Origin of the sequence: Saccharothrix luteola (genome assembly GCF_020859565.1) — a bacterium.
Taxonomy (GTDB): Bacteria; Actinomycetota; Actinomycetes; order Mycobacteriales; family Pseudonocardiaceae; genus Actinosynnema; species Actinosynnema luteola.
Genome location: NZ_JAJHUO010000004.1, coordinates 87,075 through 202,417 on the forward strand (window position 1 = coordinate 87,075; position 115,343 = coordinate 202,417).

A 115,343-nucleotide genomic window follows, 5' to 3' on the forward strand; every position below is an offset into this window, starting at 1 on the left:
TCTGGTGCACAACACCTTGTCCGGCCCGCAACAGCTGGTCAATCCCCTTTTCGAGCGAGAGACTTGACCAGTGGTCCCGCTTTAGGATGCATTTCCATGAACCGCAACACCTCGAAATCCATCGCTTTGGGCGCGCGTTTGCGCAACGTTCGCGTGGCCAACAAGCTCAGCCAACGCGCACTCGCGAAGAAGATTGGTGTCGTACATTCGTTGCTTTCGCGCAACGAAAGCGGCCAGCGCGTCCCGACACGAGCGGAGGTCATCCGCATCCTCGAACCGCTCGACATCACCGAACGGGATCGCGAAGAAATCCTGGCGATGACCGAAGATCCCGCCGGATCACCCCTCGCCGTGATCGACCTGCCCGAACGACGAGCGCAGCTCGCCGCCCTGGTGGAGGTCGAGCAGATGGCCCACGAGGTGGTGAGCTGGTCGCCGCTGCTCATCCCCGGGCTGCTCCAGGTCAGCTCCTACACCCGCTCGATCATGGAGTCGGCCGGAATCCCCGAGGGTGAGGTCGCCACCCGCGTCGCGGTGCGGATGGGGCGGCGTGACGTCCTCACCCGCCGCAACCCGGTCCGCTTCACGGCTCTGATCGGCGAGGCGGTGCTGAAGCAGACGATCGGTGGCCGCGAGGTCATGGCCGAGCAGTTCGACCACCTGCTGATGATGAGCGCACACGAGAACGTCGACCTCAGGGTCGTGCCCTCCACCACTGGTTGGCACCCCGGTCTGAACGGCGCTTTCCACCTGCTCAAGTGCAACGGGACCTCGTTCGTGCACCTGGAGAACTCGATCAGCTCGGTGTTCGTGCAGGAGTCGGAGGCGGTAGCCGGCTTCGAGGCGTCCGTGCCAAGGTTGCTGGACGTCGCGATGAGCCCGGAACGGTCCTTCGAGCTGATCGCGAAGGAGGTCCGGACGACGGGAGTCTCATGACCCTGCGGTGGAGGAAGTCCAGCAAGAGCGTCGAGAGCGGCTCCTGCGTCGAGGTGGCGAACCACCTGGGCGCGGTGCGGGACAGCAAGAACCCCTCGGCCGTGCTGGGTGTCAGCCCGGCACGGCTGAGGGCGTTCGTGGACGCGCTCAAGTCCCGGTGAACGCGAAGGCCCCGGCGGAGTCCGCCGGGGCCTTCGCTTCGTCGTGCGGGTCGTCAGACGTGCTTGGGAGCCGGCCCCGCCTGGTCGGTCAGCATCCGCAGGCCGCTCACCAGGCCGCCGGACAGGTCGCCCTCCTTGAAGGACGCGACCATGCTCATCACCGCGAGCTTCGCGCCGCGGTCGGCGATGCGGCGGTGGGACTCCTCGCCCGTCACCACCTCCACCCGGCGCTCACCGGGCGACACGGCGACCAGCACGGCGTGCGTGGGTCGCGTGGTGGCGGCGTGCAGCTCCTCGGCCTTCGCCCGCGCGTCCGCGCCCAGCTCGCCGAGGTAGACGCTGAAGTCCAACCCGGTGGTGCGGCTGGCCAGCGTCAGCGCCTCGTCCAGGCTCGACAGCTGCACCGGCGTGAACGGCAGGCTCGGCGCGTGCGGCTCGTACATCTTCGCGGCGGACACCCGGCCGCTGTTGGTCACGACCGCGCCGACCCCCAGCGTCGACGGGTCGACGTCCACCCTCGTCAGCTCACCAGTTGCCACGGGCACCTCCCTTGGCGGTGCGGCCCTCGGCCGGCGCCGGGACGGCCTGGTGCGCGCCGCCGGGCAAGCCCGCGGGGTTCGCCGTCCACCAGACGGGGGCGTAGTTCCACTCCTGGCCCGGGCGGTACCGCTGAATGCGGGTGGCCTTCGGCCTCAGCGTCAGTAGCGTGATCACGCCGTAGATGGCCAGCGGGATCAGCGCGAAGACGAGCACGGTCTCCACGATGGTCACGCCGGTTACGGTAACCGATCGTCCAGGTCAGGTCGGGGTGAGGGCACCCGTTTCCGCACTGGTGTGGGTCCGGCGGTGTGCGCGGGGCGTCCGGCGGCCCCGTCCAACTGTGAACGCGGCACCGCGGGCGCGGTCGGCGATCACGCGTACGGCGGTGACCACGCCGTGGGACGCCGACCGGGGCCGCGACCACGTGGCGGTCGCGGGGACGGGCCCTGGCACGTGGCATAGCGGCCTGTGAGCTACCTGACGTCCTACCTGCGACGACGTCACCCTCGGTATGCATCGGTGCCGGATGCACTAGCTCTCGTGCTCGATCGTCGCAGTGCGTACACCCGGATGGCCTTCCCCCGGACGGAGGCGAATGGCGGCCGGTTTGGCGTCTTGTCCTGGGCCCACTCGGCTTCTAGCTTTTCACCTGTACGGGTCTTGCGCATCCGATACCGGAGTCCAATACCCGCCCGATGAGTCTCGGAGGACACGACATGTACACCATGAACCTTGTTCTGGTCGCCGCCCTCACTCTTTCGTCGTACACCCAATCGGAGCAGAGCGTTACCACTGTTCAGCCCCGGGACACGCTCGCCGAGTCGGTGCGCATCACCTCCGACGACTCCGTTCGGATTACTTCCCAAGGCTCCGTCCGCATCACGTCGGTCACGGACGACTCCGTGCGCATCACGGCGTCGGAGTCCGATTCAGTCCGGATCACGGGGTCGGACACCGACTCCGTGCGCATCACGATGGCGGGCTCGGTCCGGATCACCTCGGACTCGGTCCGGATCACGTCGGACTCGGTCCGGATCACGGACGGCTCCGTGCGCATCACCGACGACCCCCGGGACTACGTCCTGGCGGCGTGAGGAGGAGCGGGCGCTACGCCGCGGGCTCGCCCAGGTAGGGCAGCCACAGCGGGTCGGCCTCGGTGACGCCGGCCAGCAGCCGCCAGTGCGGCCCGCGGGGCGCGTTGGGCACCACGCGCAGGCGCCAGCCGAGCTCCGAGAGGAGCTTGTCGGCCTTGCGGTGGTTGCACTTCGCGCAGCAGGCGACGCAGTTGGTCCACGAGTGGGGGCCGCCGCGGCTGCGCGGCACCACGTGGTCGATCGTCTCGGCGCGTCCGCCGCAGTACGCGCAGCGGTACCGGTCCCGGTGCATCAGCCCGGCCCGCGTGAGCGGCACCCGGCCGCGGTAGGGCACCCGCACGTAGTTCGCCAGCCGGATCACCGACGGGACGACCACCTCGGACGTCGAGGAGTGGACGACGGCCCCGGCGGGGTCACCGTGCACGACCTCGGCCTTCCCGCACACGACGAGGACCACCGCGCGCCGCAGGGGCAGCGCGGTGAGCGGTTCGAACGTGGCGTTGAGCAGCAGGACCTTGCGTCTTCCCCAGGGCAACACCACGGGCGCCGGACCGGCCCCCTGGCCGTCGGCCACAGTGTGCACGGTGTTCAGCGCCAGCTGTTTTTGGCCGGACGGCACCGACGACGCGATCCCGGCGTTCACCAGGGCGCCGATCGGGGTGGGTTGTCGGTCTGGCACGCGACCACCTCCACCGGTTCAGACCTAGCAGACCACAGATCGACCCCAAAAATCACCTGTGATATGTGACGTGTCACGAAGCCGAGTCCGAAACTTGGGTGAACAGACCCCTATCGGACATGGTTTTCATCAAGCGCGCTACGCTCGGCGAGGTGACCGAAGCCTCCCGCGCAGCGCTGCCTGCGACGATCACCTACCCCACCGCGCCGCGGCTCGACCTCGTCGACGACCTGCACGGACACGCGGTCCACGATCCGTACCGCTGGCTCGAAGACCCTGCGGACCACCGAACGGCCGCGTGGTCCGACGAGCAGGACGTGGTGGCGCGGTCGTGGCTGGACGCGATGCCCGGCCGGGACGCGCTCGCCGCCCGACTGGGTGAGCTGATGCGGACCGGTTCCGTCGGCACGCCGGCGTGGCGGGCCGGGCGGGCGTTCTACACCCGCCGCGGGCCCGACGAGGACCACCCGGTGCTGTACGTGCGGGTGGACGGCGTGGAGCGGGTGCTGCTGGACGTGTCGCGGCTCGACCCGTCCGGGCGGACCACGCTCGACCGGTGGTCGCCGTCCCGCGAGGGCACGCGGCTGGCGTACCAGGTGTCCGTGGGCGGTGACGAGCACTCGTTGCTGCACGTCGTGGACGTCGACACGGGCGAACTGCTGGACGGTCCGATCGACCGGTGCCGGTACTCGCCGGTCGGCTGGCTGCCCGGTGGCGAGGAGTTCTTCTACGTGCGGCGGGTCGACCCCGCACTGGTGCCCGAGGACGAGCGGCAGTTCCACCGGCGGGTGTGGCGGCACCGGGTGGGCACGCCGGCGTCGGACGACGTGAACGTGCACGGCGACGGGCTCGACCACACCTACTACTACGGGCTGTCGCTGTCGGAGGACGGCCGGTGGCTGGTGGTGAACGGCGCGCCCGGCACCGTGCGGCGCGACTCGGTGTGGATCGCCGACCTGCACGGCTCCGGCGAGCTGACGCCGGTCGTGCGCGACTCCGACGACGTGCAGTGCTCGGCGTGGGTCGCCCCGGACGGGCGGCTCTACCTGCGGACCAGCCGGGACGCGCCCCGGTTCCGGGTGTGCGTGGCCGACCCGGCGACCCCGACCGAGTGGACCGAGCTGGTCGGCGAGCAGCCGGACTCGGTGCTGGACGCGGTGACGTGGCTGGACGGGTCGCTGGTGCTGCTGCGGACCCGGCACGCGGTGTCGGAACTGCACCTGCACTCCCCCGCGACCGGCGAGCACCTGCGGGAGGTCCCGCTGCCCGGCACCGGGTCGCTGCACGGGTTGTCCACAGTCGACGAGCTGACCGTCGCGGACCGGGACGTGCTGTGGTTCGGGTGGTCCGACTTCATCACGCCCTTGTCGGTGTACCGGTACTCGCTCTCGACCGGCCGGACCGAGCTGGAGGCGGCGGCGCCCGGAACGGTGCCCCTGCCGGAGTTGTCCACACAACAGGTCTCGTACACGTCGGCCGACGGCACGGTCGTGCGAATGTTCGTGGTGTCCGGTCAGCAGCACCCGGACCTGCCCCGGCCGACGTTGCTCACCGGGTACGGCGGGTTCGCGGTGGGTCGCGGGCCGGGGTACAGCGCGACCACGTTGGCGTGGGTCGAGGCGGGCGGCGTGTGGGCGCACGCGTCGTTGCGCGGCGGCGACGAGGAGGGGGAGGAATGGCACCGGGCGGGGATGCGGGAGCGGAAGCAGAACGTGTTCGACGACTTCCACGCGGCGGCCGAGCGGTTGATCGGCGACGGGTGGACCACGCCGCAGCAGTTGTCGATCATGGGCGGGTCGAACGGCGGGCTGCTCGTCGGGGCGGCGTTGACGCAGCGGCCGGAGCTCTACGCGGCGGTGGTGTGCTCAGCGCCACTGCTGGACATGGTGCGGTACGAGAACTTCCTGCTGGGACGGCTCTGGGCGGAGGAGTACGGCTCGGCGGCCGTGCCCGAAGAGCTGGAGTGGCTGCTGGCCTACTCCCCGTACCACCGGGTGCGGCCGGGAGTTGAGTACCCTTCGGTGCTGTTCACGGTCTTCGAGTCGGACAGCCGCGTGGACCCGAACCACGCCCGGAAGATGTGCGCGGCACTGCAGCACGCGACGTCGAGTGATCCGACCAAGCACCCGGTGCTGCTCCGCCGCGAGACCGAGGTGGGGCACGCGGGCCGATCGGTGAGCCGATCGGTGGGCCTGGCCGTGGACCAGTTGACCTTCTTGGCCTGGGCGACCGGCCTGGAGTTGTGAGAGTGGAGGACTGAGCAGGTGCTGGACGTGGAGCCGACGCCGTCACCGGTGTTCAACGTGGAGTCGACCCTCGCCGTCGAGTGGTGGGTGACCAACGGGCCCAAGATCGCCGAGGGCGCGTTGCGGATCGCGTTGACGCTGATCATCGCGGTCGTGGTCCGGTTCGTGCTCCGCCGGCTCATCGACCGGATGACCCGGGGCAACGGCGGCCGCAAGCCCAAGTTGCTCAAGCCGCTGCGGGAACGCGCTCCCCAGGCGCTGGGCGCGCTGGTCTCCGAACGGCGCGAGCAGCGGGCCAAGACCATCGGCTCGGTGCTCAAGTCGTTCGTCACGATCATCGTGTTCGGGGTGGCGTTCATCCAGGTCCTCACCGAGCTGGGCATGAACCCCGCGCCCATCCTCACCTCGGCGGGCATCCTCGGCGTCGCCATCGGTTTCGGCGCGCAGAACCTGGTCAAGGACTTCCTGTCCGGCATGTTCATGATGTTGGAGGACCAGTACGGCGTCGGCGACGTGGTCGACCTCGGTCCCGCGACCGGCACGGTCGAGTCGGTGGCGCTGCGGATCACCACGATCCGGGACACCAACGGCACCGTCTGGTACGTCCGCAACGGCGAGATCCTGCGGGTCGGCAACTCGTCGCAGGGCTTCGCGGTGGCGGTCGTCGACCTGCCGCTCGGGTACGGCGCGAACCTGGCGTCGGCCAGCGAGGTGCTGACCAAGGCCGTGGAGGAGGCCACGGGCGAGGAGCTCCTGGCCAAGGACGTCATCGACAAGCCGCAGGTGCTCGGCGTCGAGAAGGTCACGCCCGAGGGCATCACCATGCGGGTGACGGTGAAGGTCCGGCCTGGCCGCCAGTGGGCCGTCCAGCGCGCCCTGAGAGCCAAGCTGATGCCCGCGCTGGACGAGGCGGGCATCTCGCTGAAGTCCACCTGACGGCGATCGGGCAGGAGCCGCCGTGCTCCTGCCCGACCACCCGGCAGCCGCTCAGGCCGCGATCACCGCGGCGAGCGTGTCGGCCAGCGACCGCGCGTCCTTCGAGCGGGCGGAGTCGGCCACGGCCCGGTCGCGGACGACCTCGATGCGGTCGAACGTCCTGGTCGAGCTGATGCGCCCGGCCGGGCTCAGCAGGTCGGCCGCCAGGCGGTTCGCCTCCGCGTGCTCACCTTGCAGCACGCGGACGCCCACCAGGGAGATCACGTCGAACAGGTTCGACCGCTGGTAGGAGTCGCGGCGCAGGCGCAGCGCCTCGGCGAGGTGCGGTTCGGCCCTCTTCTCGACGCCCGGCCGGTGTTCGGCCACCGTCCGGTACGACAGCGCCGCCATGCCCTCCAGCCCGGCCCGGTCGAAGTAGGACAGCCACGCGGGCGCCTCGGCGGGGTCGGCTCGCGCGAAGTCCGCCTCCGCGGCGCCGACCGCCCGGTCCACCGCCCGGATGTCGCCCAGGGTCGCGTGCGCCCAGGACTCGCAGGTCGCGAGCATGGCCGCGGGCATCGGTCCCAGCCTGCTGCCCGAGCCGCGCCTGGCCAGCGCGACCAGGGACAGCGCCTCGCGGGGCTTGCCCACGTGCACCATCTGGCGCGCCATCCGGGACAGCACCTCGACGCCGAGCCCGGTGTCGCGCGCCCGTTTCGCGCAGTGCAGGGCGAGCGTGAAGTACTGCTGCGCGGTCGCCTGGAGGCCGACGTCGTGCGACATCCAGCCGGCCAGCCTGGCGAGGTCCGCGGTCGACCGGAACAGTCGGCGGGAGATCGCGTCGGGGTAGGTGTGGTCGAGCAGGTCGGTCATCGCCTTGAGCTGCCCGACCACGGCCTCGCGGTACAGGCCGCCGCCGCGCTTGGCGTCCCAGGCCCAGAACGTCCTGGTCGCGGCCTCGATCTCGGCGATCTCCGCCGTGCCGATGCGGCCCGGGCCCAGTGCCGGGGTCGGCGCCGTGTCGTCCGCGTCCAGCCACCCGGTCAAGCGCCCTTCCAGGACCGCGCCCGTGGCCAGGGCGGCGGTCGCGCCGAGCACGTCCCTGCGTTTGATCATCAGATCGCTCCTGGTGAAGTCCTGCAACGTGGCGACCAGCGCCCGGTGGTCCCACGAGACCTGGTCGCGGGTCGGCGACGGCGTGGCCAGGCCGAGGTCGGCCGGCGTGCACGGCCGGCCCGTCCGGTCGGCGAACAGCGCGGCCAGCAGCTCCGGGACCGGGTGCCGCGGCCGTTCGCCCTCCAGCCACCGCCGCACCCGCGAGCTGTCCGGCGCGACGTTGTAGCCCCGGGCCCGGCCGAGCCGCCCGACGGCGCGCGCGAGTTCGAGCTGCGTCCACCCTCCTTGGCGGAACCAGCGCAGGAGCGCCTCGTTGGCGTCGCCCATGTCGTGTTCTCCCTCGTGGCAGGAGATGTCGCGCCCAGGATGCGGCGCGCCGTGGCGGTCCACCACGGATCGGCGCGGTCCGCCACGCGTTCGCCAAGCGGGCGCTCGGGGGCGTTGGGAGTCGAGCAGGGCGACCGCACAGGCCACCTCGGCCGACGCGCGCGAGTGCTCCTGGGCGGAGATCACGCGTTCCGCCTCGGCGATCAGCTCCCGGGCCCCACCGGGCGCCACGACCGCCGCCACCCGCCCCAGCGGGCGGACCCGTTGTTCCACCATCAGCAGGGGCGCCACGGCCCGCACCCGAGACAGGCGCCAGTCGATCTCGTGCTCGCGCACCACCAGGTCCAGCGCGAGCACCTGCGGTCGCGCCGCCGACACCGCGACCGGTGAGCGCGGCGGGTCGCGGTCGAAGTCCACGGCGGACCGGGCGGGCTCCACGGCTCCCGCGACCACCGCCCGAAGCCCCCTTCAGCACGACCGCCCGCGCGCCCCGCGCCTCGAGGACCACGCCGACCCGGCGACTCCAGGCGTGGAGCAGACCCGGCTCGTCGGCGAACTCCACCAACTCCTATCGCCGACCGGTCCACCGTCACCACGAGGGACCCGGCGCCCTGGTCGCCGCCCACGTGCACCGTGACGTCGCCACCGGCCTGCACGACCGTGCCCGACACCTCGGACACCTCGTTGCGCACCTCGTCCACCACGCCGGGCGTAGGTCCGCGGCGGGGGTCGGCGTGGGCTGCCGGATGGGGCCTGAGGCAGGATGGAGGCGTGACCACTCCGCCGGAGAACTTCTACGAAGCAGTGGGCGGGTACGAGACGTTCCACAAGATCGTCGCGGTCTTCTACGAGGAAGTGGCCGCCGATCCCGTCCTGCGCCCGCTGTACCCCGAAGAGGACCTCGGTCCCGCCGAGGAGCGGTTCCGGCTGTTCCTGATGCAGTACTGGGGCGGTCCGCACACGTACTCGGACAACCGCGGTCATCCTCGGTTGCGGATGCGTCACGCTCCGTTCGTGATCGGTCCCGTGGAGCGGGACGCCTGGTTGCGCTGCATCAAGGTCGGCGTGGACTCGGTCGACCTCTCCCCCGAACACCGCAAGCAGCTCTGGGCGTACCTGGAGATGGCCGCCAACAGCATGATGAACGCCTGGGTGTGATTCTTGATCACTCGAACGGGGTCGTGGTGTCGGTCGCGAATGGCAGGATGACTCCTCGTGCGACGATCCTCCGATCTACAACCAGAGATCGCCGACGAGTCCGCCTGGTGGCGTGACGCCGTCTTCTACCAGGTCTACGTCCGATCCTTCGCCGACGCGAACGGTGACGGCGTGGGCGACCTCGACGGTATCCGCTCCCGGCTCGGCTACCTCGAACTGCTCGGCGTGGACGCCCTCTGGCTCACGCCGTTCTTCACCTCGCCCATGGCCGACCACGGCTACGACGTGGCCGACCCGCGTGACGTCGACCCGCTGTTCGGCGACCTGGCCGCGTTCGACCGGCTGGTCACCGAGGCGCGCGCGCACAACCTGAAGGTCACGATCGACCTGGTGCCCAACCACACCAGCGACCGGCACGCGTGGTTCCAGGCCGCGCTGCGGGCCGGGCCGGGCTCGGTCGAGCGGGACCGGTTCATCTTCCGCGACGGCGGCGGGTTCGACGGGTCCGTGCCGCCGAACAACTGGTCGAGCCAGTTCGGCGGGCCCGCGTGGACGCGCGTGCCCGACGGGCAGTGGTACCTGCACCTGTTCGCGCCCGAGCAGCCCGACCTGAACTGGGACAACCCCGAGGTCGCCGCCGACCTGGCGCGCACGCTGCGGTTCTGGCTGGACCGCGGGGTGGACGGGTTCCGCATCGACGTGGCGCACGGCATGGCCAAGCCCTACGGGTTGCCGAACATCGATCCGCGGGTCGAGCTGGGCGCGGGCGTCATGCACGACAACGCGCTGGACCCCCGGTTCGACAACGACGGGGTGCACGAGATCCACCGGATGATCCGCAAGGTCATCGACGAGTACCCGGGCCGCATGGCCGTCGGCGAGGTCTGGGTCGCCGACGACGAGCGGTACGCCCGGTACCTGCGGCCCGACGAGCTGCACCTCGGGTTCAACTTCCGGCTGCTGGAGGCGCCGTTCGACGCCGACGCCGTCCGCTCGGCCGTCGAGCACGGGTTGGGCGCGGTCCGGTCGGTGGGCGCGCCCGCGACCTGGACGTTGTCCAACCACGACGTGCCGCGGCACGTGACCCGGTACGGCGGTGGCGACCTCGGGGCGCGGCGGGCGCGGGCGATGGCGCTGGTCGAGCTGGCGCTGCCCGGCGTGGTCTACCTCTACAACGGCGAAGAGCTCGGACTGCCGGACGTGGAGCTGCCGGAGTGGGCGTTGCAGGACCCGATCTGGCTGCGGTCCGGGCGCACCCTGCGCGGTCGCGACGGGTGCCGCGTGCCGTTGCCGTGGGAGGGCGACACCCCGCCGTTCGGCTTCTCGGAGGCGGTGACCACGTGGCTGCCGCAGCCGAACGAGTGGGCGGGCCTGACCGCCGAGTCGCAGCTGGAAGACCCCGAGTCGATGCTGTCGTTCTACCGGCACGCGCTGGAGCTGCGGAAGTCGCAGCCGGCGTTCGAGGGCGACGAGCTGGAGTGGTACGGCGCGCCGCCCGGGTGCTTCGCGTTCCGGCGCAAGGGCGGGGGGCTGATCTGCGCGCTGAACACGTCCGGCGGCCCGGTGCCGCTGCCGCCCGGTGAGATCCTGCTGGCCAGCGGTCCGATGGACGGCAACCAGCTGCCGCCCGACACGGCCGTCTGGCTCGTCTGACGACGCGCCGCGGAGCAGCTAGGGGCGCTGGTCGACGACGTGGTCCAGCCGGTAGGGCCGGTAGCCGCGCGGCCCGCCCTCGTAGGGGTAGACGAGCGTGCGGCGGACCGTGCCCAGACCGCCGCACTGCTCGCGACCCAGGTAGTGGGTCCGCCACGGGTTCGCCCACGCCTCGAACAGCACCACGTGCCGGGTCGTCCGGTCCCCGACCGGGTCGATGAGCACGTCGGCGGGCAGCAGCTCGTCCTTGGTGATCGGCGTGCTCACCGCGACCAGCTCCACCGTGTTGAGCCCGCCGTGCGGCAGGTCGGGCAGCCCGAACGCCATCGACGCGAAGCCCGAGCAGTCGGTGCGGTAGGTGCCGTAGCGGTTGGTGTGGAACGCGGTCTGGCTGTACGGCACGCGCACCCAGCTGTCGGCGCGCCGCAAGACCTCGGCCCTGGTGATCGGCACGGCCCGGCTCCCGTCTGACGACCGCCGAGCCCCCGACCGGTGTGGTCGGGGGCTCGACGGGGGTGGGGTCAGTAGCTGGTCACGTCGAACGTGGTCACGCCGTTGGCCACCTCGTGCCACGTGGTGCCGTACAGGCCGCCGTCCTTGGCCGCGAGGGTGCCGTCGGTCCGCAGGAAGCCGAGCCGGCCCGCGGCGGCGTCGAGCTCGACGTCCTTGACGCCCGACAGCTGGTTGGTCCAGCCGGCCTGCAGGCCGCCCGCCTTGACCGACGCGAGGCCGTTGGCGAACACCACGCCGATCCAGTCGCCCGACAGCTCGAAGTCGGTCACGCCGCTGGTCTGCTCGACCCAGTTCGTGCCGTACAGGCCGCCGTCCTTGACCACGACCGAGCCGTCGTTGCGCAGCACGCCGATCCGACCGGCCGCGGCGTCCAGCTCGAGGTGCTTGGCGTTGCCGACCTGGGTGGTCCACCCGGCGTACAGGTTGCCCTGCTTGACCGAGACCGTGCCGTTGGTCGACACGACGCCGATCCAGTCACCCGACAGCGCCAGCTCCGCGACGCCGTTGTACTGCTCGACCCAGCCGCCCTGGAGGCCGCCCTCCTTCACGGTGACCGTGCCGTCGTTGCGCAGCACGCCGATGCGGCCGGTCGCGGACTCCAGCGCGAAGTCCTTCACGTTGCCGATCTGGGGGAACCATCCCTGGTACATGTCGCCCTGCTTGACGTGCAGGGTGCCTCCGGCGTCGACGACGCCGACCATGTCGCCGTCGAACTTCGCCTTGACGATGCCGCCGCCGTGCACCGGGGTCCACCCGGCGTCCAGCTCGCCCTGCTTGCCGATGACGGCGCCGCCGCCACCGAGGACGCCCAGGCGCTTGGCCAGGGCCGGGGTCGTGCCGATGCCCGCCGGGCTGACGAACGCGGAGATCCGCTGGCCGCCGATGTACTGGCCGACCCGGTGGCCGCCGGTGGCGTACTGCACCGACGAGGTGGTGGGCCCGCTGCCGCCGGAGTTGCCGTTGATCGTGGTCATCGAGGTCGCGGTGACCGCGTCGACGATGGAGACGTGGTCGGCGTAGCCGTTGCCCTGGTAGTTCAGCACCACCGCGTCGCCGATCTGCGGCACGTAGCCCGAGTCGGTGTGCAGCGTGCCGTTGTTGACGCCGTAGAGGTAGAAGCTGCCCGCGGCGGGGGTCAGGCGGTCGGTGTGGAGGCCCGCCTTGTTCCACACCCAGCGGGCGAAGTCGGCGCACCAGGCGTGGGCCATGCGGCAGGAGTCCATGTAGCCGACGCCGCCGAGGCTGTTGGTACTGCACGTCTGCTTGCCCAGGTTGGCTCTGGCCAGGTCGCGGATGTCCGTGCGGGCGTCGGCGACGGCGGAGCCCGCGGCGAGCAGGGTCAGGACGGGGGCGAGGACGGCGGCGGCGAGGGCGGTGGTGACGGTGCGGCGCACGGTCGTCTTGATCGACATGGTGGTGTTCCTCTCGGTGTGCTCGGGGTTGGGGCGAGGGTCAGCGGTTGCAGTTGATGGCGGACTCGGGGACCGGCAGGCTGCCGCCGTTGAAGTGGGCGAGCGCCCGCTTGTAGGAGGCGCAGCGGTTGTTCGACTCGGTGGGGTCGAGCGCGTACGAGTAGCCGATCGCGCGGCCGACCGCGCCCATGTCGTAGGCGTCGGCGGCGGCGTTGATGTTGCGGGCGACCGTCCAGTACCAGCCGGCGATCCTGGCGCTCCACTGGAGCGAGGCGGCGTCGGACGGGTTGTTCAGGAAGTCGTGGCCGAGGCTCGCGCCGGCGGACTGGTAGTTGTACTGCCCGGTCAGCTGGATGAAGCCGCGACCGCGGTAGGGCGCGGTGCTGCCCGCCTCGCCGGCGTTGTAGCGGAAGCCGCTCTCGTGCTTGAGGGTCGCCAGGAACGCGGCCTTGCGGGTCGGGGTGGTGATGCCCTTCTGGGCCATGACTTCGTTGAGGCCGGGCAGACCGGCGGCGACGGTGTCGGTGGCGTACGCGGAGCCGTAGACGGCGGTGATGTCGTTGATCGTCACGTGGCCGGCGGCGGAAGCGGGCGCTGCCGTGGCCAGGCGGAGCTGCTCGACCCCGTTGGTCTGCTCGACCCACGGGCCGTAGACGCCGCCGTCCTTCACGACCGCGGTGCCGTTGGTCCGCAGCACGCCGATGCGGTCGCCCGAGATCTCGATGTCCTTCGCGTCACCGAGCTGGTTCACCCACGCCGAGTAGAGGTTGCCCTCCTTCACCGTGGCCAGCCCGTTGGCCAGCACGACGCCGATGTGGCTGCCGGACAGCTCCAGGTCGGTGACGCCGTTGGTCTGCTCGACCCAGTCGGACCAGAGGTTGGACTCCTTCACCGCGACCGTGCCGTCGGTGCGCAGCACGCCGACCCGGTCGCCCGACAGCTCCAGGTCGGCGACCCCGCCGATCTGCGGGACCCACCCGGCGTCGAGGCCACCCTCCTTGACGTTGACCGAGCCGTCGTGGCCGACGATGCCGATGCGGTCGGGGGTGATCTCCACTTCCCGCACCCCGTTGGCCTGTTCGGACCAGCCGGCCTGGAGACCGCCCTCCTTCACCGCGGCCGTGCCGTCGGTGCGGACGATGCCGATGCGGTGGCCGGCGAGGCGGAAGTCCTCGACCCCGTCGGCCTGGTGCGCCCAGCCGGCCCAGAGGTTCCCCTCCTTCACCCACAGCCTGCCGCCGGTATCCAGCACGCCGACGCGGTCGCCCGCCACCTCGAACTTCTCGATCCCGGTCGACACGTTCTCGAGCCAGGAGGCGTGCAGCGTGCCTTCCTTGATGTGCACGTCACCGGAGGTGGACAGCACGCCGACGCGGCTGGACCCGACCGGCAGCTCGGCGGCCTGGGCGGCGGTGGCGAGCCCGGTCGCGGAGAGGCCCGCGGTCAGCAGGCCGACCACGACCGCAGCGGCGGCGACGCGGGTGGCGTTGGTGCTGGTGAGGACCTTCATCTCGGCTCCTTCTCGGTTGGTGCCCCGGTGTTGGCACAACCTTGTCGCCGAGTCCTGCGAGAAAGCTCAAAGCGCGTTTTGAGGTTGTTTTGAGATCGGTCCGGACAAGCGGAAGGGCTGGGAGCACGTGGCTCCCAGCCCTTCGTCGTCGCTGGTCAGGACGCCCGCGCGAGCTCCTCCGAGACCGTTCAGGACGCCCGCACGGGCTCCTCCCAGAGCGCTCGACGCGGCACGGCGGGGGTCGACGGGCGCGGTTCGCGCGCCTCGCGGCTGCCGTGCGCGGTGAAGATCGCCAACGCCTCGGTCCAAGCTCCCTCGGCGGCGGCCGGCTCGCCGAGGGCGGTGTACGCGGTGGAGAGGTCCCGCAGCGTCCTGGCCCGCCACACCGGCAGGGCCAGTGCCCCCCACCGGTGCAGCGCCTGGTCCAGGTAGCGGCGGGCCATGTCCGGCCGGCCGGCGGCCAGCTCCAGCTCGCCGAGGGTGCGCAGCACGAGCGCCTGGCCGAAGCCGTCCTGCATCTCGCCGCACGTGCTCAGGCACTCGAGCAGGTCGCTGCGGACGGCGTCGGCGCGCCCCCGTCGGATGCGGACCTTGGCCAGCGCCTGCACGGCGTACGCGGACATCAGCCGGTCGCCCAGGGCGCGCAGCACGCCCACCGCCTCGGCGCAGTGCTCGTCGGCCTCGTCCCAGCGGCCGGCGGCCCGGTGCACGATGCCCACCGAGCGCAGCGCGATGGCCTCGCTGTGCCGGTCGCCCAGCTCTCGGTAGAGCTCGAGCGTCCGCACGCAGTTCTCCAGCGCCCCGTCCAGCTCGCCCCGCTCGGTCAGCACGCGCCCCAGGCCGTGCAGGGCCTGCGCGACCAGGCGCCGTTCGCCGTGGGACCGCAGCACGGGCAGCGCCAGGTCCAGCAGCTCGGCGGCGCGGTCGAGCTCGCCGTGCTCGCGCATCACGGTGCTCAGCGACAGCCGGGCCGTCGCCTCGCCCAGGGCGTCGTCGGCCTCGCGGAAGGCGTCGAGCGCTTGCTCGTAGTACCGCGCGGCGTCGTCGAAGCGGTCCTGCTCGTAGCACAGCCAGCCCAGGCCGGACAGCAGCCGCGCCTCGCCCGCCCGGTCGCCCGTGCGCCGGGCCGCCTCCAGCGCCGAGGAGTGCGTCCGCCACCACTGGCCGAACAGGTTGCGCACGGCGAACCGGGACGAGCACAGCGTCGCCGCCAGGCGGGTGGCCACGTCGGTGAGGTCCAGCTCGGCCACCCGCTCCACGACGCCGACCAGGCCCGCCTGCTCGGCGTCGAACCACCCCTCGGGGTCGGCGACCACGTCGTCGGCCGCGTCACGGTCGAAGTAGCGGGGGTCGAGCGCGACCGGCGTGCCGCCGAAGTGCGCGTGCGGCATCCGGCTGCCCGCCAGCTCCACCAGCGACAGCCACGCCTCGGCGGCACGCGCGCAGGCCGACTTCGCCTCCGCCGGCGGTTCTTCGGCCTCGCCGCGTTCGCGGACGAACGCCCGGGTCAGGTCGTGCAGGCGGTAGCGCAGGGCGGAACCGTCGTCGGTGGCGGCGATGTCGAGCAGTTGCGAGTCGACGAGCCGTTCCGCGACCTCCTCGGCCTCGTCCGGGCCGCAGTCGAGCAGCGGCGCGAGCAGCCAGCCGCCGAACGTGGACACGTCCAGCAGCCCGAGCCGGCGCAACGCCGTGCGCTCCCGCTCGCCCAGGCCGTCGTAGCTCAGCGCGAGGCTGCCCCGCACCTCCAGGTCGCCCAGGGTCAGCTCCTGCAGCACGCGCCGCTGCACGCCCAGCCGTTCGGCCAGCCGGGACAGCTTCCACTGCGGCCGGGCGGCGAGCCGGGCCCCCGCGATGCGCAGCGCCAGCGGCAGGTTGCCGCACAGCCGGATGATCTCGCCGGCGGCGTCGGGCTCGGCGGTCACCCGGTCGTCGCCGACCACGCGGTCGAGCAGCTCCACGGCTTCCTCGTCGCGCAGCACGCGCAGGTGCAGCTGGGCCGCGCCGCTGAGCGCGCTCATCCGCTCGCGGCTGCTCACCAGCAGGGCGCACGTCGCGCCGCCGGGCAGCAGCGCGCGGATCTGGCGCTCGTCGCGGGCGTCGTCCAGCACGATCAGCACCCGCCGGTCGGCGACCAGGGTGCGGTAGAGCTGGGCGCGTTCCTCCAGGTCCGCGGGGATGGCGGGATCGGCGACGCCGAGGGCGCGCAGGAAACCCGCCAGCACCTCGGCCGGGTCGGCGGGCACGGCCTGCACCCCGCGCAGGTTCGCGTAGAGCTGGCCGTCGGTGAAGTGGTCGCGCACGACGTGGGCGACGTGCGCGGCCAACGTGGACTTGCCCGCGCCGGGCTGGCCGGAGATCGCGCACACCCGCACCGAGCCGGTGTCCGCGGTCAGCCGCGCCACCAGGCGTTCCTGCTCGGCGACCCGGCCGGTGAAGTCGCCGATGTCGAACGGCAGCTGGCTGGGCGTCGGCGCGGCGCGGGGCGCGGGCTCCGCCGTGCGCGCGTCCGCGTCGCCGCGCAGGATGCGCTCGTGGGTCGCCCGCAGCGCCGGTCCCGGTTCCAGGCCCAGCTCGTCGAGCAGGACCCGCCTGCCGTCCTGGTAGCACGCGAGGGCGTCCGCCTGCCGTCCCGCGTGGTGCAGGGCCAGCATGAGCTGGCTGCGCAACCGCTCCCGCAGCGGGTTCTCGGCCACGGCCGCGCTCAGCTCGGCGACCAGCGACTCGCCGCGCCCGATCGCGAGGTCGGCGTCGAACCGGTCCTCCAGCGCGGCGAGGCGCATCTCTTCCAGGCGCGAGCGCTCGCCCTCGGCCCAGGCGCCCTGCGCGCCGCCCAGCGGGGTGCCGCGCCACGCGGCGAGGGCGGTCGCGAACCGGAACGCCGCGCGTTCGAGGTCGCCCTCGGCCAGCGCCTTGCGGCCCTCGGTGACCTCGGCGGTGAACACGTGCAGGTCCACCTCGTCGAGGTCGGCGGCCAGCAGGTACCCGCCGCCGGAGCGCGACAGCACGTCACCCAGGCTGCGGCGCAGCGACGAGACGTAGGTGTAGATCGCCGATCGCGACTGGTCCGGCGGCTGCTCGCCCCACATCGCGTCGACCAGCTGGTCGAGCGACACGACGCGGCCCGCGTGGATCGCCAGCAACGCCAGCAGGGTCTTGGGCTTGGGTCCCCCGACCGCCACCGACCTGCCTTCCACCCACGCCTCGACCGGCCCCAGAACCTTGAACTCCACCCATGCCCCCCGTGACGCCGCCAACCGGCCCACAGTAGCCGGCGGAGGCGACGAAGAGCACCCGGAGGAGTGACAGGTCAGGCGAGCGGCGTGAGCCTCAGACCAGCAGCGGCAGCATGGAGTGGCGGCGGCGGACCACCGCGCCGAACCGGGCGTCGATGCGCAGCCACGAGTCCGTGGCCGTGATGCGCACGTCGTCACCGCCCAGGAAGCCCATGCCCGACAACGCGAACAGGCACCGCATCGGCACCTTCACGTCCAACCCGGAACCGCTCACCGTGATCACGGTCTGGTCCAGCAGCGAGGCGGGCGGCGTGCCGCGCGGGCCCGCGTTCTCCCGCGCCACCTCGACGCCCTTCTCCGCCAGCTCCGACACGACGCTGCCGGGCAGCCGGTCGACCGGGAGCCAGCCCGCCACCGGCGGCAGCGCCGAGCGCCACATCATGTCGCGCGCCGGACCGGGGTCGACGGTCTCGCTGCGCACCACGGCCAGGCCGGTGAGCAGGTCGGTGCCGGACACCGTGACGTCGTTCGGCGTGATCCGGCCGGCGACGGTCCGGGTGGCCAGGGTGTCGAACGGGGTCGCCACCCACGCGTCGACCAGGTCGGCGGACGGGCGGTTGCGCAGCCGCACCACGGCTTGGCCGTCCAACCGGACGGCACGGGCGACGAACGCGCCGAGGTCGTCCCGCTCGGCGGGATCGGCGAGGACCAGCTCAGGCACCATTACCTCCGGCACGCCAGCCCGCGAGGAAGTCGCGCTCGGCTTCGAGTAGACGGCGCGGGCGTCCGGCCGTCAGGTTGTACGGGACCATCAGGGTCTCGGCCGTCGTGACGACGGCGCTGCCCTCCTGGCGGCCGCCGCGGACCGTGTAGTCCAACGTGAAGGACGCGGACTTCAATTCCCGCACGGACATCTCCACCACGACCTCGCCGCCGGTGAACACGACCGGCGCGAGGTAGTCCACCACGAGCCGGGCGACGACCATGCCGTGCGACATCTCCGGCACGCCGTGCCTGGCGGCCTCGGTGAACAGCAGGTCGATGCGCGCCTCTTCCAGCAGGGTCACCGTGTTGGCGTGGTTGACGTGGCCGAAGGCGTCCATGTCCGACCAGCGCGGGCGCACACCCGTGACGAACACACCCAAGTTGAACGCGCCTCCCGCTCGTCGATGCGTGGCAGTGACCTTATCCACGTGCTACGCCCAGGTTAAGCGCGCGTCCAGGTCGAGGAATCGGCCCAGGTCGGCGACCTCGTCCGTGACGTCCGGGCGGTCGGGGTGCCCGCTGAACGGCCGCACGGTGAAGACCGCGCCGTCCCGCCGCCAGACAGCGACGACGCGGCCGTCCACGACGACGTGCGGGGTGAGGAAACCGCCGCCGGTCTGCACGAGCGGCGCGTGCTCGGGGTCGAGCGCGAGGGAGCGGTCGCGGTAGCCGAGCAGGTAGGGGTCGAAGTGGCCGAGCATGCGGACCGTGCCGGTCGGGTGCGCGGGGTCGGTCGGGTCGGCTGGGTCGGCTGCCGCCTCGAGCTCTTTGAGCATCCGCTTCGGCAGGCCGCTCCACGCGGCGAAGTCGTCGGGCGTGGCCGGGCCGTAGGCACGTCGGTAGCGCCGCCACAGCTCGTCCACGCCGCGGGGTTCGCACTCGATGCGCAGGAGGCGGTAGGTATCGTCCAGGCCCCGGCACAGCGCGCCGGAGTTCGCGGCGAACGCCAGCAGGTGCGCGGGTGCCTGGGACTTCGGGTCGAGGGCGATGCCGACGTCGGCGAGGCGGCGCACGAGTTCGGCGCGTGCCAGCGGCTCGGTCAGGACTTCGCGGAGCGCGGGTAGCGCGCGCTCGCACAGCTCATCGGTGAGGCCGAGTTGCTCGCGGCGACGTCGTCCGGCGGCGATGGAGATCGGGCCGAGGAGGTTCACGACCCACAGGTCGTCCTCGTGGAGCAGGTGGAGGGTGCCGCGCATGGCCCACGTGCGCACCAGAGGGCCGTCGAGGGACCTCACGCCCCGAGCGCGCGCTGCGAGCCGTGCGGCCGGGACGTCCTGCGCTTGGAGGGCGAAGATCGAGGTGAGCAGGTCCGTGGCATCGGAGGCGGGGTGCGAGAGGCGTTGGGCCCGCATCCGTTGCGCGAGGGTCTGCTGGGGAGAGTTCATCTCGGGCGCGCGCCGGTCGAGCCGCGCACCACCAGTTCCGGCTGGAACACGAACTCCGCGTGCGGTGCGGGCGTGCCGCCGATCTCCTCCAGCAACGCGTGCACGGCGGCCTGCCCCATCGCCTCGACCGGCTGGCGGATCGTGGTCAGCGGCGGGTCGGCGAACACGATCAGCGGCGAGTCGTCGAAGCCGACGACGGACACGTCGCGCGGCACGTTCAGGCCCCGGTCGCGGGCCGCGCGGATCGCGCCGAACGCCATCAGGTCGCTGCCGCACACGATCGCCGTGCAGCCGCGGTCCAGCAGGGCGTTGGCCGCGGCCTGGCCGCCCTCGACCGTGAACAGGGAGTGCTCCACGAGGTCGGAGGCCTGCGGGCGGACGAGCGTGAAGCCCTCCACCATGCGCAGCGGGGGCACGAACCGCGGCGGCCCGACGGCCAGCCCGATCATCTCGTGCCCGAGTTCGACCAGGTGGGTGACCGCCAACCGGACCGCGGCGCGGTTGTCCACCGAGACGAACGGCGCGGACACCTGGTCGGTGTAACCGTTGATCATCACGAACGGCACGCCGCGGCCGGCCAGCTTGACGTACCGGTCCTTGTCGGCGGTCGTGTCGGCGTGCAGGCCGGACACGAAGACGATCCCGGTCACGCCCCGGTCGACCAGCATCTCGGTCAGCTGGTCCTCGGTCGAGCCGCCGGGCGTCTGCGTGCACAGCACCGGCGTGTAGCCGTCACGGGTCAGCACCTGCTCTATGACCTGCGCGAGCGCCGGGAAGATCGGGTTGTTCAACTCGGGGGTGATCAACCCGATCAACCCGGCGCTGCGCTGGCGGAGCCTGGGCGGGCGCTCGTAGCCGAGCACGTCCATCGCGGCGACCACGGCCTGGCGGGTGGTGGCCGAGACGCCTGGCTTGCCGTTGACCACTCGGCTGACCGTCGCCTCGCTCACGCCTGCCTGGGTCGCGATGTCACTGAGCCGCGCTGTCACACCGGGTGACTCTACGGGCGCGAGAGCCACACGGTCGTGTCCGGCGGCACGAGGACGTCCGCGTCTTCGGTCGCGTGACCACCCGAGGCGAGCAGCACCTCGCCGTCGGCGGGCAGACGTGCCACGTCAGGACCGAAGTTCACCACGCACGTGAAGGCGCCGCGGCGGAACGACAGCACGCCTTCGGGCACGTCCAGCCACTCCACCTCGGAGCCCGCACCGAGGTCCGGGTGCTCCCGCCGCACGCGCAGCGCGCTGCGGTAGAGCTCCAGCACGGAGTTCGGGTCGCCGAGCTGGCTCGCCACGCTGAGGTCGGCCCAGGTGGAGGGCTGCGGCAGCCACGAGCCGCCGTCGCCGAAGCCGAACGACGGGCCGTCCGCCGTCCACGGGATCGGCACGCGGCAACCGTCACGGCCCCGGTCGGTGTGGCCGGACCGCTCCCACACCGGGTCCTGGAGGACGTCCTCGGGCAGGTCGAGCACCTCGGGCAGGCCCAGTTCCTCGCCCTGGTAGACGTACGCGCTGCCGGGCAGGGCGAGCATGAGCATCGCGGCGGCACGGGCGCGCGCCACGCTGCCGTACCGCGTCACGTGCCGCTGCACGTCGTGGTTGGACAGCACCCACGTGGTCGGCGCGGCGACCGGCCTCATCGCGGCCAGCGAGTCGTCGATGACCTGCTTGAGGTCGGCGGCGGCCCACTCGGCGGTCAGGTAGTGGAAGTTGAACGCCTGGTGCAGCTCGTCGGAGCGCAGGTAGCGGGCGGTGCGCTCGGGGCTCGGCGTCCACGCCTCGGCCACGCCGACCCGGTTGCCCGGGTAGGAGTCGAGCACCTTGCGCCAGTCGCGGTAGATCTCGTGCACGCCGTCCTGGTCGAAGAACGGCAGCGCCTCCGTGCCCAGCAGCTTGAGGTGGCCGGGCGTGCCGACGTCGGGCAGGCCGTCGGCCTTGACCATGCCGTGCGCGACGTCGATGCGGAAGCCGTCCACGCCGAGGTCGAGCCAGAAGCGCAGCACGTCGAGGAACTCGTCGCGCACCTCCGGCTGGTCCCAGTTCAGGTCCGGCTGCTCGGGCGCGAAGAGGTGGAGGTACCACTGGCCGTCCGGGACCTGCGTCCAGGCGGGGCCGCCGAAGACGGACTCCCAGTCGTTCGGCGGCTGCTCGCCGCGGCCGTCGCGGAAGTGGTAGCGGGCACGTTCCGGGGAGCCCGGCGCGGCGTCGAGGGCCTGTCGGAACCACGCGTGCCGGTCGCTGGTGTGGTTGGGGACCAGGTCGACGATCACGCGGATGCCGAGGGCGTGCGCGTCCTCGACGAGGGCCTTGGCGTCGTCGTTCGAGCCGAACAGCGGGTCGACGGTCCGGTAGTCGGCGACGTCGTAGCCGCCGTCGGCCATCGGGGAGGAGTAGAACGGCGTGATCCAGACGGCGTCCACGCCGAGGTCGGCCAGGTAGGGCAGCCGGGAGCGGATGCCGGGCAGGTCACCGACACCGTCGCCGTCCGAGTCGGCGAAGCTGCGCACGTAGACCTGGTAGATGACGGCATCGCGCCACCAGTCCTGCGTCATGGGGTGTCCTTCCGGATCGGTTCCGCCGGAGGGCAATGAAATACTTTGCAAGTGTTTTCAGCAAGTCTGGCAGCTGGTATGACCTAGAGCACATCCCTGCCAGCTAGGAGACATCGTGGTTTCCTCAAGTCGACGCGCCTTGGGCGCGATAGCCGTACTCCTGTTCAGCCTTTTGGCGGTTCCGCAAAGTTTTGCAACGCCGCCGTCCGCGAAGGACGTGACCGCGACCCTGTTCCAGTGGCCGTTCGCGCGGGTGGCCAGTGAGTGCACGAACGTGCTCGGCCCTCGCGGCTACGGGTTCGTGGAGGTCTCGCCGGCCACCGAGCACATCCAGGGGCCCCAGTGGTGGACCTCGTACCAGCCGGTCAGCTACCGCATCGCGGGGCGCTTGGGTGACGAGGCCGCGTTCCGGAACATGGTGAACACCTGCCACGCGGCGGGCGTGAAGGTCATCGCGGACGCGGTGATCAACCACATGAGCGCCGGGTCGGGCACGGGGACCGGCGGCTCGTCGTACGCGAAGTACAACTACCCCGGCATCTACAGCGACTGGGACTTCCACTCGTGCCGGTCGCACATCAGCGACTACCGCAACCGGGACAACGTGCAGAACTGCGAGTTGGTCGGGTTGTCGGACCTGAACACCGGCAGCGACTACGTGCGGGGCAAGATCGCGTCGTACCTGAACTCGCTGATCGCGATGGGTGTCGACGGGTTCCGGATCGACGCGGCCAAGCACATGCCGGCGGCGGACCTGGCCGCGATCAAGTCGCGGCTGAGCAACCCGGGTGTCTTCTGGGTGCACGAGGTGATCTACGGGGCCGGTGAGGCCGTGCAGCCCGGCGAGTACACCGGATCGGGTGACGTGGACGAGTTCCGGTACGCCTACGACATCAAGCGGATCTTCAACAACGAGAACCTGGCGTACCTGAGCACGTTCGGGCAGGCGTGGGGCTACCTGGCGAGCGGTCAGGCGCGGTCGTTCGTGGACAACTGGGACACGGAGCGCAATGGGTCGACGTTGACGTACAAGGATGGGTCGACTTACACGTTGGCGAACGTGTTCATGCTGGCGTGGCCCTACGGGTCGCCGAACGTGTACTCGGGCTACGAGTTCTCGTCGCACGACGCCGGGCCGCCGTCCGGGTCGGAGTGCTACACGTCCGGGTGGAAGTGCCAGCACCGGTGGACGCAGATCGCGTCGATGGTCCAGTTCCGCAACACGGTGGCCGGGACGGCGGTCGTGAACTGGTGGGACAACGGCGGCGACGCCATCGCGTTCGGGCGGGGCAACAAGGGCTTCGTCGCGATCAACCGCGAGTCGGCGGCGATGACGCGGACGTTCCAGACGTCGCTGCCGGCCGGGTCGTACTGCAACGTGCAGCAGGACGGGTGCGCGGCGGTTTCGGTCGGGTCGAACGGGCAGTTCACCGCGACTTTGGGCGCGGGTGAGGCGTTGGCGCTGCACGTCGGGGCGACCGGGGTGGGCAACCCGCCGGCGGGGACGACGTCGTTCGCGGTGAGCGCCACGACGTCGTTGGGGCAGAACATCTTCGTGGTCGGCGACCACCCGGCGTTGGGTGCGTGGAACACCGGCGCGGCGGTGGCGTTGTCGGCGGCGACCTATCCGACGTGGCGGGGGTCGGTGTCGCTGCCGGCGGGGACGTCGTTCCAGTACAAGTACATCCGGAAGGACGGTGGTGGTGCGGTGACGTGGGAGAGCGGGACGAATCGGTCTGCGACGTCGCCGGTGACGTTGTCGGATACGTGGCGCAGTTAGGCGTAGTCAGGTCGGGATAGGTGACGTAGTCAGAGGGTTGGTTGAGTCGGGTTGGGCCGGGCGGGGTGTGTTTTCCCGCCTGGCTCAGCGCAGGGTTTCGACGGTCGGTCCGGTGCGGCCCAATTCGGCTCGGTTCTGCCGGGGCGTTTGGTCGGCAAGTCCGCGGAGGCTGGAAGTGCCGGTTTTCCCGCGTCGTCGGATGCCGGGTCCGGGTGGTACACGACGGGCATCAGGCCCTTGGTTCCGCTGATGGCCAGGCGTTCCCGGTCGAGGGTCAGTTCCCCGACCTGCGGGTGGTTGATCCGGAGTGGTGCTCCGTGTCGTTGCCCACGGCTTGTCGCAGGTTCGCGACGAAGCATTCCGTGACGTCTCCCAGTCCGGGTGCGGGGCCTGCCCGGCCCGGTCCAGGAACATGTCCCGGAGTTGATTGCCCCCGGCGGCGAGGCCTGGAGAGCGCTCGGGCAAGGCTGTTCGACGCCAGGATCAAGAGAAGAAGAGCAAAAGAGAAAAGCGTCCTCGCCGGACGGGCAGATCAGCAGGATGACGGCGGGGTGGGTGGTTCGGCGCCGGGTCCGTTGTTGGTCGGGTTTCGTGTCATCCCACCGACCTCCACAAGGGCTGCCACACGTATCAAGGGGGGCGGCATCAGTGAACGCCGACAGGTAGAGGTGGGACAGCGCCCCCCTTGACACGCGCGGTAGGGCTGCGCCAGGTCGGCGGGACGACACGAAGCCCTTCCGTTTGGGGGAAGGACTTCGTGTCAGTGGACGGGGTGGGCCGCCAGGGCACGGCGGGTGCGGTGCCCTGGCGGGGGTCAGCGGATCATGCTGCGGACTTGGCGGGCGGCGACGGAGAGGGTGGCCAGGTCGGGTTTGCTGACCCGGTTGATCTCGGCGAGGGCGGCGCGGGCGCGGCTCAGGCGCGGGGAGTTGGCCTGTTCCCAGGTCGCGATCTTCTCCTCCGGGGTGTCGCCCGGATCGGCGGAGCGCAGGACGTCGATCGTGATCGAGCGCAGCGAGGAGTAGAAGTCGTCGCGCAGTGCCAGGCGTGCCAGCGAGTGCCAGCGGTTGAGGCGTTCCAGGTTCGAGACCGAGCTGAGCATCCGGTCGACGTCCAGGTGGTCCGACAGCGCGAAGTAGACCTCGGCCGTCTCCTGGTGCGTGCGCTCCTGGCCGGTTGCGCCCTCGCCTTCCTCGCGCTCGGCGAGTTCGGCGACCTCCGTGACGTCGAGCAGCCCGTAGGTGAAGAGCAGTCCGGCGACGCGGCGGGCCAGTTCGACGGGCACGCCCTGGCCGACCAGGCGCTCGACGTGCTCGATCACGGATTCCTTCTCGTGACCTTGGAGCAGGTCGATGGCGCGCGGGGCCAGGGAGCTGACCACGGGGGCGAAGCGGCTGATCGTGGAGCCGACCGCCAGTGGCTGGGGGCGGTTGGTGAGCAGCCAGCGCGACGCGCGGTCCAGCAGGCGGCGCGTTTCCAGCACCATGTCGTCCTGGACGTCGGTCGGCACGACGTTGTCCAGGGCGCGGATCTGCTGCCAGATCGACGGCAGGTCGTAGATCGCGGTCACGACGGTGTAGGCGCGCACCGCGTCGGTGGCGGAGGCGCTGATCTCCTCGGCCAGGCGGAACGCGTACGACACGCCGCCGCCGTCGACGACCTCGTTGACCAGGACGGTCGTGATGATCTCGCGGGACAGCGGGTGGTTGCCGATGGCGTCGGCGAACCGCTCCCGCAGCTCGCTCGGGAAGTAGTCGGGCAGGCGGCGGGCGAGGACGTCGATCGTCGGCAGGTCGCTGGCCAGCACCTCCTCCTTCAGCGCGAGCTTCACGTGTGCCAGGAGCGTGGCCAGTTCGGGCGAGGTGAGGCCGTCGCCCGCCTTCTCCAGCGCCTTGAACTCCGCGGTGCTCGGCAGCGCTTCGAGCGTGCGGTCGAGGACGCCGCGTTGTTCGAGGTCCGCGACCAGGCGCGCGTGCACCGAGAGCATCGGCGCGGCGTGGGCGCGGGAGACGCCGAGCACGGAGTTCTGCGAGTAGTTGTCGGCGAGGACCAGCTCGCCGACCTCGTCGGTCATCTGGCCCAGCAGCTCGTTGCGCTGGTCCTGGTCGAGCTTGCCGTCGCGGACCAGCTCGTCGAGCAGGATCTTGATGTTGACCTCGTGGTCGGAGCAGTCGACACCGGCGGAGTTGTCGAGCGCGTCGGTGTTGACCTTGCCGCCGTTGCGGGCGAACTCGATGCGACCGCGCTGGGTCAGGCCGAGGTTGCCGCCCTCGCCGATGACCTTGACGCGCAGGTCGGCGCCGTTGACGCGGATCGCGTCGTTGGCCTTGTCCCCGACCTCGGCGTGCGACTCGGCGCCCGCCTTGACGTAGGTGCCGATGCCGCCGTTCCAGAGCAGGTCGACGGGCGCGAGCAGGATCGCCTTCATCAGCTCCTGCGGCGACAGCTTGGCCACGCCCTCGGGCAGGCCCAGGGCTTCGCGGGCCTGCTCGGAGACCGGGATCGACTTGGCCGTGCGCGGCCACACGCCGCCGCCGGCGCTGATCAGGGAGCGGTCGTAGTCGTCCCAGGAGGAGCGGGGCAGCTCGAACAGGCGCTTGCGCTCGGTGAAGCTCGTGGCGGCGGTCGGGTTCGGGTCGATGAAGATGTGGCGGTGGTCGAACGCGGCCACCAGGCGGATGTGCTCGGACAGCAGCATGCCGTTGCCGAACACGTCACCGGACATGTCGCCGACGCCGACGACGCTGAACTCCTCGGACTGCGTGTCCGTGCCCAGTTCGCGGAAGTGGCGCTTCACGCTCTCCCACGCGCCCTTGGCGGTGATGCCCATGGCCTTGTGGTCGTAGCCGACGGAACCGCCGGACGCGAACGCGTCGCCCAGCCAGAAGCCGTAGGACTTGGAGACCTCGTTGGCGATGTCGGAGAACGACGCCGTGCCCTTGTCCGCCGCGACCACCAGGTACGAGTCGTCGCCGTCGTGCCGGACGACCTGCGGCGCGGGCAGGACCGTGCCGGAGTTGAGGTTGTCGGTCAGGTCGAGCAGGCCGGAGATGAACTGGCGGTAGCAGGCGATGCCCTCGGCCAGCAGCTGCTCGCGGTCCTGGCCCGGGTCGCCGGTGGGCGCCGGCGGCTTCTTCAGCACGAAGCCGCCCTTCGCGCCGACCGGCACGATCACGGCGTTCTTCACGGCTTGCGCCTTCACCAGGCCCAGGATCTCGGTGCGGAAGTCCTCACGCCGGTCGGACCAGCGCAGACCGCCGCGCGCCACTGGGCCGAAGCGCAGGTGCACGCCTTCCAAGCGGGGCGAGTACACGAAGATCTCGAACCTGGGCCTCGGCTGGGGCAGGTCCGGGATCGCGCGCGGGTCCAGCTTGACCGCCAGGTAGGGGCGGGGGTTGCCGTCGACGTCGCGGACGAAGTAGTTCGTGCGCAGCGTGGCCTGCACCAGCGTGAGCAGGCTGCGCAGGATGCGGTCCGCGTCCAGGCTGGTCACGTCGTCGATCATCTCGGTGATCTCGTCGACCAGGTGCTCGGTGCGGCCGGAGCGCTGTTCGTCGGACAGGGCGGGGTCGAACCGGGCCTCGAACAGCCGCACCAGGGCCGTGGCGACCTCGGTGTGCCCCAGGACGGCGTCCTCGATGTAGTCCTGGCTGTACGGGGTGCCGGCCTGGCGCAGGTACTTGGCGTAGGCGCGCAGCATCGCGGCCTGCTGCCACGTGACGCCGGCCTTGAGCACGAGCGTGTTGAAGCCGTCCACCTCGGCCTCGCCGCGCCACGCGGCGGCGAACGCGTCCTGGAAGCGGGTGCGGATCGACTCGAAGTCCTCGCTGGACAGCTTGTCCAGCGTGGCCTGGTCGATGCGCAGGCCGAAGTCGTAGATCCAGCACTCGGCGCCGTCGTCGCGGACCAGTTCGTACGGGCGCTCGTCCACCACGACCACGCCCATGCGCTGCAACATCGGCAGCACGTCGGACAGCGTCAACCGGGCGCCGACGAGGAACAGCTTGAACCGCCGTTCACCCGGCTCGGCGTCGCGCGGCGTGTAGAACACCAGGTCCAGGTCGCCGCCCTTGAGGGCCTCGATGCGCCGGAAGTCCGCCAGGCCCTCGGCCGCGGTGAAGTCCTCCTTGTAGGCCTCGGGGAACGCCGCGGCGATCCGCTGGCCCGCTTCGGGGGACGATTCCGCGCCCTGAGCCGCGCCGTGGTCCTCCATGACCGCCTCGACCATGCGGTCGTCCCACAGCCGCACGGCCTCGGCCAGCAGCTGCTGGATGTGGGCGGCGTCCGGCTCGGCCTGGCGGCTCGGGTCGGTGTGCACGGTGAAGTGCACGCGGGCCAGCGCCGACTCGCCGACGCGTGCGCTGTACTCCAGGTTCACGCCGCCGAGCTGGTCGATCAGCACTTCCTGCATGGCCAGCCGCGACGTCGTGGTGTAGCGGTCGCGCGGCAGGTAGACCAGGCACGAGTAGAAGCGGCCGTACGGGTCGCGGCGCAGGAACAGGCGCAGCCGGCGGCGTTCGGCGAGCGCGATCACGCCCGTGACGGTCTGGTAGAGCGTGTCCGTGTCGACCGAGAACAGCTCGGTGCGCGGGTAGTTCTGGATCACCTCGAGCATCCGCTGGCCCGAGTACGAGTGCAGCGGGAAGCCGGCGCGGTGGATGACGTCGCGGACCCGGCGTTCGACGGCCGGGATGTCCAGCACGTCCTCGTGCAGGGCCGTGGTGGAGAAGACGCCGAGGAACCGGTGCTCGCCGGAGACGTTGCCGTCGGCGTCGAAGGTCTTCACGCCGACGTAGTAGGGGTACACCGACCGGTGCACGCTCGACTGCGCGCTGGCCTGCGTCAGGACCAGCAGTTCCGGTGACAGTGCCTGGGCGCCCGCGTCGGGGCCCGCCGTCAGGCTGCGCGCCGCGAGGCTGTCCTGTCTGAGCACCCCGAGACCACTCGCCAGGACCGCCCTGAGCGCGGGTTCGCCGTCCGTGGCCGGGTCGTCGCGGACCAGCTCGTACTGGCGGTAGCCGAGGAACGTGAAGTGGTCGTCGGCCAGCCAGCGCAGCAGGTTCGCGCCGTCCTGCACCTCGTGGCTGGGCAGCGGTGGCGGTTCGGACTCCAGCTGTTCGGCCAGGTGCCCCGCCATGCCGGCCATCTTGTCGGTGTCCTCGACGACCTCGCGGACGTCGTTGAGCACGGTGTGCAGCCTGGTTTCCAGCTCACGCGCCCGGTCCGGGTCGGTGAGCAGGTCGACCTCGACGTACATCCACGACTCGGCCAGCGCGTCGCCCGGCGGGTCGGCCGGGTCCGCGGTCGGCAGGACCTCCTGGAGCGCCCCCGTGACCAGGTCACGGCGCACCACGACGATCGGGTGCACCACCCGTTGCACCTGCACGCCACCGCGGGTCAGCTCGGAGGCCACCGAGTCGACCAGGTAGGGCATGTCGTCGGTGACCACCTGCACCACCGTGGCCGGACACGTCCAGCCGTCGTGCGCGCGGGTCGGGTTGAGGATCCGCACGACCGGACGGCCCGGCACCCGGGTCTCGGCGAGCTGGTAGTTCGAGCGCACCGCGCCCACCAGGTCGACCGGGTCGTCGTCGTTGACTTCCTCGGCCGGGACGTGGCGGTAGTACAGGCGGATCAGGTCGGCGAGCTCGGGGGCGTTGGCGGCGGCACGTTCGATCAATTCGTCACGGGCCTGTTCGGGACTGGCCGAGCTCGCCGCGCCGACGTCGCGGGCGGTGGGCTCGGATCGGGATGGGGCTCCAGTCGAGGTCATGTTCAGGCGACTCCACGCTATGCGGTACGTCTGTGTACCGGGTGTGCGCACCACTTAACCAGACGAGCGCGAACCCGTTCGCCGCAACCCTCGCACTGAATCGAACAACTTGCCGGAAAGCTGGGAATTCACTTGTGACATGGCCTATTTCCCGCTTTGTTACCGGCGGGAAACCTTATTAGAAGCTCAACTTATTTCACGATTCGGGAAGAGTCCACGTGTCGAACCGGCGCGGTGGGTCGACGCGCTGGATCGGGGCGGTGGTCTCGTTCTCGGATTCGGGCGGCGGTGTCCCGACAGGTGAGATCGGCACGGTGTCCTCGTCGACCTCGACGCGACCGGCGGCTTCGTCCTCGCGCCGGGCGTCCTCATAGGCGACGAGGGCCTCGGCGAGGAGTTCGGCCAGGCTCAGGTCGCTCTTGTGGCGGCGTGAGGCGCGGGTGGCGCTGGGTGAGCCGGGGGTGGGCGGTGTCGGTTCGACGACGATGGCCGGCAGGTCGATCGTCTTGCCGCCGACCACGACGGCGGTGACGAAGGGGTCTTTCGGCGTTTCGCCGCCGGCCGCGCCGGCTGCCTTGTCGGTCGCTTCGTCGGTTACCTCGTCGGTCGCTCCGCTGGGTGCGGGTGCGGGTGGAGGTGCGTGGGTGGGTGCGTCGTCGTGCTCGATGTCGGCGGCGCCGAGGAACCCGGTCGGGCTGAACTCCGCCGACGGCGGTGTGGTCGTCGTTGTGCTCGTCGGCGTGTCCGGGGACGGGTCGTACGGCACCGGGTCGGGCACCGGGACCGGCGGCACCTGGTCGGGCTCGGGGACTCCGGGCACCTGGTCGGGCTCTGGCAGGGGCACCGGCTGCGGCTCAGGTCGCGGCTCTCGTTGTGGCTCAGGTCGCGGTTCGGGTCGCGGCGCGGGCTGTGGTGTGCGCTGTGGCTCGGGTTGCGGTGCCGGCACCGACAGGTCTTCGGCGGGCGAATCCACGTCCGTCGAGGGGAAGACCGGCTGGGCCTCCTCCGCCTGCACGGCCTGCTCCGGCACCGACGACGACATGGCGAAGTCGGGCACGGGCGGCAACGGGTAGTCGGGTGGGTCGGGCACCCGGGCGGTGGGGATGAGCGGCCCCTTCACGAAGGCCGCGCCAAGCCCGACCGGCGGCACGTCGTCGCGCACGGCGGGCTGGACCATCGTCGGTGAGTCGAACATGTCGACGGGCGGCGGCGCCTCACCACGCAGCCGCGGCGGCGGTTCCACCCGCCACTGCACCTGCTCGGGTTCGGGCTGTCGCGCGGGCTCGGGCTCGGAAACGACGGCCTCCTCGTCAGCGTCGGGAGCACGCCGCCGTCCACCGGCGCGCTGCGGGTCGAGCAGCCCGGCGGCCTTCAGCGTGTCCAACACGCTGAGGTCGGCGTCACCGGACGACCGCTCCCCTTCGTCCTCGGCAGCCTCACGAGCAGCCCGTCGACGCCCACTGCGCACAGCGCCCGCAGCAGCGATCAACCCAGCCGCCGGCACACTCCGCTCGCCACCCTCGTGCCCGGCCGCAGGAGCAACGCCACCACCACTCTCGCCGGCACCACTCTCGCCGGCACCACTCTCGCCGGCACCACTCTCGCCGGCACCACTCTCGCCGGCACCACTCTCGCCGGCACCACTCTCGCCGGCACCACTCTCGCCGGCACCGCTCTCACGAGCATCAGGCTCCACGCCGACCTCGGGCTGCACGATGCCGAACCCACCCCCGCCAAGCCCCGCACCACCGACCGGCCGCCGAACAGCGGGCTCACCGGCACCCTGACGCCCATCGGCCGCGGCACTCCCCGCCGAGGAGCCGGCGCCACCCGACGTACCAGGAAAACCTCCAACACCCGCGCCGCCGACGCCGGCCCCCGGAACCACGTTCGGCACAGCACCAGCTCCCACACCGTGTGCCGAAGTCGCAGCCTGATCAGCCGACTCCGCCACAGCACCACCCGTCACACCGCCCAGCAGACCGGCAGCGCCGGCCGCCGGCTCACCGGTCTCCTCGCCGTGCGCCTGAATGCCGGCCGACGCACCACCAAGTCCCGCACCGCCGGCCACCTGCTCGCCAACTCCTGCGCCGCGCCCGTAAACGCCGGCCGAGGTGGTGTCGAACTCGGTTGGGCCTGCGGTCGGATCGCCGGTTCCCGCGGTGTGCGTGTGGGTGCCGGCGGGTGCGGCACTGGCGGAGGTGGCCGCGCCCGTGCCGAAGCTGCTCGCGTGGATGCCGTCTGGTGCGCCGCCGGCGTGGATGCCAGAGGGTGGGCTGTCGATCCCGCCGGTGGGCGCAGGCGTGCTCGGTCCCGTGGTGCCCGAGTCGGCGGCGGCCGGGGCCTTGTCCGAGGTGACGGGGTGGCCAGGGCTGTTGGGCGCGGCGCCGGCGGTTCCCGGGTTGCCTGGGTCGCCCGGGTGGGTGCTGGTCGGCTTGCTGATGAAGGCGTTGCCGATGCCCGGACTTGGCATCGCTGCTGCGGCGGCTGCGTGGGCGCCGGGGTTCGGGATGCCGGAGGGCGGTGTGTTGGTGGGCTTGGCCTGGCCGCTTCTGGCGTGTTCCGGGCGGCCGTGGGTGGGTGGTGGTGGGGTTTCCGGTTCCGGGGCTCGGCGGCGGCCTCCCGGTTGGGAGGTGTCGTCTTCCGCCTCGCCGAACGGTTGGACCAGGCGCCAGCGGTCGGCGGCGTGGGCCCTCGCGGCGGAGAGGCCTTCCACCGTCATGTCCTCGGCCGCACGGCGGGAGCGCTTCACCCGGATGCCCTCGTTGCGGTGCATCTGGACCGGACGCCACTGGCGGAGCTGTTGCTTGGCCTCGGGGGCGAGGTCGGGGTCGGTGGTGGGTGGCGTCACGGCCGGGGTGCCGGTGCGGAGCAGGGCGGCCAGTTCGTCGTGCAGGCCGCCCGCCGGCCGGCGGTGGACGCCGGAGAACTCGGCGGCCAGTCTGGCGCGCACGGCGTAGACCGCTCTGGCCCGCCTGCGTTCGGCGGCGTGGGCGGAGCGGAGGTTGGCCAGTGCCTCGGTCAGGTCGCCGGCCACCTCGTGGACGTGCGCCAGCGCCAGGAGGCTTTCCGCCAGGAGGGTGTCCAACTGGTGGCGCTCGGCGCTGTCGGCGGCGTCGCGGAGCAGGTCGCGGGCCTGGTCGACGCGACCGGCGGGCAGGTGGACCCTGGTGGCCAGGGCCAGTCGCAGCCAGCCGGTGGTGGAGGCGGACGGAGCCCGCACCGGGCGTTCCAGCAACGGGGTGCCGACCTCCGACGCCTCGCCCGGCTTGTTCAAGTCCATCAGGGCGCAGACGAGTTCGACCGTCAGCCTGCCCCGGACCTGGCCGTTGTCGGACTCCGGTTCCTTGAGCCGGTCCAGCACGGCCAGGCCGTCACGGGCCGACGCGACCGCCGCCTGCAGGTCGCCCCAACGGCGGTGCTGGCCCGCGGCGGACGCGCGCAGCAAGCCGCGGTGCAACAGGGTCGTGTCGTGGTCCAGCAGCGGATCCGCCTGGTAGAGGCGGTCCGCTTCGTCCAGCGCCTGGGTCAGCGCCGCGCCGCGGCCGACCGAGACCAGGCACTCGCCGGCCTGCACGAGGGCCGTGGCCCGCAGGCCCGGCGGGACGTCGTCGGCTTCCAGCACCGGCCGGACGGCGGCGAAGCCCGTGAGGGGCGCGCCGACCGACCTGGCGCTGTCGGCCAACTCGACCCGCAGGCGCCAGGCCGTTTCCCGCTCGGACGCGGCCTCGGCCGCCTTGAGGGCGTCCAACGCCCGGTCCGCGATGCGGACGCCCCGGCCCATGCGGTTGCTCGCGAAGACCACCAGGGCCTCCGCGCGCAACCGGTCGACCTCGTCACGGCGGGTGGAGGCGAGCGCGACGGCGCGTTCGCCCAGCACCAGAGCAAGCTCCGGTGCCCGCCAACGCAACCGCCAGGCGGGCACGACCAGCGTGCTCACCTCGACGTCCGCCTGCGCCTCGCCCCTGGCCGCCACGATGTAGGTACCCGGCTCTCAGTCCCGTGTGAGCTTGCGGTAGGTGACGCGGTGCGGCCTGGCCGCCTCCGCGCCGAGGCGCTCGACCTTGTTCTTCTCGTAGCCCTCGAAGTTGCCCTCGAACCAGTACCACTTGGACGGGTTCTCGGCCGTGCCCTCCCACGCCAGGATGTGCGTGGCGACGCGGTCCAGGAACCACCGGTCGTGCGAGATGACCACGGCGCAGCCGGGGAACTGCTCCAGGGCGTTCTCCAGCGAGCCCAGTGTCTCGACGTCCAGGTCGTTCGTCGGCTCGTCCAGCAGGATCAGGTTGCCGCCCTCCTTGAGGGTCAGCGCCAGGTTGAGCCGGTTGCGCTCGCCGCCGGAGAGCACGCCCGCCGGCTTCTGCTGGTCCGGACCCTTGAAGCCGAACGCGCTGACGTACGCCCGCGACGGCATCTCGACGTTGCCGACGTGGATGTAGTCCAGGCCGTCGGAGACGACCTCCCACACGTTCTTCTTCGGGTCGATGCCGCCGCGGTTCTGGTCGACGTAGGACAGCTTGACCGTCTCGCCGATCCGGACGTCGCCCGAGTCGGGCTCCTCCAGCCCCACGATGGTCTTGAACAACGTCGTCTTGCCGACGCCGTTCGGACCGATGACGCCGACGATGCCGTTGCGCGGCAGGCTGAACGACAGGCCGTCGATCAGCACCCGGTCGCCGAAGCCCTTCTTCAGCTTGTCCACCTCGACCACGACGTTGCCCAGACGCGGGCCCGGCGGGATCTGGATCTCCTCGAAGTCGAGCTTGCGGGTCTTCTCCGCCTCCGCGGCCATCTCCTCGTAGCGGCCGAGGCGGGCCTTGGACTTGGCCTGCCGGGCCTTGGCGCCCGACCGGACCCACTCCAGCTCGTCCTTCAGCCGCTTCTGCAGCTTCTGGTCCTTCTTGCCGGTGACCGCCAGCCGCTCGGCCTTCTTCTCCAGGTAGGTGGAGTAGTTGCCCTCGTACGGGTGGGCCCGGCCGCGGTCGAGCTCCAGGATCCACTCGGCGAGGTTGTCGAGGAAGTACCGGTCGTGGGTGACGGCCAGGACCGCGCCCGCGTACTGCGCCAGGTGCTGCTCCAGCCACAGCACGCTCTCCGCGTCCAGGTGGTTGGTGGGCTCGTCGAGCAGCAGCAGGTCCGGCTTGCTCAGCAGCAGCTTGCACAGGGCGACCCGGCGGCGCTCGCCACCGGAGAGGGTCTTGACGTCGGCGTCGGGCGGCGGGCACCGGAGGGCGTCCATCGCCTGCTCCAGCTGGGAGTCGAGGTCCCACGCGTTCGCGTGGTCCAGGTCTTCCTGGAGTTGACCCATCTCCTCCATCAGCTCGTCGGAGTAGTCGACGGCCATCTTCTCGGCGATCTCGTTGTAGCGGTCGAGCTTCACCTTGATCTCGCCGAGGCCCTCCTGGACGTTGCCCAGGACGGTCTTCTCCTCGTTGAGAGGCGGCTCCTGCTGGAGGATGCCGACCGTGTAGCCCGGCGCGAGGAAGGCCTCGCCGTTGCCCGGTGTGTCCAGGCCGGCCATGATCTTCAGCACGCTCGACTTACCGGCGCCGTTGGGACCGACAACGCCGATCTTCGCACCGGGGAGGAACATGATGGTGACGTCATCCAGGATGACTTTGTCCCCGTGCGCCTTGCGCACCTTCTTCATGGTGTAGACGTACTCGGCCATGCCCGCGATCGTAGAGCGGTGCCGATCGGGCCCGAACCTCGGACGCCGGCAACGGACGTGGGCACAACGCAGAGTTAACGCGAACGTGGGTCACCCACAGTCGTTACACGACCGCCGGGCCCGGCCGGTGCGACCCTGCGACCAGCGACTCCGACCTGATGCGCGAACTCGGTGCGCTGTCAACCCCCGGTGCCTGCGTGCGGATCCGGCCCTGGCGCCGGCCCGACGACCTCCCTCCTCCACGCTCGCAACGGCGACGACTGCCCGCGCATTCTCCGCCCCGATCGGCCCGACGGAAGCCCTTGTAGCTCGTTTGGCTCAGAACGGCACTTCGGCCACCTCCTTCGGGCGCTCCGCCTCGCCCGTGAGGACCAGCGGCAACTCCGCCGGTTTGCGGGGCGCGGCGATCTCGGGCGCCGCGCGGGCCTCCACGGCGTCCGCCGCGAGCCGGGTGCGCGTCGGCGTGGCCGTGCACATCGCCAGGTTGGGCCCGATCGCGGTGGCCTCGATCTCCACCAGCGGCCTGGCCTTGCCCTCGAACTCCACCTCCCTGATCGTCAACCGGCCGGTGACCACCACCGGGTCGCCCTTGTTCAACGACGCCTGCGCGTTGTCGGCGAGCATCCGCAAGCACGACACCGTCAGGAACATCCGCGCGCCGTCCTCCCAGGCGCGTTGTTCCTGGTCCCAGACGCGCTCCGCGGTGAACAGCCGGAACTTCGCGCGGCTGAAGCCGGTGCCGACCTTGGTGTGGCTGATCGGGCTGGCGACGTTGCCGCAGATGGTGACCCGGGTCTCGTTGTAAGCCATGGCGCGCTCCTCCTGGTTGATCGCCTGGGACCAGGTTGCCGGTGGTCGGGACGGGTGGCGAGCGGCGGTTTCGGAACTGTGGACAACTGACTGGAGCATGCATAACTGAAATGAGTGAGCACTCACTCGTTGACATGAGTGAGGACTCACTCATAAGCTGGCCACATGCCCGAGGAGACCACCCAACGCCGTCGGCGCGCGCCCGCGATGAGCACCGAGGACCGTCGAGAGGCGATCGTCGCCGCCACCGTCCCGCTGCTGTTCGCGCACGGCGCCAACGTCACGACCAGCCAGGTCGCCAAGGCCGCCGGCATCGCGGAGGGCACCGTCTTCCGGGCGTTCAAGGACAAGCAGGAGCTCATCCGCACGTGCGTGCAGAGCGTGCTGGCGGCCGACTCCGAGCTGGAGCTGATCGAGCAGGCGAGGCAGGCGAACACCCTCGCCGAACGCCTCTCCTGGGCCATCAGCGCGGTCTCCGGCTACCTGGACCGGATGTGGAAGCTGATGAGCGTGCTGCGCGACTCGGGCTACGACCCGCACGACGGGCACGACAAGCAGCGCGAGCACAAGGGCCCACCGGTCGAGATGCAGCGCATCACCGAGCACGTCGCATCGCTGTTCGACCCGGACGACGACCTGCGCGTCGACCCGTCCCTGGCCGCACGGCTGCTGCTCGGGCTCGTGTTCACCAACCGCATGCACGGCGAGGGCTTCGGCGACTCCACCGCCGACGCCGACCAGCTCGTGGAGCTGTTCCTGCACGGCGTACTGAGGGGGAAGCAGTGACGGACCTGATGATCGAGGCGGTCGACGTCGGCAAGGCGTTCGGCGCGCAGAAGGCCCTGGACGGGGTGAGCGTCGCCGTGCCCAAGGGCACCGTGCTCGGACTGCTCGGCCACAACGGCGCCGGCAAGACGACGCTGGTCAACGTGCTCACCACGATGCTGCCGCCGGACTCCGGACACGCCACCGTTGCCGGGTTCGACGTGGTCGCGCAAGCCCACCACGTGCGCAGCCGGATCGGGCTCACCGGCCAGTTCGCCGCCGTGGACGAGCAGCTCTCCGGCCTGGACAACCTGGTCCTGATCGCCCGCCTGCTCGGCGCGACCACGCGTGAGGCCAGGGCCAGGGGCAACGAGCTGCTGGAGCTGTTCGGGCTGGCCGACGCGGCGAGGCGGCCGTCCCGCACCTACTCGGGCGGCATGCGGCGGCGCCTCGACCTGGCCGCGAGCCTCGTCGGCCACCCCGAAGTGATCTTCCTCGACGAGCCGACCACCGGTCTGGACCCGGCCAGCAGGCTCGGCCTGTGGGAGATCGTGGAGGGCCTGGTCACCGACGGCACCACGGTCCTGCTCACCACCCAGTACCTGGACGAGGCCGACCGCCTGGCCGACTCGATCACGGTGCTCTCGAAGGGCAAGGTCGTCGCCGCGGGCACCAGCGCCGAGCTGAAGGCCCAAGTCGGCCAGCGCACGGTCACCGTGACCCTGGCGGACGCCTCGGACGTCCCCAAGGCCACCGGAGCCCTGGAACGGGCCGGCATGCAGCCCGTGGCGGCGGGGAACACGCTGACCGCGCCCGTCACGTCGTCCCGCGAGATCGCCAAGGTGGTCCGCGCGCTGGACGAGGTCGGCCTGGAGGCCGCCGAACTGGCCCTCGGCGAGCCGACCCTCGACGACGTCTACCTCACCCTCGCGCAGCACGCGGCCTGAACAGGAGCCACCGGATGACCACCCTCACCGCCGCGCCGCGTTGGCGTGGCACGGACTTCGGCACCCAAGTGCTGGTGCTGACCCAGCGGTCCCTGCGCACGCTCGTCAGCGACCCGCGCATGATCGTGTTCAGCGTCCTCCAGCCGCTGATCATGCTCACGTTGTTCAGCCAGATCTTCGCGAGCATCGCGAACACACCGGGCTTCCCCCGGGGCGTGGCCTACATCGACTTCCTGATGCCCGCGATCCTGGTCAACACCGCCATGCAGTCCGCGTTGCAGGCGGGCGTGGGCCTGGTCACGGACATGAAGAACGGCGTCCTGGCCCGGTTCCGCTCGCTGCCCATCCGGTCGGGTTCGGTGCTCGTCGCACGCAGCCTGTCCGACCTCGTCCGCACGGCCGCGCAGCTACTGTTGATGCTGGTGTTCGCGGTTGCCGTGTTCGGCTACTCCCCCGCGGGCGGTGTGGCCGGCACCGCCGCGGCGCTCGCGTTGGCCCTCGCGGTCGGGTGGGGTCTGGGCTGGATCTTCCTGGCCATCGCGGCGTGGCTGCGCAACGCCGAGCTGATGCAGACCGTCGGCTTCCTGGCGATGTTCCCGCTGATGTTCGCCTCCAGCGCCTACGTGCCGATCAGCGGCCTGCCTGGCTGGCTCCAGGCGGTCGCCAACGTCAACCCGCTGACGTTCGCGGTGGACGCGGCGCGGTCGCTGGCGCTGGCCCAGCCCGTGACCGGGGTGGTCGGGGCGCTGGTGACGAGTGCCGTGCTCGCCGCGGCGGGTTGGGGCGCGGCGGTCAAGGGCTTCGAGCGCCCGCTCTAATCCTTGCCCGACATCTTGCGCAGCATCGCGTTGTACGCGGCCAGGTCCGCGTCACCGTCCGCGTCCGCCCGCCGGTCCGCCCGGCGGGCGTCGCGGCTGTCCGACCTGGCCCACTGCACCAGCAACGCCACCATCACCACGATCAGCGGCAGCTCGCCCGCCGCCCACGCGATGCCGCCGCCGAGCCGCTGGTCCTCCAGCTGCGACGTCACCCAGGGCAGGCCCAACGAGCGGTAGAAGTTGTCGCCGATCACGGTCTGCGAGCTCATCAGCACGATGCCGAAGAACGCGTGGAACGGGATCGAGGCGAACAGCAGGCCCAGCCGCCCCAGCGGGGGCAGCCGGTTCGGCGCCGGGTCGATGCCGATCACCGGCCAGTAGAAGACGTAGCCGACCAGGATGAAGTGGGCGTTCATCGCCAGGTGCGCCCAGTGGTAGTCCAGCGCGGCGTCGAACAGCCCGGAGAAGTACAGGCCGTAGAACGAGCCGACGAACAGCGCCAACGCGACGAACGGGTTGGTCAGCACCTTCGCCACCGGCGAGTGCACGAACGCCAGCAGCCACTCCCGCGGCCCCGGCGGGTTGCCCTTGCCCGCGGTCGGCAGCGCACGCATCGCCAACGTCACCGGACCGCCGAGCACCAGCAGGATCGGCGCCAGCATGGACAGCAGCATGTGCGCTTCCATGTGGATGCTGAACATCGCGGGCGCGTACCGGCCCACGCCGGACGACGTGGCGAACACCACGGTCAGGCAGCCCGCGACCCACGCGATCGTGCGGCCGACGGGCCACGCGTCACCGCGCTTGCGCAGCCGCCGCACGCCCAGCAGGTAGAGCACGCCGAGGGCGATGAAGATCGCGCCGAAGACCAGGTCGAACCGCCAGTCGAACAGCAGCCGCGACCACGTCGGCGCGCCGGCCAGGTCGTAGCCGATGCGCAGCTCCACCGTGCTGGGCAGCGCGCGGCCCTCCATCGGTGGAGGCGTCCGGCTCAACGCCGCGGCCAGGCCGAGCGTGAGGAACATCAAGAGCACTTCGATGCCCGCCAGCTTCACCAGCGAACGCCCGGAGCCCGTGGCCACGACTTCCTTCACGCTCTTCTCGCGCTGGAAGTACCCCACGACACCGAGGACGACCAGCGCGAGCGTCTTGCCGAGCACCAGCAGGCCGTACTCACTGCCGAACAGCTGGCTCAACGGGAGCCGCACCCACGCGTTGACCACGCCGGACACCGCCATCACGAGCCAGCAGACCAGCGCCAGCCTGGAGAACCGCGCCGTCGCCAGGCCCAGGTGGTCACCGCCCCGTCGACCGTGGGCCAGCAGCGCGATCAGGCCGCCGACCCACAACGCCGCCCCGATCAGGTGGTACAGCAGGCTGTTCGTGGCCACGTCGTGCGAACCGCCGCCGGACGAGTGCCCCGTCACGGCCACCGGGATCAGGGCGAACACCGACAGGAAGAACAGCGGCACGGTCCAGCCCCACGACAGCACCAGCCGGCAGCCCAACGCCAGCAGCGCCACGATCACCGCCGTGATCATCCAGGCCTTGGACTGCTCCACGAGCCCGGCCACCTGGAACAGCACCGACGGCTCCAGCAGCGCCGTCACCGGCTGCCCCAGCGCGTCGGCCACCGTGAACGGCACCGACAGCACCGCGCCCAACGTCCACACCAACGCCGCCCAGCCCGCCGTGCGCACGGCCGCGTAACCGTCCGCGGCCAGCGTGCCGCTCCCCTGCGGCGGCACCAGGAACGCCGCCAACAGCAGCGACCCGACGGTCACCACCGCCGCCGACTCGGTCAGCACGCGCACCACGATCAGCCCGGACGCGTCACCCCCGGTGAGGACGAGCAGTGCCGCCGCGACCACCGCGGCTATCGTCGTGCCGACGATCAACAACGGGATGAGACCGGTCCGCCGGGTGCGGGAGGGCGCGTCAGTGGGCACGTGACGAGCGTAGGCGGCACGACCGCACCACCACCAACCGCCGGACGTGCGCAGATCACACCCACTACCGTTGCCGGACGTGACCAGTTCTCGCACGGCGCTCGTGACGGCCCTCGCGTTGCTCCTGTCGGCGGGGTGCAGCTACTCCATCAACGGGGACGCGCTGCCCCAGGCCGGGGTCACGCCCACGACGTCGGCCGAGCCCTCGGACGGCCCCAAGATCGCCAAGCCGCGCACGGTCGTCGGCGTCGAGCCGTGCTCCCTGCTCACCGCGGCCGACCTCAAGGCCATCGGGCCGTACAAGAAGGAGCCCGCGCGCAAGGACGACGTGATCCAGGAGTCGTGCCAGTACGTGCTGGACGACGGCTCGCAGGCCGGTCGGACCGTGGTCGCCGCGCTCTACCAGAAGTACGAGCAGGTGCGGACGCGGCAGTCCAAGGGCCGTGAGGTGGTCGTGGAGGGGCACTCCACGTGGACGCTGTGCGAGCTGAGCGGCGGCGAGATGGCGTGCACCGCGACCCTGGCGGTGAACGCCAACCGCAGCGTCCTGGTGGCGATGGCCCAGGCGGGCGGCGAGCCCGAGCAGATGCTGGCCGGGATGCAGCCGCTGCTCAAGGCCGCGTTGAACCGGCTCCCGATCGCGTGAGCTCACGGGCGCGCGACCGGCGTGCCAGTGCGACGGCGGGCACCATCAGCGCGATCACGAACGCCACGAAACCCAGCGAGATCGACAGGTTGCTCGCGTGCGCGATACCGCCCACAACGGGCGGTCCGAGCAGGAAACCGGTGTAGGCGACCGTCGTGACCAGGCCGATCTCGCGCTCACCGCCCGTGCCGTCGGCGCGCTTGCCCGCGTCACCGGCCAGGTCCATGATCACCGGGAACGCGAACGCGAGGCCCAGTCCCACGAGGGCGAACCCGACGTAACCGACCGCGGGCGACACCACCAGCACGGCCAGCGCCAACCCCGCCGCGGCCACCACCGCGCCCGCCGCGAGCAGCCGGTACGGGCCGACCCGGCGTTGCGCGGGCTCGCCGAACAGGCGGGCGGTGGCCATCGCGATGGAGAACCCCGCGTACGCGGCAGCGGCGGCGGCCTCGCTCACACCCCGTTCGTTGACGAAGAACAGCGCCGACCAGTCCGACGCGGCGCCCTCGGCGATGGCGGAGAACAGCGTGATCGTCGCGAGCAACCACAGCAACGGCCGCTTGAGGACCGGGCGATCGCCCTCGGCCGCCCCGGCGGTCTCGCCGGAGGGGTCCGCGGTCGTGTCCGGCACTGACCTGATCACCCACGCCATCGCGACCGCGCCGATCACCGCCACGACGATCAGGTGACGGGTCAGGCCCCAACCGACGGCCGCCGCGGCTGCCGCGCCCAGCGAGCCCACCAGGCCGCCGACGCTGAAGCCGGCGTGGAACTGCGGCATCAGCGGCCGGTCCAGGCTCCGGGTGACGGCCACGGCGGCGACGTTCATGCCGACGTCCAGCGACGCGCCGCAGGAGCCGAGCACGAACAGGACCAGGCCCAACTGGAAGGGCGTCTCGGCGAGCGTGAGGGCGGGCACGCCCACGACGGTGACCGCTGCGCCGGCGAGGATCAGCTTCCGCGCGCCCACCCGTGCGCAGATCCTGGCCGCGAACGGCGCCGTCGTCGCCAGGCCGACGCTCGCGCCGAACAGGGCGAGGCCGAGCGTGGCCTCGGTCGCGCCCACCTGCGCCGCCAACGCGGGCATGCGCGCCGCCCAGGACAGGAACAGCGCCCCGTTGAACAGGAACACCGCGAAGACGGCGAGGCGTGGTGTGGGCATGCGTTCGAGTGTGAACTAGAGCGCTTCAGAACGTCCAACCGATTACCTGGTTACGCTCATCACGTGGACCGCCCTCGGAAGCCGACGCTCGACACGGTGGCCGGCGTGGTCGGCGTGTCGCGCGCCACGGTGTCGAACGCCTACAACCGGCCGGACCAGCTGTCCGCCGCGTTGCGCGAGCGGATCCTGGAGACGGCCGCCTCCATCGGGTACGCGGGGCCCGACCCGGTGGCGCGCAGCCTCGCGACCCGGCACAGCGCGGCCGTCGGGTTCATGCTGGGGCAGGGACTGTCGGCGTCGTTCGCCGACGCGGCGCTGTCGATCGTGCTGGACGGACTGGCTTCGACCGTGGACGGACACGACCACTGCCTGGTGTTGATGCCCGGCCGGGACAAGGGCGGGCCGCGACCGGAGACCGTGACGCGGGCTCAGGCGGACGTCGTGGTGGCTTATTCGCTGCCCGATGACGCTCCCGCGTTGGCGGCGGTGCGCGCGCGCGGGCTACCGCTCGTGGTGATCGACCAGCCCGTGCTGCCGGACACCGCGCGGGTCGAGGTGGACGACTTCGGCGGGGCGCGGCTGGCGGCGTCGTCGCTGTGGGGCGCGGGGCACCGGCGGTTCGGCGTGGTGACGTTCGCGCTGCACCCGGACGGGCACAGCGGCCCGGTGACGCCCGCGCGGCTGGCTTCGACGTCGTTCCGGGTGACGCGGGACCGGTTGCACGGGTACCTCGACGTGACGGGTGCGGACACCCCGGTGTGGGAGTGCACCCGGAGCAACCGCGAACTGGGCCGTGCGGGGGCCCGCGCCCTGCTCTCGGCCTCACCGCGGCCGACGGCGCTGCTGTGCGCGTCGGACGAACTGGCGTTCGGCGCGCTCCAGGCGGTGCGCGACCTGGGCCTGCGCGTGCCGGCCGACGTGTCGGTCGTGGGCTTCGACGACGTGCCCGCCGCCGAACACGCAGACCCACCGTTGACTACGGTGCGTCAGCCCCTCGCCGATAAGGGTAGGCACGCGGGTGAACTGGCCCTGCGACTGCTCGACGGCGGCAGACCAGGCGAGCCGACAAGACTGCCGGTTTCCCTCGTCGCGCGCGACTCGACGGCCCCGCCAAAGTGATCCACATCACTTTTTGGCCATCTTAACCACCTTCCCACGCCTGGAAGGAAACGCGACGAGTCTTCCGGACGATGTGTCCGGTGGGGCGGCTACGCTGCTACAGCGCGTGGTCAACAGCCCCTCCAGCCTCCGTAGCTCAGTGGAGAGAGCGAGGGACTTCTAATCCCGAGGTCGCAGGTTCGAATCCTGCCGGGGGCGCTGGATATACAAGCCCCTGACCTGCATGGACAGGTCAGGGGTCACAGGATGTGACGATCGTTCACCCGCCCGTGGAGCCACATGTGGAGCCCAGACGGTCCTAGACTGGCTCTATGAGCCCTCGGAAGACCCCGACGAAGGCCGCCCAGCGGGGCGAGATCCTGACCCTGCCCAGCGGCTCGCTCAAGGTCCGTGTCTACGCGGGCAAGGACCCGCTGACGGGCAAGAAGCACTTCTTGACGGAGACGATCTCCCACAAGGTCCCCGACCACCACAAGGTCGCAGAGCGGACACGCACGAAGCTGCTCAACCAGGTGGACGAGCGCCGGGCCCCACGCACGACCGCCACCGTCAACATGTTGATGGACAGGTACGAGGAGCACCTGAACGTCGACCGCAGCACCGAGATCGGCTACCGCCGCAACATCCGGTTGCACATCCGGCCACTCCTCGGTGAACGGCAACTCGGCAAGGACCTGCACGGTGAGACGTGGGACTCCTTCAACGCCACCCTCAAGCAGTGTTCGCAGCACTGCGGAGGCAAAGGGAAGTTCATCGAGCACCGCAAGGCCGGCGAGCACGAGTGCACCGACAAGTGCAAGGTGCACACCTGCAAAGGACTGTCCGACTCCACGATCCGCAAGATTTACTCGTGCTTGAGCGGTGCTATGAAACTGGCGCTCCGGTGGGGTTGGATCACGGTCAACCCGCTCGATGTGGCGACGCAGCCCAAAGCGCCGAAGTCGAAGCCCCATCCTCCGTCAGCCGACGAGGCAGCGCTCATCGTCAACGAAGCGTTCCGGGACTTCGATTGGGGCATGCTCGTCTGGTTGACGATGGTGACGGGGTTCCGCCGTGGCGAGCTGTGCGGAGTCCGGATTGCCGATGTCGATTTCGCCCAGCGCGTTCTGACGGTCGAAGTCGCCGTAGGGCAGGAGGGCGGCCAGACTTGGGAGACCGACCCGAAGGATCACCAAAAGCGGCGGATTGCGCTGGACGAAGCGACTTGGAACCTGCTCCTGGTCTACTTCGAGCAGATCAAGAGCGCCGCTGCTGAAGCCGGTATAGCGCTCGCGCCAAAGGGCAAGTTGTTCTCGCGGTCTATCGACCACAGCACACCGCTCAAGCCGGACACCGTCTCCCAGCGTTACTCGCGGATGTGCCAGCGCCTCGGAGTCAAGACGAACCTCCACGCGCTGCGCCATTACAGCGCGACCGAGCTGATCGCGGCAGGCGTAGACCCCCGGACCGTCGCAGGCCGTCTGGGGCACGGTGGAGGCGGCTCAACGACCCTCAAGGTGTACTCGGCGTGGCGCTCGGAAGCCGACCAGCGCGCGGCGTCCACCCTCACCGGTCGTATGCCAGCGCCTCCGATCGCGTTGGATCAAACCGGCAAGGTCGTCTCGACGCTCGAACCGAAGGTCACCGGGCCGTACCGGAAGATCGCTGCCGACCTTCGGGGCGCTATTGCATGTGGAGCGCTGCGGCCAGGTGACGCACTTCCTACAGTGCAGGAGTTGACTACCCGATACGGCGTGTCAGCGGGTACCGCGAATCGAGCAGTCGCTGAACTCAAGGCAGCCGGTTTGGTGCAGGCAAGTCGCGGCAAGCGAGCGATTGTTCTCGATCCTTCGGACGCCAGCACGCAATCGGCCGAAGTTGTCGAACTGCGGCCAAAGCACACTGTCCAGTAGCGGTCAACCGGTTAGGGCTTCCAACCGCTGCCGCTGGCGGACCGAACCGACTTGCGCGGCGAGAAGACGTGCTCGCTCGGCATGCGCGGAAGCCGCGCGCCTTTCGCCATGAACTGACAGCACCTGCACGAGGTCGACCCGCAGAGCCGATTCCGCTCGTGCGAAATCCGGGCTCATCCGGTCGAGAACACCAGACAGCACGTCAATGGCTTCAGGGTCGCCGAGTCGTGCCAGTGCACTCCCCCGCCACCGGGCGAGGTGCGTTCGGTCGAAAACAAGATAGGTCGCGTCGGAGTCACGAGAATGGGTCGGCATAGTCCATTCAGCGTGGTCGAAAGCGCGAAGGCTGCCGCCACGGTCGCCGTTAGCCGCCAACGCCTCGCCATGGCCGGCCAGCAGCCACGAGGTGAGCAGTCCCGGTGCGCGTTGTTCCGCAACACCGCACGCGTACCGCGTCAGCTCGACCGCTGTCTCGTGCTCCCCGATGTCGAGCAGCACGACCGCTTGGCCGGCGCACGCGTATGCCTCCAGTGCACTCGACTCAGCGACACAGGCCGCGCTTCGGGCTTTGTCGTAGTGCTCCCAGGATTCGCGGAGCAAGCCTTGGTCGAGCGCCTGCCATCCGGCGAGGGTCGACGCGTCCACCAGCACCCGCGCGAGCGCCACCCTCGAACGGTGGTCGAGGACGTCACCCAGAAGGCTCCACATCTGCCCGATTTGAGCCCGCAGCTCCCCAAGCAAAGCCGACGCGCCCAGCCGTCGATCGATCACGCGGGTCAGGTCGAGCTTCTGCTGGAACAGGGCGATGGTCTGCTGATCGACCGCCCGACCGGACGTGATCCGAGCCCTAAGCTCCAACGCCTCGCTTGACCACGTCTGCGCTTCGGATGGTGTGCGCGTTGTCGGCTTCAACAGCCGATCGATCGGCACCCCGAGCATTTCCTCAAGCAGTCGCTTGGTCCCTGCCCTCACCGGTCCCAGCGGTCGGCCGTCGGTGCGTCGGCCCGTGGCTAGGCGGTGGACGTGGCGGGCGCTAAGCGTCGCGTCGATGCCGTGTTCGTACGCGAACAGGTTGGCCTGTTCGCTGAACTGCTCGGGCGTCAGCCCGCGCTCGTATAGCAGCTCGCTCAACAGCGTGCCCCGGTGCCCTGACTCCATCGGATGATCTCCATGCCACCAATGTCAGCGCTGACGACTATACGACCCCATAGGTCAACGTAGGTCACTGGCAGGTTATTTACCTTCACTGGCCGTCTGGAGAAGCTGAAGTCAGCGAATCGTCCAAGGTGGTGATGATCGTGATGTGGAGTGAGCTAGCGAGCGATCTCGGCGGGATCGTGCTGTTCCTGGTGTGGCTCGTGATCCCTCTGCTCTACCTCGTCACCATCGGTCGGCGGTACGTCCGGCAATGCCAGGAGAGCGCTCAAGCGGCGGTGTGGGCGCGCGACGAGGTGCGCCAGATCCGCGAGGAGGAGAGGGAAGGTGGCCATGAGCCTGACGCTGGTGGATGACGAGAACGGCAAGGAGGCCGTCTCGCTGTTCGATGATCCGGAGATCGTCTCCGGGGTGCAGGAGCTGGTGGACGATCAGGCCCCGCGCGTGTTCGCGGTGGTGCAGGAGACGTTCGGGCCTCCGGAGGACTTGCAGATCGTGGCGTGGGGGATGACCACCAAGACGGGGGTGGAGGTGATCAGCGTGCATGGCGGGACGCGCATGGGTCTCCAGTCTGCGGAGAGCGCGCTGATGTTCTACCGGTCCGGTGGTCGTGCGATTCCCCGGATCTTCTGGGTCGGGGGCAAGGGTGGGGAGTAACGGGCTGGAGACCGCGCTGGAGTGCGTCGAGCGTGGGTGGCCGGTGGTTCCGGGTGCGTTGTGGGTCGGTGATACCTATGTCGATCCGGTGACGGACTCCGAGTGTGACGCGCTGGCGCTGTCGTCTTCGGCCATGGCGACACTGGACCCTGACGAGGTTCGGCGGTTGTGGCCGGTGACGGTCGGCAACGTCACGCGGTCGACGTTGGCCGTTCTCGGGACGCTGATGACTGCGGTGGTCGTCGAGCCTGAACAGGCGCGGCGGGTGGTCGAGTCGGAGGTGTTCCGCGCGTCGCCAACCCCGGTGGTCCTGCTTCCGGTTCCGACGCTCGGCTTGATGATCGAGTCCGCTGTGTTCGTGGTGTCCTCGGCGGACGGGTTGGACGAGAAGCTGGTCTTCCCTCCGGGCGGGGTGCTCCCGCTGCCGCCGGCCGTGGTCGAGGGTGAGTCGACGCGGTGGCTCGTGCCGCTTACCGACTGCGAGGGGCTGATGACCGGGCCCGTGTTGGCTCGCCTGTTGACGCTGGAGACCTCCAACCGTCGTTGACCGCGCCCTGACGGTTGGGCATGGGGTGTCGGACGCCTCCCCCGACACCCCTGGGACGGGACGGGCGGGGGGGGGCCCCACCCCGGGGGGGGCCCCCCCCCCCCGGGGGCCCGGGGGGGGGGGGGGGGCCGCCCCCCCCCCCCCCCCCCCCCCCGGGCCGGGGACGGCCGTGTGCGCACCATCCTCGGATGGGCCGCACACGGCCGTTTCGCGCGTGTGGGACGGGTTGCCCGTCACCCGTCCCACACGTCACACGAGCACGTTTTCGCTCTTCAGAGCCCCTCTGGAACGTGCCCCGGCGGGTGTGACGGGATGGCCGGCTTGGGACGGGTTGTGGGACGGGTCAGTCGTCATCCTCGACCACCTCGGCATCCACGATGGCACCTTCTCGAAGGGCGGTCAGGGCCGCGCGGATGTCCGCGACGGGGTAGCCGCGCACCTGTCGCACGCCGTCGTCGGTGGTGATCCGGTCACGGGTCGGTCGGCAACCGAACTCGGCCATCTGCCGACCGAACGCCGTGGGCTCGACGTCGAGAGCCTCCACGAGTTCCGCCGTGGGAACGAAGTCGCGACCGCCCGGCTGGAGGTCGTCTCCGAGGTAGTCCGCGACGGACGCCAGAGGCTCCGGCACCTCGGACGGTTCAGTGCGTTCGGCCGCCGTCCCGACTGCCTTCGCCACGGCGGCGTGGTCGAGCATCGGCCGGTTGTCCTGTCCGGCCGCGTGGCCGCTCAACGTGCCCTCCGCCTCCCGGAGCGCGCGTCCTCGGGCGCAGATGGTTCGCCAGTCTTCGTTGGGCATGTAGTAGGTGCGGACCGTGGTGGCGAGTACGTCGGCTCCTGCGGCGGTCTCTCCGTCCGGTCGGAGGATGCCGACGCCCTTATGCGTGGCCAGTAGTCGACTGCTGTCGTAGCCGCGTGTGTTCATTTGCTCGCCCAACACGATGTTGCTGTCACGCCAGTCCATGACCCGCAGCGCGAACCGCGACCCGAGGACGGCACGCAGGTTGCTCGGGATGGTCTTGCTGTCGGGCCGTTGAGTGGCCAGCACGAGCACGATCCCCGCCGCCGGTCCCTTGCGCGCGAGCCACGTCAGCAGCTCGCCGACGTACTCGCCTGCGGTCAGCTTCTTCTCCTGCACCTCCAACGGCGTCCGATCCTCCAACGGGATCTGCACTTCGTCGATGAAGATCGCGGTCACCGGCATCCCGAGGCTCGGGTCACGGGACATGGCAGGGGTGATCTTCGATTCCGGGCACACCTCGTCGTCGAGCTCCTGCATCCTGCGGTAGCGGCCCTGAACCTCGGCGACGAGTTCCACGAGCCAGTCCACGAGCGCCAGGACGTGCGCCGGCTCGTCGCCGGCCATGAACCGGTGCGCGACCTGTGCCGCCGCGTACCAGTCCTTCCCGGCTTTGAAGTCCGCCACGTAGAGCCGTGTGTGCGGGTCCAGGATCAAGCCCGCGGCTGCCAACCGTGCCGCGAAAGTCTTGCCCTGCCTAGGAATCGCACCCACGAGCAACGACGTCCACACCAACGGCAAGTCCACCCGTCGCTGCCGCGCGTCACGGCCGAACGGCACCGGCCGCCACGCATCCCACTGCTCCACGTTGAGCAACGGCGTCCGCAGTGGAGGAGATCCGTACGGGTCCTCATCGGCCACCCACAGCGCAACCCTGCCCGCGTGACCGCCGTTGCCTCGTACGCGCTCCACGATGAGCTGTACCTCGTCCACCGCGAGTGCCGACGCCAGCGCCTCCCGGTTCTTGACAACGTCGGCCGCCTTGCGCGTCGCGGGTAGGTCGACCGTGACCGCCCACCCGTCACCCTGCCGCGTGGCGCGCTCAACCAGCCGCAGGCTCTCGTCCTTGCCGATGAGCTTCGCGTCGCGGAACGCGTCGACGAGTACCTGAGGGTCCATCGTCCACGTCAGCGTGCGTGGTCCGGCCAGCACCGGTTTGCGGCCCGGTGAGCCTTCCTTGCGGCGACCGAGCACCGCCAGCGCGACCGCGACCACCCCGACGCCGGTCCACAGCACCCGGTGCCCGTAGACGAGATCGAGCACCGCGACCGCCACACCGGTGGCCCCGAGGGTGGCGCCGGTGACCTTCCACCGGAACAACGCCAAGGCCCGGATGTCGGTGAACTTGTCCGCCAACTTGTCCGACTGCTCCGCAGCGGCCCGGTAGTCGGCTACCCGGACCCACGACCGCCACCACCGCAGTGCGACCACCAGCCCGCGTACCACCGCAGCGACGATCCGGAACGGCGACCGCAGCACCGCCACCACGAGATCCTTGACGGCCTGCACCACGAGCCGACGTGACTTCAGGACGGCTGGCACGTGCGGTGAACGCTGCCACCACTCCGCCGCCCGCTGCGCCCACGGCTTCCCGGTCGGTCGATCGTTCACGAACTCGCCCTCAAGAACAGCGCTCACGACCTCCCGACCGTTCATGACCCGCTCCCGCCCACTTCACGGGCGAGCACGGCAGCGAGTCGTGAGGACAGCCCACGCGAGCACCCGGTGACCTCACGCACCCATGCCGGCGTCACTGTGGTCTCTGGTGTCCACGCTGCCCGTGCTGTCGACAGGTAGTCACCGAACGACGTCCGACCGCCCGCACGCCTGCTTCTGGTGCTCGTGCGCGGCCGAGGTTCATGAACGCTCGCCGGCGCGCGCTGGTCAGCCTCGGTGAACGCTGCCGACACCGCTTCGGTCAGCTTGTCCCGTAGGTCGGTGACCGCCTCCGCCGCGACGAACACCACCAGCGGCGGGACCGAGTGCAGCACGATCCCCGACAACGAACCGGCCGCGTAGGACGCCCACGTGTTCATGACGTAGGTGGCAGCGAGCGTGAACCACTTCGCCCGCCGCACCCACGGCCCCGTGCGCACGCGGTACCGCGCGGTCACCTGCTCCGCCCGCAGGATCGCCAACAGCACGAGCGACACCGTGGGATCGAGCAGCCACGCGGCCAACCACGGCAGCGACCACACCGCCGCGTCACCGGCCGCGAAGTGCTGGACGTTGGTCATGGTGAACCCGAGACCGAGCACGATCCCGGCCCAGCACAACCGGTCGACCTGCGCCCGCACCCGCTCGACCCGCAACGCGACCACATCCGGCCGCGCCTGGTGCGCCCGCAGCTCCGCCGCTTCGGCAGCCTCCCTGGCGAGCTTTGCCGCCGTGTTCTCGTCCGGCGCGGCGGGTGGCCGCCCGAAGGCGACCACCCTTCCCACACCCTTCGGTGTGCTCACCGTCGATCACTCCTACGACGCGGCCCATCCACCGCAGTCACCGTCAGTGCCCTGGTGAGCGTGTACGCCGAAAACAGCGCCGGCAGACCGAGCACCACCCACAGCAACGTGGAGTCCTGTCCGTGCGTGATCACCAACCACTGCACACCCACGATGACGCCGGCCGTCACGAGCACCCGACCCGTAAGCGACAGCAACCGGGCACCGGCCCGTGCAGTGTCGGCCGCAGCCTTCGCCTTGCGCGAGCCGGCCCGCCACACCATCACCAGCGCCAGCAGCACACCGACACCGGCGAGCACCTGCGTAACCGTCAGGTTGATCGTCATGACGACGGCCCACCCAACCGGCCACGCCGCGCCAGCCACACCGGATATAGGGCACGCCGCTCCTCCTCGGACAGGCCACCCCACACACCAACCGTGTCGGCACCGGCCGTACGCAACTCCAACTCCAAGCACGCACGCCGCACCGGGCACTCAGCGCACAACCGGGCCGCAAGCTCGCGGTCGCGCAGCTCCTCCCCTTCCCACTCGGGCAACTCGTCGGTCGGCACCAGCCACAGGCACCGCCCGTCCAACGTGACGATCTCCCACAACACCTCGTCCGGCACCGCCGCGAACCGGTCGAGATCCGCCGCGATCACCTCGAAGTACTCCTCCGGGTTCACCACGAGGCACCCCCGGTCAGCCGAGCAGCCTCACGGGCCGTCCGGCGCTCAGCAGCCATGCCGACCACGTCGACTACGCCGCCGGAGTCCACAGCCCGCCGCGCCATCTCCTCGACCGCCCGCGCCGGCACCACGTACCGGGTGCGAACACGGATCGCGGGGAAGGCGTCTTCGCGGATCGCCCGGTACAACGTTGCCGGCGCGATGCGCATGATCCGCGCGGCCTCGCGCACTGTGTAGAAGGTGGGCGAGTCAGCGCCCTGGTCACCTGTCGTAGTCATTAGTCACGCCTCCGAAAGACTGATTTCACCGCTCGGAGCGCTGACATAAGCGTTGATTATCGATCAATCACCGCTGATCTCAGCCACAGCTCCGAAATCCGTCTGAACCGCGCGCTAACGTCGGCGCTGAGGGCGGAGCACGGAGGCGTACGTGAAAGAGGATTGGTCGGCAGTCGCGGAGGCAGTCAACGCCCGCGCGACCGAGCTGGCGTTGAAGCAGCGGGAACTTGCCGAGAAGTCGGGGGTCTCGCTCGCGATCGTTCGAGAGATCCAGCAAGGCCGAATCCAACGCCGACGCAACCCGCGCACCCTCGAAGCGCTGTCGATCGCGCTCGACTGGCACCCACAGCACCTGACAGCGGTTCTCAACGGCCAGAACCCACCGGAAGCAGACGCGACCGCGGCACCGGTCGACAACCCGGTGATCCCGCTGCTGAACACCATCATCCGCGAGATTCGCGGACTGCGCGCCCAACTCGGGACGCTCACCAACCGGCTTGACGACGAGTCGCGAAGAAAGGACTGATTCGCGGTAGTCGTTCGGCGGTTCCTGCGTCGCTGTCATGGCAACAGCAGACCGCCGAACAGGGGGTAGAGATAATTGTCAGCGGCTAACGCCCCACCTGTTAGGTGGAGTTAAATCCGCAGGTCACGGCCTCAGGGGACGGGGGAGAACGTGGCAGGACAGGGACGTGGTCACCCGCCGCTCACGCGGCTACAGGGCATCCGCAGGGAGTCCGGACGCACCCAAGCACAGGTCGTACGCTACTTCCTCACCAGAGGACAGGCCCTAGGGATCTCCGTAGCCAGTGAGTCGGCATTGTCAGTCATGCTGTCTCGCTGGGAAAACGGCCGTGTAGAAGTCACCGATCCTGGCTATCAACGCCTCTTCCGCGAGTTCTATGGCCGAAGCAACGAAGAATTAGGCTTCCCGCCAGAGCACGTCAACGAACCGGCTGAAGAACTCCGCGACCGGTTGTTCATCGCACGCAACATCGACCGCGAAACCGTGGACCTGTTCCAACGCCAAGTCAACGACCTGCGCACCTCGGATGCACGCTTCGGTGCCGTCGTCGTCCTCGACCAGTTGAACAACCTCGTCCGCCAAATGGAAAACGTCAAGACGTTCAGCGTGAGCACCCAACTCCGCGAACGTCTGGCAGCCATCCTCACCGACGCCCGCACCCTCGCCGGTTGGACCGCCCTCGACCGAGGTTCCCAACTCCAGGCGTGGCAGTACCACGAAGACGCCAAGGTCTCCGCCCGCGAAGCCGACTCGCCGCTCCTCCTGGCGCATGCCACAGCACAGCAAGCCGTGATCCTCCTGGACATCGGCGAACCGGCCGCCGCAGTCGAACTGCTGGAGTACGCGCGCCACGTAGCCGACAACCGTGCCCCGTCCCTCCTCCGAAGCTGGCTCGCCGCAGCACATGGAGAAGGACTCGCAGCGGCCGGACGCCACGACGAGTCCCTACGCGCCTTCGATGAGGCACAAGCACTTCTGCCCACGAACCCGATCGACCCCGAGCTGCCACACCTCATGCTCAACGACGGACACCTAGCCAGATGGCGCGGCAGCGCACTCGTGCGACTCGCCGACCACAACGCCGTCACTAACCTTGAAGCGGCAGTGCGGGAACTGGAGACGTCCCCACACTCCGCCATCCGCGCCCAACTCCACATGTACGCCGACCTAGCCTTCGCCTACGCCACCGCAGGCGACAGCAAGGGAGCACTGAACTACGCGGCCAAAGCTCGCCAACTAGCCTCCCGCATTGGCTCCGACCGCCAACGCCAGCGCCTAGCCAAGCTGCAACTACCCGAGATCGGCGGACCCGGCGTTGCGTGAAGCCAAGTAGAACAACAGCGGCACAATCGCCCCCGACCCAAGCACCTCACCGCGCTTGATCAGCTCCAACATCCGATCAATCGGAATCCACTCGATCCGCGCCGCTTCCTCGCCATCAGTCGGCTCGCCCACCTTCTCGGACTTCCGCCAGATGTACGCGTTCACCGGAGCATCGACCATGCCAGGCAAGGGCTGAAACGTAGCGATGTGCTCCGGCTCACCAATCGGCCGCCAACCAGTCTCCTCCACAGCTTCTCGGGCAGCTGTGACTACTGGATCTTCACCTTTTTCTACCAGGCCACCGATGAGTTCGTATCCCCATTGATCTACAGCGAATCGGTAGCGCCACAACGTGAGCACCTCGTCACGCTCGTTCAACAGTAGCGCCACAGCCACATGATGCAACCTTACAACATGGTGCTCGAATCGACTGCCATCCGGCGGCTCGACATCTACGAGGTTGAGCCGTATCCAGTGGTTGTCGTACACGGTTCGTTCACCATGAGTTTTCCATCGAAGGCCGTCCGAAGGCTCAGTCATCAGACGATCGTATCCCAAGCAGCAACTCGACAAAAGATCACGTCAGAGCTCGGCATCACTCGCCCGCTGGCTCCTTAGGTAGCTGGTCCATCAAGAATGTCAAAATCCCAACGTAGAGGCTGCCACCCATCTGCGCGACGCGCACGAAAGCCTCATCTAGCGTGACTTCATAATCACGCGACATACGTTGCTCAAGCGACTTAGTCGCGTCGTTTATGTCATTTGCCATGGACTGGAAGTCCAATTCCTGCTTGGTAAGTTTGTGATTCAACACTACATACGCCACCAGCGTTGCAAGGATCGTTGGACCAAGAAGACCGAGAGCGATTTTAACGATCAGAGCAAGATCCGAGACGGGCTTCAAGCCATCCACACTATTGATTGCGAGCGCATTCATAGTATAGTGCAATACTTCAACAATGGAAGGGAACTGGTCGAATTGGAATGATCCATCGAATGCCCGCACAATTCCATAATTCACGAAGGTTGCACCGAACAACACCTGGAACAGAAGTCCAACGTACGAAAGAATAGCGAAGAAGTTGGGTAGCCCCGTCTTCCGATACGTACTGAGCTGGTGAACCCAGAAGCTTGTGGCTTTCGTCACCAAGAGTCCGATTGACAAGCGGTCTCGGATTAGTTCGAGTTGGGCCTTGTTGAATTTTTGGATCGAAGGGTCCCGAAGTTCCGGCTGAAGCCCAACAAATGAGTGCAAACCCCGGACGCCTTTCACCACCTCCGACCGATGCATTTCGACGAACCTGTTCTTTTGGAACGAAGACCGCACGATTCGATAGATCAAGACGACCGTGACGAATGCGACCGCAGCAGTTGCAGCGATAGTGACAGAGCGAATTCCGGACACGACCACTAGCGTCACCGAGATCAGTCCGATGGTGTACAGAGTGAAATAAAATTTGAACGAATGCACCGTTGCAACAGCAGCATTCAAGGCCGCAACTGTAACTATCCAGCTCTTGCGCTTGTAGATTGCTTTAGGAATCTTCCATACAAGTACTACCGCAGGAAAGCCAATGACATAGAGCGCCCATAGGTAAGCCGACCGTCTACGCAAGGAAAACAGAACCAGAGAAGCCACGACCAGATAAAATAGGATCTGGTAGTCAAGCAAGCCGAGTAGGTCTGGATCGATAGCCTCAATCACCAGCCTGTTTACGTCAACAACGAATAGCCGGACCAAGACATAGGACCAGAAGAGGATCGCGGCAATATCTGCCAGAATAAACCATCGACGAACTCGCCGCTTCTCCGCCTCGGCCCTTTCTTTTCTCTGCCTTTTCGTCTCATGCTTGACGTTATTTTCGTCAACGAGCACACGAAGGTCGACCTTATCCCAGATCGTCGGCTTCCGGGGCGGTCTGCGCCTACGGCGAGAGTTGGGCATCGTTACCTCGCTCAGGTCCTGTTGGTCGAGCAGCCTAACTCGCCCTACCGACAGTTCTCCGCCACATGTAAGCCAGACACGTAGGGTTACCAACTCGCCACAGATTGGATAGAAGACGCCGGGTGCCGATCGACAGCACTAACCAACTCCTCGAGACAAGCAGACGAAGATCCACGAGCTACAACTGTGAGTCAATCTATGAGAGTCCCTCGGTAATCCTTAGGCTCGTGAATCACTCACGGCTACGACTGGCAGACCTCGTACCGGACACTGCTCAGCCCTGATGCCGACGCGCTTCGGGCCACGACTCCATAGCTGTGTGCGCCCAGCAATCCGATCTTCAACCTTGGTCTCGGGCGAGCCAGGGTCATGGAGCCTGACGTGGAGCCAATCACAGGGCACCCAAGCTAACTCGGGCACCAGGGAGACACCACTCCACATAGAAAGTGCTGGTAGACATACTTGAGATTGACATCACAGGCACTTCTAATCCCGAGGTCGCAGGTTCGAATCCTGCCGGGGGCGCAGCAGTGCAGGTGAGGACGTTGGGGCCGGTCTCCGGTCAAGATCGGCCCACGTCAAATCCACGTGATCAACTTCTCCGGCCGGAGGCCTTCCAGGGCGTCGGCCGCCGCTCGGCACACGAGTCGGCCCGAACGACGTCGAACGGGTCCGCGTGGTGGCGGTGGCCAGCGTTCTCGACGCGAGGCATACCGCGCGGTCGGTCTGATCACGACCGGTGGACGCCGTGAAGGGCCGAGGGGCGTGCCCTCGGACCCTTTGTCGTCGGCTCGTCCGGTTAGGACAGTCGGGCCACCCCGCCGTACATCCGGCGGACGGATTCGCCCTGCTCGACGCCGGGCTGCCAGCGGCCGACGGGGACCAGGCCCGGTGCGGTGAGCGTGAAGCCGTCGAACAGCTTCTCGATCTCGGGGAGGTCGCGGAACACCATCGGGGCCGTGGCGTTCTTGTAGCTGTCCTCCATCTTGGCCCGCTCCTCGGCGGGCGAGTCGTGAGTGCTCAGGTGCGACAGCGCGAGGTAGGAGCCCGGGGCCATCCGGTCGCGGAAGGCCGCCACCAGCTCACCCGGCCGCTCGCTGTCCTTCACGAAGTGGAAGACGGCGATCAGCAGGACCGCGACCGGCTTCGAGAAGTCGATGACCTCGGCGGTCTCCGGGTGGTCCAGGATCGCCTGCGGGTCGCGCAGGTCCGCGGTGATGATCCTGGTGAGCTCGCGGTCCTCCGCGGAGAGCAGGGTCTGCCCGTGGGCGGCGACGATCGGGTCGTTGTCCACGTAGACCACCCGCGCGTCGGGCACCGCGCGGCGGGCGACCTGGTGGGTGTTCTCCTGGCTCGGCAGGCCCGCGCCGACGTCGATGAACTGGGTGATGCCGCAGTCCTCGGCGAGGTGGCGCACCACGCGGCCGAGGAAGTTGCGGTTCTCCCACACCACGTCGCGGGTGAGGCGCTCCCCCACCTTGGCGATCACCTGCTCCGCGGCGGCACGGTCGATCTCGAAGTTGTTGTCGCCGTGCAGGAAGTAGTCGTACATGCGCGCCGGTGACGGCCGGTCGAGGGAGAGGTGGTCGTCGGTGGGCATCGGAACTCCTCGCAGCTAGCGTTCGTCAGCCCTTGACCGGGCTGCTCTGGTGTGAGACGAGCCGCAACCTGCCCGGCGCCTCCCGGAGGATCACCCAGGTGGACCGGAGTTCGTGCTCCGGCGCGATGTCGGTGGCGCCCGCGAGCACCACCCCGCCGCCGGTGGTCAGCAGGGCGACGTCGTCGGCGATGAACTGCAGCGACAGCGCCCAGCCGCGCACGCGAGAACCCTTGAACACGCCGGCGAAGGCGGCCGTCAGGTACTCGCGGATCGCCTCACGGCCGTTGAGCTGGTCGTCGCCGATCAGCTCGCTGCCGTTCTCGGTGAAGATGTCGGCGAACGCGTCGGCGTCGTTGGCGGCCCACGCCGCCTGGATCCGCAGCGGCACGGTCAGGACGGCCTTCTCCGCCGGGCTGGTGAAGGCGCCGTAGTAGTCGGGGTCGTCGGCCACGCCCGCTTCGGCGAGGATCTCGGCCGCGTCACCCCAGGAAGCCGCACTCGTGGTCATCCGGTCACCGCCGCGTGGTCGTGCCCGCGCCACGCGGGCTGTTCCGTTAGCCGGCCCCATCGTGATGCGCGTGGCCACCCGACCGCATCTCCGGACTTGCGACGATTTCGGACGTTCTGCCCGAAAGTCGGCAAGCGGGGAGACGTCACGTTCCACCCCCCGCTCCATCCTGAAAGCTCACCCAAGGAGGAGCGGATGTACGACTACGTGATCGTCGGCGCCGGGTCGGCGGGATGCGTCCTCGCCGCGCGGCTCAGCGAGGATCCCAGTGTCTCCGTGTGCCTGGTTGAGGCCGGCCCGGCGGACAAGTCCCCCAACATCCAAGTACCTGCCGCGTTCGGCAAGCTGCTCCGCACGAACCTCGACTGGGACTACAGCACCCACGAGGAACCACAGCTGAACCGCCGCCGGATCTACCTGCCCCGGGGAAGGGTGCTCGGCGGGACCAGCTCCATCAACACGATGATCTACGTCCGGGGCAACCCGCAGGACTTCGACGGGTGGGGGCAGCCCGGCTGGAGCTACGCCGACCTGCTGCCCTACTTCATCAAGTCCGAGGACAACGAGCGCGGCGCGTCCGCCCACCACGGCGTCGGCGGCCCGCTCGCGGTCTCGGACAACCGGGCCCGCAACGCGATGTCGACCGCGTTCATCGACGCCGCCGTCGAGGCGGGCCACCCGGCGAACGACGACTTCAACGGTGACTCCCAGGACGGCTTCGGCTACTTCCAGCTGACCCAGCGCGATGGCAGCCGGGCGAGCACGGCCACCGCGTACCTGCACCCGGCCCTGTCGCGGCCGAACCTCACGGTGGAGACCAACCTGCACGTCCACCGGGTCCTCGTGGAGAACGGCCGGGCGACCGGCGTGGTCGGCGAGCGGCTCGACGAGCAGGTGACCATCCGCGCCGAGCGCGAGGTGATCCTCTCGGGCGGCGCGTACAACTCGCCGCAACTGCTGATGCTCTCCGGCATCGGGCCCGCGCCGCTGCTCAGCGCGCTGGGAGTGCCCGTGGTGGTCGACTCGCCGCAGGTCGGCCAGAACCTCCAGGACCACGCGCTCATCCCGCTGATCTACGCCCACGAGCACCCGATCAGCATGCTCGCCGCGGCCACGCCGGAGAACTTCGAGCTCTACGCGAACGAGCGCACCGGGCCCCTGACCTCGAACGGGCCGGAGGCGGGCGGGTTCGTGCGCACAAGGGCAGACCTCGCCGCACCGGACGTGGAGTTCCTGTGCGCGCCGGTCATGTTCGCCGACAGCGGCCTCGGCACGCCGACGCACCACGCGCTGTCCTACGGCCCGTCGATGCTCAGCCCGATCAGCCGGGGCAGCGTCTCCCTGGCCTCGGACGCCCCGACGGCCAAGCCCAAGATCGTGCACAACTACTTCGCCGAGGAACCCGACCTCGACAACGCGGTCGCGGCGCTGCGGATCGCCCTCGACATCGCCCGCCAGGACGCGCTGGCGCCCTACACCGCCACGCCGTTCCTGGTGCCCGACTCGGACTCGGACGCGGACCTGCGCGACTTCGCCCGCCTGTACACCCACTCGATCTTCCACCCGTCCTCGACGTGCGCCATGGGCGAGGTCGTCGACGCGGAGCTGCGGGTGATGGGCGTGGACGGGCTGCGCGTGGTGGACGCCTCGGTGATGCCGAAGGTCGTCCGGGGCAACCCGAACGCGGCGGTCATCGCGGTGGCCGAGAAGGCCGCCGACCTGATCGCCGACGCGCTGCCGCAGCGCGTCGAGACGGCCGCCTGACCGGCGCGGACCGGTCGATCCAGCGTCCTGTGCCCGGCAGTCGACGCGAAAAGGGTGGTGCCGGGGCCGATCCCGCCCCAACACCACCCTTTCCGCCTTCGCGGACCCGCCCGCCCTCAGAAGCGGAGGACGGCGCGGAAGCGCACGTCCCCCGCGGCCACCCGGCTGACCGCCTTCGCGGCCTCCGACGGCTCGTGGACCTCGACCTTCGGCGTCACCGCGCCGCCCGCCACCAGGTCCAAAGCCTCACGCAGGTACGGCAGGCCGTTGTGGGTGGAGCCGATGATGCGGTGGCGCTGGGTGAAGAACGGCTGCATCGGGTTCGGCGCCAGGTCGAAGCCCTGCGAGTTGTCGAAACCGGTGAGCACCAGGCGGCCGTCCGGGCGCAGGCCGAGCAGGCTGTCCGACGCGGCCCGGTAGGAGCTGCCCACCGCCAGCACGACGTCCGCGCCACCCGCCTCGGCCAGCTCGGCGCCGGTGCCGACCACCTCGTCCGCTCCCAGCTCACGTGCCAACGCGTGCTTGTCGGGCGAGTGCGTGACGGCGACCGTGTCGTGACCGCACGCCTTGGCGAACTGCAGGGCGAGGTGCCCGACCGCGCCGATCCCGAGCACCGCGACCCGCTCGCCCGGCTGCGGATCCGCCTGCCGCAACGCGCTCCACGCGGTGTACCCGGCGCACATCACGGGTGCGGCGTGCTCGTAGGCGAGACCGTCGGGCAGCAGCACGGTCGCGGCGGCGGCGGCGACCACGTACTCGGCGTGCCCGCCCGGCACGGTGAACCCGGTGACCACGGGCGCGGTGCAGTTCAACGCGGTCTGCCCGGTCACCGGCAGGTCGAGCTTGCAGTACGCGCAGCGGCCACAACCGGCCTGCACCCAGGTCGTGCCGACCCGGTCGCCGACCTCCCGGGAGGTCACCCCGGCCCCGACCGCGACGACCTCGCCGACCGGTTCGTGCCCGGTGATCGCCGGGGACACCGCAGGGAACGGGAGGACGCCCTGGGTGGCGAGCACGTCGTTGAAGCAGATGCCCGACGCGTGCACCTTGATCAGCACCTGGCCGGGACCAGGGGTGGGGGTGGGAACCTCACGCAGTTCCCACTCCAGTCCCGGTCCGGGGATGACCGCTGCCTTCATGTGTCCCTCACCTCTGCCTGTTGGTGACGGCGACGTGGCGCCGCCGGTTCGCCGTCCGCTCCAACCACCACTGCGCGAGTGGAGGTCACGCTGCTTCCTTCCCGGTTGGCACACGACACCCCCAGCCTGGCCCAGTCGCGCAGCCCGAACTTCTTCAGGAGTGCGCACCACCCCGCGGGCCAAGAGGGCAACGACGGAGATGCAGGGCGTTGCCGCGGCGGCACAGGATGGTTCGCGGTGCCACCGCGGAACTCCTGAGCTGAGGACGGCGCATGGACAACAAGGTCGGAGACCGCGCGCTCGTCCTGGGCGGCAGCATGGCGGGCATGCTCGCCGCACGGGTGCTCTCCGAGGCGTACGCCGAAGTGGTGGTCGTGGACCGGGACGAGCTCGTCGGCGTCGCCGGAGCGCGACGGGGGGTGCCGCAGGGCAGGCACGTGCACGGCCTGCTCGCCCGCGGCCTCATCGTGCTCGACGAGCTGTTCCCCGGCTTCACCGACGGGGTGCGCGCCGCGGGCGTGAACGTGGGCGACATGGGCCGGGACCTGCGCTGGTACTTCAACGGCACGCGGCTCGCGCCGGTCGAGACCGGTCTGTACGTCGCGGGCGGAGACCGGCCGACGCTCGAGCACCACGTGCGGACCAGGGTGGCCTCGATCCCGAACGTGCGCTTCGTCGAGGGCCACGACGTCGTCGAGCCGGTGTTCTCACCCGACGGCCACCGGGTCGTCGGCGCGCGGATCCAGCGGCGGGCCGAGGGCAGCACGCCGGAGACCGTGACCGCGGACCTGGTGGTGGACGCCACGGGCCGCGGCTCGCGCACCCCCGCCTGGCTCGAGTCCGCGGGCTACCCGCGGGTCGAGGAGGAGCGGGTGAAGATCGGCCTCGCCTACTGCACCCGCCGGTACGCGCTGTCGTCGGACCACTTCGGCGGCGACGTGTCGATCAACCCGGTCGCGACCCCCGACCACCGGCGCGGCGGGTTCCTCACCACCGTCGGCGAGGACCGCTGGGCGCTGTCGCTCACCGGGATCTTCGGCGACCACGCGCCCACCGACCCGGAAGGGTTCCTCGCCTTCGCCAAGTCGCTGCCCGTGCCCGAGGTGTACGAGGCGGTGCGCGACGCCGAGCCGCTGGACGACCCGGTGGCCTTCCAGTTCCCCGCGAACGCCCGCAAGCGGTACGAGCGGATGTCCCGGTTCCCGGCGGGCCTGCTGGTGCTCGGCGACGCCGTGTGCACCTTCAACCCCGTCTACGGGCAGGGCATGACGACCGCCGGGCTGCAGACGCTGACGCTGCGCGAGCACCTGCGGCAGGGCACGATGCCGAACGCGCGGGCGTTCTTCGCCGACATCGCCAAGGTGCTCGACGCGCCGTGGGACATCGCGGCGGGCGGCGACCTCGCCTACCCCGACGTGGTCGGGCCCCGTCCGCTCAAGGCGCGGATGGGCAACTCGTACATGCCGAAGGTCCAGGTCGCGGCCACCCGCGACCCGCGCGTCGCCCGGGCGTTCCTCCGGGTGGCCGGGTTGGTCGACCCGCCGACCGCGCTCATGCGCCCGGGGCTCGCGCTGCGCGTGCTTCGGCAGGCGAAGCCGGAGGCCGGACCTCCGGGGCGGCGAGCGGCGTAGCGCCGGACGGGCGTGCGGCTGCCCGCGTTCGTTGCGGGACGGGGAGGAGAGGTGACCGCGGCTCGCACGGTCACCTCTCCTCCTACCGCGATCCCGAAGCCCTGTTCCTTCGGACGACCACCGTCGTCAGAAGTTCCAGCGGGTGGGCGTGAAGTTGCCGATGGCCGGGAAGCCGAACACGGTGACCGGCTCGACCACGTAGATGGCGAAGGGACCGTCGCCCGCGGTCGGCGCCGCGTAGGGGGCGGTGAACGCGCCGTCGACGACGGTCACCGGCCAGCCGTACTTCGCCTTGTACTCGGCGGCGACGCTCTTGAGCCGCTCGTGGTCGGTGACCCGGACGGCCGTGCCCTCGATCACCAGGTCCAGTTCGCCATCGGACGTCGCGATCGAGCACTGGGCCGCCGCTTCGAGGTTGCGGCTCTTGCGGGCGTTCAGGTCCGACGTGAAGTGCAGCGCGCCGTCCACCCAGACCGCGAACACCGGCCTCACGTGCGACCGACCGCTCGGGTGGTTCGTCACGGTCCAGTACGACCGCACCCCGGCCAGCCGCTCGCGCGCCTGCGCCCAGGGCGTCGGCCTGCCCCCGTTGCCGCCCAGCGCCTGCGCGGAAGCCGGCTCCTTGACATTCACCGTCGTTTGCTCCTCTCGGACTTCTCTCGGATGGGGAAGATCAGGCGGGGTAGGGAGCCGTCGCGCGCGCGTCGCGCAGTGCCACGGCCCACCAGACGAGCTGGTCGAGGGTCGTGTCGACGGCCGCGTGGCACTCGGCCGTCGGCTTCGGCCACGTGCCGTCCGCGCTGAAGTAGGTCCAGTAGTCGGCCAGCGCCACCGTGTCGCGGACGGTCGTGGCGTGCAACTCGGTGAAGATCTCGCGCAGCTGCCGGGTGGCGTTGAGGCCGCCGGTGTCCCGGCCGTAGGAGATGATCGTGACCGGCTTGGCCTGCCACTCCCGGCTGTACCAGTCGATCAGGGTCTTCAACGGGGCCGGGAAGCTGCGGTTGTACTCCGGGGTGACGACCGCGAACGCGTCCGCGCGGTCCAGCCTGCCGGCCACGGCGCGCACGGCGGGCGGCGGGGTGGTGTCCTCGTCGAGGAGCCGGTCGGGCAGGCCCGTCTCGGCGAGGTCCACGACGTCGACGTCGAGGTTGTGCCTGCGCCGTGCCTTGGCCGTGACCCACTCGGCGACCGTGGGCCCGAACCGGCCGACCCGCGTGCTGCCGATGATGACCGCTACGCGGAGGCGGTGGCTATCGGACATCGGTGGGCTTCCTCGTCGTCGGCTCGGCGGTCGTCCTGCCCACCATCCGGCCCCGACCCTACGGTCTGCTTACCATCCGCTTCCGGTCCGCTTTCAGTCCGATGTGGACAGTCGTGCGCCGAGTGGGCCTCAACCTGGTGGGGTCAGGATCTCGTCGATCTCCCGGGTGGTCAGGGTGGCGCCGCGGGACAGCGCCGCGGCGAGCGCGGCGGCGTCGAGGGACTCTTCGACCCGGGCGCACACCCGGTCGTAGTCGCCCCGTTCGGCGGGCGGGAGCGGGGCGCCGACCGAGGCGCGGGCCGCGGTCGCCGCGCCCAGCAGGAGCGCTCCGGCCTCGGCCCGCCCGTCGAGGGTCAACGCGCCCGCCAAGCCCTCCAGCGCCAGCGCCACCGCACGGGGGTCGCCCGACTTCCGCGCTATCCCCAGGCCGGTCAGGTGGTGGACCGCCGCTTCGGCCGGGTCGCCGCGGAGCTCGGCGACGAAACCCAGCTCGGCCACCGCGAGCGCGTGCCCGACCCCCTCGGCGAAGTCCGACCCCCGGCTCCACTCCAGCAGGCGGCACAGCCGCGTCTCGGCGGCGTCGAGGTCGCCCTCGCGACGCGCGCCCAGGGCCAGCCCCAGTTCCGCGCTCACCTCGGCGGTCTTCGCGTTCTGCTCGGCCGCCATCCGCAGCGCGCGCCCGTGGGACTCCCGCGCGATCGCGAAGTCGCCGGTCAGCAGCGCCACCCGGCCGAGGCCGTTGAGCCGGTCGACGACCTCCGGCCACAGCCCGAGCTGCTCGGCCGCGCGCAGCCCGTCCCGGTGCAACCGCGCCGCGTGGGCGTAGTCGCCGCGGATCTCGGCGAGCGCGGCCAGCGCGGCGGACGCCCGCGACTGCCCCCACCGGTCCCCCACCTCGGCGAACAGCGCCGCGCTCCGCCTGCCGTCGCGGTCGAGCGTGGCGAGGTCGCCGCGGGCGAGCGCCTGGCAGGCCCTGGTGCCGAGCGCCGCGGCCGTCCCCCAGAGGTCGCCCGCCGCCTCGAACTCGGCGAGCGCGCGGTTGACCAGGTCGCCCTCCGCGGCGACGTCCCCGGTGCGCGACAGCGCGTAGTCGAGGAACCAGAACGCCCGTGCCCGACCCTCGGGGAACCGCTCGACCAGCTCCACGACCCGGGCGATCCGAGCGGTCCGGTCGGTGCTGTCGCCTTGCAGGATCGCGATCCCGGTCCGCCACGCCAGCGCCACCGCCACCAGCGGACCGTCCCCGCCCGAGCCCACGGCGGCGTCGAGGGACCGGCGCGCCTCGGCGAACCGGCCCCGCAGGCACCAGTACCAGGCCAGCGCCGTCACCAACCGCAGCGCCGCGTCCCGGTCGCCGTCGCGGACGGCGCCGTCGAACGCCGCGCGCAGGTTCGCCGATTCCCGGTCCAGCCGCTCCAGCCAGCGCTGCTGGTCGCCCGCCCGCAGGTGCGGCTCCGCCCGTTCGGCCAGCGCCAGGTAGTACTCGCGGTGCCTCGTGCGCACCGAGTCCGCCTCGCCCGGCTCACCCGGCTGGTCGAGGCAGTACGCGGCGACCGACTCCAGCAGCCGGTACCGCGGCCCGCGCGCCTCGACCGGCACCACCAGCGACCGGTCCACCAGCCGCGTCAGGAGGTCGAGGACGTCGGCCGGGGTCACCTCGCCGCCCGCGCACACGGCCTCGGCCGCTTCGAGCGTCGCGCTCTCGCCGTGGCGGGCGAGCCTGCGCAGGACCGCGCGCTCGGGATCGGGGAGCAGGTCCCAGCTCCAGTCGATCATCGCCCGCAGCGTCCGCTGCCGGGGGGCCGCGCCCCGGTAGCCGGTGGCGAGCAGCCGGAACCGGTCGTCGAGCCGCTCCACCAGGCCGGACACGCCGAGCGCCCGCACCCGGTTGGCGGCCAGCTCCAGCGCGAGCGGGATGCCGTCGAGCCGCCTGCACAGCACGGCGACGTCACCGGCGTTGTCGTCGTCGAGCCGGAACCCGGGCGAGGCCGCGGCGGCCCGCGTGACGAACAGCTCGACGGCGCCCTCGCGGTCGAGCGGGGCCACGTCCCGCCGGACCTCGCCTGCGAGGCCGAGCGGCTCCTGGCTCGTCGCCAGGACCCGGAGCCGAGGGGCGGCCCGCAGCAACCGGTTCACCAGCTCGGCGGCGGGCTCGACGACGTGCTCGCAGTTGTCCAGCACGAGCAGCAGTTCCCTGGCCCGCAGCGCGTCCGCGAGCCGCGCGACCGGGTCGAGCGGCTGCCCGACCTCGACGTCGTCGCGCAGCCCGAGCGCCGCGGTCACCGCCTCGACCAGCGGTTCGGGGGTGGCGGCGGTCAGCGGCGCCAGCTCGACGAGCCAGACGCCGTCCGGGAACGCGCCGGTCAGCCGGGTGGCCGTCTCCACCGCGAGGCGGGTCTTGCCGACGCCGCCGGGCCCGGTGAGCGTGACCAGCCGTGCGGAGCCGAGTGCCGACCGCACCCCGGCCAAGTCGTCGTCCCGGCCGACCAGGTCGCTCAGCTGGGCGGGCAGGTTGCCGCGTGGCGCGCGAGGCGTCGCGTCCAGCGCGGGGTCCCGGGTGAGGACGGCCTGGTGCAGCGCCGTCAGCCCGGCGCTGGGATCGAGGCCCAGTTCGTCGGCCAGCCGCTCGCGCAGTTCCCCGTAGCTGGCCAGCGCAGCGCTCTGCCGGCCCGCTCCGTAGAGGGCCCGCACGTGCGCGGCGCGCAGGCGTTCGCGCAGCGGGTAGCGGGCGACGAGGTCTTCGAGTTCGGCGACCAGTCCGGTGTGCTCGCCCAGCTCCAGCCGCGCTTCGACCCACAGCTCCAGCGCCGTCAGGCGGTCCTCCTCGAGCCGCGCGGTGACCGGCCGGGTGAACGGCTCGTCGGCGAAGTCCGCCAGCGCCGGGCCGCGCCACAGCGCCAGCGCCTCGGCCAGCAGGGTCGCCCTGGCCGCCGGGTCGGCCGCGGCGGCCCTCGTGGTCAGGGCGTGGAACCGGCCGACGTCGGTGCACCCCGGCGGCACGTCGAGCAGGTAGCCCGGCGACCGGGACACGACCAGGGAGCGGGCGCCCGACTCGGCGTCCGCGAGTGCCTTGCGCAGCTGGGAGACCTTGACCTGCAACGCCGACTGCGGGTTGCCCGGCAGCGCCTCGCCCCACAGGTCGTCGATGAGGCGCGCGGCCGGGATCAGGTCGCCGCGGTGCGCGACGAGGTCGGCCAACAGCGCGCGCACCTTCAGGCCGGGCACCGCGACCGGCGCGCCCGCATCCGTCCAGACGGCCAGTGGACCGAGCACGTCGAACCGCACGTGAGCACGATAACGCCTCGCACATCGGGAGATGCGGCGCGATCCGCAGGGGGAACGGGTTGCCGGGACGGCTGATCCGCGAGCCCGTTGTAGCTGGTAGCCGACCTCGGCGACGCCGGCACCTTCCTGATCGACGTGGGGTCAGACGGGGCGGGCGGAGCGGCAGCTGGGTGCTTGGCAGCCCCAGGTGGTGGTGGTCCCGACGGTCACGAGGGCGGCGTGGGCAAGGAAGCGGTCGCGTTTCGCGCGTTCGTCCAGGGTCGCGCAGTCGCACCGGGGGTCGGGGCCGGTCTGCTCGTCGTGCGCCAGGCCCATGTAGCCCGGTGGGATGCCGAGGCCGTTGGCGATGTCGGTCAGGGCGTCGTAGGACTCGACCTTGGCGCCGGTGAGGATCCGGTCGACGTCGTGGTCGGGTTGGCCGGTCAGCGCGGCGATCCGGTCGCGCGGCACGCCGTGGCGCGTCAGGAGCCGGTAGACGGCGGTGATGTCGCGCAACGCCAAGGCCTCCCGCATCTCGTGCTGCTCCCACAGGTCGGGCAGGTCGGGGCGCGGGTGGACGGCGGGGCGCACCGCGCGTTCGGCCACGGCCGGGCCGGGCGCGGTGGCGGCGGTCCACCCGACCCAGGCCCACTCCGGTTCGGCCGGCTTCGCCGCGGCTCGCGGGTCGGCGGCGGACAGGGCCACGCCGTGGACGGCGTTGCGGAAGCGGTACGGGACGGCGGCCGACGCGGGGATGCCGCACGTGGAACCGGCCAGGATCGCGGCGACCGACTCGCTCGGCGGGCCGTCTCGCCAGTACAGCTCCAGGACGTCACCGACGACGACGCCGTCCAGCCACGCGGCGCCGCGCCACAGCGGCAGCCGGCGGAGCACGCCGCTCATCAGGTCGGCGGGCAGGTCGGGGGGTGGTTGGGACTCCCGCGGGTCGAGGTGGTCGGTCAGGGCCAGGTCGACCGGCAGGCCCGTGGCGACGGCCCGGCGCCAGCGTTCCCGTGTCACGCCGAGGAGGCGCACTTCGCCGTCGGGTGAACGCAGGTCGAGGTGATCGCGCCGCGGGTGGGCGCGCAGGCCGGGCACGCCGCGGACCCGGTCACCGGCGACGACCGGGAGCGCTTCGGTCAGGAGTTGGTCCAGCGCGGCGTCGTGGACGCGCAGGCCGAGCACCTTCGCGTCCGGCCGCACGCGGCTCACCAGGGACGTCGGCCGCAGGGAGTGGCCGCGGCGGCGCATGCCCGCCATCGCGCGGTTGGCCGCCGCCAGGAGCGACGCCTCGAACCGGCGTTGGCCCGGCAGGCAGGCGCTGGGCACCAGGGAGTCGGGCTGGGCGCCGCCGCGTTGCCTGCGCACCATGTTCGGTGTCTCGCCGGTGCACCAGTAGCGCTTGGCCAGGGAGCTTGTCGACACGAGGAACCTCCGCGGACGCCGCCCGGTCGACGCCACCGGGTTCGACCACGCGCGAGCGCACGAACAGGTGCGTACGCACTGGCGCCGAACCCCGGGAAGAGGTGGACACGCGGGACGCGTTCGTTCGAACGCGCTCTGGAGGCACCCGCTCCAGCCGGGTCAGGAGGAGCCTCGGTGGCAGCCGCGCCTGCCAGGTCACAAAACTACAACAGCGGTGATGGCCGGTGGGGCTCGATCACTCGAAGGTGCGAACTCGCGGGAAGGGTGGGGTGGGGGCCGGAGTTCGCGGGCGTCAGAGTTTGCGGCCCACGGCGGCGAGGCCGGCGAAGCGCTCCGGGTGGTCGTCGACGTCCTCCGGTGAGGCGGGACGCCACAGCGGGAGGTGCACGACGCCGGGCTCGACCAGCTCGTAGCCCTCGAACAGCGCCTCGACCTCGGGCTTGGAGCGCATCGTCATTGGCGTGGCGGTGCGCCGTCGGTACAGGTCGGTGTGGTCGTCGGCCTGGGTGTCCTGGCCGTCGTGCGTGGCGTGCGAGACGACCAGGTAGCTGCCCGGCGGCACGGCGTCCCGGTAGGCGGCGATGATCTTCGCCGGGTCGTCCTGGACGAAGTGCAGCACCGCGACCATCATCACCGCGACCGGCTGGTCGAAGTCGAGCGTGCGGGCGACCACCGGGTCGGCGAGCACCTCGTCCGGGTGGCGGAGGTCCTCCTGGACGACGGTGGTCTGCGGGTCGTCGCCGAGGATCGTGCGGCTGTACGTCACCGCGATCGGGTCGTTGTCGACGTAGACCACGCGGGCGGCGGGGTCGGCTTCGCGGGCGACCTCGTGGACGTTGCCCACGGTCGGGATGCCGGAGCCGAGGTCGAGGAACTGGGTCACGCCCCGGCTCACGCAGAACTGGACGGCGCGGCGCAGGAACGCGCGGTTGGCCTGCATGATCAGCGGCAGTTCCGGCCACATCGAGATCGCCTGCTCGGCCATCTCGCGGTCCACGGCGAAGTTGTGCGCGCCGCCGAGGTAGTAGTCGTACACCCGGGCCGCGCTCGGCCTGGTCAGGTCGATGTCCGGTCGTTCACCCACGGATTGCTCCTTCCCCCGGCCGGCAGCTTAGGCGTCGGCGTGGTGTGGGCGGTCGCGTGGTGTGGGTCGGGTGGTGTGGTGGGTCGTGGGATGGGGGTGGGGGTGCCTGCCTTCGAGACTAGGCCGATCGCGTGCTACCTGCGGATACCCCGTTCGCGGGCCCCGGATTGTCGGACCCCCTCGGTAGAATCGAACACGAGTTCGAGCGCGTGCGAGGGGAGCTTGTCGTGGAGCCGATCAGCGTCACCGCCCTGTCCTTCACCGAGTACGTCATGAGCGGTCAGCGTGGCCGGATCAGCATCGTGTCCGAGCAGCGGCGCATCTACCTGTCGTCCGAGCAGTGGGTGGCCGGGTTCTACAACCCGATGCGGGACGCCATGCGGCGGGCGGCCAACTCGCCCGACCCGGCGGCGGAGTTGGACAAGGCGGTCGAGGCGGCGCATCGGCAGCCTCGGGCCGGGCAACCCCGGGCGTTCGAGGAGTTGCGGGAGGGGTTCCTGCCGTGGTTGCGGTCGACCAGGGCGACCGGGGTGCCCACGTCGGCGGCCAAGTGGCGGACGGGTGACCTGGCGTTGCGGGTTCGACCGCACCTGGGGTTGCGGATGCCGGACGGGTCGCGGGCGGCGGTGTTGGTGTACGTCAAGGAAGCGCCGATGACGCAAGAAGCGGCCAACATCGGGTTGCGGATCCTGCAGCAGGCGATGCCCGACACGTTGCCGGGCGCGACGCCGGAGGTCGTGCCGTTGGTTTTGGACGCGCGGCGGGGGCGGGCGTTCCGGATGTCCCGGCGGACGAACCTGGCGAAGTTGGACGCGTTGATCGCGGCGGAGGCGGCTGGGTATGTGGTGCATTGGAGGATGAGTGCGTAGGTCGAGCCGGTGCGGTTCGGGTCGGCTGGTCGGGGTTTTGGGTCGGTTGCTTCGGGTTGAGGCCGGCTCGATTTGACATGGGGCTCTTACGGGCACCCCAGGCAGGCCAAAGCCGGGCAGGCCTGGCGGGAAAGCACCCGCCAGGCCTGCCCGGCTTCGTCCAGCCAGTGGCACCCGAACCCATGTCAAATCGGGCCTCGGTGGGGTGGTTCCGGGGCCGTTGTGGTGAGGGTCGGGTTGGTGGCCACGAGGGCGGCGCGGGTCCGTCTTGCTTGCCGTCGCGGTCGGGCTGGGTGGGTTAGGCGGGGAAGGTGGCGGGGTTGTGGGTGAAGTCGCCGCCGATGACGGTGGCGGCGATCTCGATGTCGCCGATCTTGGAGATGTCGGTGGTCAGGGGGTTGGCTTCGAGGATGGCGAAGTCGGCCAGCTTGCCCGGGGTGATGGTGCCGAGCGCGTTTTCCTGGCGGCACGCGTAGGCGGCGCCGGTGGTGTAGGCGGCGAGCGCTTGGTGGACGGTGATCGCCTCGTCCGGGCCGACGGGGTTGCCCTCTTTCGACTTTCGTTCGGCCATGAACTGGATGGCGCGCAGTGGTTTGCCGTCGGCGACCGGGCGGTCCGAGCTGCCGGCCAGGGCGATTCCGTGGTCGAGGAAGGATTTGCCCCGGTACATCCAGGGTGAGCGTTCCGGGCCCATGATCTTGGCGTAGTCGTCGCCGTAGGCCCACAGGAAGGTCGGCTGGATCACCGGGATGACGTCCAGTTCGGCGATGCGGGCCAGTTGCTCCGGGCGGACCAGGCCGCAGTGCTCGATTCGGTGCCTGGCGTCCGGGCGGGGAAGGGTTCTTTGGGCTTCGGAGAGGGCATCGAGGGCGAAGTCGACCGCGCGGTCGCCGATGGCGTGGACGGCAAGTTGCCAGCCGGCTGTGTGGCCGTCGATGATCGCCGCGCGCATGAGGTCCGGGTCGTCCTGCAGTTGGCCCGATGTATCCATTCCCTCGTACGGCCGGGTCAACGCTGCCGTGCGGGCCATCATGCCGCCGTCGGTCCACAGCTTGAGCGGGCCGATGGAGAGGCGGTCGTCGCCCAGGCCCGTTCGCAGGCCGAGGGGGACGGCGCGGCGGATGCCGTCGTCGGCGTGGGCGGCCACCGGTTCCAGGCGGTCGGCGGAAACCATCAGTTGGATGCGGATGGGCAGGGTGGCGCGTTGGTAGGCCTCGACCTCCAGCGGGCTGCTGCCGATCAGGCCGCCGCCCACGCCGGCTTCGGCGGCGAGCACGATGCCTTCGCGGAGGCACTGGTTCGCGCCGGCTTCGACGTCGGCGGCGATGTCGTCGAGTGAGTAGGGCAGGCGGAGTGCCCGGACGGCGGTCTGGGCGGCTTCGGCGAGGAAGCCGGTCGGGTTGCCGGTCGCGTCACGTCGGGCGTCGCGCAAGGCCGAGGCGGGGAGCACGGCGAGCACGTCGCCGCTGACGACGCACGCGTGGCCGGAGAGGTCCTGCACGTAGACGCGCGGCCCGATCAGGTCCAGGTCGCGCGAGGTCAGGGGGCGGTCCAGGGCGCGGTGGTCGTAGCCCGCCGCTTCGACCCAGCCCGAGGCGCGCGGTGCGTCGCGCAGGATGTCCAGGACCTCCGCGACGGTCTTGCAGGAGGAGACGTCCGGGGTCCTCGCGGCACGTCCGGCCCACGCGAGGTGGTTGTGGGCGTCCACGAAACCCGGCAGCACGACCGCGCCGTCGAGGTCGACCACGCGCCGCGCGGGCAGGTCGGCGACGTCGTCGTCCAGGCCCACGACCCTCCCCGCCCAGACACCGATCACCGACGCCACCGGCCGGGCCGGGTCCATGGTCACGACCCGCCCGCCAACCACCTTGAGGTCAAGGATCACCCGCAAAGGCTAGCCCACCGGCACTTAGGTTAGGGTTGGATAACTTAGGCCAGGCTATCCAAGGAGGAGCTCCATGCGGGTCGTCATGTTCGGCTACCAGACCTGGGGTCACCGCACGCTCCAGGCACTGCTGGACTCCGAGCACGAGGTGGTGCTGGTCGTCACGCACCCCAAGAGCGACCACGCCTACGAGCGCATCTGGAGCGACTCGGTCGCGGACCTGGCCGCCGAGCACGGCGTCGAGACGATCATCCGCAACCGACCGGACGACGACGAGTTGTTCCAGCGCCTCAAGGAAGTCGAGCCGGACGTCATCGTGGCCACGAACTGGCGCACGTGGATCCCGCCGCACATCTTCACCCTCCCCAAGCACGGCACGCTGAACGTGCACGACTCGCTGCTCCCCGCCTACGCGGGCTTCTCGCCGTTGATCTGGGCCCTGATCAACGACGAGAAGGAGGTCGGCGTCACCGCGCACATGATGGACGACACGCTGGACGCCGGCGACATCGTGCTCCAGCGCGCCGTCCCCGTCGGCCCGCGCGACACGACGGCGGACCTGTTCCACAAGACGCTGGAGCTGTTCGGCCCGATCACCGTGGACGGCCTGGCCGAGATCGCCAAGGGCCGCACGGACTTCACCAAGCAGGACCGGTCGAAGGCCAGCTTCTTCCACAAGCGCGCGGAGGAGGACTTGCGCATCGACTGGACGTGGGGTGCGGAGGAGCTGGACCGGCTGGTGCGCGCGCAGTGCGCGCCGTACCCGAGCGCGTTCGCGTTCCACAAGGGCAAGCGGCTGGAGATCGTGGAAGCCGAGGTGTCCAAGGAGTGCTACGGCGGCACGCCCGGTCGGATCTTCTACCGCGAGGGCGACGGTGTCGCGATCGTCGCGGGCGCGGAGGCTCGTCGCGGCCGCAACCACGCCCTGCTGGTCAAGCGAGTGCGGACGGAGGACGGCGTCGAGCTGGGCGCGACGGAGTACTTCGCGCACATGGGCGGGTACCTCACGAGTCGACCCTGAGCGAAGCCTGGCGCACGACGAACAGGAAAGCCCAGGTGAGGACGATCAGGACGGCGTGGGCGATGAGGGGCCCGGGAGACTTCTCCACGAGGATCCAGCCGAGCCACGTGTAGGTGACCAGGGCGCCGGCCGCCACCGCGTACCGGTGGGCGGCGCCCCAGGCCGTGCTTCGGCCCCACCAGGTCAACGCGGTGGCGGCGAGGATCGTGAGGGCGATCTTGAGGCCGAAGCCGGTCCAGTCCTCGGGCACGGCGACGAAGAGCGAGGACACCAGGAACGCGCTGAAGCCGAGAGGGCCCGGGCGGGGCACGCGGCGGTCGGTGGTGGCGCGCGGTCGGATCAGGAAGGCGACGGCGATCAGGGCCAGGACGACCAGGGCGGCGCCGAGGCGTTGAGCCGGCGTGGCCATGAAGTCCTCTTGGGCGAGGAGGATCCGGAAGACGAGGGCGCAGCCGGCGAGGAAGACGAGCGTGAGGACGATCAAGCCGGTCCGGCCGAGCCACGGTGTGGCGCGCCGACGCCAGGCCAGTGATTCGACCAGGGCGATCGGGACGCCGATGCTCCAGACGGCGTGGCCGACGACGAACGAGTAGCCGTTCAGCGCGCTGATACCCAGGGCCGGGACCGGTGTGACGGCCTGGAACCGGTACTCCTCGAACTCCGGGTTGAACAGCGACTGGTCCAGCAGGCCGGCTTCCAGCACGCCGTAGGCGAGGCCGAGGGTGAGGATGGTCGGCCAGCCCCGACCCGTGCGCCGGACGACCTCGCGGATCAGCAGCGCTCCCCCGCCGTACATCGGCGCGAGGACGACGAGCGCGCCGATCTCGGACAACGGGAGGTTGCCCAGGACGTACTCGCCGATCAGGGGCGCGAGGAGGAACAGGATCAAGGCGGCGCGGATGTTGCGGGACATGCGGTGCAACGCTAGGAGCGGCTCGGGCTCGGCACATCGGGCTTGAGAACGGTGTCCGGCCTCCGCCTTCAGACCGAGCGCGGGCGGACGAGCCCTACTTCGTAGGCCAGGACGACGGCTTGGACGCGGTCGCGGAGGCCCAGTTTGCGCAGGACGGCGGACACGTGCGTCTTGATCGTGGCCTCGGTGAGGACGAGGTGCTGGGCGATCTCGGCGTTCGAGAGGGCCAGTGAGACCAGGCGGAGCACTTCGACCTCACGGCTGGTCAACGCGTCCAGCGCGCGGGGGGACGGCGCCGGGAAGGTGTCCACGAAGCGGTCCAGCAGGCGGCGGGTCACCGAGGGCGCGAGGAGGGCGTCGCCGCGCGCGATCACGCGGACGGCTTCGACCAGTTCCGGTGGCCGCACGTCCTTGAGCAGGAAGCCGCTCGCGCCGGCGCGCAGGGCCGCGTAGACGGAGTCGTCCACGTCGTAGGTGGTGAGGACCAGGACGCGGGCGGGACTGCCGGAGGTGACGATGCGGCGGGTCGCCTCCAGGCCGTCCACGGTGGGCATCCGGACGTCCATCAGGACGACGTCCGGCTTCAGGGACGCGGTGAGGTCCACCGCTTCGACGCCGTCCGCCGCCTCGCCGACGACGTCGAGGTCGTCGCGTGCTTCCAGGATCATGCGGAAACCGCCGCGCACCAACGCCTGGTCGTCGGCGACGAGGACGCGGATCACGCGGTCACCGCCAGCGGGAGGCGGGCGTGCACCCGGAAACCGCCGTCGGGCAACGGACCCGCGTCGACCGTGCCGCCGAGGAGCGCGGCGCGTTCGCGCATGCCGGTGATGCCGCGCCCGAAGGCGGGCACGCCGCCTCGACCGTCGTCGCGGACTTCCAGTTCGAGCACGCCGGAATCGTTGCGCACCAAGACTTCCGCACGGTTGGCGCGGGCGTGGCGGAGCGTGTTCGTGAGGGCTTCCTGCACGATCCGGTAGGCCGACAGGTCCACGCCTGCGGGCAGCGGCACGGGTTCCCGGTTCACCTCGACGTGCAGGCCGGCGGCGCGCAGCGGTTCCACGAGGTCGGCCAGCCGGTCCAGGCCCGGGCGTTCCTCCGGCCGCACGGCGCCGAGGACTTTGCGCAACTCTTCGAGAGTCGCCCGGCCCGTCGCGTCGATCGAGCGCAACGCCTCCCGGGCGCGGTCGGGGCGTTGGTCGAACACGTCGTCCGCCGCCGCGGCCTGCACCACGATCACCGAGACTCCGTGCGCGATGACGTCGTGCAGTTCCCGGGCGATGCGGGCTTGCTCCTCGCCGACCGCGCGGTGCGCCGCTTGCGCCAACGCGACCCGCCGACTGCGCACGGCTTCGCCCACCGCGGCGACGACCACGGCGACGGCCATCACGAACTGGGTGTCCTCGGGGGTCGTGGTGCGGAAGTTCAGCGAGATCACGCCGAGCAGCAAGGCCAAGGCGGGCAAGGAGAACCTCGGTGGACGCGCGGCGGCCAGCGAGCCCATGGCGACGAGCGCGGCGAGCGGGAAGACCGTCATCGGCGCGACGAGCTGCACGACCAGGCCGCCGACCAGCGCGATGCCCATGACCGGCACGGGATTGCGGCGTCGCCACCACAGCGCGGCGCCGGACACCACCGCGATCAGCGCGGCGGGCACCGTGATCGCGGTGGTGGAGGTGGACGTCCCGACGACCATGAACGCGACGAGCACCGCGACCGAGGCCGGCACGAGCACGTCGAACGACTGTCGAATGCGGCGCACGGTTCGGGATTATTCCGGACGATTTCGGCCGCGGTGTTCCGCTCGGCGCGATCATCGCTGATCATGGGGGCATGAGCGGCAAGCGGTCGACAGCGGTGGTCAGCGGTGTCCTGGTGCTCCTCATGGTCATCGCCGGCTGCGGCACCGACATCCTCGCGCCGAACACCCCAACCACCGCCCCGGTGCCGACCGGTCCGGCATCGCCCGGTGACGACCCGGCGGCGCAGTTGGCGGCGTTGACCCTGGCGCCCGAGGGGAAGATGACGGGTTACAGCCGCGACCGGTTCCCGCACTGGAGCAGCCAGGGCGACGGGTGCGACACGCGGGACGTGGTGTTGCAGCGGCAGGGCGCGGACGTGCAGACCGGTGACAGCTGCAAGATCACCTCGGGGACGTGGACCAGCGTCTACGACGGCAAGGTCGTGACCGACGCGGGTGAGCTCGACATCGACCACACGGTGGCGTTGGCCGAGGCGTGGCGTTCGGGTGCGGACAAGTGGACCGACGAGCAGCGGGAGAAGTTCGCCAACGACCTCGGCGGGTTGCAGCTGATCGCGGTGACGGCGGCCAGCAACCGGTCCAAGGGCGACCAGGACGCGGCCAAGTGGAAGCCCCCGGTCGAGGCGTACTGGTGCACGTACGCGCGGGCCGTGGTGTCGGTGAAGACGCTGTACGAGCTGACGGTGGACGAGGCGGAGCGCGACGCGCTGGCCGCGATGCTCAAGACCTGCTGAGGGCGCGGTAATGCTTCGCAGGGGTCCCCGCCCAGAGGATCCCCGGTTTTGATCCTGCCACGAGGGACTGACAAGACTGCGGCGTCAAAGGGCCGGCTGTGGACAACTCGCGGTGGTCAGGGGCGCAGGGATTCGAGTTGGTCGACGATGTCCGTGTGCGCCTCGGCCCGGCGGACCCAGGCGGCGAAGCCGGAGGTCGCCGAGGGGATCTCGCCCAGTGGTGAGATCGGGTCCGCGACGCCGTACTCGAGGCGGTAGGCGACCAGGGCGACGGCGGCCTCGACCCAGCGGGACGGGTCGGGGGTGGTGATCTCGCCCAGACCGACGCGGAACCACAGTGGCAGGCGGGTGTCGGCGGACAGGGCGCGGTTCAGGCGGCGGCGGGCGATGTCCAGGACTTCCTGGCGCGCCTTCTCCCCCGCCACGACGGCCTCCGCGCGCCACGGCTCCCCGGCGGCCAGCAGGTCGGCGGCCAGCCGGTGGGAGGCGGCCCGCGCGCCGGCCTCCTGCGCGTTGACCCGCCACTCCAGGTTCTGCACCTCGTGCTGCAACGCGTCGCGCTCGAAGCGCGGCATGCGGCCGGCCGAGAGCTTGGCCAGCCCGGCGTCCCGCTGCTGCGCCAGCGACTCGTACTCGGCGACCTCGGCCTGCAGGTCGGCGCGGACGGAGTCGGCCAGCAGCTCCTGCTCGGCGTCCCACGCGGCGCGCAGCGCGTTCACCGTCTCGGCGATGCCCTCGGTCGAGTCGAGGTCCTCGTCCGGGCCCGAACCGGCGCCGGACAGCCTGCGCTCCAGCACGTGCAGGCGCGCGCTCACCCGACCGAGCTCGGCCGTCAGCGCCTGGGTGGTGGCGACGAGATCAGCGACGGTCGGCTCGACCTCGTCGAGCCGTTCCTTCTCAGTGGGCACGCGAACCAGCCAACCGCACCGGGACGCCCCGTCCAGGGACGGAACCGGAAAACCACGCGTACGGGCCGACACAAACCCCCGGCCTGGTTAACGTTCGATCACACACCGTGACACCAGCATGAACCCGCACCAAACGGTGTATGCCTGGTACATGTCGAGGTCGGTGCACGAGACGGAACGCAAGTACGAGGCCCCCGGTGGCGCCGCGCTGCCGGACCTGACCGGCCTGCCCGGCGTGGCGGCCGTGGCGGGACCGGAGGAACAACGCCTGGAAGCGGTCTACTACGACACCGCCGACCTGAGGCTCGCGCGCGCCGGGTTGACGTTGCGCCGCCGCACGGGCGGTGACGACGCGGGCTGGCACCTGAAGCTGCCGGCGGGCGTGGACACGCGCGAAGAGGTGCGGTTGCCGCCCGGCCGCGCGGCCAAGCACCCGCCCAAGCAGCTCGGCTCGCTGGTCCAGGTGCACGCGCGCGGCCACGAGCTGTCGCCCGTCGCGCGCATCCAGACCACGCGGCAGCGCTGGCAGCTCGTGGACGACAAGGGCCGCCTGCTCACCGAGGTGGTCGAGGACCTGGTCTCCGGGCAGTCCCTGACCGACGGCTCGCCGGTCGACTCGTGGCGCGAGATCGAGGTCGAGCTGGGCGAACGCGGTGACGTCGCGCTCCTGGACCGGGTCGAGGCACGGCTGGCGGACTCGGGCATCACCCGGTCCACGTCGTCGGCGAAGCTGGGCCGCCTGCTGGCCGACCGGATCGCCACCACCACGCCGCCGACCACGCCGGGCAAGTCCGCCGGTGACGTGGTGCTGGCGTACCTGCGCGAGCAGGCCGACGCGTTGAAGCAGCAGGACCCCAGGGTGCGCCGGGGCGAGGACGACGCCGTGCACCAGATGCGGGTGGCGACGCGGCGGATGCGCAGCGCGCTCCAGGCGTTCGGCACGATCGTGGAACGCGACGACACGCGTGAGCTGACCGACGAGCTGAAGTGGCTCGCGGGAGTGCTCGGCGAGGCCCGTGATCTCGAAGTGCTCCGCACGCGGTTCGAGGACCACGTCGCCGGACTCGACGACGAGTTGGTGCTCGGCCCGGTGCACGCCCAGCTCACCCGGCACTTCGCGCCGTTGGAGGCCGCGGCGCACGAGGCGGCCCTGGCGGCGTTGGACAGCGAGCGGTACTTCGCCCTGCTCGACGCGGTCGACGCGCTGGTCGCCGAACCGCCGTTCACGCCGGCGGCGGACGCCAGGGCCGCGAAGGCGCTGCCCGACCTGGTCGACAAGACCTACCGCAGGCTGGCGAAGCGGGCCGAGGGCGCGCACGACGACGTCGAGCTGCACGAGGCGCGCAAGGCGGCCAAACGGCTGCGGTACGCGGTGGAGGTGTCCGAGCCGCGGATCGGCAAGCGGGCCAAGGCGTACCGCAAGAAGGTCAAGGCGGTGCAGGAACTGCTCGGCGAGCACCAGGACGGCGTGCTGGCGCGGCCGGTGCTGCGCGAGCTCGGCGCGAAGGCGCAGCTCGACGGGGAGAACGGCTTCACGTTCGGCCTGCTGCACGGTCTGGAGACGGCCGCGGCGCAGCGCGTGGAGGACCGGTTCCCCGCCGCGTGGCGTGGTCTCGGCAAGCCGAAGCTGCGGTAATTGGTCTGGACCTTGACACCTCCTGGCGGGGCTGAAACGGTGGCGTGAGCCGCCGCTCGGTGATCCACGCTGACCAGGAGGACGTCAGTGCTTCCCACAGAAGGCGCCGGACGGCGCGGGTTCGGTCGAGTGCTCGTCGCGCTGCTGTTCGTGGGCGCGGTGGGCGCGGCGGTTCCCGCCCAAGCAGCTCCGGAGACGCCGTTGCAGCACATCGTGCCCGCTCCCGTCACTGCCACCCCGCGGCCGGGCGTGACGTTCACGCTCAGCGCGGACACCAGGATCTACACCCACCCCGGCTCGGCCGGCGCGAAGCAGGTCGGCGAGTTCCTCGCCGGCGTGCTGCGCCCGTCGACCGGCTACCGCCTGCCCGTCGTGCCCGGCGCGTCCGGCCGGCACATCTCGCTGCTGCTCGTCGGCGCGGACGCCCGCGTCGGCACCGAGGGCTACCAGCTCGACGTGACCAAGCGGGGCGTGCTGATCCGGGCCCGCACGGCGGCGGGCCTGTTCGCGGGCGTACAGACGTTCCGGCAGCTCCTGCCCGCGAAGGTGGAGGCGAAGACCAGGCAGCCCGGTCCGTGGACGGCGGCCGGCGGGCGGGTGCTGGACTACCCGCGCTACGCCCACCGGGGCGCGATGCTCGACGTGGCCCGGCACTTCTTCTCCGTCGACGAGGTCAAGCGGTACATCGACCAGATCGCGCTCTACAAGGTCAACCGGCTGCACCTGCACCTGACCGACGACCAGGGCTGGCGGCTGGAGATCAAGAGCTGGCCCAACCTCACCGCGCACGGCGGCAGCACGGAGGTGGGCGGCGGCCCCGGCGGCTTCTACACCCAGGAGCAGTACCGGGACCTGGTGGCCTACGCCGCCGCACGGCACATCACGGTGATCCCGGAGATCGACATGCCGGGCCACACCAACGCCGCGCTCTCGTCCTACCCCGAGCTGAACTGCGACGGCGTCGCGCCGCCGCTCTACACCGGCATCGAGGTCGGCTTCAGCTCCCTGTGCATCGACAAGGACATCACCTACCGGTTCGTGGACGACGTGCTGCGCGAACTGGCCGCGTTGACGCCGGGCGAGTACCTCCACATCGGCGGCGACGAGGCGCACGCCACCACCGACCCGGACTTCGACCTGTTCATGGACAAGGTGCTGCCGCTGGTGGCCAAGCACGGCAAGACCGCGACCGGCTGGCACGAGTTCGTGAAGGCCGGTCCGCCCGCGTCGGCGGTGCCGCAGTTCTGGGGCACGAAGACCGTCGCGCCGGACATGGTCGAGGCAGCCGCCCGTGGCAGCGAGATCGTGCTGTCGCCCGCGACCAAGGCGTACCTGGACATGAAGTACGACGCGAACACCCGGCTCGGGTTGAGCTGGGCCGGGTACACCGACGTGCAGGACGCGTACGACTGGAACCCCGGCGCGTACATCGAGGGCCTGCCGGCCGAGGCGGTGCGCGGTGTCGAGGCGCCGCTGTGGAGCGAGACCATCACCAACACCGCGGACCTGGAGTTCCTGGCGTTCCCGCGCCTGCCCGCGATCGCGGAGCTGGGCTGGTCGCCGTGGTCGACGCACGACTGGGACCGGTTCAAGGTCCGGCTCGCGGCGCAGGCCGACCGGTGGGACGTGATGGGCGTGAACTACTACCCGTCGCCGCAGGTGCCCTGGAGGTAGTGCCCGGTCGGGGGAGGCGGCCCGGGCGCCGCCTCCCTCACCACGGCTTCTCCACCAGGACGGTCTTGGTCTGCTGGTAGTGGTCGATCGCGGCGGGGCCGCCGATGTCGGAGCGGACCGTGTTCAGCCACACGCGGCGCGCTTGGATCCGCCGTGCGACGCGGTCGGCCACGGCGGTGTCCCGGGACCAGACGCCCGCGCCGACGCCGCGCGCGGTCTCGTTCGCCGCCTTCACCGCGTCGTCGAGGTCGTCGAACCTGGTCAGCGACACGACCGGGCCGCCGATGTCGGTCCCGTCGAAGCCCGTCCGACCTTCCAGGACCGTCGGCGTGACGTAGTACCCGCCGGCCAGTTCGCCGCGCAGGTCGGCGCGCTCGCCTCCGCGCACGAGCCGGGCGCCTTCCCGCCGGGCGGTCTCGACGCGCGCCACGAACTCGTCCACCTGCTCACGGCTGGTCAGCGCCCCGATCGTGGTCGCGGTGTCGAGCGGGTGGCCCGGCCGGATCGCCGCGGTGCGCTCGGTGACGTCGGCGAGGAACCGGTCGTAGACCGCGCTCTGCACCAGCGCCTGGTCGAGGGCGAAGGTGGTGACGCCCCGCAACGCCTTGTCGTAGAACGCGTCGCGGTGCGCGGCCACGTCGGCGAAGAAGACGTGCGGGTGCCTGCCGGTCTCCGACGACCCGCGGGTCAGCCCGTTCACGACGTTGACCACGCCGGGCGGCAGCAGGTCGGCGATCAGGCCCACGAGCACGTGGATGGAGGCGGGGGTCTGCTCGGCGGGCTTGAGCACCACCGCGTTGCCCGCCGCCAACGCGGGCGCGAGCCTCTCCGCCGCCATGAGCAGCGGCCGGTGCCACGGCACGACCTGGCCGACCACGCCGAGCGGCTCCGGGAAGTGGTAGGCCGTCAGGCCCTCGCCGGGCCGCGAGATGCCGCCCTCCTGGGCTCTGATCACGGCCGCGAAGCGGCGGAAGTGGTCGACCACCGACGGCAGGTCGGCGGCCAGCGCCTCGCCGATCGGCTTGCCGGTCTCCCAGGTCTCGGCCACCGCGAGGGCGTCGAGGTGGTCCTCGACCCGGTCGGCGATCTCGTTGAGCACGTTCGCCCGTTCGGCGGCGGACGTGCGGCCCCACCGGCGAGCCGCGCCGTGCGCGGCGTCCAACGCCCGGTCCAGGTCCCCGGCCGCGCCCCGGGCCACCTCGGTGAACACCTCGCCGGTGACGGGGGTGTGGTCGGCGAAGTAGCCGCCCTCGGCCGGCGGCACGTACCCGCCCCCGATGAAGTGGTCGTACCGGTCCCGGTACGACACCACGCTGCCCTGCGCGCCCGGCGCCGCGTACCTCGCCATGTCCGCCCCTCCTCGCGTTGGTCGTGGGGCAGCAGCGTCGGGCGCACGACGTTGCAACCGCGTTGCACCCGAACGGATCAGCGTTTCGCTTGCCGCGACCGGCGCGGGCGGGTCATCCTGGTCGGGGAGGCGCCCATGCAACCGGACCCGCGACGGCTCGCGCACGTGCACGAGGCGGTGCTGAGCGGAGGCCGGGCGCACGAGGCGCGTCAGCTGATCCTGGAGTCGTGGCGGCGTTCGCTGGCCGCGCGCGTCGACCCGGACCGGCACGAACCGCCGGTGGTGCTCGACCCGGCCGAGGTCCTCGACCGGCGCGGCGCGCACCCGATCGCGGCGGCGCTGCCGGTGCTCCGCGAGACGTTGCTGGGCTTCGCCGACGAGGCGCAGCACGTCATGATCGTCACCGACGCGGACGGCAACATCCTGTGGTGCGAGGGCACGAACCCGGTGCGCTTCCTGGCCGAACGGGTGCGGCTGACCGAAGGCGCGTGCTGGGCCGAGGACGCCATCGGCACGAACGCGATGGGCACGGCGCTGGCGGTGGGCAAGCCGGTGACGGTGCACTCCGCCGAGCACCTGGTGCGGACCTACCACAGATGGACGTGCGCGGCGAGCCCGGTGCGCGACCCGGACACCGGCCGCACGATCGGCGTGGTGGACGTGAGCGGGCCGGTGAGCAGCACGCACCCGGCGCTGGTCGCGCTCGTCTCCGCCGCCGCCCGGTTGGCCGAGGGCCAGTTGCGGGCGCGGTCGGCGACCCGGGACGAGCGGCTGCGGTCGGTGAACATGCGGCACCTGATCGGCTTGCGCGGCGAGCCCGGCGCGTTGCTGAGCCCGAGCGGCCGGGTGCTGGCCGCCGAACCGCACGGCCTGCTGGAGACGCGGGTGGACGTGACCGGCGAGACCGTGCGGCTGGCCGATGGACGGGAAGCGCTCCTGGAGCCGTTGGACGAGGGGTATCTGCTCCGGGTGCCACGACGGGGCACGCGAAGACCCGTGCTGTCGCTGCGGTTCCTGGGTGACCCGAAGGGGTCGCTGGACGGTCGGGCGCTGCCGCTGTCGTTGCGGCACGCGGAGCTGCTGACGGCGCTCGCGCTGCACCCGCGCGGCCTGACCGCGGAGCGGTTGGCGCTGCACCTGTACGGCGAGCGCGGCAACCCGACGACCGTGCGGGCCGAGCTGCACCGGCTGCGCGCCCAGCTGGGCGGGGTGCTGCTGACCAGGCCGTACCGGCTGTCGGCGGACGTGCGCGGCGACTTCCTGGCGGTGCGCGACGCCCTGCGCGCCGGTGACGTGGGCACGGCCGCGGCGGCGTACCGGGGCGAGCTGCTGCCGCGGTCGGAGGCGCCGGTGGTGTGCGAGGAGCGGGAAGACCTGGCGGCGGCGTTGCGCCGGGGCGTGCTGGAGCGCGGCGACGTCGAGGCGCTGTGGGCGTTCGGCCTGGTCGCGGAGGACGTGACGGTGCTGGAACGCCTGGTCCGCCTGCTGCCCCGCACCGATCCGCGCCGCGAGGTGGCGGCCACGAGGTTGCGCAGGGCTCTCAATTAGCCTGATCACATGGGGTACTTCCGGCCGGGGGACGTGGCGTTGCGCCGCGAGGTGCTGCACGGCGAGCCGTGGGTGGTGACGCCGACGCGGGTCGTCGAGGACGGGCCCGACCTGCTCGTGGTGTTCACCGCGCCGGGCACCGAGTTCGGCTTCCACCCGCACCCGCGCACGCACCACTGGCAGGAGCTGGGCCGCACGCGCTGGAAGGGCATCGGCAAGCTCCAGCTGCACCGCCCCGGCGACGCCTACTCGGTCGACCTGTACTGGCAGGGTGACGACCGCCGCTTCGCGGGCTTCTACCTCAACCTCCAGGAGCCGTTCCGCCGCACCGCGCTCGGCTTCGACACGCTCGACCACGCGCTGGACTTCTGGGTGCCGGTCGAGGGCGACTGGCAGGAGCTGGACCGCGACGAGTTCGAGCAGATGGTCGCGGACGGCAAGTACGACGCCGCCGAGGCCGAGGGGATCCGGCGCACGGCCAAGGAGGTCGAGGCGATGCTGACGGCCGGCACGACGTGGTGGGACCCGGCGTGGGGCGCGTGGGAGCCGGACCCGGACTGGCCGGTCCCGGTGCTGCCCGCCGGCTGGGAGGACCACCCGCTGCCGTGAAGGTCGTCCCGCTCTCGCCGCAGACCCTCGTGGACGAGTTGGTCGGGCGTGTCGACGCGCTGCCCCGCACGACGTGGGCACGGGTGCTGGTCGACGGCGCCGTGCCGACCGAGCCGGGCAAGCTGGCGGACGCCCTGGTGGAGCCGCTGCGCGCGCTGGGACGCCCGGTGCTGCGGGTGTCGGCGTGGGACTTCCTGCGGCCCGCGTCCGTGCGGCTGGAGTACGGGCACGAGGACCCCGACTCGTTCCGCGACTCGTGGCTGGACGTCGGCGGCTTGCTGCGCGAGGTGCTGGAGCCGCTCGACCCCGGCGGGTCGGGGCGGGTGCTGCCGGCGTTGTGGAACGCGGCCGCGGACCGGGCGCACCGGGCCGAGTACGTGACGCTCGGCGCGGGTGGCGTGCTGCTGCTGGACGGCACCGTCCTGCTGGACAAGTGGCTGCCCGCGGAGCTGACCGTGCACCTGTGGCTGTCGCCGGGCGCGCTCGAACGGCAGCTGCCCGACGAGTGGCGGTGGACGCTGCCCGCGTACACCTCCTACGAGCCTCACGCCGACGTGACGGTGCGCTACGACCACCCCGCGCGGCCCGCCCTCGTGGGTAGAGTGGACTGAGATCCAGGGGGAGGTGGGGCAATGGCCAGGCTGCGGCTGCTGTTGGCGCTGTACCTGCCGGCCCTCTACGCCCTCACCCTGCTGAGCACGCCCACCGAGGTGCTGGCCGCCGTGACGGCCGTGGCTCTCGTCGTGCTGCTGCTCACCGCCACGCCGGTGGTGCAGGCCGCGCCCGCGTGGGTGCGATCGCTGTCGATCCGCGAGAAGTCGCTGCGCGCCGCGTTCCTGCGGCTGCGCGACCCCGACGCGGCGGGCCGTCCCCGTCCTCGAGCTCCGGGACTGGGCCTCAGCTCCTGAGGCCCGCAGTTCCCCTTGCTCTGAGGACGGAGTTCCCCCTTGTTCCACGCCCTGGGCTCAGCCCTGGCCGCGTTCGCCACGCCCGCCCTGGCCATCGTCGCCTTCACCGTCGTCGTGCGGCTGCTCATGCACCCGCTCAGCCGTGCCGCCGTGCGCGGCGAGAAAGCCCGCGCCGCGTTGGCGCCCGAGGTCCGCAAGCTGTCCGAGAAGTACGGCAAGGACCGGGTGAAGCTCCAGGAGAAGACCCTGGAGCTCTACCGGTCCAACGGCACGTCGATGCTGGCCGGCTGCCTGCCCGCGCTGGTGCAGGCGCCGTTCTTCATGGTGATGTACCGGCTGGTCACCACGCCGAACCCGCTGCTGGACGGCACGCTGCTCGGCGTGCCGCTCGGCACGAGCTGGTTCGGTGTCTGGGCGCACACGCCGGTGTTCCTGGCGCTGTTCGCCGTGCTCACCGGGGTCGCGTTCGCGACGTCGCGGTGGCAGGCGGCGGTCGCGCTGAGGAACGGCGGGCCGCAGCCGCCGTTCGCCGGGCTGCTGCGGCTCCTGCCGTTCGGGACCGTGCTGATCGCCGCCGTGCTGCCGCTGGCGGCCGGGGTCTACCTGGTGACGACGACTACCTGGACCCTGCTGGAGCGAGCGTTCCTGTACCGCGTAGTTCAGCTCCCGCCTCGTGCAGGTACTTCAGCACGTACCCGTACGACGTGAACAGGCCGCACTCGGCGTAGGACACCGACTGACGGTGGCAGAAGTCGCGGACCAGGGCCTGCGCCTTGCGCAGGTTCGGTCGCGGCATGCTCGGGAACAGGTGGTGCTCGATCTGGTAGTTCAGGCCGCCGAGCAGGAAGTCGGTGAACCAGCCGCCGGTGACGTTGCGGGAGGTCAGCACCTGCTTGCGCAGGAAGTCGAGCTGGTGGCCGGCCTGCAGCACCGGCATGCCCTTGTGGTTGGGCGCGAAGGAGATGCCCATGTAGACGCCGAACAGGCCCTGGTGCACCGCGATGAACACGACCGCCTTCAGCGGGGACATCAGCAGGAACACCGCGGTCAGGTAGACCACGACGTGCACGGCCAGCAGCGCGATCTCCAGCCGCCAGCTCTTGACGTCCCGGCGCACGGCGGCGGCGGTGCTGATGATGTGCAGGCTGAAGCCTTCGAGCAGCAGCAGCGGGAAGAAGAGGTACGCCTGGCGCTTGACGACCCAGCGGAAGAAGCCGCGCTTGCGCTCGGCCTGCTCGGCGCTGAACGCGAGGACGGCGATGTCGACGTCCGGGTCCTCGTCCTCGTGGTTCGGGTTGGCGTGGTGGCGGGTGTGCTTGCCCATCCACCAGCCGTAGCCGACGCCGATCAGCAGGTTGCCGAGCAGCAGGCCCATGGCCTGGTTGGCCTTGTGCTCCGCGAACACCTGCCGGTGGCCCGCGTCGTGCCCGAGGAACGCGATCTGGGTGAAGACGACGGCGAGCACGGCGGCCGGCACGAGCTGCCACCAAGAGTCGCCGATCAGCACCATCGCGACCCCGGTGAGGCCGAAGGCGGCCAGCACTGCGACCAGGAACGTGATGTAGAAACCGATGCGCCGGTCCAGCAGACCTTGCTGCTTGACCAACCTGGACAATTCAGCGAAGTCGCTGCCGCGGGCTTGGGTGCTCACTCCCGGAGGGTACGTCGCGACCGGTCGCCGGTTCAGCCCAGCCTGAGTTGCAACTGGGCGAACAACCGGAGCAGTGGGTCGTCGAGATCGAATCCGCCGACCTCCGCCGCACGTCGGAGGCGGTACCGGAGCGTGTTCGGGTGGACGTGCAGTTGCGCGGCCGCACGTTTGACGTCACCGAATTCGTCCAAGTAGACCAAAAGTGAACGGGCCAGTTCCCCATCGAGCTCCGCGAGTCGCGGATCCCGGATGCGCGGGTGGTCGGCCAAAAGCGCGAGGGTTTCACTGATCAACACCCGGGACCGGACGTCCTCGAGCGTCGCCACGTCGGCGTCGAGGTCGCGCGACATCGCGTCGAGCACGCGGTCGGCCTCGTCCCGGGAGACCATCACCTCGTCCATCGGCACGGCGGAGCCGATCGCGCCCTGCACCCGCAGGCCCATGTGCTTGCGCGCGGCGGCCACGATCTCCTTGGTCAACGCCAGCAGCGGCGCCTTCGGCGGCAGGTCGGTGAGCAGGGCGTACGTGCGACCGCTCTGCCGGCTGACGAGCGCGCTGCGCCGGTACGCGGCGGCGTGCACGGAGATCAGGCCGGTCATCTCGGCCCGGCGCAACTCGTGCTCCGTGCGGTCGGTGTGCTCCTGCCCGCGCAGCGCGAAGACGACGACCGCGGCGGGCTTGTCCGGGTCCGCGCCGATCTGCTCGGCGATCGCCTCGGCGTCCATCCGGCCGTCGAGCAGGGACGCGAGCAGGTTCTCCCGGAACGCGGCGGCGGGCTCGCGCTGCTGGACCAGGTGCAGGGCGGTGACGCGGGCCGCGCCCAGCAGGGCGCGTTCGGCCTGCTCGGCCAGCGGCGCGTCGCCCTCCTGCACCCAGATCGTGCCCAGCGGCTGCGTGCCCGCGTGGATGCCGACCGCGATGCGGCGGCGGATGCCCAACTCGGGGCGCTCGTCGATGCGGACGACCTCCTCGCCGGAGCGAAGGCGCTGGTAGACGCCCCACTCGCGGAGCATCTTGAGGTACGGCTCCGGCCCCTGGCGGCCGAGGATCGACAGCCGGCGCAGCTCGTCGACCTCGTCGGTGGAGCGGGAGTAGGCCAGCACCCGGCTGGCGGTGTCCTCGATGCTGACGATGCCGCCGGTCAGCGAGGCGATGGTCTGGGCGAGGCCGAACAGGTCGCCGAGCACCTCGCCCGCGCCCGCGTCGGCCGTCACGCGGGCGTTGCGCACGACGCCGCGGGCGAGCGCTTCGAGGTGTTCCCAGCGGACCTCGGGCCGCACGGCCAGCAGCGCCACGCCCGCGTCCGCCGCCGCCTGCCGCAGCACGGTCGACGGCGCGTCCACCTTGACCGCGACGGCCACCGCTCCCCCGGCGCCGGCGGCCCTGACCAGCGCCGACGCCGCCCGACCGCGGGCGCCGATGACGAGCGCGAGGTCGCCGGGCCGCACGTCGGGCGTGTCGTCGGGGTCGAGGATGACCACGTCGAGGACGTCGGCCTCCAGCCCGTGCGGCGCGACCTGGACCTCGACCAACGGATCGCCGAGCGCGATCAACACCTGCCGCAGGCTCATCTTTGTCCAGTTCCACAACGAGGGGTGACCAAGCCTAGACGCGCGGACAACGGGACGCATGGTTGGAAGTCCTACCGTTGGGTCAACCCCAACCCTGTGGTGAAGGAGCTGCTTGTGGATGCCGTGACCACGGTCCCCGCACCGGTGAACGAGCCCGTCCTCGGCTACGCCCCCGGCACCCCGGAGCGCGCGCAGCTGCAGGCGAAGTTGGCCGAGCTGGCCAAGGAGCCCACCGAGCTGACCCTCACCATCGGCGGTGAGCAGCGGGTCGGCGGCGGCGAGCGCTTCGACGTCGTGCAGCCGCACAACCACCGCGCCGTCCTCGGCACGCTGCACGGCGCCACCCGGCAGGACACCCGGGACGCCATCGCCGCCGCGAAGCAGGCCGCGCCCGCGTGGCGCGCGATGTCCTACGACGACCGCGCCGCGATCCTGCTGCGCGCCGCCGACCTGCTCGCGACCAAGTGGCGGGCCACGCTCAACGCGGCCACCATGCTCGGCCAGTCGAAGACCGCGATCCAGGCCGAGATCGACGCCGCCTGCGAGCTGATCGACTTCTGGCGCTTCAACGTCTCCTTCGGCCGACAGCTGCTCGCCGAGCAGCCGCGGTCGTCCACCGGCGTGTGGAACCGCACGGACCACCGCCCGCTGGAGGGCTTCGTCTACGCGATCACGCCGTTCAACTTCACCGCCATCGCGGGCAACCTGCCCACCGCGCCCGCCCTGATGGGCAACGTGGTGCTGTGGAAGCCGTCGCCGACGCAGAGCTTCGCCGCGCACCTGACCATGCGGCTGCTCGAAGAGGCCGGCATGCCGCCCGGCGTGATCAACCTGCTGCCCGGTGACGGCCTGGCCGTGTCCGAGGTGGCGTTGGCCGACCCGGACCTCGCGGGCATCCACTTCACCGGCTCCACCCGCACGTTCCAGCACCTGTGGGGCCAGGTGGGCGCGAACATCGCGAACTACCGCTCGTACCCGCGGATCGTGGGCGAGACCGGCGGCAAGGACTTCGTGCTGGCGCACCCGTCGGCCGACGTGGACGTGCTGCGCACCGCGCTGGTCCGCGGCGCGTTCGAGTACCAGGGCCAGAAGTGCTCGGCCGCGTCCCGCGCGTACGTCCCGCGCTCGGTGTGGAACCGGGTGAAGGACGACTTCCTGGCCGACGTCGAGTCGTTGACCATGGGCGACGTCACGGACCTGTCGAACTTCATGGGCGCGGTGATCGACCGGCGTTCGTTCGACAAGCTGTCGGGCGTGCTGAAGGCCGCGCACGCGGACGACCGGCTGGAGGTCGTGGCGGGCGGCACGGCGGACGACTCCGAGGGCTTCTTCGTGCGGCCGACCGTGCTGCTGGGCACCGACCCGGAGCACGAGGTGTTCACCACCGAGTACTTCGGGCCGGTGCTGGCGGTGCACGTGTTCGAGGACTCCGACTACGACACCGTGCTCAAGCAGATGGAGAGCGCCGCGCCGTACGCGCTGACCGGCGCGATCATCGCCCAGGACCGCGCCGCGATCGTGCACGCGCAGCACGAGCTGCGGTTCGCCGCGGGCAACTTCTACGTCAACGACAAGCCGACCGGCGCGGTCGTCGGCCAGCAGCCGTTCGGCGGCGGTCGGGCGTCGGGCACGAACGACAAGGCGGGCTCGGTGCACAACCTGCTGCGCTGGGTGAGCCCGCGCTCGATCAAGGAGACGTTCGCGGCTCCGACTTCCTACCGCTACCCGCACCAGGGGTGATCATGCTCCGCACCGCGCTGCTCGCCGCCTCGCGCTCCGGGGCCGTCCGCGAGCTCGTCGAACGCACGCCGCTGACCCGGCCGGTCGTCCAGCGCTTCATCTCCGGCGACGACGTGGCCGCGGCCGTCGCCACCACCGGCGAGGTGCTGGCCGACGGCCGGTACGTGACGCTGGACCACCTCGGCGAGGACACCCGAGACGCGGCGCAGGCCGCGGCCACCGTCGAGGCGTACCTCGACCTGCTGCGCAAGCTGGAGCTCGCCGGGCACACCGAGCGGGCCGAGGTGTCGGTGAAGCTGTCCGCGGTGGGCCAGTTCCTGCCCGTGGACGGCGAGAAGATCGCGTTGGAGAACGCCCGCCGCATCTGCGCGGCGGCGGGCGCGGTCGGCACCACGGTCACCCTCGACATGGAGGACCACACCACCACCGACTCGACCCTGGGCATCCTGCGCGAGCTGCGCGTGGACTTCCCGTGGGTCGGCGCGGTGCTCCAGGCGTACCTGAAGCGGACCGAGCAGGACTGCCGGGACCTGGCGCACGCCGGGTCGCGCGTGCGGTTGTGCAAGGGCGCGTACCGGGAGCCCGCTTCGGTGGCGTTCCAGGACAAGGCGGACGTCGACCGGTCGTACGTGCGGTGCCTGAAGGTGCTGATGGCGGGCGAGGGCTACCCGATGGTCGCCTCGCACGACCCGCGGCTGATCGCGATCGCGGGCGAGCTGGCCGGGGACCGGTCGCCGGACACCTACGAGTACCAGATGCTCTACGGCATCCGGCCGGACGAGCAGCGCCGCATCGCCGGCGCGGGCAACCGCATGCGGGTCTACGTGCCGTACGGCGACCAGTGGTACGGCTACTTCATGCGGCGGCTGGCGGAGCGCCCGGCCAACGTGGCGTTCTTCCTGCGCTCACTGGTCACCACGGGCTAGCCCGAGCCGCTGGTCGGTGACCTTCGCCAGGTCCACCCGGAACAACTTCGGGTGGGCCTGCGCGAGGTCGTGGTAGAGGTCGGCGGCCTCGTCGATCGCGGTCAACGCCTCGTCACGGCGGCCGAGCGCGGCGTAGCGCCTGCTCAGCCGGTCGAGCGCGCCGGCGAGCTGCGGCGTGCAGTCGTGGTCCTCGGCGGCGACGACCCGGCACAGCTCGACGGCTTCCCGGGACGCGGTCAGGGCGTCCTCGGGCCGACCCACCGCCATGCAGCGCAAGCTCAAGTCCCCCAACGCGTCCGCGAGCGCGGGGCGGTGTTCGGTCGGGTCCTCTTCGGCCAGTTCGCGGTAGAGGGCGACCTCCTCGCGTGCCGCCGCCAGGGCTTCCTCGTGCAGCGACGCCAGGGCCGCGCGGGCGGCCAGCAGGCCGTGCAGCTCGGCGCGTTCGAGCCGGTCCTCGGCGTCCCGCGCGAGGGTCCGGGTGAGGATGGCGGGCAGCGGGTCGCCGTGGAAGCGGGGGTCGTCGAAGACGCGGCGGGCGATCGCCCTGGCCGGTGCGGGCCACTCGGCGAGGATCCTCAGGGTCGCGCCGGTGGCGGTGTCCGCGAGGTCCGGGTGCGTGGTGAACAGCTCCTCGGCGCGGCGGCGCGCGTGCGGCAGGCGTCCGGCGGCGCGGAGCAGGAGCTCCAGGGCTTCCGGCGTGCGGTGGGGGCTGATCCGGTCGTCCAGCAGCGTGACGGCCAGCGCGTCCTCCGCGAGCCGGCCGCGGGTCGGTGGCGGCTCGACGGGTGAGCCGTGCACGGCGGTGAGGGCGGCCAGGTGCAGGTCGTGCAGCGTCGGCACGTCCGGCGGTGGCGTGGTCGGGATCGGGAGGCCCAGGGCGTAGGCGAAGTGGGCGCAGGCGGTGGCGAAGGACGTCTCGTGCTCGTCCGGGTGGGCGGTGACGGCGAGGTCCGCCGTGTGGCAGCCGCGGTCGGCGGCGCGTTGCCGGTGGGCGGACCACCACCAGCCCGTGGTCCGGGCGACCAGCAGCACGCGGGGGTGTCGGGGGTCGAGGTGGTCCACGAGGTCGGCGTCGTCCACGACCAGGACGTCCGAGCCCGCCGCGAAGTGCCTCGCCAACCGGGTCTTGCCGACGCCCGCCGGACCGTGCAGGAGGAGGACGGAGCACGCGTCGTCGCCATCCCGCCACCGCGCCAGTTCGGCCAACTCGTCCACGCGCCCGTGGAACGGCACCACCTCGTGCCGCGGATCCAGCAGCTCACCGGGCGACAGGGTGCGGTCCACCGGCCCATCCTGCTCCCCGCCTCGCGCCACGATCAGGTGACCGGCCACTCCTCTCCCCGCGAGGTCGCGTCGACCGCTCACCACCTCCCCCGCGAGGTCGCGTCGGTCGCTCACCACCTCCCGCGAGGTCGCGTCGACCACTCACCACCTCCCCCGCGAGGTCGCGTCGGTCGTTCGCGTCCTCATTCCCGGCGATCACGCTCTTCGATCGTCGGGAATCAGGACGCGAACGACCGACTTCCAGGCGACCTCGCCCGCGACGCCGGAGGCGGCGCAATCCAACACTGTCGGTGCTGTCCTACACAATCAGAGCCATGCTCATCGCTCTGGTGTCGGACGGCGGGAACGCGGGGCGGTTCCGCGTGCTCTCCGATGCCGGGGTGCCCGAAGGACCCGCGGTGGCGACGGCGGACCTGGCGGCGGCGGTGTCGGATCTGGAGGACCGGCACAGACCCCGGTGGCTGTGGGCGGAGACGGCGGAGGTCTACCCCGACCTGCTGGCACGCGGGGTGCGCGTCGAGCGGTGCCAGGACCTGGCGCACGTCGAGTACCTGCTGCTGGCCTACCAGGGGCGGCACGGCGAGCCGCGTGGCCTCGGCGCGGCCATCGCCCGGCTGCGCGGGCTGCCGGTGCCGCAGGACCACGGGCCGCGCAAGCGCGACGCCCAGCCGACCCTGTTCGAACCCGAGCAGCAGCGGCTGCCCGGCGACGCCGACCCGCTCGACGCGGTGATCGCGGTGCACGTCGAGCAGCAGCGGCTGGTCGCCACGCTCGCGCACGCCGACCGCTTGCGGCTGCTGTTCGCGGCCGAGTCGGCCAGCGCGTTGGCCGCCGCCGAGATGACGCACTTCGGCCTCCCGTGGCGGGTGGACGTGCACGAGGAGTTGCTGGTGGACACGCTGGGACCGCGTCCGGCCAACGGCGTGCGCCCGGCCCGGCTCGCCGAGCTGGCCGACCGGATCACGGCGGCGTTCGGCGGCAAGCAGGTCAACCCCGACCACCCGCCGGGCATCGTGCGCGCGTTCGCCCGGGAGGGCATCGACGTGCCGTCGGCCCGCGCGTGGGTGCTCAAGGACGTCGACCACCCGGCCGTCGAGCCGCTGCTGGAGTACAAGGAACTTGCCCGGCTGTGGGTGGCGCACGGCTGGACGTGGCTGGACGCCTGGGTGGCGGACGGGCGGTTCCGGCCGGACTACGTGGTCGGCGGCGTGGTGTCCGGGCGGTGGGCGACGCGGGGTGGCGCGGCGTTGCAGATCCCGCGCACGCTGCGCACGGCGGTGCGGGCGGATCCGGGGTGGAAGCTGGTCGCGGCCGACGCGGCGCAGCTGGAGCCGCGCGTGCTGGCGGCGTTGTCGAACGACCACAAGTTCACCGAGGTCTCCTCGGACGACGACCTCTACACGACGTTGGCCGCGGAGGCGTTCGACGGCGACCGGGGCAAGGCGAAGCTCGCCATGCTGTCCGCGATGTACGGCGGCACGGGCGGTGGCGCCGGTCCGGCGATGGCGGTGCTGCGCCGCCGTTTCCCCGAAGCCGTCGGGTACGTGGAGGCCGCCGCGCTGGCGGGCGAGCAGGGCCGGATGGTCCGCTCCCGGCTGGGCCGCACGAGCCCGCCGCCGTCGGCCGCGTGGCACGAGACGACCGGCAACGCCGACGACGGTGAGGACGCGGTGCGGCAGTCGCGGCGGGCGGCGCGGGACTGGGGCCGGTTCACCCGCAACTTCGTGGTGCAGGCCAGCGCGGCGGACTGGACGGCGGCGTTGCTCGGTGTGCTGCGGCGGCGGCTGCACCAGTCGGCGCCGGGCGCGCACCTGGTGTTCTTCCAGCACGACGAGGTGCTGGTGCACTGCACGCAGGAGCAGGCCGAGGTGGTGTGCGCGGAGGTGACGGCGGCGGGCGAGGAGGCGTCACGGCTGGTGTTCGGCGCGACACCGGTCCGCTTCCCGCTCAAAGCCGTGCCGGTCGACTCCTACGCCGACGCGAAGTAGCGGCTATTGCGCCGTTCGGCCCCTTGATCGATCTTCATGAGAGCGCTCTCATGAGTCGGAAGGCAATTTGTTGTCGTGCCGAACGCTAGAGGACAGTGACAAGGAGGTCACCGCTCATGGAGTTCAGCCCGAGCAGACGACGACGCGTCCTCGCGACCGCTGCCGCCCTGATCACCGCCGTGCCGCTGGCGGTCGTCGCCACGATGTCGGCCAACGCCTCGGTGCCGTCCACCCCGCCGGGTTGGACCTTGCAGTGGAGCGACGACTTCAACGGCGCCGCGAACACCCTGCCGTCGTCCTCGAACTGGATCTTCGACCTCGGCCACGGCTACCCCGGCGGTCCGGGCAACTGGGGCACCGGCGAGATCCAGAACTACACCAACAGCACGAACAACATCAAGCTCGACGGCTCGGGCAACCTGCGCATCACCGCCCTGCGCGACGGCTCGGGCAACTGGACGTCCGCCCGCATCGAGACCCAGCGGTCCAACTTCAAGCCGCCCGCGGGCGGCAAGCTCGCCATCGAGGGCCGCATCCAGATGCCCAACGTCACCGGCCAGGCCGCACTCGGCTACTGGCCCGCGTTCTGGGCGCTCGGCTCGCCGTACCGGGGCAACTACTGGAACTGGCCCGCCATCGGCGAGTTCGACATCATGGAGAACGTCAACGGCATCAACTCCGTGTGGGGCGTGCTGCACTGCGGCGTGAACCCGGGCGGGCCGTGCAACGAGACCAACGGCCTCGGCGCGAGCCGCGCGTGCCCCGGCTCGACGTGCCAGTCGGCGTTCCACACCTACCGGTTCGAGTGGGACGACGGCGCCAAGGCGCTGCGCTGGTACGTGGACGGGCAGCAGTTCCACACCGTCACGCAGGCCCAGCTGGACGCGACCACGTGGAACAACATGACCAGCCACGCGGGCTACTTCCTGCTGCTGAACCTGGCCATGGGCGGCGCGTTCCCCAACGGCGTGGCGGGCTTCGGCACGCCGACCTCGGCCACCCAGTCCGGGCACTCGTTGGTCGTCGACTACGTCGCGGTGTGGTCGGCGGGCGGCGGCACGCAACCCACGACCACGACCACCACCCAGCCCGGCGGCAGCGGGTGGGACGCGTTCAGCGACATCCAGGCCGAGCAGGCCACGTCGCGGTCCGGCGGTTCGATCGTGTCGGGTGACGGCGGGCAGGCGGTGGCGCAGCTGGGCAACGGCAACTCGCTGCGGTTCTCCGGCGTCCGGTTCGGCTCGCGCACCGCGACGCAGTTCGTCGCACGGGTCGCGTCCGGCGCGTCCGGCGGGGTGAGCGGGCTGGTCGAAGTGCGGCTGGACAGCCCGACCGCGGCGCCGATCGGCAGTTTCGCCATCGCCGACACCGGCGGCTGGCAGAGCTGGCGGACGGTGCCCGCGAACATCTCGGGCGTCACCGGCACGCACGACGTCTACATCACGTTCACCAGCGGCCAGCCCGCGCCGTACGTGAGCGTGAACTGGATCCGCTTCGGCACGTGAGGGCTCGTGGCGGGTCGCGCATGCCTCCTCCTGCGCGGCCCGCCACTACCATCTGTGCACGTGTACGCGGAACGCCCGTTCCCCGGTCTGGTCTGCGCGTGGCGCCGGACCACGACGTCGGCCGCGCCCGGCCTGGTCGTGCCGGACGGGTGCACCGACCTGATGTACTCGTCGGGGACGGGCGAGGTGTTCGTGGCCGGGCCGGACACGGTCGGGCACGTGACGCGGTCGAGGCCGGGCACGTTGTTCGGCGTCCGGTTCGGTCCCGGCGTGGGGCCCTCGGCGTTCGGCGTGCCCGCGGTGGAGCTCCGCGACCAGCGCGTTGCGCTGTCGGAGCTGTGGGGTGCGTCGGCTCGACTGGAGGACGCCCTCGGCGCGGCCGAGGACCCGTGCCAGGTGCTGGCGTCGGCCGCCCTGGCCCGGTTGCGGGAGACGCCGCCGGATCCCGTGGTGGGCGTCATCGCGTCGTCCTCGGGGAGCGTCGGCGACCTGGCCTGGTCGCTGGGGCTCAGCACCCGGCAGCTGCACCGGCGCAGCCTGGCCGCGTTCGGCTACGGGCCCAAGGTGCTGCACCGCGTGCTGCGGTTCGACCGCGCGGTGAAGCTGGCGTGGCGGGGCGTGCCGTTCGCCGACATCGCCCACCGCACCGGGTACGCCGACCAGGCGCACCTGTCGCGCGAGGTGCGGGAGTTGGCGGGCGTGCCGCTGGGTCAGCTGATCCGGTCGTAGGCGCGCAACGCCTGCAACGCCTTGATGGTCACGATCGGTCGCCACTCGTAGGTGGTCACGGGCGTCCACGCGGCCCAGGGGAACGTCCAGCCGCCGTCGTCCTGCTGCTGTGCCGCCAGGGCGTCGAGGTCGGCGTTCACCTCGTCGTCGCTGAACCACCTCCGGGCCAGGCTGTCCGGTGTGGGCGCGTAGTCGTGCGGCTTGTGGGTCTCCCCTTCCGCGTACCCCTCGTGCGCCTTGCCTCCGCCGACGTCCACCAGTCCTTGCTCGCGCACGAGCTTCCCGAGCCGCTCGGCCTCCCGTTCGGCCCTCGGCCGGTCGGGCACGTGGTCGAGGAAGCGGACGCAGGCGGCGGCCTCGTACGGGTGGGTCTTGGTGAGTGCTTCGAGGTGCCGCCGGCAGAACTGCGTGGCGCCGTCCAGCCAGGCGTGCTCGACGCCCATCTTGTGCAGGACACCCGCCAGCAGGGCCGTGACCAGGAGGTCGCTGTCACCGGAGGGCTGCCACCACGGCGCCCGCAGGTCGTCGTGCCCGGTGTCCAGGCAGTTGGGCACGCCGCCGTCCGCGTGGGTGATCGTGGTCAGGAAGTCGCACGCGCGCTCGGCGTGCTCGGTCACGCCGACCTCGTCGAGCAGCGACAACGCGGTGTAGGTGTGCAACGGCTGGCTCTCCGGGCCGCGTCCGTCGGGCTCCAGGGCGTGCCCGAAGCCGCCGTCGTCGTTGCGGTAGGCCAGCACGGCGGTCGCGACGGCCTCCCCGGGCCCGTCGTCGAAGAGGTGCGCGAACCGCCGTTGCTCGAGGACGCGTGCGTTGAGCCAGATGAAGGAACGTGCTGCTTCGATCATGCCACCGACGGTATGCCCGCCGAGGTCCCGCGGTCTTGAACGGATCGGACGTCCATCCCCCGGCAGGAGTAACCGTTCCGATAGCTCCATCGTGGCCGAGGCCCTGTGCCATCATCACCTCGGGGCAGTTCAGCGTGAGGGGAGCACGAACGATGTTGGACGCCGGTGGCGGCGGGGGTGCCAAGCAGATCGGGTTCTTGGCGGACACTGTGTCCGCCGGACCAGCGGGTGCGGGGCTGGTGGCGAGCCAGACGCGCTTCAGCGTCGATCCGGAGCAGGCGCAGAAGCTGATCAACGGCTTGGCGGATGCGCGCGACCAGCTACAAGTGCTGTTCGACACCACTGCGAGGTCCGTGTTCACCGGGCCGCCCGGCAAGGACCCGTACAGCGAGTCGGCGGCAACGACGATCAAACAGACCGCCGGACCCGACCCCGGCGGCTACAGCTGGGCCAGCTCGAAGGCGATCGACGCCCTCAACAGTACGATCCAGAGCATCCAAGCCTCCCTGGACACCTACAAGAACCAGGATCAGGCCACCGCCGACGCCTTCACCGGCGGAGGGACTCAGTCGTGAGGCGAGCAACGCTGCTAATCCTGTCCGCGACGATCCTCATGGTCGCGTCGGGTTGTACGACCGAGAACGGCGGCACCCCGTCGCCGCAAGGGACCACTGGCACCACCGCGGCAGGGACCACGACGTCGGCGGCAGCGGGCGAGGTCCCGGCCATCAGCGGCCCGGAGTTGGACCTCACCAAGTTCGACGGCCCTTGCGCGTTGTTGAAGGACGATCAACTCTCCGCCCGCGGCGTGACCAAGGCCGGCATCGAAAGCACGGACCACACCGGCACGAACTGCCAGTGGTACCCGGACGACCGCGCGCTCGGCACGAGTTTCGTCGTCGCGCTGCTGGACAAGGCCAAGGGCCTCGACGGCGTCTACGCCAACCGGGAAGAACTCACGGTGTTCAGGCCGACCGAGATCGCCGGCTACCCGGCGGTCAACACCGACTTGACCGATGCCGCCCACGGCTCGTGCACGACCGCTGTCGGTGTGGCCGAGGGCGACGGCTTCGCGGTGCAGGTCCGGGTGAACGACAAGAAGCTGCCCGGGTACACCGACCCGTGCTCCGTGTCCAGCGAGATCGCGGAAACCGTGGTCGGGAACCTGAAGGGGTAGGACATGGCCGGTGATGTCGACAGCGACGGCATGGGTCTGCTCAACATGTGCGTCGCCCCGGAGCAGATCTACCGCTGGTTCCAGGAGGGCAAAGGTCCCGACCAGACCACGGACGCCAGCCGCGACGCGTGGACGGGGATCTCCACCGGCCACTCCCAGATCAGCGAGTTGATCAACGCGGCGGTCAAGGCGTCCGGCGCGGTGTGGGAAGGAGCCGCGGGCGACGCGGCCCGCGCAAACACCACGCCGTTGGCCAGTTGGTCGGACTTGACCAGCGAGCTCGCCACGACCGCGGGCGACAACACGGGCGAGATCAGCCGTGCGTTCCGCGAGGCCAAGGACAACGTGCAAGAGCCCGTCCCGGTGCCGGACAAGCCCTGGTACAACAGCGTGATCCCCTGGGACACCGACTACGACAACGCGGTCGAGCAGAGCCAGCAGGTCAACACGCACAACGTCCAGGTACTGGAGCGCTACGGCAGCTCCACGACCTCGGCCAGCGCCTCGATGCCGTACTTCCCCGAACCCGGCGAGATGAACGGGAGCGTCGAGAAAGAGGAAAAGCGCACCCCGCCGGTCAAGGAAGAGTTCAACAACAACACGAACAACACCAACAACAACACGAACACGAACACGAGCACCAGCAGCAGCACCACCAACACGGGCACGACGAAGCCGTCGTGGAGCGAACCGCCGTACATCACGCCGCCCGGTACGAACGACAACACGACCAAGCCGTCGTGGGTGCAGCCCGACCCCAACGGGCCCAAGCCCGACATCGGGTACCGGCCGCCGCCGCTGCCGCCCGACTCGCGGTTCCCGTCCGACCCGCGGTTGCCCTATGACCCCCGGTTGCCGTACGACCCGCGCAACCCGAACGACCCCCGCAACCCCAACCACCCGAACAACCCCAACAACCCGCGCAACCGCGTGCCGGGTACGCCGCCGGGCAACCCCGGCCTGCCCGGTGGTGGCCGCGGGGGCGGTGGAGGCGGCGGTGGCGGTGGCGGTGGAGGCGGTGGAGGCGGCGGCATGGGTGCCGGCCGGATCCCCGGCATGGGCGGACCCGGCGGCATGGGCGGCGGGTTCGGGCCCGGCGGCGCGGCCGGCGTCATGGGGCACGGTGAGGGCCGCGGTGGCTTCGGGCCCGGTGGCGCGGGCGGGTTCGGGCCCAGTGGTGGCGCGGCTGGTGGTCGCGGTGGCCCCGGTGCCGGCGCCATGGGCGGCATGGGCGCCGGTGCGGCCGGTGGTCAGGGTGAAGAGGACAAGGAGCACAAGGCCGCCTCGTACCTCCAGGAGACCGAGGACATCTTCGGTGACGGCACGATGGTGGCCCCACCGGTCATCGGTGAATAGCTGGAACAGGGGGGAACGTGCTGCGCACCAGGGTGGCCATCCCGGTCGTCGCGCTCTACAACGCCTGGCAGGCCGAAGGTCTGCCGACGCTGCACAACGCGCTGCTGACCCAGGTCGACTTCGACGAGGACCAGCTCGCCGAGGGTGACGTCACGGTGCTGGCCGACCTCGCCCGTCGCGGTTGGGCCGAGCTGGAACGGCTCGGCCTGGCCCGCGGTCGGCAGGTGCACGCCGACCTCGGCCGGTCGCTGCGCCTGATCGCGGACGCGAGCGTCGAGTACTACGCGTTCTTCAACCAGGGCGACGACGATACCCGCACCGCGCTGGTGGCGCAGTCGGGTGACGAGGCGCTGCGCGTGGTGCTGCGGGCGGACAAGCACTTCGTGCTGGAGCCCGTCCGGGCCGAGGACGTGGTGCAGTCCCTGGTGTCCGCGCTGCCGGAGGCGAAGCCGGGACGCGGCGGCGTGCTCTCGCTGCCCGCCGACGCGCTGAACGACAAGCCGCGCCAACCGCGGCCGGACGAGGACGGCGGGTCGTTCCTGCAGGCCAGCCGGCCGACCGGCGCGCACGTGACCGAGGTGCAGCAGGTGCGCAAGCTGCTCGCCGAGCAACGCACCGGCGGCGGCCAGCTGTACGCCGCACGACGTGACCGCTTCGGGCGCAAGCAGCGGTGCGCGGCGCCGTTGACGTACTTCGACACGATCACCGGCCGCTACCTGTCGGCGAAGACGACCGGCGGCGACGGCACGCCGTGGATCACCGTGCAGCCGGCCGACTTCACCACCTTGCAGAACCGGTTGCGGCAGCTCAGCGCCGACGCAGCGCCTCGCGGTTGAGCTCGGCCGGGCTGCGGTGCCCGGACAGGCCGAGGGTCAGGTCGAAGTCGGCGAGCAGGCTGCGCAGCACGTGCCGCACGCCGACCTGACCGCCGTGCGCCAGGCCGTAGGCGAACGGACGGCCGACGAGCACCGCCTTCGCGCCGAGCGCCAGCGCCTTCACGATGTCCGAACCGCTGCGGATGCCGGAGTCGAACAGCACCTCGACCTGCTCGCCGACGGCGTCCGCGATCTCCGGCAGCACCTCCAGCGACCCGACCGCGCCGTCCACCTGCCGCCCGCCGTGGTTGGACACCACGATGCCGTCCACACCCGCGTCCACGGCCTTGCGCGCGTCGTCGGGGTGCTGGATGCCCTTGAGCACGATCGGCCCGTCCCAGTGCTCGCGCAGGAACGACAGCTGGTCCCACGACTTGTCGGTGCCGGTGAACAGCTGCACCCACCGCAGGATCGCCATCGGCAGGTCCTCTTCGGGTGACGCGGCGAGCCCGGCCCGGAACGCCGGGTCGGAGAACGGGATCGCCGTGCCGACGCCCCGCAGGAACGGCAGGTAGGACTGGTCGAGGTCGTGCGGTCGCCACGCGAGCGTCCACGTGTCGAGCGTGACGACCAGGACCCGGTACCCGGCCTTGCGCGCCCGGTCCAGGATGCTCGCGGCCACGTCCGGGTCGTTGGGCCAGTAGAGCTGGAACCAGCGCGCCGCGTCACCGGCGGCCTCGGCGACCTCCTCGATCGTGTGCGAGGCCGCGGTGGACAGCACGAACGGCACACCCAGCTCCGCCGCCGCACGCGCGGTCGCCAGTTCGCCGTCCGGGTGCAGGATCGACTGCACGCCGACCGGCGCCAGCAGCACCGGCGCGGGCAGGTCCGTGCCCAGCAACGACGTCCCGAGGTGCCGCTCGGTGGCGTTGGTGAGCATCCGCGGCACGATCCGCCAGTCGTCGAACGCCTCCCGGTTCGCCCGGGCCGTGGCCCCACCGCCGGCCGCACCCGCCACGTACCAGAACGGCCCCGGCCCGAGCCGTTCCCGGGCGGACGCCTCCAGCGCTTCGGGATCCGTGGTGAACGGCGGCACGTTCCCCGCCAGACCTTGGAGGTAGATCTCGTTCTGGTACGCGGCGAATCCGGTCATGAGGACACCTTGCTACACGAACAGGCGTTTCGGCAGCAGCCAGGTCAGCCGGTCCGAGCGCAGCACGGCCAGCGGACCCACCACGGCCAGCAGCAGGACGTAGCCCGCGACGAAGGGCGCGACGCGCGAGTCCAGGCCCGCCGCCACCGCCATCGCGGCCAGGACCAGGGAGAACTCGCCGCGCGTCAACACGGTCAGGCCGATGTCCACCGCCTGCTGCCGGTCGAACGAGTGCAGCTTCGCGGCGAACAGGCCGGCGCCCAGGTTCAGCACGATCGTCACCGCGACGGCCGCCAGGATCGGCAACGCCACGGTGCCCACGGCGCGGGGATCGATGCTCAGACCGAAGATGAAGAAGAACAGCGCGCCGAAGGCGTCCCGCAGCGGCAGCACCAGCTTGTGCACGCGGGGCGCGACGCCGGAACCGCCGAGCACCGCGCCGACCATGAACGCGCCGATCGCGTCGGACACCCCGAGCTCGTGCGCGACCGCCGCACCCGTCACCGCCACGCCGACGAAGCACACCACGAGCAGCTCGTCGTCCGCCGAACCGAACAGCCTGGTCACCACCCGGCCGCCCCAGCGCGCGATCGCCGCCAGCACCAGCAGGAACGCGAACGCCTTGCCGAAGCCCACCAGCGCGGACACCCCGGACGTGCCGCTGAGCACGGGCTGCAGCACGGCCAGGTACAGCGCGAGGAACACGTCCTCGATCACGATGATGCCCATCACCAGCCGTGACTCGGGGTTGCGCAACCGCCGTGCCTCGACCAGCAGTTTCGTCACGATCGCCGACGACGAGATGCCGATCGCGCCGGCGATCACCAGCGCCTCGCGCGTGCCCCACCCCAGCGCGAAGCCGAACGCGAGCCCGCCGCCGATGTTGAGCACCAGGTACCCCGCGCCCGCCAGCGCCAGCCGTCGACCGCCCGACACCAGGTCGTCCACCGAGAACTCGAGGCCGAGGTAGAACAGCAGGAACACCAGGCCGAGGCTGGACAGGACGGCCATCTCGCCGGGATCGTCCACAAGGGACAGACCGGGCGTGTGCGGCCCGAACAGGATGCCCGCCACCATGAACAGCGGGATCGTCGGCAGTCCGATCCGGACGCCGGCGCGCGCGATGACGCCCGCGGCGAGGAACGCCCCACCGACCGCCAGCAACGCGTGGCCGCTGCTCACCGGTCCTCCAGCACGATCGCCACCGGCGCCGCGGTCAACACGGTCGAGACCGTGCCGGCGACGAGCCCGATCAGCAGCGCGGTGGAGAAGTCGGCCAGCGAGCCGTCACCGAGCACCAGCAGCGCGGCCAGCACGAACAGCACGCCGATACCCGTGTTCACCGTCCGCGGCAGGGTTTGCAGCACCGCCGAGCTCATCACCTCCGGGAACGGCACCCGCGTCCGCCGCAGCTCGCGCACCCGGTCGAACACCACCACCGAGTCGTTCACCGAGTACCCGATCACGGTGAGCAGCGCGGCCAGGAACACGCCGTCGGCCGTCTTGCCCAGCCACGCGAACGCGCCGACCAGCACGACCACGTCCGTGACCAGCGCGACCACGGTGGCCACGCCGAGCCGCCAGTCGAACCGCACGGCCAGGTAGACCAGCTGCGCGGCCACCGCGATGGCCAGCGCGATCAGCGCGTTGCGCCGCAACTCCGAGCCGAGGCTGGGGCCGATCAGCTCGTTGCTGACCTGCTCCGCACCACCGGTCGCGCGGTCCACCGCCTCACCCACGCGCACGGCGGCGGCCGAGTCGATCGGCCCCGTGCGCACCGAGACGCCGTCCGAGCCCGAGCTCACCACGACCGCGTCACCGAACCCGGCGGAGGCCAACTCCGCCCGCACCCGACCGGTGTCCACCGAGGACGCCGTGAACTCCAGCATCCGACCGCCGGTGAACTCCACGCCCAGCTCCAGCCCGCGCAGGACCACCCCGCCGACGGCCGCCAGCAGCACGAGCCCGGCCGCGAGCAGCCACCGCCGGGGCCGCCGGAACAACGTGATCCCGCGCGAGGTCAGCCACGTCCGCACCCGCCCCAACGTGTGCAGCCCGCTCCACTCAGGCCGCCGTTGCAGCAACGGCATCACCAGCTGCAACAGCACCCGGCTCAGCACCAGGGCGCTGAACAACGACGCCAGCACACCGATCGACAACGTGACGCCGAACCCCTTCACCGGACCCGTGGCCAGCCAGAACAGCAGCCCGGCGGCCAGCAACGTGGTCACGTTCGAGTCCGCCACCGCGCTCAGCGCGCCGCGGAAGCCCTGGTCCACCGACCTCGGCAGGCGTTTGCGCCGCGCGTACTCCTCCCGCGACCGCTCGAACACCAGCACGTTCGCGTCCACCGCCATGCCGATGGCCAGCACGAACCCGGCCAACCCGGGCAACGTCAACGTCGCGCCGATCGCCAGCATCGCCGCGTACGCCAAGGCCGCGTAACCACCCAGCGCCAGCACGGCCACGAGCCCCGCCAGCCGGTACACGAACACCAGGAACAGCCCGGTCAACGCCACGCCGATGATCGCCGCACGGGCGCTGGCCTCGATCGCCTCCGCGCCGAGCGTCGGACCGACGGTCCGCTGCTCCACCACCTCCACCGGCACGGGCAGCGCGCCGGACCGGATCACCAGCGCCAGCTCCTCCGCCTCGGCCTGGCCGAACTGCCCGGTGATCGACGTGCTGCCGCCGATCATGCCCGTGCCGCACACCACCGACGGGTCGACCTGGGGCGCGGACACGACCGAACCGTCCAGCACGAACGCCACCCGCCGCTTCGGGTCGCCCGGCGGTGAGCACGCGGCCTCGGCGGTCACCCGCTGCCACGCCTGCGGCGCGTCGCCCTGGAAGTCGACGCCGACCAGGTAGCCGACGCCCTGCGGGTTGGGGGTGGCGCGGGCGTCCTCGATGCCCTCGCCGGTCATCACGACCTCGCCGAGGCCGACCGCGTCGCCCTCGGGCGTGGGCACGTCGCCGAGCCCGGTCACCGGCTGCACGCGCAGCTGGGCCGTGCGGCCGAGCACCTCGATGGCCTCGGTCGGGTCCTGCACGCCGGGCAGCTCCACCACGATGCGGTGGTCGCCGGACCGGGCCAGCACGGGTTCGGCCACGCCGAGCTCGTCGACCCGGCGGCGCAGCACCTCCATCGCCCGGTCGGTGGCGTCGGAGGTGGCCTCGGACGGGGTTTCGAGCACGATCTGGGTGCCGCCGCGCAGGTCGAGGCCGAGGCGCGGTTGGACGGTGAGCAGGGTGAACGCGGACGCGGCGAGCACGCCGAGGGCCAGCAGCCCACGGACGACAAGAGCTCGCCGCGCACTGGGGCGCGGCATGGCGAAGAGACCTCCGGATGAGGTGAACGGGTGGGTTCAGCTACCGGGGGACCGGGGCGGTGCGCGTTCGCCGAGCGGGGTCTGGCCGTTGCGCTCGGGGGTGCGGTGGGTCGGGTCGACGACCCGCACCCGCACCTGTGGCGCGGGAGTGACGTGCACGGCGGGCTGGACGCCGTCCAGCGGCTGGCCGACGTGCACCTGCACGGGGTGCGCGGCGTTCGTGCCGCGGGTGGCCGTGCCGGGGAGGTGGGCGGCGTCCACGGTGGACGAGACGGCGGCCACGGCGGCGGTCGTGCTCGGGCCGGGTCCGGACACGACGAAACCCGCGATCAACGCCAGGATCGCGAGCAGCGCGCGTCGGGTCATCGGCCTCCTTCCCGACGTCCAGGTTAGCGGCCTCCGGCGAGCACCACGACGGCTCCGCCGAGCAGGGCGCACAGCCACGCGATCACGAGCGGCTGCATCGTCGTGGCCCCTAGGAGGAGTGCCACCGCCCAGCCGGCGAGGACCACCGCGGCCAGGCCGAACATCGTCGTGACGAAGGCCACCTTGGGCCGGTGCAGCGGCAGTCGCAGCAACGCCCGCCGCACGCCGCCCCGGGCCTTCAGCAGCACCAGTCCCACGATCATCAGGCAACCCCCGACCAGCAGCCCGGTGAACCAGCCCAGCATCGGCGTCGGCTTCGGCATGCCGGCCAGCAGCAGCACGAGGCCGCCGGCGACGAGCAGCGCGGCGAGCCGGGACAGCGCGGGCCAGACCAGGACGTGCGCGGCGTGCAGGGCTTCACCGGACGGCGGCGGCACGGGCGCGCCGCCGCGCTTGCGCCGCACGGTGGCGAGGTTCGCGCGCACGTCGTCGTCGCCCGGGTCGAGGCGCAACGCGGTGCGGTAGGCGCGTTCGGCGGTGCCCCAGTCGCGCACGCGCAACGCGGAGTCGCCGAGCACCTGGAACGCGCGGGCCTCCGTCGGCGCGAGGTGCGCGGCCTCCCGCGCCACCTCCACGGCCTCGCGCTGCCCGTCGGGGCTGTCGGCCAGCACTTCGGCCAGCACCACCTGGCACCGCCAGTCGCCGGGCTTGCGGCGCACGCACTCGCGGGCCGCGACCACCGCTTCGGTGTGCCGGCCGAGTTCGCTCAACGCCAACGCGGTCAGCCGCTGCGCCCACGCCGGGTCGCCGTCGAGCACCAGGGCCCGCTTGGCGGCGCTCAGCGCCGGGTCGGGCTCGCCGGCGTCGAGGTAGGCGGCGGCCAGCCGGCACCACGCCTCACCGTGCAGCGGGTTGGCCGCGAGGGCCGGCTGGAGCAGGTCGATCGCCTGGCGCGGCAACCCGCGGGCGGTCAACTCGGCGGCACGCACCACGACCGCGGCGATCGGCTCCGACATGGTCCACATGGTCGCAGGCCGACGAGGCTTGCACTATCGGGTGACGGGCCGCCCCCTCGACCACGGCCCGTCACCCGATCTCCCCCTCAGGCGACGGCCAACTCGCGCACCACCCGGTGCGCGTCCTCCAACGAGGCGACCGCGAGTTCGCGGAACTGGGCCATGTGCGGCACGACGCCGGCCAACGTCAGCTCGGCGTGCACGAACTCCAGGTGCCGGTCCAAGCCCAGCATCCCGAACACCGCGCGCAGGTACGGCTCCTGGAAGTCGAACGAGTGCCGGGGCGTGCCGGGCGCGTAGGAGCCGCCCCGAGCGGTCACGACCACGATCCGCTTGCCGGTCAGCACGCCTTCGCCGGTCTGCTGGTCGGCCATCAGCTCCGGCACGATGATCCAGTCCAGCCACGCCTTGAGGCTCGACGGCAGGCCGAAGTTGTACATCGGCACGCCGAGCAGCACGGTGTCCGCCGCCTTCACCTCCGCGATCAGCCGCTGCTCCAACGGCCGGTCGCCGTCGGCCTGCCGGGTGGCCAGCGCCGCCGGGTCGACGTGCGGCAACGGGTCGGCGGCCAGGTCGCGGTAGGTGTACGCGCCGTCCGGGCGCGCGGCGCGCCACGCCTCCGCGAAAGCGCCGCTGACCTGGCGCGACACCGAACCCTCGAACCGCAGGCTGGTGTCGATGTGCAACAAGTGGGCCATAGTTCCCTCTCAAGAAGTTCTTGACTCGGAACATATGGGTAGGGGCGTTATGAGTCAAGATGTTCTCAGGCAAGAATATCTCACAGCCGGCGTATGATCCGGGCATGGACCTCGCCCCCAGCCACGGCTGCACCAGCCGTGCGGGCCTGAACTGGCTGCTGCACCGCGCGGCGCACAAACTGGGCACGGTCGCGCAGGAAGCGGCGGTGCGGCACGGCATCACCACCCGGGGGCAGATCGTCCTGACCGCGTTGGCCAGCGAGGAGTTCCAGCGCACCCAGCTCGCGCTCGGCCACGCGCTCGGCGTCGACAAGACCACGCTGACCGCGGAGCTGGACCGGCTGGAACGCGCGGGCCTGATCATGCGCAAGCCGGACCCGAACGACCGGCGCGTGCGCGTGCCGGTGATCACCGAGCAGGGCCGGGCCGTCCAGCGCGAGGTCGAGAAGCTGCACGTCCAGGTGGAGCGCGAGTTCACCGCCGAGCTCGCGCCGGACGAAGCCCGCGCCCTGCACGAGCTGCTGGAGCGCCTGATCGCGGCGGACCACGGGCCCGACAGCGGCTCCTGCCTGTGACCGCCTAGCCCACGCCTAGCCCAGCTCGCCTCCGCGCAGCCGCTCCGGCGTCACCTCGGCCCGCGCGTCGACCAGCAGCTGCAACGCCTCGCCGTCGTCCCACTGGTTGACGTTCATCGCCGCTTGCACCCTCCCGTCGCGCAGCCAGAACGCGATGAACTCGCGCGCGTCCACGTCACCGCGCACCACCAGCTCGTCGTGCTCGGCGTCGGCGAGCCCCCGGTACTCCATGCCCAGGTCGTACTGGTCGGTGAAGAAGTACGGCGACGCTTCGTACGGCTCGTCGCTCCCGAGGACCGTGCCGGCCACGTGCTCGCCCTGGCCCTTCGCGTTCGCCCAGTGCTCGACCCGGACGCGCCGCCCGTAGCGGGGGTGGTCGTGCGCGGCGATGTCACCGATGGCGAAGACGTCCGGCGCGGACGTGCGCAGCGCGGCGTCCACCGCCACCCCGCCGTCGGCCAACGCCAGGCCGGCGTCCCGCGCGAGCCCCAGGTCCGGCGCGGCGCCCACCGCGACCACCACCAGGTCTCCGGTCAGCGAACCGCCGTCGGCGAGCCGGACGCCGTGCTCGGTGAAGCCGTCCACGCCGACACCGAGCCGCCACCTCACGTCGTGCGCGGCGTGCAGGTCGCGGAACACCTCGCCCATCCGCGGCCCGAGCACGCGCCGCAACGGCAGGTCCACCGGGTCGACCACGGTCACGGAGGCGCCGTGCCGCCGGGCCGCGGCGGCGACCTCGCAGCCGATCCACCCCGCGCCGACGATGACCACCTCGCGGCCCTCGGTCAGCTCACTCCGCAACGCCAGCGAGTCCTCCACCGTGCGCAACGTCCGCAGACCCGGGAGCTCTCCACCCGGCACGGGCAACCGGCGCGGTGTCGAGCCGGTCGCCAGGATCAGCCGGTCGTACGAGTGCGACGCACCGGTGGAGTCCTCGACCACCCGCCCGCCGACGTCCACCCGGACGATCTCGACGCCGAGCCGCAGCTCGACCCCGCGGGTGTCGTAGAAATCGGGCTCGTGCACGAAGTCCGGCTCGTCGGCGTCGCCCAGCAGCACCTGCTTGGACAACGCCGGCAGCTCGTAGGGCCGGTGCCGTTCGCGGCCGAAGACGACGATGTCACCGGTGTAATCGCGCTCGCGCAACGCCCCGGCCGCCGCGGCGCCGGCCAGACCGGACCCGATTATCACGATCCGTTGCGGTTCAGCCATTTTCTCACCCCTTCAGGTGACTGCAATGACAGCCACATGCGACGCTAGCGACAGCTCGGCGCGGTTGCCCGGCGGAATGTTCCGTCATGGCGCCAACCCGCGTGCGTCTCATCACCACGAGCGCCCGGATTGGTCCGAGCACACCGTGTCGAGACACCTGGAGGTTGGGGGCCGTGAGCACAGGCAAGGAGTGGCAGATCTCCTGCCGCGACATCGCGTCACGTCGCCGTGACATGACCGTTTTCGTCAGCCAGGGCCACGTCGTGGTGACGGTGCCGCCGGGTGAGGCCGCGGTGCTGACGCCGTTGGAGGTGGGCCGCCTGCGCGCGGCCTTGCGTGACGCGGTGGTGAACGCGTCCGGCACGCCGGAAAACTGATCACAGGCGTTCCGATTTCACCCCGCACTCTTCCTACTCGCGGGTAGGTAGTGTCAGTATCGGGGTCGTGAGTACCTACTTCGTCACCGGCGCGACGGGCTTCATCGGCAGGCGCCTGGTCGCCGAGCTCCTGCGGCGACCGGACTGCGAACGGGTGTTCGCGCTGGTCAGACCGCATTCGGCGGACAAGTTGGACCGGCACGGCAAGCTGACGCCGGTGCTGGGCGACCTCGGCTCGCCGATCGACGCCGACCGGGTCGACCACGTCGTGCACCTGGCCGCCGTCTACGACTTCACCGCGTCCGCCGACGCCCACCACGCCGTCAACGTCGAGGGCACCCGGCGGGTCGTGGAGTACGCCGAGCGCACCAATTGCGGGCTGCTGCACCACGTGTCGTCCATCGCGGTCGCGGGCGACCACCGGGGCGCGTTCACCGAGGACGACTTCGACCTCGGCCAGCACCTGCCCTCGCCGTACCACGAGACCAAGCACGCGGCCGAGCGGATCGTCCGCGACCAGGGCACGCCGTGGCGCGTGTACCGGCCGGGCGCCGTGGTCGGGGACTCGCGCACGGGCGAGATCGACAAGGTCGACGGCCCGTACTACTTCTTCCCGGCGCTGGCCGCGCTCGCCCGCCTGCCGCGCCGGCTGCCGCTGGTCGCGCCGCACTTCGGAGCCACGAACCTGGTTCCGGTCGACTACGTGGTGGCGGCGCTGGACCGGTTGATCCACGCCGACGTGCCGTCCGGCAGCACGTTCCACCTCACCGCGCGCCGCTCACAGTCGCTGGACGAGGTCCACAACGCGCTGGCCGACGCCGCCGGCGCCCCGAAGGTCCGGTTCACGTGGCCGATGCCGCCGCCCGTCGCGCCGACGAGCGCGGTCGTCACCGGCGTGCTCACCGAACTGGGCATCCCGCCGCAGGTCGTGCCGCACCTCGCGGTGCACGCCGGGTTCGACTCGACCGCCACCCGCACGGTCACCGGCCTGGAACCGCCCGACTTCACCGCCTACGCGCCCGTGTTGTGGAAGTACTGGTCGGACCACCTGGACCCGCTGCGCGCCGCGCGGAAGCACGGCCTGGCCGGGCGGACCGTGCTGATCACCGGCGCGTCGTCGGGCATCGGCGCGGCCACCGCGCTCGCCGTGGCCCGGGAGGGAGCCGTGCCGCTGCTGGTCGCGCGCCGTGCCGAGGAGTTGGAGCAGGTCGCCGAGCGGATCCGCGCGGAGGGCGGCGCGGCGCACACCTACCCGTGCGACCTGACCGACGGGGAAGCCGTCGGCGCGCTGCTCAAGCAGGTCCTCGCCGAGCACGACGGCGTCGACGCGCTGGTCAACAACGCGGGCCGGTCGATCCGGCGCAGCGCGCACCTGTCCGTCGACCGGTTGCACGACTTCGAGCGCACCATGGCGTTGAACTACTTCGCGCCGCTGCGGCTGGTCCTCGGCCTGCTGCCGCACATGAGGGAACGGCGGTTCGGGCACATCGTGAACATCTCCAGCATGGGCGTGCAGCTCAACACCCCGCGCTTCTCCGCCTACCTGGCCTCGAAGAGCGCGCTGGACGCGTTCAGCCGGGTGGCGGCTAGCGAGACCGTCGCCGACGGTGTCACGTTCACGTCCGTGCGGATGCCGTTGGTGCGAACACCCATGATCGGGCCGACGAAGGTCTACGACGCGTTCCCGGCGGCGACGCCCGAACGCGCGGCGCGGTGGGTCGTCCGCGCGCTGGAGCGCCGTCCCGAGGAGGTCAACCTCCCGTCCGGGCTGCTGGCCGAACTCGCCCGCAAGGCCGCGCCGAAGCAGGTGCGGTCGCTGCTGCACCTGGGGTACCGGGCGATGCCCGAGAAGGGCACGCCGCCCACGCCGCCGCTGGCCGCCGTCGCCGCGGGCGTCACCCGCCTCGTCCTGCGGGCGACGCGGTGAACCGGGTCCTGGAAGCGCTGCGCGCGGTGGCGACGCTGGTGCGCGCCGGCGTCGTACGGCCGATGGGTCCCGGCAGGCTGCTCGGCGTCGTCGACGCCTACCTCCAGTGGGACATCACGGTGGCGTTCGGGTTCGCCACCGGCGCGGCGCGCCACCCCGACCGGCCGGCGATCGTCGACGACGCGGGCACGCTCACCTACGCCCAGGTCGACGAACGCACCACCCGGCTCGCGCACGGCCTGCACGACCTCGGCGTGCGGTCGGGCTCGAAGGTCGCGGTGCTGTGCCGCAACCACCGCGGTTTCGTGGAGACCGTGGCCGCGTGCGTGAAGCTCGGCGCGCACACCGTGCTGATCAACACCGGGTTGAGCGCGGCCCAGGTCGCCGTGGTGCTGCGCGAGCAGGACGTGTCCGTGGTCGTCGCCGACACCGAGTTCCGCGGCCTGCTGGCCAACGCGCCGCGCAAGGTCCGCCGGGTGATGGCGTGGGTCGAGGGCGTCACCAGGAGCCGGACGCTGGAGCAGCTGATCGCGGGCTCACCCGCCACGCCGCTGCCCAGGCGCCCGCCGCGCGGCCGGATGATCGTGCTGACCTCGGGCACCACGGGCGCGCCGAAGGGCGCCAGGCGGCCGGAGCCGGCGAGCCTCGCGCCCGCCGCCGCGTTGTTGTCCCGCATCCCGTTCAGGGCGGGCGACCGGTTCTCCGTGCCCGCGCCGCTGTTCCACACCTGGGGCCTGGCCGCGTTCCAGATCGGGCTGGTGCTCGGCGCGACGTTCGTGCTGCGCCGCAGGTTCGACCCGGCGCTCGTGCTCGCCGACGCGCGCAAGCACGGCAGCGACGCTCTGTTCACCGTTCCCGTGATGCTGCAACGCATCCTGGAGCTGACCGGGCGCCCGCACCTGCCGAAGCTGCGGGTGATCGCGTCCAGCGGCTCGGCGCTGCCGCCACCGGTGGCCCGGCGGTGCCTGGAGGAGTTCGGCCCGGTGCTCTACAACCTCTACGGCTCCACCGAGGTGTCGTGGGTGACCATCGCCCGGCCCGACGAGCTGGCCCGGCGCCCGGACACGGCGGGCCTGCCGCCGCGCGGCACCCGGCTGGCGATCCTGGACGACGCGGGCGACCCGGTGCCCGTCGGCACGACCGGCCGCATCTTCGTGGCCAACGACATGCTGTTCGACGGCTACACCAACGGCGCGGGCAAGGAGGTCCGCGACGGCCTCATGTCGACCGGCGACGTCGGCTACCGCGACCGGGACGGCCTGCTGTTCGTCGCCGGGCGTGACGACGAGATGATCATCTCCGGCGGCGAGAACGTGTACCCGCGCGAGGTCGAGGACCTGCTGGCGGGCCTGGCCGGGGTGCGCGAGGTCGCCGTGGTCGGCGTGCCGGACGAGCAGTTCGGCCAACGGCTCGCCGCGTACGTCGTGCCCGAGGAGCCGGGTGGGCTGGACGAGGACGCGGTGCTGGACCACGTGCGCGGCAACCTGGCCAGGTTCTCGGTGCCGAGGGAGGTGGTCTTCCTCGACTCCCTGCCGCGCAATGAGACGGGAAAGGTGCTGAAGCGCGAGTTGGGGTGAGTACCCTCTCCAGCGGGGGCAGACTGATGACGATTCCCGTCCAGCGGGCAGCCGATCCGCGCGAGGCCGCGGTGTCCAACCTGCGCGAGGCGCGGATGGCGCTGGACGAGGGCCGCCCCGGCGACGCGCTGGAGTCCGCCGAGAAGGCGGTGGCCGCGTTCTCGTGGCTGGACGACGCCGAGGGCGTGGCGCACAGCGTGCTGGCCCAGTCCGTGGCGCTCGGCAAGCGCGGGCTGCTGCCGGGTGCGCTGGACACCATCGACCGGGTGCAGGCCATCGCGGCGGCCAACCGGCACGTCGGGCTCCAGGCGTGGTGCAGCTTCTCGCAGGCCGTGGTGGAGCTGCGGCTGGACTCGCGGGAGCGGTCGCTGCACTCGCTGGCCCGCGCCCTCGGCCTGGCCGAGCTGACCAAGGACGTCGAGCTGATCGGCTCGATCCTGTACGAGCAGGCCAACGTGCTGCGCACGCAGTACCACGAGCACTGCATGGTGCGCACGGCGGCGAGCCGGTGCAGCCCGGACGGCGAGCCGTGCACGCGCAAGCTGCGGCGCGCGGAGGCGCTGTGCGCGCAGGCCCGTGACCGGTGGAAGCACCTCGACCAGCCGTTGCGGATGGCGAGGCTGAACCTGCTGCTCACGCACGTGCGGCTGGACCTGGGCGACGTGGAGCGGGCGCTGCGCTCGTGCCAGCGGGCCGACCGGCTGCTGACCGGGCAGGACCGGCCCGTGCTGCGGGCCGAGCTGCTGATGGCGCGGGCCCGGATCAGCGGCGCGCGGGAGCGGCACGACGACCAGGTGCGGCTGCTCACCCGTGCGGCGGAACTGGCGATGGGCGTGCTGGCACGGGAAGTCGCGGTGCGGGCGCACGGCGCGCTGAGCGTGGCCCACGAACGGGCCGGGAAGTTTGACTCGGCGTTGCGACACGCCCGGTCTCAATTGGAGCAGTACCGGCTGTGGGAGCTCCAGGAAGGCCGAGACCTGCTGCGGATGCGGGAGCACGACCTGTCCGCCCGCCTGGTCGACCAGCTGGCCGAGCGCACGTTCGGGCTGCGCCGCGAGCATCGGGCGGCGCCGGACCCGCTGCGCAGCTCGGCCACCGCCGAGCAGGACAACCGGCGGATCGCGCGGGCGCTGCGGTCCGGGCTGACCAAGCGCGGCATCGAGGTGCTGCGGCGCGTCGCGGCCGGTGAGAGCACCGCGGACATCGCGGCCGAGCTGTCGTTGTCGCCGAAGACCGTGCAGAACCACCTCCAGCGGATCTACCGGACGATCGGCGTGCGCGACCGGGCGGGCGCCGCGGTCTGGTGGGTGGACCTGGACGAGGAGGCGCGGACCAGACCGCTGCTCGACTGAGTCACTTCCGGGTTTCCGGCTCGTTACCCGTAATGGTGGGATGTCCCCGACGATCGGGGCTACCGCTCCGGGGGTATTGCCCAACGGGCAGGGGCAGAAGTGGGTGATGACCGTGACGACCCGCCTGTGCCATGCTCCGCTTGGACGCCTCCGGGCGCTGTCCGCGGATCTGGTCCGGCTCCCCCTGCCGACAAAGCCGCTACGATCGAACGGAGTTCGACGATGGTTGTGCACTCCCTGCACAAGATCATGGCTGCGCTCGCCGTCTGCGCCGGTCTCGCGGTCGTCGTGGGTGTGCCCGCCGCCGTGGCCGTCCAGGGCGAGAGCGCCACGGCCAGGGTGTTCCAGGCGCCCTACGCACCGCAGCCGTAACCGATCGGCCCCGAGGCCGGGTTCGCGCGCACGCGGGCTCGGCCTTGAGGCACAGTGGACGGCGTGAGCAGCGAAGTGTTGCGCCTGCGTGCGCCGCGGCACCAGGTGAGCCGCAAGTCGATCACCCTCTGGACCCTGCACGCGCTGATCGGCTGGGCGGTGCTGCTGGTGCCGCAACTCGTCGTGCTGATCTTCACCACGTCGCCGTGGCAGGTGACCGCCGCGATCGCGACCCTCGTGCTCGGCACTGCGCACACGCTGGTGATGCCGCGCTGGCGGTACCGCGTGCACCGCTGGGAGGCCACCCCGGACGCGGTGTACACGCTGGCCGGCTGGCTGAACCAGGAGTGGCGCATCGCGCCGGTCTCGCGCATCCAGACCGTGGACACCAAGCGCGGTCCCCTGCAACAGCTCCTCGGG

98 protein-coding genes, 1 tRNA gene and 1 pseudogene (1 of these 100 only partly in view) are annotated in these 115,343 nt (G+C 71.2%); 48 read left to right on the top strand and 52 right to left on the bottom strand.

Features of this window, described 5'->3' with window-relative positions:
* Positions 1-96 precede the first annotated feature (96 nt).
* Together LNK82_RS05880 and LNK82_RS05885 are read left to right on the top strand one after the other, a co-directional pair.
* The gene (locus tag LNK82_RS05880) at positions 97-936 is read left to right on the top strand and encodes a helix-turn-helix domain-containing protein (RefSeq protein ID WP_230565905.1); all 840 of its coding nucleotides are present in this window, start codon (positions 97-99) and stop codon (positions 934-936) included.
* Entirely contained in the window at positions 933-1,097 is a 165-nt protein-coding gene (locus LNK82_RS05885) for a DUF397 domain-containing protein (protein WP_230565906.1), read from the top strand. Before LNK82_RS05880 ends, LNK82_RS05885 begins: the two co-directional genes overlap by 4 nt.
* A gap of 53 nt (positions 1,098-1,150) precedes the next feature.
* Here LNK82_RS05885 and LNK82_RS05890 read toward each other — a convergent pair whose 3' ends face one another.
* Both LNK82_RS05890 and ctaJ read right to left on the bottom strand, forming a co-directional pair.
* On the bottom strand, positions 1,151-1,636 hold the full coding sequence (locus tag LNK82_RS05890) for a DUF5130 family protein (RefSeq protein WP_230565907.1): 486 nt from the start codon (positions 1,634-1,636) through the stop codon (positions 1,151-1,153).
* Positions 1,623-1,868: an aa3-type cytochrome oxidase subunit CtaJ gene (gene ctaJ / locus LNK82_RS05895; protein WP_073889412.1), complete on the bottom strand. Its 246-nt coding sequence runs from the start codon at positions 1,866-1,868 to the stop codon at positions 1,623-1,625. Before ctaJ ends, LNK82_RS05890 begins: the two co-directional genes overlap by 14 nt.
* A gap of 485 nt (positions 1,869-2,353) precedes the next feature.
* Between ctaJ and LNK82_RS05900 the strand changes: the two genes are divergently transcribed.
* Positions 2,354-2,731, top strand: a complete 378-nt coding sequence (locus tag LNK82_RS05900; RefSeq protein WP_230565908.1) for a hypothetical protein — start codon at positions 2,354-2,356, stop codon at positions 2,729-2,731.
* Between the two features lie 13 nt (positions 2,732-2,744).
* Here the strand turns inward: LNK82_RS05900 and LNK82_RS05905 are convergent, their stop codons facing one another.
* Entirely contained in the window at positions 2,745-3,410 is a 666-nt protein-coding gene (locus LNK82_RS05905; protein WP_230565909.1) for an HNH endonuclease, read from the bottom strand.
* 152 nt (positions 3,411-3,562) lie between these two features.
* Here LNK82_RS05905 and LNK82_RS05910 point away from each other — a divergent pair, with 152 nt between their 5' ends.
* Positions 3,563-5,656, top strand: coding sequence for a prolyl oligopeptidase family serine peptidase (locus LNK82_RS05910; protein WP_230565910.1), 2,094 nt, complete (start codon positions 3,563-3,565; stop codon positions 5,654-5,656).
* A gap of 18 nt (positions 5,657-5,674) precedes the next feature.
* The gene (locus LNK82_RS05915; protein WP_372470418.1) at positions 5,675-6,592 is read left to right on the top strand and encodes a mechanosensitive ion channel family protein; all 918 of its coding nucleotides are present in this window, start codon (positions 5,675-5,677) and stop codon (positions 6,590-6,592) included.
* Between the two features lie 51 nt (positions 6,593-6,643).
* On the opposite strand, the gene LNK82_RS05920 is transcribed toward LNK82_RS05915, so the two are convergent.
* On the bottom strand, positions 6,644-8,467 hold the full coding sequence (locus LNK82_RS05920) for an NsdA family TPR-like regulatory protein (protein ID WP_230565911.1): 1,824 nt from the start codon (positions 8,465-8,467) through the stop codon (positions 6,644-6,646).
* A 318-nt stretch (positions 8,468-8,785) separates the two neighbouring features.
* Here LNK82_RS05920 and LNK82_RS05925 point away from each other — a divergent pair, with 318 nt between their 5' ends.
* Positions 8,786-9,172 carry a globin gene (locus tag LNK82_RS05925; protein ID WP_230565912.1) on the top strand — a complete coding sequence of 129 codons (387 nt, stop codon included), beginning with the start codon at positions 8,786-8,788 and terminating at the stop codon, positions 9,170-9,172.
* Positions 9,173-9,229: 57 nt separating this feature from the next.
* Positions 9,230-10,825 carry a glycoside hydrolase family 13 protein gene (locus LNK82_RS05930; RefSeq protein ID WP_230565913.1) on the top strand — a complete coding sequence of 532 codons (1,596 nt, stop codon included), beginning with the start codon at positions 9,230-9,232 and terminating at the stop codon, positions 10,823-10,825.
* An 18-nt stretch (positions 10,826-10,843) separates the two neighbouring features.
* Here LNK82_RS05930 and LNK82_RS05935 read toward each other — a convergent pair whose 3' ends face one another.
* From LNK82_RS05935 to LNK82_RS05975, 9 genes are all read right to left on the bottom strand, one after another.
* A complete protein-coding gene (locus tag LNK82_RS05935; RefSeq protein WP_230565914.1) occupies positions 10,844-11,278 on the bottom strand; it encodes an NlpC/P60 family protein in 435 nt (144 codons plus the stop codon).
* Between the two features lie 68 nt (positions 11,279-11,346).
* Positions 11,347-12,750, bottom strand: coding sequence for a CHAP domain-containing protein (locus LNK82_RS05940; RefSeq protein WP_230565915.1), 1,404 nt, complete (start codon positions 12,748-12,750; stop codon positions 11,347-11,349).
* Positions 12,751-12,790: 40 nt separating this feature from the next.
* Entirely contained in the window at positions 12,791-14,260 is a 1,470-nt protein-coding gene (locus LNK82_RS05945) for a glycoside hydrolase family 19 protein (protein WP_230565916.1), read from the bottom strand.
* Between the two features lie 188 nt (positions 14,261-14,448).
* Positions 14,449-17,490 (bottom strand): AfsR/SARP family transcriptional regulator, encoded by a 3,042-nt coding sequence (locus LNK82_RS05950; protein ID WP_230565917.1) that lies wholly within the window; start codon positions 17,488-17,490, stop codon positions 14,449-14,451.
* A gap of 97 nt (positions 17,491-17,587) precedes the next feature.
* A complete protein-coding gene (locus tag LNK82_RS05955; protein WP_230565918.1) occupies positions 17,588-18,214 on the bottom strand; it encodes a DUF8010 domain-containing protein in 627 nt (208 codons plus the stop codon).
* A complete protein-coding gene (locus LNK82_RS05960; protein ID WP_230565919.1) occupies positions 18,207-18,638 on the bottom strand; it encodes an acyl-CoA thioesterase in 432 nt (143 codons plus the stop codon). Before LNK82_RS05960 ends, LNK82_RS05955 begins: the two co-directional genes overlap by 8 nt.
* A gap of 51 nt (positions 18,639-18,689) precedes the next feature.
* The gene (locus LNK82_RS05965; RefSeq protein ID WP_230565920.1) at positions 18,690-19,610 is read right to left on the bottom strand and encodes a DNA glycosylase AlkZ-like family protein; all 921 of its coding nucleotides are present in this window, start codon (positions 19,608-19,610) and stop codon (positions 18,690-18,692) included.
* A gap of 29 nt (positions 19,611-19,639) precedes the next feature.
* Entirely contained in the window at positions 19,640-20,632 is a 993-nt protein-coding gene (locus tag LNK82_RS05970) for a LacI family DNA-binding transcriptional regulator (protein WP_230565921.1), read from the bottom strand.
* Between the two features lie 11 nt (positions 20,633-20,643).
* Positions 20,644-22,194: a glycoside hydrolase family 13 protein gene (locus LNK82_RS05975; protein WP_230565922.1), complete on the bottom strand. Its 1,551-nt coding sequence runs from the start codon at positions 22,192-22,194 to the stop codon at positions 20,644-20,646.
* 217 nt (positions 22,195-22,411) lie between these two features.
* Between LNK82_RS05975 and LNK82_RS05980 the strand changes: the two genes are divergently transcribed.
* Positions 22,412-23,974 carry a carbohydrate-binding module family 20 domain-containing protein gene (locus LNK82_RS05980; RefSeq protein WP_230565923.1) on the top strand — a complete coding sequence of 521 codons (1,563 nt, stop codon included), beginning with the start codon at positions 22,412-22,414 and terminating at the stop codon, positions 23,972-23,974.
* A gap of 814 nt (positions 23,975-24,788) precedes the next feature.
* Here the strand turns inward: LNK82_RS05980 and LNK82_RS05985 are convergent.
* The 4 genes from LNK82_RS05985 to LNK82_RS06000 all read right to left on the bottom strand — a co-directional run bounded on the left by LNK82_RS05985 (position 24,789) and on the right by LNK82_RS06000 (position 36,228).
* Entirely contained in the window at positions 24,789-29,747 is a 4,959-nt protein-coding gene (locus tag LNK82_RS05985) for an NAD-glutamate dehydrogenase (protein WP_230565924.1), read from the bottom strand.
* Between the two features lie 196 nt (positions 29,748-29,943).
* Positions 29,944-33,723, bottom strand: coding sequence for a hypothetical protein (locus LNK82_RS46600; protein ID WP_268995863.1), 3,780 nt, complete (start codon positions 33,721-33,723; stop codon positions 29,944-29,946).
* An 18-nt stretch (positions 33,724-33,741) separates the two neighbouring features.
* Entirely contained in the window at positions 33,742-35,418 is a 1,677-nt protein-coding gene (ettA, locus tag LNK82_RS05995) for an energy-dependent translational throttle protein EttA (RefSeq protein ID WP_230565925.1), read from the bottom strand.
* 318 nt (positions 35,419-35,736) lie between these two features.
* A complete protein-coding gene (locus LNK82_RS06000; protein ID WP_230565926.1) occupies positions 35,737-36,228 on the bottom strand; it encodes a single-stranded DNA-binding protein in 492 nt (163 codons plus the stop codon).
* A 165-nt stretch (positions 36,229-36,393) separates the two neighbouring features.
* On the opposite strand from LNK82_RS06000, the gene LNK82_RS06005 reads away from it, so the two are divergent.
* The 3 genes from LNK82_RS06005 to LNK82_RS06015 are packed head-to-tail and all read left to right on the top strand — an operon-like array spanning position 36,394 to position 38,758.
* The gene (locus LNK82_RS06005; RefSeq protein WP_230565927.1) at positions 36,394-37,014 is read left to right on the top strand and encodes a TetR/AcrR family transcriptional regulator; all 621 of its coding nucleotides are present in this window, start codon (positions 36,394-36,396) and stop codon (positions 37,012-37,014) included.
* Positions 37,011-37,940, top strand: coding sequence for an ATP-binding cassette domain-containing protein (locus tag LNK82_RS06010; protein ID WP_230565928.1), 930 nt, complete (start codon positions 37,011-37,013; stop codon positions 37,938-37,940). The genes LNK82_RS06005 and LNK82_RS06010 overlap by 4 nt, the downstream gene beginning before the upstream one ends.
* Positions 37,941-37,954: 14 nt before the next feature.
* Entirely contained in the window at positions 37,955-38,758 is an 804-nt protein-coding gene (locus LNK82_RS06015; protein WP_230565929.1) for an ABC transporter permease, read from the top strand.
* Here the strand turns inward: LNK82_RS06015 and LNK82_RS06020 are convergent.
* Entirely contained in the window at positions 38,755-40,707 is a 1,953-nt protein-coding gene (locus LNK82_RS06020; protein WP_230565930.1) for a bifunctional copper resistance protein CopD/cytochrome c oxidase assembly protein, read from the bottom strand. The two genes, LNK82_RS06015 and LNK82_RS06020, sit on opposite strands and share 4 nt — an antisense overlap.
* Positions 40,708-40,786: 79 nt before the next feature.
* On the opposite strand from LNK82_RS06020, the gene LNK82_RS06025 reads away from it, so the two are divergent.
* Positions 40,787-41,353 carry a DUF3558 family protein gene (locus LNK82_RS06025; protein ID WP_230565931.1) on the top strand — a complete coding sequence of 189 codons (567 nt, stop codon included), beginning with the start codon at positions 40,787-40,789 and terminating at the stop codon, positions 41,351-41,353.
* A 262-nt stretch (positions 41,354-41,615) separates the two neighbouring features.
* On the opposite strand, the pseudogene LNK82_RS06030 reads toward LNK82_RS06025, so the two are convergent.
* Positions 41,616-42,518, bottom strand: a pseudogene (locus LNK82_RS06030) (MFS transporter); the annotation flags it as partial.
* 63 nt (positions 42,519-42,581) lie between these two features.
* On the opposite strand from LNK82_RS06030, the gene LNK82_RS06035 reads away from it, so the two are divergent.
* The 3 genes from LNK82_RS06035 (at position 42,582) to LNK82_RS06045 (ending at position 45,529) form a co-directional block, all read left to right on the top strand.
* A complete protein-coding gene (locus LNK82_RS06035) occupies positions 42,582-43,637 on the top strand; it encodes a LacI family DNA-binding transcriptional regulator (protein WP_230565933.1) in 1,056 nt (351 codons plus the stop codon).
* Positions 43,638-43,762: 125 nt separating this feature from the next.
* A tRNA-Arg gene (locus LNK82_RS06040) sits at positions 43,763-43,835 on the top strand.
* Between the two features lie 113 nt (positions 43,836-43,948).
* Positions 43,949-45,529 carry a site-specific integrase gene (locus LNK82_RS06045; protein ID WP_230565934.1) on the top strand — a complete coding sequence of 527 codons (1,581 nt, stop codon included), beginning with the start codon at positions 43,949-43,951 and terminating at the stop codon, positions 45,527-45,529.
* 3 nt (positions 45,530-45,532) lie between these two features.
* Here LNK82_RS06045 and LNK82_RS06050 read toward each other — a convergent pair whose 3' ends face one another.
* Complete coding sequence (locus LNK82_RS06050) at positions 45,533-46,687, bottom strand: NsdA family TPR-like regulatory protein (RefSeq protein WP_230565935.1); 1,155 nt, start codon at positions 46,685-46,687, stop codon at positions 45,533-45,535.
* Between the two features lie 134 nt (positions 46,688-46,821).
* On the opposite strand from LNK82_RS06050, the gene LNK82_RS06055 reads away from it, so the two are divergent.
* From LNK82_RS06055 to LNK82_RS06065, 3 genes are read left to right on the top strand one after another with little or no spacing between them, the layout of a single operon-like run.
* On the top strand, positions 46,822-47,040 hold the full coding sequence (locus LNK82_RS06055; RefSeq protein ID WP_230565936.1) for a YccF domain-containing protein: 219 nt from the start codon (positions 46,822-46,824) through the stop codon (positions 47,038-47,040).
* Positions 47,018-47,341 carry a hypothetical protein gene (locus tag LNK82_RS06060; RefSeq protein ID WP_230565937.1) on the top strand — a complete coding sequence of 108 codons (324 nt, stop codon included), beginning with the start codon at positions 47,018-47,020 and terminating at the stop codon, positions 47,339-47,341. Before LNK82_RS06055 ends, LNK82_RS06060 begins: the two co-directional genes overlap by 23 nt.
* A 43-nt stretch (positions 47,342-47,384) precedes the next feature.
* The gene (locus LNK82_RS06065; protein ID WP_230565938.1) at positions 47,385-47,888 is read left to right on the top strand and encodes a hypothetical protein; all 504 of its coding nucleotides are present in this window, start codon (positions 47,385-47,387) and stop codon (positions 47,886-47,888) included.
* Positions 47,889-48,231: 343 nt separating this feature from the next.
* On the opposite strand, the gene LNK82_RS06070 is transcribed toward LNK82_RS06065, so the two are convergent.
* From LNK82_RS06070 to LNK82_RS06090, 5 genes are read right to left on the bottom strand one after another with little or no spacing between them, the layout of a single operon-like run.
* Positions 48,232-50,343 (bottom strand): FtsK/SpoIIIE domain-containing protein, encoded by a 2,112-nt coding sequence (locus tag LNK82_RS06070; RefSeq protein WP_230565939.1) that lies wholly within the window; start codon positions 50,341-50,343, stop codon positions 48,232-48,234.
* Positions 50,340-51,128 carry a hypothetical protein gene (locus tag LNK82_RS06075; protein ID WP_230566163.1) on the bottom strand — a complete coding sequence of 263 codons (789 nt, stop codon included), beginning with the start codon at positions 51,126-51,128 and terminating at the stop codon, positions 50,340-50,342. Before LNK82_RS06075 ends, LNK82_RS06070 begins: the two co-directional genes overlap by 4 nt.
* A 14-nt stretch (positions 51,129-51,142) precedes the next feature.
* Entirely contained in the window at positions 51,143-51,472 is a 330-nt protein-coding gene (locus tag LNK82_RS06080; protein WP_230565940.1) for a hypothetical protein, read from the bottom strand.
* A complete protein-coding gene (locus LNK82_RS06085; RefSeq protein WP_308257168.1) occupies positions 51,469-51,813 on the bottom strand; it encodes a WhiB family transcriptional regulator in 345 nt (114 codons plus the stop codon). The genes LNK82_RS06080 and LNK82_RS06085 overlap by 4 nt, the downstream gene beginning before the upstream one ends.
* On the bottom strand, positions 51,810-52,094 hold the full coding sequence (locus tag LNK82_RS06090; RefSeq protein ID WP_230565942.1) for a helix-turn-helix domain-containing protein: 285 nt from the start codon (positions 52,092-52,094) through the stop codon (positions 51,810-51,812). Before LNK82_RS06090 ends, LNK82_RS06085 begins: the two co-directional genes overlap by 4 nt.
* A 151-nt stretch (positions 52,095-52,245) precedes the next feature.
* Between LNK82_RS06090 and LNK82_RS06095 the strand changes: the two genes are divergently transcribed.
* Together LNK82_RS06095 and LNK82_RS06100 are read left to right on the top strand one after the other, a co-directional pair.
* On the top strand, positions 52,246-52,620 hold the full coding sequence (locus LNK82_RS06095; RefSeq protein ID WP_230565943.1) for a helix-turn-helix domain-containing protein: 375 nt from the start codon (positions 52,246-52,248) through the stop codon (positions 52,618-52,620).
* Between the two features lie 303 nt (positions 52,621-52,923).
* Positions 52,924-53,943 (top strand): NsdA family TPR-like regulatory protein, encoded by a 1,020-nt coding sequence (locus LNK82_RS06100; RefSeq protein WP_230565944.1) that lies wholly within the window; start codon positions 52,924-52,926, stop codon positions 53,941-53,943.
* On the opposite strand, the gene LNK82_RS06105 is transcribed toward LNK82_RS06100, so the two are convergent.
* The 4 genes from LNK82_RS06105 to LNK82_RS06120 form a co-directional block, all read right to left on the bottom strand.
* Entirely contained in the window at positions 53,911-54,483 is a 573-nt protein-coding gene (locus LNK82_RS06105) for an NUDIX hydrolase (protein WP_230565945.1), read from the bottom strand. The two genes, LNK82_RS06100 and LNK82_RS06105, sit on opposite strands and share 33 nt — an antisense overlap.
* A 55-nt stretch (positions 54,484-54,538) precedes the next feature.
* Positions 54,539-55,819 carry a hypothetical protein gene (locus LNK82_RS06110; RefSeq protein ID WP_230565946.1) on the bottom strand — a complete coding sequence of 427 codons (1,281 nt, stop codon included), beginning with the start codon at positions 55,817-55,819 and terminating at the stop codon, positions 54,539-54,541.
* 868 nt (positions 55,820-56,687) lie between these two features.
* Entirely contained in the window at positions 56,688-57,488 is an 801-nt protein-coding gene (locus LNK82_RS06115; RefSeq protein WP_230565947.1) for an SAM-dependent methyltransferase, read from the bottom strand.
* Positions 57,489-57,513: 25 nt separating this feature from the next.
* Positions 57,514-57,996, bottom strand: a complete 483-nt coding sequence (locus LNK82_RS06120) for an SgcJ/EcaC family oxidoreductase (RefSeq protein WP_230565948.1) — start codon at positions 57,994-57,996, stop codon at positions 57,514-57,516.
* A gap of 195 nt (positions 57,997-58,191) precedes the next feature.
* On the opposite strand from LNK82_RS06120, the gene LNK82_RS06125 reads away from it, so the two are divergent.
* Positions 58,192-59,760 carry a GMC family oxidoreductase gene (locus tag LNK82_RS06125; protein WP_230565949.1) on the top strand — a complete coding sequence of 523 codons (1,569 nt, stop codon included), beginning with the start codon at positions 58,192-58,194 and terminating at the stop codon, positions 59,758-59,760.
* A gap of 116 nt (positions 59,761-59,876) precedes the next feature.
* Here the strand turns inward: LNK82_RS06125 and LNK82_RS06130 are convergent, their stop codons facing one another.
* Positions 59,877-60,899 (bottom strand): alcohol dehydrogenase catalytic domain-containing protein, encoded by a 1,023-nt coding sequence (locus LNK82_RS06130; protein ID WP_230565950.1) that lies wholly within the window; start codon positions 60,897-60,899, stop codon positions 59,877-59,879.
* 272 nt (positions 60,900-61,171) lie between these two features.
* Here LNK82_RS06130 and LNK82_RS06135 point away from each other — a divergent pair, with 272 nt between their 5' ends.
* Positions 61,172-62,530 (top strand): FAD-dependent oxidoreductase, encoded by a 1,359-nt coding sequence (locus LNK82_RS06135; RefSeq protein ID WP_230565951.1) that lies wholly within the window; start codon positions 61,172-61,174, stop codon positions 62,528-62,530.
* Positions 62,531-62,656: 126 nt separating this feature from the next.
* On the opposite strand, the gene LNK82_RS06140 is transcribed toward LNK82_RS06135, so the two are convergent.
* The 5 genes from LNK82_RS06140 to LNK82_RS06160 form a co-directional block, all read right to left on the bottom strand.
* Positions 62,657-63,163, bottom strand: a complete 507-nt coding sequence (locus LNK82_RS06140) for a pyridoxamine 5'-phosphate oxidase family protein (RefSeq protein ID WP_230565952.1) — start codon at positions 63,161-63,163, stop codon at positions 62,657-62,659.
* Positions 63,164-63,203: 40 nt separating this feature from the next.
* Positions 63,204-63,791 carry an NADPH-dependent FMN reductase gene (locus tag LNK82_RS06145; RefSeq protein ID WP_230565953.1) on the bottom strand — a complete coding sequence of 196 codons (588 nt, stop codon included), beginning with the start codon at positions 63,789-63,791 and terminating at the stop codon, positions 63,204-63,206.
* 129 nt (positions 63,792-63,920) lie between these two features.
* The gene (locus LNK82_RS06150) at positions 63,921-67,076 is read right to left on the bottom strand and encodes an AfsR/SARP family transcriptional regulator (protein WP_230565954.1); all 3,156 of its coding nucleotides are present in this window, start codon (positions 67,074-67,076) and stop codon (positions 63,921-63,923) included.
* 141 nt (positions 67,077-67,217) lie between these two features.
* Positions 67,218-68,480, bottom strand: coding sequence for a hypothetical protein (locus LNK82_RS06155; protein WP_230565955.1), 1,263 nt, complete (start codon positions 68,478-68,480; stop codon positions 67,218-67,220).
* 292 nt (positions 68,481-68,772) lie between these two features.
* Positions 68,773-69,564: an SAM-dependent methyltransferase gene (locus tag LNK82_RS06160; protein ID WP_230565956.1), complete on the bottom strand. Its 792-nt coding sequence runs from the start codon at positions 69,562-69,564 to the stop codon at positions 68,773-68,775.
* A 227-nt stretch (positions 69,565-69,791) separates the two neighbouring features.
* Between LNK82_RS06160 and LNK82_RS06165 the strand changes: the two genes are divergently transcribed.
* The gene (locus tag LNK82_RS06165; RefSeq protein WP_230565957.1) at positions 69,792-70,433 is read left to right on the top strand and encodes a hypothetical protein; all 642 of its coding nucleotides are present in this window, start codon (positions 69,792-69,794) and stop codon (positions 70,431-70,433) included.
* A 298-nt stretch (positions 70,434-70,731) separates the two neighbouring features.
* Here LNK82_RS06165 and LNK82_RS06170 read toward each other — a convergent pair whose 3' ends face one another.
* On the bottom strand, positions 70,732-72,318 hold the full coding sequence (locus tag LNK82_RS06170) for an amidohydrolase (protein WP_230565958.1): 1,587 nt from the start codon (positions 72,316-72,318) through the stop codon (positions 70,732-70,734).
* A 73-nt stretch (positions 72,319-72,391) separates the two neighbouring features.
* Between LNK82_RS06170 and LNK82_RS06175 the strand changes: the two genes are divergently transcribed.
* Complete coding sequence (locus tag LNK82_RS06175) at positions 72,392-73,339, top strand: methionyl-tRNA formyltransferase (protein ID WP_230565959.1); 948 nt, start codon at positions 72,392-72,394, stop codon at positions 73,337-73,339.
* Here LNK82_RS06175 and LNK82_RS06180 read toward each other — a convergent pair.
* From LNK82_RS06180 to LNK82_RS47600, 3 genes are all read right to left on the bottom strand, one after another.
* A complete protein-coding gene (locus tag LNK82_RS06180) occupies positions 73,323-74,252 on the bottom strand; it encodes an AF_0692 family protein (protein ID WP_230565960.1) in 930 nt (309 codons plus the stop codon). The two genes, LNK82_RS06175 and LNK82_RS06180, sit on opposite strands and share 17 nt — an antisense overlap.
* A 68-nt stretch (positions 74,253-74,320) precedes the next feature.
* Positions 74,321-74,974 carry a response regulator gene (locus tag LNK82_RS06185; protein ID WP_230565961.1) on the bottom strand — a complete coding sequence of 218 codons (654 nt, stop codon included), beginning with the start codon at positions 74,972-74,974 and terminating at the stop codon, positions 74,321-74,323.
* The gene (locus LNK82_RS47600; RefSeq protein ID WP_230565962.1) at positions 74,971-76,014 is read right to left on the bottom strand and encodes a sensor histidine kinase; all 1,044 of its coding nucleotides are present in this window, start codon (positions 76,012-76,014) and stop codon (positions 74,971-74,973) included. Before LNK82_RS47600 ends, LNK82_RS06185 begins: the two co-directional genes overlap by 4 nt.
* 71 nt (positions 76,015-76,085) lie before the next feature.
* On the opposite strand from LNK82_RS47600, the gene LNK82_RS06195 reads away from it, so the two are divergent.
* The gene (locus LNK82_RS06195) at positions 76,086-76,748 is read left to right on the top strand and encodes an HNH endonuclease family protein (protein WP_230565963.1); all 663 of its coding nucleotides are present in this window, start codon (positions 76,086-76,088) and stop codon (positions 76,746-76,748) included.
* Positions 76,749-76,864: 116 nt separating this feature from the next.
* Here LNK82_RS06195 and LNK82_RS06200 read toward each other — a convergent pair whose 3' ends face one another.
* A complete protein-coding gene (locus LNK82_RS06200) occupies positions 76,865-77,656 on the bottom strand; it encodes a hypothetical protein (protein WP_230565964.1) in 792 nt (263 codons plus the stop codon).
* A 118-nt stretch (positions 77,657-77,774) separates the two neighbouring features.
* Between LNK82_RS06200 and LNK82_RS06205 the strand changes: the two genes are divergently transcribed.
* A complete protein-coding gene (locus LNK82_RS06205) occupies positions 77,775-79,292 on the top strand; it encodes a CYTH and CHAD domain-containing protein (RefSeq protein ID WP_230565965.1) in 1,518 nt (505 codons plus the stop codon).
* Between the two features lie 87 nt (positions 79,293-79,379).
* Positions 79,380-80,966 (top strand): beta-N-acetylhexosaminidase, encoded by a 1,587-nt coding sequence (locus LNK82_RS06210; RefSeq protein WP_372470420.1) that lies wholly within the window; start codon positions 79,380-79,382, stop codon positions 80,964-80,966.
* A gap of 37 nt (positions 80,967-81,003) precedes the next feature.
* On the opposite strand, the gene LNK82_RS06215 is transcribed toward LNK82_RS06210, so the two are convergent.
* Positions 81,004-82,314: an aldehyde dehydrogenase family protein gene (locus tag LNK82_RS06215; RefSeq protein WP_230565966.1), complete on the bottom strand. Its 1,311-nt coding sequence runs from the start codon at positions 82,312-82,314 to the stop codon at positions 81,004-81,006.
* A 135-nt stretch (positions 82,315-82,449) separates the two neighbouring features.
* Between LNK82_RS06215 and LNK82_RS06220 the strand changes: the two genes are divergently transcribed.
* From LNK82_RS06220 to LNK82_RS06240, 5 genes are read left to right on the top strand one after another with little or no spacing between them, the layout of a single operon-like run.
* Complete coding sequence (locus LNK82_RS06220; RefSeq protein ID WP_230565967.1) at positions 82,450-83,862, top strand: GAF domain-containing protein; 1,413 nt, start codon at positions 82,450-82,452, stop codon at positions 83,860-83,862.
* 9 nt (positions 83,863-83,871) lie between these two features.
* Positions 83,872-84,471 carry a ribonuclease FAU-1 family protein gene (locus LNK82_RS06225; RefSeq protein ID WP_230565968.1) on the top strand — a complete coding sequence of 200 codons (600 nt, stop codon included), beginning with the start codon at positions 83,872-83,874 and terminating at the stop codon, positions 84,469-84,471.
* Positions 84,468-85,082: a nucleoside/nucleotide kinase family protein gene (locus LNK82_RS06230; RefSeq protein WP_230565969.1), complete on the top strand. Its 615-nt coding sequence runs from the start codon at positions 84,468-84,470 to the stop codon at positions 85,080-85,082. The genes LNK82_RS06225 and LNK82_RS06230 overlap by 4 nt, the downstream gene beginning before the upstream one ends.
* Before the next feature lie 21 nt (positions 85,083-85,103).
* Positions 85,104-85,379, top strand: coding sequence for a DUF6412 domain-containing protein (locus LNK82_RS06235; RefSeq protein ID WP_230565970.1), 276 nt, complete (start codon positions 85,104-85,106; stop codon positions 85,377-85,379).
* 39 nt (positions 85,380-85,418) lie between these two features.
* On the top strand, positions 85,419-86,087 hold the full coding sequence (locus tag LNK82_RS06240; RefSeq protein WP_230565971.1) for a YidC/Oxa1 family membrane protein insertase: 669 nt from the start codon (positions 85,419-85,421) through the stop codon (positions 86,085-86,087).
* Here LNK82_RS06240 and LNK82_RS06245 read toward each other — a convergent pair.
* Together LNK82_RS06245 and LNK82_RS06250 are read right to left on the bottom strand one after the other, a co-directional pair.
* Positions 85,996-87,030, bottom strand: a complete 1,035-nt coding sequence (locus LNK82_RS06245) for a fatty acid desaturase family protein (protein ID WP_230565972.1) — start codon at positions 87,028-87,030, stop codon at positions 85,996-85,998. The two genes, LNK82_RS06240 and LNK82_RS06245, sit on opposite strands and share 92 nt — an antisense overlap.
* A 32-nt stretch (positions 87,031-87,062) precedes the next feature.
* Positions 87,063-88,601 (bottom strand): PucR family transcriptional regulator, encoded by a 1,539-nt coding sequence (locus LNK82_RS06250; RefSeq protein ID WP_230565973.1) that lies wholly within the window; start codon positions 88,599-88,601, stop codon positions 87,063-87,065.
* Positions 88,602-88,715: 114 nt separating this feature from the next.
* Between LNK82_RS06250 and pruA the strand changes: the two genes are divergently transcribed.
* Positions 88,716-90,341 (top strand): L-glutamate gamma-semialdehyde dehydrogenase, encoded by a 1,626-nt coding sequence (gene pruA / locus LNK82_RS06255; protein ID WP_230565974.1) that lies wholly within the window; start codon positions 88,716-88,718, stop codon positions 90,339-90,341.
* 2 nt (positions 90,342-90,343) lie between these two features.
* A complete protein-coding gene (locus LNK82_RS06260; protein WP_230565975.1) occupies positions 90,344-91,267 on the top strand; it encodes a proline dehydrogenase family protein in 924 nt (307 codons plus the stop codon).
* On the opposite strand, the gene LNK82_RS06265 is transcribed toward LNK82_RS06260, so the two are convergent.
* Entirely contained in the window at positions 91,247-92,551 is a 1,305-nt protein-coding gene (locus LNK82_RS06265) for a tetratricopeptide repeat protein (RefSeq protein WP_230565976.1), read from the bottom strand. The genes LNK82_RS06260 and LNK82_RS06265 overlap by 21 nt on opposite strands.
* A gap of 314 nt (positions 92,552-92,865) precedes the next feature.
* On the opposite strand from LNK82_RS06265, the gene LNK82_RS06270 reads away from it, so the two are divergent.
* From LNK82_RS06270 to LNK82_RS06280, 3 genes are all read left to right on the top strand, one after another.
* Complete coding sequence (locus LNK82_RS06270; protein ID WP_230565977.1) at positions 92,866-94,539, top strand: bifunctional 3'-5' exonuclease/DNA polymerase; 1,674 nt, start codon at positions 92,866-92,868, stop codon at positions 94,537-94,539.
* A 116-nt stretch (positions 94,540-94,655) separates the two neighbouring features.
* Positions 94,656-96,044 (top strand): carbohydrate-binding protein, encoded by a 1,389-nt coding sequence (locus LNK82_RS06275; protein ID WP_230565978.1) that lies wholly within the window; start codon positions 94,656-94,658, stop codon positions 96,042-96,044.
* Positions 96,045-96,104: 60 nt separating this feature from the next.
* Entirely contained in the window at positions 96,105-96,773 is a 669-nt protein-coding gene (locus LNK82_RS06280) for a helix-turn-helix transcriptional regulator (RefSeq protein WP_230565979.1), read from the top strand.
* On the opposite strand, the gene LNK82_RS06285 is transcribed toward LNK82_RS06280, so the two are convergent.
* Positions 96,755-97,618 carry a prenyltransferase/squalene oxidase repeat-containing protein gene (locus LNK82_RS06285; protein WP_230565980.1) on the bottom strand — a complete coding sequence of 288 codons (864 nt, stop codon included), beginning with the start codon at positions 97,616-97,618 and terminating at the stop codon, positions 96,755-96,757. The genes LNK82_RS06280 and LNK82_RS06285 overlap by 19 nt on opposite strands.
* Positions 97,619-97,770: 152 nt before the next feature.
* On the opposite strand from LNK82_RS06285, the gene LNK82_RS06290 reads away from it, so the two are divergent.
* Genes LNK82_RS06290 through LNK82_RS06305 form a run of 4 tightly spaced genes read left to right on the top strand, consistent with a single transcriptional unit; the run spans position 97,771 to position 100,987 of the window.
* A complete protein-coding gene (locus LNK82_RS06290; RefSeq protein WP_230565981.1) occupies positions 97,771-98,193 on the top strand; it encodes a hypothetical protein in 423 nt (140 codons plus the stop codon).
* Positions 98,190-98,795, top strand: a complete 606-nt coding sequence (locus LNK82_RS06295) for a DUF3558 domain-containing protein (protein ID WP_230565982.1) — start codon at positions 98,190-98,192, stop codon at positions 98,793-98,795. The genes LNK82_RS06290 and LNK82_RS06295 overlap by 4 nt, the downstream gene beginning before the upstream one ends.
* 3 nt (positions 98,796-98,798) lie before the next feature.
* Positions 98,799-100,151: a PPE domain-containing protein gene (locus LNK82_RS06300; RefSeq protein ID WP_230565983.1), complete on the top strand. Its 1,353-nt coding sequence runs from the start codon at positions 98,799-98,801 to the stop codon at positions 100,149-100,151.
* A gap of 17 nt (positions 100,152-100,168) precedes the next feature.
* Positions 100,169-100,987 carry an ESX secretion-associated protein EspG gene (locus tag LNK82_RS06305; RefSeq protein ID WP_230565984.1) on the top strand — a complete coding sequence of 273 codons (819 nt, stop codon included), beginning with the start codon at positions 100,169-100,171 and terminating at the stop codon, positions 100,985-100,987.
* Here the strand turns inward: LNK82_RS06305 and LNK82_RS06310 are convergent.
* The 6 genes from LNK82_RS06310 to LNK82_RS06335 all read right to left on the bottom strand — a co-directional run bounded on the left by LNK82_RS06310 (position 100,959) and on the right by LNK82_RS06335 (position 107,531).
* Entirely contained in the window at positions 100,959-102,119 is a 1,161-nt protein-coding gene (locus LNK82_RS06310; protein WP_230565985.1) for a lactate 2-monooxygenase, read from the bottom strand. The genes LNK82_RS06305 and LNK82_RS06310 overlap by 29 nt on opposite strands.
* A gap of 12 nt (positions 102,120-102,131) precedes the next feature.
* Entirely contained in the window at positions 102,132-103,301 is a 1,170-nt protein-coding gene (locus LNK82_RS06315) for a cation:proton antiporter (RefSeq protein WP_230565986.1), read from the bottom strand.
* A complete protein-coding gene (gene secD / locus LNK82_RS06320) occupies positions 103,298-105,451 on the bottom strand; it encodes a protein translocase subunit SecD (protein WP_230565987.1) in 2,154 nt (717 codons plus the stop codon). The genes LNK82_RS06315 and secD overlap by 4 nt, the downstream gene beginning before the upstream one ends.
* A gap of 36 nt (positions 105,452-105,487) precedes the next feature.
* Positions 105,488-105,817, bottom strand: coding sequence for a hypothetical protein (locus LNK82_RS06325; RefSeq protein ID WP_230565988.1), 330 nt, complete (start codon positions 105,815-105,817; stop codon positions 105,488-105,490).
* 23 nt (positions 105,818-105,840) lie between these two features.
* Entirely contained in the window at positions 105,841-106,833 is a 993-nt protein-coding gene (locus LNK82_RS06330; protein ID WP_230565989.1) for a tetratricopeptide repeat protein, read from the bottom strand.
* Positions 106,834-106,919: 86 nt separating this feature from the next.
* The gene (locus tag LNK82_RS06335; protein ID WP_230565990.1) at positions 106,920-107,531 is read right to left on the bottom strand and encodes an FMN-dependent NADH-azoreductase; all 612 of its coding nucleotides are present in this window, start codon (positions 107,529-107,531) and stop codon (positions 106,920-106,922) included.
* 104 nt (positions 107,532-107,635) lie between these two features.
* On the opposite strand from LNK82_RS06335, the gene LNK82_RS06340 reads away from it, so the two are divergent.
* Positions 107,636-108,106 (top strand): MarR family winged helix-turn-helix transcriptional regulator, encoded by a 471-nt coding sequence (locus LNK82_RS06340; protein WP_230565991.1) that lies wholly within the window; start codon positions 107,636-107,638, stop codon positions 108,104-108,106.
* Between the two features lie 15 nt (positions 108,107-108,121).
* Here the strand turns inward: LNK82_RS06340 and LNK82_RS06345 are convergent, their stop codons facing one another.
* Positions 108,122-109,318 (bottom strand): NAD(P)/FAD-dependent oxidoreductase, encoded by a 1,197-nt coding sequence (locus tag LNK82_RS06345; protein ID WP_230565992.1) that lies wholly within the window; start codon positions 109,316-109,318, stop codon positions 108,122-108,124.
* 173 nt (positions 109,319-109,491) lie between these two features.
* Here LNK82_RS06345 and LNK82_RS06350 point away from each other — a divergent pair, with 173 nt between their 5' ends.
* The 6 genes from LNK82_RS06350 to LNK82_RS06375 form a co-directional block, all read left to right on the top strand.
* Positions 109,492-109,695 carry a hypothetical protein gene (locus LNK82_RS06350; RefSeq protein WP_053722955.1) on the top strand — a complete coding sequence of 68 codons (204 nt, stop codon included), beginning with the start codon at positions 109,492-109,494 and terminating at the stop codon, positions 109,693-109,695.
* A gap of 67 nt (positions 109,696-109,762) precedes the next feature.
* Positions 109,763-111,622: an SDR family oxidoreductase gene (locus LNK82_RS06355; RefSeq protein ID WP_230565993.1), complete on the top strand. Its 1,860-nt coding sequence runs from the start codon at positions 109,763-109,765 to the stop codon at positions 111,620-111,622.
* Positions 111,619-113,199 carry an AMP-binding protein gene (locus tag LNK82_RS06360; RefSeq protein WP_230565994.1) on the top strand — a complete coding sequence of 527 codons (1,581 nt, stop codon included), beginning with the start codon at positions 111,619-111,621 and terminating at the stop codon, positions 113,197-113,199. The genes LNK82_RS06355 and LNK82_RS06360 overlap by 4 nt, the downstream gene beginning before the upstream one ends.
* A 26-nt stretch (positions 113,200-113,225) precedes the next feature.
* Positions 113,226-114,551, top strand: a complete 1,326-nt coding sequence (locus LNK82_RS06365; protein WP_230565995.1) for a helix-turn-helix transcriptional regulator — start codon at positions 113,226-113,228, stop codon at positions 114,549-114,551.
* A gap of 222 nt (positions 114,552-114,773) precedes the next feature.
* Positions 114,774-114,923, top strand: a complete 150-nt coding sequence (locus LNK82_RS06370) for a hypothetical protein (protein ID WP_230565996.1) — start codon at positions 114,774-114,776, stop codon at positions 114,921-114,923.
* A 63-nt stretch (positions 114,924-114,986) separates the two neighbouring features.
* On the top strand, positions 114,987-115,343 hold the 5' portion of the coding sequence (locus tag LNK82_RS06375) for a PH domain-containing protein (protein WP_230565997.1). It continues 135 nt past the right edge of the window; the window shows 357 of its 492 coding nt (coding positions 1-357); it begins with the start codon at positions 114,987-114,989; the stop codon falls past the right edge of the window.

Coding starts and splice junctions, on each gene's coding strand:
- LNK82_RS06325 (WP_230565988.1), bottom strand. CDS start 105,817: ATGACCCGACGCGCGCTGCTCGCGATCCTGGCGTTGATCGCGGGTTTC.
- LNK82_RS06330 (WP_230565989.1), bottom strand. CDS start 106,833: ATGTCGGAGCCGATCGCCGCGGTCGTGGTGCGTGCCGCCGAGTTGACC.
- LNK82_RS06125 (WP_230565949.1), top strand. CDS start 58,192: ATGTACGACTACGTGATCGTCGGCGCCGGGTCGGCGGGATGCGTCCTC.
- LNK82_RS06060 (WP_230565937.1), top strand. CDS start 47,018: ATGAGCCTGACGCTGGTGGATGACGAGAACGGCAAGGAGGCCGTCTCG.
- LNK82_RS05985 (WP_230565924.1), bottom strand. CDS start 29,747: ATGACCTCGACTGGAGCCCCATCCCGATCCGAGCCCACCGCCCGCGAC.
- LNK82_RS06290 (WP_230565981.1), top strand. CDS start 97,771: ATGTTGGACGCCGGTGGCGGCGGGGGTGCCAAGCAGATCGGGTTCTTG.
- LNK82_RS06225 (WP_230565968.1), top strand. CDS start 83,872: ATGGGGTACTTCCGGCCGGGGGACGTGGCGTTGCGCCGCGAGGTGCTG.
- LNK82_RS06250 (WP_230565973.1), bottom strand. CDS start 88,601: ATGAGCCTGCGGCAGGTGTTGATCGCGCTCGGCGATCCGTTGGTCGAG.
- LNK82_RS06285 (WP_230565980.1), bottom strand. CDS start 97,618: ATGATCGAAGCAGCACGTTCCTTCATCTGGCTCAACGCACGCGTCCTC.
- LNK82_RS05975 (WP_230565922.1), bottom strand. CDS start 22,194: ATGACGCAGGACTGGTGGCGCGATGCCGTCATCTACCAGGTCTACGTG.
- LNK82_RS06045 (WP_230565934.1), top strand. CDS start 43,949: ATGAGCCCTCGGAAGACCCCGACGAAGGCCGCCCAGCGGGGCGAGATC.
- LNK82_RS06300 (WP_230565983.1), top strand. CDS start 98,799: ATGGCCGGTGATGTCGACAGCGACGGCATGGGTCTGCTCAACATGTGC.
- LNK82_RS06205 (WP_230565965.1), top strand. CDS start 77,775: ATGAACCCGCACCAAACGGTGTATGCCTGGTACATGTCGAGGTCGGTG.
- LNK82_RS06260 (WP_230565975.1), top strand. CDS start 90,344: ATGCTCCGCACCGCGCTGCTCGCCGCCTCGCGCTCCGGGGCCGTCCGC.
- LNK82_RS06050 (WP_230565935.1), bottom strand. CDS start 46,687: ATGGAGTCAGGGCACCGGGGCACGCTGTTGAGCGAGCTGCTATACGAG.
- LNK82_RS06000 (WP_230565926.1), bottom strand. CDS start 36,228: ATGGCTTACAACGAGACCCGGGTCACCATCTGCGGCAACGTCGCCAGC.
- LNK82_RS06005 (WP_230565927.1), top strand. CDS start 36,394: ATGCCCGAGGAGACCACCCAACGCCGTCGGCGCGCGCCCGCGATGAGC.
- LNK82_RS05885 (WP_230565906.1), top strand. CDS start 933: ATGACCCTGCGGTGGAGGAAGTCCAGCAAGAGCGTCGAGAGCGGCTCC.
- LNK82_RS06345 (WP_230565992.1), bottom strand. CDS start 109,318: ATGGCTGAACCGCAACGGATCGTGATAATCGGGTCCGGTCTGGCCGGC.
- LNK82_RS06275 (WP_230565978.1), top strand. CDS start 94,656: ATGGAGTTCAGCCCGAGCAGACGACGACGCGTCCTCGCGACCGCTGCC.
- ettA (WP_230565925.1), bottom strand. CDS start 35,418: ATGGCCGAGTACGTCTACACCATGAAGAAGGTGCGCAAGGCGCACGGG.
- LNK82_RS06270 (WP_230565977.1), top strand. CDS start 92,866: ATGCTCATCGCTCTGGTGTCGGACGGCGGGAACGCGGGGCGGTTCCGC.
- LNK82_RS06340 (WP_230565991.1), top strand. CDS start 107,636: ATGGACCTCGCCCCCAGCCACGGCTGCACCAGCCGTGCGGGCCTGAAC.
- LNK82_RS06365 (WP_230565995.1), top strand. CDS start 113,226: ATGACGATTCCCGTCCAGCGGGCAGCCGATCCGCGCGAGGCCGCGGTG.
- LNK82_RS06090 (WP_230565942.1), bottom strand. CDS start 52,094: ATGACTACGACAGGTGACCAGGGCGCTGACTCGCCCACCTTCTACACA.
- LNK82_RS06100 (WP_230565944.1), top strand. CDS start 52,924: ATGCTGTCTCGCTGGGAAAACGGCCGTGTAGAAGTCACCGATCCTGGC.
- LNK82_RS06070 (WP_230565939.1), bottom strand. CDS start 50,343: ATGAACGGTCGGGAGGTCGTGAGCGCTGTTCTTGAGGGCGAGTTCGTG.
- LNK82_RS06105 (WP_230565945.1), bottom strand. CDS start 54,483: ATGACTGAGCCTTCGGACGGCCTTCGATGGAAAACTCATGGTGAACGA.
- LNK82_RS06335 (WP_230565990.1), bottom strand. CDS start 107,531: ATGGCCCACTTGTTGCACATCGACACCAGCCTGCGGTTCGAGGGTTCG.
- LNK82_RS06180 (WP_230565960.1), bottom strand. CDS start 74,252: ATGTCCCGCAACATCCGCGCCGCCTTGATCCTGTTCCTCCTCGCGCCC.
- LNK82_RS06370 (WP_230565996.1), top strand. CDS start 114,774: ATGGTTGTGCACTCCCTGCACAAGATCATGGCTGCGCTCGCCGTCTGC.
- secD (WP_230565987.1), bottom strand. CDS start 105,451: ATGCCGCGCCCCAGTGCGCGGCGAGCTCTTGTCGTCCGTGGGCTGCTG.
- LNK82_RS06195 (WP_230565963.1), top strand. CDS start 76,086: ATGAGCGGCAAGCGGTCGACAGCGGTGGTCAGCGGTGTCCTGGTGCTC.
- LNK82_RS06115 (WP_230565947.1), bottom strand. CDS start 57,488: ATGCCCACCGACGACCACCTCTCCCTCGACCGGCCGTCACCGGCGCGC.
- LNK82_RS06215 (WP_230565966.1), bottom strand. CDS start 82,314: ATGGCGAGGTACGCGGCGCCGGGCGCGCAGGGCAGCGTGGTGTCGTAC.
- LNK82_RS06120 (WP_230565948.1), bottom strand. CDS start 57,996: ATGACCACGAGTGCGGCTTCCTGGGGTGACGCGGCCGAGATCCTCGCC.
- LNK82_RS06080 (WP_230565940.1), bottom strand. CDS start 51,472: ATGACGATCAACCTGACGGTTACGCAGGTGCTCGCCGGTGTCGGTGTG.
- LNK82_RS06055 (WP_230565936.1), top strand. CDS start 46,822: ATGATCGTGATGTGGAGTGAGCTAGCGAGCGATCTCGGCGGGATCGTG.
- LNK82_RS06135 (WP_230565951.1), top strand. CDS start 61,172: ATGGACAACAAGGTCGGAGACCGCGCGCTCGTCCTGGGCGGCAGCATG.
- LNK82_RS05940 (WP_230565915.1), bottom strand. CDS start 12,750: ATGTCGATCAAGACGACCGTGCGCCGCACCGTCACCACCGCCCTCGCC.
- LNK82_RS06310 (WP_230565985.1), bottom strand. CDS start 102,119: ATGACCGGATTCGCCGCGTACCAGAACGAGATCTACCTCCAAGGTCTG.
- LNK82_RS06220 (WP_230565967.1), top strand. CDS start 82,450: ATGCAACCGGACCCGCGACGGCTCGCGCACGTGCACGAGGCGGTGCTG.
- LNK82_RS06145 (WP_230565953.1), bottom strand. CDS start 63,791: ATGTCCGATAGCCACCGCCTCCGCGTAGCGGTCATCATCGGCAGCACG.
- LNK82_RS05965 (WP_230565920.1), bottom strand. CDS start 19,610: ATGCGGGCCCAACGCCTCTCGCACCCCGCCTCCGATGCCACGGACCTG.
- LNK82_RS06235 (WP_230565970.1), top strand. CDS start 85,104: ATGGCCAGGCTGCGGCTGCTGTTGGCGCTGTACCTGCCGGCCCTCTAC.
- LNK82_RS05900 (WP_230565908.1), top strand. CDS start 2,354: ATGTACACCATGAACCTTGTTCTGGTCGCCGCCCTCACTCTTTCGTCG.
- LNK82_RS05880 (WP_230565905.1), top strand. CDS start 97: ATGAACCGCAACACCTCGAAATCCATCGCTTTGGGCGCGCGTTTGCGC.
- LNK82_RS05945 (WP_230565916.1), bottom strand. CDS start 14,260: ATGAAGGTCCTCACCAGCACCAACGCCACCCGCGTCGCCGCCGCTGCG.
- LNK82_RS06175 (WP_230565959.1), top strand. CDS start 72,392: ATGCGGGTCGTCATGTTCGGCTACCAGACCTGGGGTCACCGCACGCTC.
- LNK82_RS06130 (WP_230565950.1), bottom strand. CDS start 60,899: ATGAAGGCAGCGGTCATCCCCGGACCGGGACTGGAGTGGGAACTGCGT.
- LNK82_RS06015 (WP_230565929.1), top strand. CDS start 37,955: ATGACCACCCTCACCGCCGCGCCGCGTTGGCGTGGCACGGACTTCGGC.